At 56.4% G+C, this 115,343-nt stretch carries 83 protein-coding genes, 1 tRNA gene, 1 other RNA gene and 5 pseudogenes (2 of these 90 running past the window's edge); 36 read left to right on the top strand and 54 right to left on the bottom strand.

Features of this window, described 5'->3' with window-relative positions; translation table 11 throughout:
• The 6 genes from ACZ5CE_RS03575 to ACZ5CE_RS03550 all read right to left on the bottom strand — a co-directional run.
• On the bottom strand, positions 1-10,575 hold the 5' portion of the coding sequence (locus tag ACZ5CE_RS03575) for an amino acid adenylation domain-containing protein (RefSeq protein ID WP_464576363.1). It extends 1,416 nt beyond the left edge of the window; 10,575 of the gene's 11,991 nt are visible here — the first part of the coding sequence; its start codon is at positions 10,573-10,575; its stop codon lies beyond the left edge, outside the window.
• A gap of 1 nt (position 10,576) precedes the next feature.
• A complete protein-coding gene (locus tag ACZ5CE_RS03570) occupies positions 10,577-13,930 on the bottom strand; it encodes an amino acid adenylation domain-containing protein (RefSeq protein ID WP_464576362.1) in 3,354 nt (1,117 codons plus the stop codon).
• 54 nt (positions 13,931-13,984) lie between these two features.
• Positions 13,985-18,637 (bottom strand): type I polyketide synthase, encoded by a 4,653-nt coding sequence (locus ACZ5CE_RS03565; RefSeq protein ID WP_464576361.1) that lies wholly within the window; start codon positions 18,635-18,637, stop codon positions 13,985-13,987.
• Positions 18,637-23,946: an amino acid adenylation domain-containing protein gene (locus tag ACZ5CE_RS03560; protein ID WP_464576360.1), complete on the bottom strand. Its 5,310-nt coding sequence runs from the start codon at positions 23,944-23,946 to the stop codon at positions 18,637-18,639. Before ACZ5CE_RS03560 ends, ACZ5CE_RS03565 begins: the two co-directional genes overlap by 1 nt.
• Positions 23,947-24,226: 280 nt before the next feature.
• Positions 24,227-25,003 (bottom strand): thioesterase II family protein, encoded by a 777-nt coding sequence (locus ACZ5CE_RS03555; RefSeq protein ID WP_464576359.1) that lies wholly within the window; start codon positions 25,001-25,003, stop codon positions 24,227-24,229.
• The gene (locus tag ACZ5CE_RS03550; RefSeq protein WP_464576358.1) at positions 25,003-25,233 is read right to left on the bottom strand and encodes an MbtH family protein; all 231 of its coding nucleotides are present in this window, start codon (positions 25,231-25,233) and stop codon (positions 25,003-25,005) included. The genes ACZ5CE_RS03555 and ACZ5CE_RS03550 overlap by 1 nt, the downstream gene beginning before the upstream one ends.
• 220 nt (positions 25,234-25,453) lie before the next feature.
• Here ACZ5CE_RS03550 and ACZ5CE_RS03545 point away from each other — a divergent pair, with 220 nt between their 5' ends.
• Positions 25,454-26,176, top strand: a complete 723-nt coding sequence (locus tag ACZ5CE_RS03545; protein ID WP_464576357.1) for a DVUA0089 family protein — start codon at positions 25,454-25,456, stop codon at positions 26,174-26,176.
• Positions 26,177-26,232: 56 nt separating this feature from the next.
• On the opposite strand, the gene ACZ5CE_RS03540 is transcribed toward ACZ5CE_RS03545, so the two are convergent.
• Both ACZ5CE_RS03540 and ACZ5CE_RS03535 read right to left on the bottom strand, forming a co-directional pair.
• Positions 26,233-26,448 (bottom strand): FecR/PupR family sigma factor regulator, encoded by a 216-nt coding sequence (locus ACZ5CE_RS03540; RefSeq protein WP_464576356.1) that lies wholly within the window; start codon positions 26,446-26,448, stop codon positions 26,233-26,235.
• Positions 26,449-26,610: 162 nt separating this feature from the next.
• Positions 26,611-27,123 (bottom strand): RNA polymerase factor sigma-70, encoded by a 513-nt coding sequence (locus ACZ5CE_RS03535; protein ID WP_464576355.1) that lies wholly within the window; start codon positions 27,121-27,123, stop codon positions 26,611-26,613.
• A gap of 502 nt (positions 27,124-27,625) precedes the next feature.
• Between ACZ5CE_RS03535 and ACZ5CE_RS03530 the strand changes: the two genes are divergently transcribed.
• From ACZ5CE_RS03530 to ACZ5CE_RS03510, 5 genes are all read left to right on the top strand, one after another.
• Positions 27,626-29,002 carry an efflux transporter outer membrane subunit gene (locus ACZ5CE_RS03530; RefSeq protein ID WP_464576354.1) on the top strand — a complete coding sequence of 459 codons (1,377 nt, stop codon included), beginning with the start codon at positions 27,626-27,628 and terminating at the stop codon, positions 29,000-29,002.
• Positions 29,003-29,015: 13 nt separating this feature from the next.
• Entirely contained in the window at positions 29,016-30,248 is a 1,233-nt protein-coding gene (locus ACZ5CE_RS03525) for an efflux RND transporter periplasmic adaptor subunit (protein ID WP_464576353.1), read from the top strand.
• A gap of 76 nt (positions 30,249-30,324) precedes the next feature.
• On the top strand, positions 30,325-33,528 hold the full coding sequence (locus tag ACZ5CE_RS03520) for an efflux RND transporter permease subunit (RefSeq protein ID WP_464576352.1): 3,204 nt from the start codon (positions 30,325-30,327) through the stop codon (positions 33,526-33,528).
• 179 nt (positions 33,529-33,707) lie between these two features.
• Positions 33,708-35,819 (top strand): Agd3-related carbohydrate deacetylase, encoded by a 2,112-nt coding sequence (locus ACZ5CE_RS03515; RefSeq protein WP_464576351.1) that lies wholly within the window; start codon positions 33,708-33,710, stop codon positions 35,817-35,819.
• Positions 35,820-35,849: 30 nt separating this feature from the next.
• Positions 35,850-36,236, top strand: a complete 387-nt coding sequence (locus ACZ5CE_RS03510; protein ID WP_464576350.1) for a hypothetical protein — start codon at positions 35,850-35,852, stop codon at positions 36,234-36,236.
• Between the two features lie 321 nt (positions 36,237-36,557).
• Here ACZ5CE_RS03510 and ACZ5CE_RS03505 read toward each other — a convergent pair whose 3' ends face one another.
• On the bottom strand, positions 36,558-37,754 hold the full coding sequence (locus ACZ5CE_RS03505) for a cupin-like domain-containing protein (protein ID WP_464576349.1): 1,197 nt from the start codon (positions 37,752-37,754) through the stop codon (positions 36,558-36,560).
• Positions 37,755-38,243: 489 nt separating this feature from the next.
• The gene (locus ACZ5CE_RS03500) at positions 38,244-39,686 is read right to left on the bottom strand and encodes a PhoX family protein (RefSeq protein ID WP_464576348.1); all 1,443 of its coding nucleotides are present in this window, start codon (positions 39,684-39,686) and stop codon (positions 38,244-38,246) included.
• 124 nt (positions 39,687-39,810) lie between these two features.
• Here ACZ5CE_RS03500 and ACZ5CE_RS03495 point away from each other — a divergent pair, with 124 nt between their 5' ends.
• A complete protein-coding gene (locus tag ACZ5CE_RS03495; protein ID WP_464576347.1) occupies positions 39,811-40,461 on the top strand; it encodes a putative molybdenum carrier protein in 651 nt (216 codons plus the stop codon).
• A 60-nt stretch (positions 40,462-40,521) separates the two neighbouring features.
• Here the strand turns inward: ACZ5CE_RS03495 and ACZ5CE_RS03490 are convergent, their stop codons facing one another.
• Positions 40,522-41,418, bottom strand: coding sequence for a universal stress protein (locus ACZ5CE_RS03490; RefSeq protein WP_464576346.1), 897 nt, complete (start codon positions 41,416-41,418; stop codon positions 40,522-40,524).
• A 264-nt stretch (positions 41,419-41,682) separates the two neighbouring features.
• Here ACZ5CE_RS03490 and ACZ5CE_RS03485 point away from each other — a divergent pair, with 264 nt between their 5' ends.
• On the top strand, positions 41,683-42,669 hold the full coding sequence (locus tag ACZ5CE_RS03485; protein ID WP_464576345.1) for an isoaspartyl peptidase/L-asparaginase family protein: 987 nt from the start codon (positions 41,683-41,685) through the stop codon (positions 42,667-42,669).
• Positions 42,670-42,678: 9 nt separating this feature from the next.
• Here the strand turns inward: ACZ5CE_RS03485 and ACZ5CE_RS03480 are convergent, their stop codons facing one another.
• Both ACZ5CE_RS03480 and ACZ5CE_RS03475 read right to left on the bottom strand, forming a co-directional pair.
• Entirely contained in the window at positions 42,679-44,619 is a 1,941-nt protein-coding gene (locus ACZ5CE_RS03480) for a bifunctional diguanylate cyclase/phosphodiesterase (protein WP_464576344.1), read from the bottom strand.
• Between the two features lie 330 nt (positions 44,620-44,949).
• Positions 44,950-45,471 (bottom strand): DUF1269 domain-containing protein, encoded by a 522-nt coding sequence (locus ACZ5CE_RS03475; RefSeq protein WP_464576343.1) that lies wholly within the window; start codon positions 45,469-45,471, stop codon positions 44,950-44,952.
• 469 nt (positions 45,472-45,940) lie between these two features.
• Between ACZ5CE_RS03475 and ACZ5CE_RS03470 the strand changes: the two genes are divergently transcribed.
• Positions 45,941-47,308 carry a cytochrome C gene (locus ACZ5CE_RS03470; RefSeq protein ID WP_464576342.1) on the top strand — a complete coding sequence of 456 codons (1,368 nt, stop codon included), beginning with the start codon at positions 45,941-45,943 and terminating at the stop codon, positions 47,306-47,308.
• Between the two features lie 40 nt (positions 47,309-47,348).
• On the opposite strand, the gene ACZ5CE_RS03465 is transcribed toward ACZ5CE_RS03470, so the two are convergent.
• The 3 genes and pseudogenes from ACZ5CE_RS03465 to ACZ5CE_RS03455 all read right to left on the bottom strand — a co-directional run.
• Positions 47,349-47,654 (bottom strand): restriction endonuclease subunit R, encoded by a 306-nt coding sequence (locus tag ACZ5CE_RS03465; RefSeq protein WP_464576341.1) that lies wholly within the window; start codon positions 47,652-47,654, stop codon positions 47,349-47,351.
• 5 nt (positions 47,655-47,659) lie between these two features.
• A complete protein-coding gene (locus ACZ5CE_RS03460; protein ID WP_464576340.1) occupies positions 47,660-47,989 on the bottom strand; it encodes a hypothetical protein in 330 nt (109 codons plus the stop codon).
• A 517-nt stretch (positions 47,990-48,506) separates the two neighbouring features.
• Positions 48,507-48,665 (bottom strand): annotated as a pseudogene (locus tag ACZ5CE_RS03455) (IS3 family transposase); the annotation flags it as partial.
• Between the two features lie 91 nt (positions 48,666-48,756).
• On the opposite strand from ACZ5CE_RS03455, the gene istA reads away from it, so the two are divergent.
• Together istA and istB are read left to right on the top strand one after the other, a co-directional pair.
• Positions 48,757-49,836 carry an IS21 family transposase gene (gene istA / locus ACZ5CE_RS03450; RefSeq protein ID WP_464576339.1) on the top strand — a complete coding sequence of 360 codons (1,080 nt, stop codon included), beginning with the start codon at positions 48,757-48,759 and terminating at the stop codon, positions 49,834-49,836.
• Positions 49,833-50,621, top strand: a complete 789-nt coding sequence (gene istB / locus ACZ5CE_RS03445) for an IS21-like element helper ATPase IstB (protein ID WP_464576338.1) — start codon at positions 49,833-49,835, stop codon at positions 50,619-50,621. Before istA ends, istB begins: the two co-directional genes overlap by 4 nt.
• An 88-nt stretch (positions 50,622-50,709) precedes the next feature.
• On the opposite strand, the pseudogene ACZ5CE_RS03440 reads toward istB, so the two are convergent.
• The 5 genes and pseudogenes from ACZ5CE_RS03440 to ACZ5CE_RS03420 form a co-directional block, all read right to left on the bottom strand.
• A pseudogene (locus tag ACZ5CE_RS03440) lies at positions 50,710-51,285 on the bottom strand (IS3 family transposase); the annotation flags it as partial.
• 24 nt (positions 51,286-51,309) lie between these two features.
• Positions 51,310-52,356 (bottom strand): IS630 family transposase, encoded by a 1,047-nt coding sequence (locus ACZ5CE_RS03435; protein WP_464576337.1) that lies wholly within the window; start codon positions 52,354-52,356, stop codon positions 51,310-51,312.
• A 56-nt stretch (positions 52,357-52,412) separates the two neighbouring features.
• A pseudogene (locus ACZ5CE_RS03430) lies at positions 52,413-52,855 on the bottom strand (transposase); the annotation flags it as partial.
• A 285-nt stretch (positions 52,856-53,140) separates the two neighbouring features.
• Positions 53,141-53,502: a transfer-messenger RNA gene (gene ssrA / locus ACZ5CE_RS03425) on the bottom strand.
• Positions 53,503-53,644: 142 nt separating this feature from the next.
• A pseudogene (locus tag ACZ5CE_RS03420) lies at positions 53,645-54,411 on the bottom strand (IS1 family transposase).
• Between the two features lie 139 nt (positions 54,412-54,550).
• Here ACZ5CE_RS03420 and ACZ5CE_RS03415 point away from each other — a divergent pair.
• Positions 54,551-55,636: a P63C domain-containing protein gene (locus ACZ5CE_RS03415; RefSeq protein ID WP_464576336.1), complete on the top strand. Its 1,086-nt coding sequence runs from the start codon at positions 54,551-54,553 to the stop codon at positions 55,634-55,636.
• 176 nt (positions 55,637-55,812) lie between these two features.
• Positions 55,813-57,125 (top strand): annotated as a pseudogene (locus ACZ5CE_RS03410) (IS1380 family transposase).
• Between the two features lie 440 nt (positions 57,126-57,565).
• Here the strand turns inward: ACZ5CE_RS03410 and ACZ5CE_RS03405 are convergent.
• From ACZ5CE_RS03405 to ACZ5CE_RS03390, 4 genes are all read right to left on the bottom strand, one after another.
• On the bottom strand, positions 57,566-58,216 hold the full coding sequence (locus tag ACZ5CE_RS03405; RefSeq protein WP_464576335.1) for an HAD family hydrolase: 651 nt from the start codon (positions 58,214-58,216) through the stop codon (positions 57,566-57,568).
• A 162-nt stretch (positions 58,217-58,378) separates the two neighbouring features.
• Positions 58,379-59,083, bottom strand: a complete 705-nt coding sequence (ubiG, locus tag ACZ5CE_RS03400; RefSeq protein ID WP_464577411.1) for a bifunctional 2-polyprenyl-6-hydroxyphenol methylase/3-demethylubiquinol 3-O-methyltransferase UbiG — start codon at positions 59,081-59,083, stop codon at positions 58,379-58,381.
• A gap of 8 nt (positions 59,084-59,091) precedes the next feature.
• A complete protein-coding gene (locus ACZ5CE_RS03395; protein ID WP_464576334.1) occupies positions 59,092-60,450 on the bottom strand; it encodes a TRZ/ATZ family hydrolase in 1,359 nt (452 codons plus the stop codon).
• A gap of 86 nt (positions 60,451-60,536) precedes the next feature.
• A complete protein-coding gene (locus tag ACZ5CE_RS03390) occupies positions 60,537-61,211 on the bottom strand; it encodes an OmpA family protein (protein WP_464576333.1) in 675 nt (224 codons plus the stop codon).
• A 302-nt stretch (positions 61,212-61,513) separates the two neighbouring features.
• On the opposite strand from ACZ5CE_RS03390, the gene gyrA reads away from it, so the two are divergent.
• The 10 genes from gyrA (at position 61,514) to ACZ5CE_RS03340 (ending at position 72,946) form a co-directional block, all read left to right on the top strand.
• Entirely contained in the window at positions 61,514-64,060 is a 2,547-nt protein-coding gene (gene gyrA, locus ACZ5CE_RS03385; protein WP_464576332.1) for a DNA gyrase subunit A, read from the top strand.
• Between the two features lie 214 nt (positions 64,061-64,274).
• Positions 64,275-65,369, top strand: a complete 1,095-nt coding sequence (gene serC, locus ACZ5CE_RS03380; RefSeq protein ID WP_464576331.1) for a 3-phosphoserine/phosphohydroxythreonine transaminase — start codon at positions 64,275-64,277, stop codon at positions 65,367-65,369.
• Entirely contained in the window at positions 65,362-66,561 is a 1,200-nt protein-coding gene (locus tag ACZ5CE_RS03375; RefSeq protein WP_464576330.1) for a phosphoglycerate dehydrogenase, read from the top strand. Before serC ends, ACZ5CE_RS03375 begins: the two co-directional genes overlap by 8 nt.
• A gap of 22 nt (positions 66,562-66,583) precedes the next feature.
• Positions 66,584-67,648, top strand: a complete 1,065-nt coding sequence (pheA, locus tag ACZ5CE_RS03370; protein WP_464576329.1) for a prephenate dehydratase — start codon at positions 66,584-66,586, stop codon at positions 67,646-67,648.
• A gap of 187 nt (positions 67,649-67,835) precedes the next feature.
• Entirely contained in the window at positions 67,836-68,942 is a 1,107-nt protein-coding gene (gene hisC / locus ACZ5CE_RS03365; RefSeq protein ID WP_464576328.1) for a histidinol-phosphate transaminase, read from the top strand.
• Between the two features lie 15 nt (positions 68,943-68,957).
• Positions 68,958-69,974: a 3-deoxy-7-phosphoheptulonate synthase gene (aroF, locus tag ACZ5CE_RS03360; RefSeq protein ID WP_464576327.1), complete on the top strand. Its 1,017-nt coding sequence runs from the start codon at positions 68,958-68,960 to the stop codon at positions 69,972-69,974.
• 15 nt (positions 69,975-69,989) lie between these two features.
• The gene (locus ACZ5CE_RS03355; protein ID WP_464576326.1) at positions 69,990-70,925 is read left to right on the top strand and encodes a prephenate dehydrogenase; all 936 of its coding nucleotides are present in this window, start codon (positions 69,990-69,992) and stop codon (positions 70,923-70,925) included.
• Positions 70,926-71,144: 219 nt separating this feature from the next.
• On the top strand, positions 71,145-71,495 hold the full coding sequence (locus ACZ5CE_RS03350) for a nuclear transport factor 2 family protein (RefSeq protein WP_464576325.1): 351 nt from the start codon (positions 71,145-71,147) through the stop codon (positions 71,493-71,495).
• Positions 71,496-71,810: 315 nt separating this feature from the next.
• Complete coding sequence (locus tag ACZ5CE_RS03345; protein ID WP_464576324.1) at positions 71,811-72,185, top strand: hypothetical protein; 375 nt, start codon at positions 71,811-71,813, stop codon at positions 72,183-72,185.
• A gap of 65 nt (positions 72,186-72,250) precedes the next feature.
• Positions 72,251-72,946: a glycosyltransferase family 2 protein gene (locus ACZ5CE_RS03340; RefSeq protein ID WP_464576323.1), complete on the top strand. Its 696-nt coding sequence runs from the start codon at positions 72,251-72,253 to the stop codon at positions 72,944-72,946.
• 158 nt (positions 72,947-73,104) lie between these two features.
• On the opposite strand, the gene ACZ5CE_RS03335 is transcribed toward ACZ5CE_RS03340, so the two are convergent.
• The 12 genes from ACZ5CE_RS03335 to atpD all read right to left on the bottom strand — a co-directional run bounded on the left by ACZ5CE_RS03335 (position 73,105) and on the right by atpD (position 83,298).
• Positions 73,105-74,037 (bottom strand): hypothetical protein, encoded by a 933-nt coding sequence (locus tag ACZ5CE_RS03335; RefSeq protein ID WP_464576322.1) that lies wholly within the window; start codon positions 74,035-74,037, stop codon positions 73,105-73,107.
• A gap of 146 nt (positions 74,038-74,183) precedes the next feature.
• The gene (locus ACZ5CE_RS03330; protein ID WP_464576321.1) at positions 74,184-74,645 is read right to left on the bottom strand and encodes a YkvA family protein; all 462 of its coding nucleotides are present in this window, start codon (positions 74,643-74,645) and stop codon (positions 74,184-74,186) included.
• Between the two features lie 228 nt (positions 74,646-74,873).
• Positions 74,874-75,917, bottom strand: a complete 1,044-nt coding sequence (locus tag ACZ5CE_RS03325) for a bile acid:sodium symporter family protein (RefSeq protein ID WP_464576320.1) — start codon at positions 75,915-75,917, stop codon at positions 74,874-74,876.
• A gap of 164 nt (positions 75,918-76,081) precedes the next feature.
• On the bottom strand, positions 76,082-76,981 hold the full coding sequence (locus ACZ5CE_RS03320) for a F0F1 ATP synthase subunit gamma (protein WP_464576319.1): 900 nt from the start codon (positions 76,979-76,981) through the stop codon (positions 76,082-76,084).
• Positions 76,978-78,594 carry an alternate F1F0 ATPase, F1 subunit alpha gene (locus tag ACZ5CE_RS03315; RefSeq protein ID WP_464576318.1) on the bottom strand — a complete coding sequence of 539 codons (1,617 nt, stop codon included), beginning with the start codon at positions 78,592-78,594 and terminating at the stop codon, positions 76,978-76,980. The genes ACZ5CE_RS03320 and ACZ5CE_RS03315 overlap by 4 nt, the downstream gene beginning before the upstream one ends.
• Complete coding sequence (locus ACZ5CE_RS03310; RefSeq protein ID WP_464576317.1) at positions 78,591-79,490, bottom strand: F0F1 ATP synthase subunit delta; 900 nt, start codon at positions 79,488-79,490, stop codon at positions 78,591-78,593. Before ACZ5CE_RS03310 ends, ACZ5CE_RS03315 begins: the two co-directional genes overlap by 4 nt.
• Before the next feature lie 3 nt (positions 79,491-79,493).
• Complete coding sequence (locus ACZ5CE_RS03305; RefSeq protein ID WP_464576316.1) at positions 79,494-79,775, bottom strand: F0F1 ATP synthase subunit C; 282 nt, start codon at positions 79,773-79,775, stop codon at positions 79,494-79,496.
• Positions 79,776-79,851: 76 nt separating this feature from the next.
• Complete coding sequence (locus ACZ5CE_RS03300; RefSeq protein WP_464576315.1) at positions 79,852-80,556, bottom strand: F0F1 ATP synthase subunit A; 705 nt, start codon at positions 80,554-80,556, stop codon at positions 79,852-79,854.
• Complete coding sequence (locus ACZ5CE_RS03295; RefSeq protein WP_464576314.1) at positions 80,557-80,886, bottom strand: N-ATPase subunit AtpR; 330 nt, start codon at positions 80,884-80,886, stop codon at positions 80,557-80,559. It abuts the gene before it with no gap.
• A 76-nt stretch (positions 80,887-80,962) separates the two neighbouring features.
• A complete protein-coding gene (locus ACZ5CE_RS03290; protein ID WP_464576313.1) occupies positions 80,963-81,433 on the bottom strand; it encodes an AtpZ/AtpI family protein in 471 nt (156 codons plus the stop codon).
• Complete coding sequence (locus ACZ5CE_RS03285; protein ID WP_464576312.1) at positions 81,426-81,863, bottom strand: F0F1 ATP synthase subunit epsilon; 438 nt, start codon at positions 81,861-81,863, stop codon at positions 81,426-81,428. Before ACZ5CE_RS03285 ends, ACZ5CE_RS03290 begins: the two co-directional genes overlap by 8 nt.
• Complete coding sequence (gene atpD, locus ACZ5CE_RS03280) at positions 81,835-83,298, bottom strand: F0F1 ATP synthase subunit beta (protein WP_464576311.1); 1,464 nt, start codon at positions 83,296-83,298, stop codon at positions 81,835-81,837. The genes ACZ5CE_RS03285 and atpD overlap by 29 nt, the downstream gene beginning before the upstream one ends.
• A gap of 133 nt (positions 83,299-83,431) precedes the next feature.
• Between atpD and ACZ5CE_RS03275 the strand changes: the two genes are divergently transcribed.
• The 3 genes from ACZ5CE_RS03275 (at position 83,432) to ACZ5CE_RS03265 (ending at position 86,040) form a co-directional block, all read left to right on the top strand.
• Positions 83,432-84,340: a cation diffusion facilitator family transporter gene (locus ACZ5CE_RS03275; protein WP_464576310.1), complete on the top strand. Its 909-nt coding sequence runs from the start codon at positions 83,432-83,434 to the stop codon at positions 84,338-84,340.
• A 609-nt stretch (positions 84,341-84,949) separates the two neighbouring features.
• Complete coding sequence (locus ACZ5CE_RS03270) at positions 84,950-85,339, top strand: phage integrase central domain-containing protein (protein WP_464576309.1); 390 nt, start codon at positions 84,950-84,952, stop codon at positions 85,337-85,339.
• Positions 85,273-86,040: a hypothetical protein gene (locus ACZ5CE_RS03265; RefSeq protein ID WP_464576308.1), complete on the top strand. Its 768-nt coding sequence runs from the start codon at positions 85,273-85,275 to the stop codon at positions 86,038-86,040. Before ACZ5CE_RS03270 ends, ACZ5CE_RS03265 begins: the two co-directional genes overlap by 67 nt.
• Positions 86,041-86,303: 263 nt before the next feature.
• Here the strand turns inward: ACZ5CE_RS03265 and ACZ5CE_RS03260 are convergent.
• A tRNA-Ser gene (locus tag ACZ5CE_RS03260) sits at positions 86,304-86,393 on the bottom strand.
• 378 nt (positions 86,394-86,771) lie between these two features.
• Between ACZ5CE_RS03260 and ACZ5CE_RS03255 the strand changes: the two genes are divergently transcribed.
• On the top strand, positions 86,772-87,467 hold the full coding sequence (locus ACZ5CE_RS03255) for a Bax inhibitor-1/YccA family protein (protein WP_464576307.1): 696 nt from the start codon (positions 86,772-86,774) through the stop codon (positions 87,465-87,467).
• 94 nt (positions 87,468-87,561) lie between these two features.
• Here the strand turns inward: ACZ5CE_RS03255 and rlmD are convergent, their stop codons facing one another.
• The 6 genes from rlmD to ACZ5CE_RS03225 all read right to left on the bottom strand — a co-directional run bounded on the left by rlmD (position 87,562) and on the right by ACZ5CE_RS03225 (position 93,123).
• On the bottom strand, positions 87,562-88,875 hold the full coding sequence (gene rlmD, locus ACZ5CE_RS03250; protein WP_464577409.1) for a 23S rRNA (uracil(1939)-C(5))-methyltransferase RlmD: 1,314 nt from the start codon (positions 88,873-88,875) through the stop codon (positions 87,562-87,564).
• Positions 88,876-88,940: 65 nt separating this feature from the next.
• Positions 88,941-89,714 carry a 3'-5' exonuclease gene (locus ACZ5CE_RS03245; protein WP_464576306.1) on the bottom strand — a complete coding sequence of 258 codons (774 nt, stop codon included), beginning with the start codon at positions 89,712-89,714 and terminating at the stop codon, positions 88,941-88,943.
• A gap of 133 nt (positions 89,715-89,847) precedes the next feature.
• On the bottom strand, positions 89,848-90,735 hold the full coding sequence (gene cysM / locus ACZ5CE_RS03240; RefSeq protein ID WP_464577408.1) for a cysteine synthase CysM: 888 nt from the start codon (positions 90,733-90,735) through the stop codon (positions 89,848-89,850).
• A 147-nt stretch (positions 90,736-90,882) separates the two neighbouring features.
• Entirely contained in the window at positions 90,883-91,179 is a 297-nt protein-coding gene (locus tag ACZ5CE_RS03235; RefSeq protein WP_464576305.1) for a ComEA family DNA-binding protein, read from the bottom strand.
• A gap of 123 nt (positions 91,180-91,302) precedes the next feature.
• Positions 91,303-91,764 carry a single-stranded DNA-binding protein gene (locus ACZ5CE_RS03230; RefSeq protein WP_464576304.1) on the bottom strand — a complete coding sequence of 154 codons (462 nt, stop codon included), beginning with the start codon at positions 91,762-91,764 and terminating at the stop codon, positions 91,303-91,305.
• A complete protein-coding gene (locus ACZ5CE_RS03225; protein ID WP_464576303.1) occupies positions 91,765-93,123 on the bottom strand; it encodes an MFS transporter in 1,359 nt (452 codons plus the stop codon). It abuts the gene before it with no gap.
• A gap of 320 nt (positions 93,124-93,443) precedes the next feature.
• Between ACZ5CE_RS03225 and uvrA the strand changes: the two genes are divergently transcribed.
• From uvrA to ACZ5CE_RS03200, 5 genes are all read left to right on the top strand, one after another.
• Positions 93,444-96,281, top strand: coding sequence for an excinuclease ABC subunit UvrA (gene uvrA, locus ACZ5CE_RS03220; RefSeq protein WP_464576302.1), 2,838 nt, complete (start codon positions 93,444-93,446; stop codon positions 96,279-96,281).
• Positions 96,282-96,289: 8 nt separating this feature from the next.
• Positions 96,290-97,585: a glycerate kinase type-2 family protein gene (locus ACZ5CE_RS03215; RefSeq protein WP_464576301.1), complete on the top strand. Its 1,296-nt coding sequence runs from the start codon at positions 96,290-96,292 to the stop codon at positions 97,583-97,585.
• A 175-nt stretch (positions 97,586-97,760) separates the two neighbouring features.
• The gene (gene phoB / locus ACZ5CE_RS03210) at positions 97,761-98,462 is read left to right on the top strand and encodes a phosphate regulon transcriptional regulator PhoB (RefSeq protein ID WP_464576300.1); all 702 of its coding nucleotides are present in this window, start codon (positions 97,761-97,763) and stop codon (positions 98,460-98,462) included.
• A 44-nt stretch (positions 98,463-98,506) separates the two neighbouring features.
• Positions 98,507-99,802, top strand: a complete 1,296-nt coding sequence (gene phoR, locus ACZ5CE_RS03205) for a phosphate regulon sensor histidine kinase PhoR (RefSeq protein ID WP_464576299.1) — start codon at positions 98,507-98,509, stop codon at positions 99,800-99,802.
• Positions 99,803-99,937: 135 nt separating this feature from the next.
• Complete coding sequence (locus tag ACZ5CE_RS03200; RefSeq protein WP_464576298.1) at positions 99,938-100,522, top strand: NUDIX domain-containing protein; 585 nt, start codon at positions 99,938-99,940, stop codon at positions 100,520-100,522.
• Positions 100,523-100,633: 111 nt separating this feature from the next.
• Here ACZ5CE_RS03200 and dnaJ read toward each other — a convergent pair whose 3' ends face one another.
• From dnaJ to purB, 4 genes are all read right to left on the bottom strand, one after another.
• Positions 100,634-101,740 (bottom strand): molecular chaperone DnaJ, encoded by a 1,107-nt coding sequence (dnaJ, locus tag ACZ5CE_RS03195; RefSeq protein WP_464576297.1) that lies wholly within the window; start codon positions 101,738-101,740, stop codon positions 100,634-100,636.
• A gap of 189 nt (positions 101,741-101,929) precedes the next feature.
• Complete coding sequence (gene dnaK, locus ACZ5CE_RS03190; protein WP_464576296.1) at positions 101,930-103,870, bottom strand: molecular chaperone DnaK; 1,941 nt, start codon at positions 103,868-103,870, stop codon at positions 101,930-101,932.
• 71 nt (positions 103,871-103,941) lie between these two features.
• Complete coding sequence (gene grpE, locus ACZ5CE_RS03185) at positions 103,942-104,529, bottom strand: nucleotide exchange factor GrpE (protein WP_464576295.1); 588 nt, start codon at positions 104,527-104,529, stop codon at positions 103,942-103,944.
• A gap of 151 nt (positions 104,530-104,680) precedes the next feature.
• Positions 104,681-106,084 (bottom strand): adenylosuccinate lyase, encoded by a 1,404-nt coding sequence (purB, locus tag ACZ5CE_RS03180; protein WP_464576294.1) that lies wholly within the window; start codon positions 106,082-106,084, stop codon positions 104,681-104,683.
• A gap of 177 nt (positions 106,085-106,261) precedes the next feature.
• Here purB and ACZ5CE_RS03175 point away from each other — a divergent pair, with 177 nt between their 5' ends.
• Positions 106,262-106,873 (top strand): glutathione S-transferase, encoded by a 612-nt coding sequence (locus ACZ5CE_RS03175; protein WP_464576293.1) that lies wholly within the window; start codon positions 106,262-106,264, stop codon positions 106,871-106,873.
• Positions 106,874-106,883: 10 nt separating this feature from the next.
• Here ACZ5CE_RS03175 and mnmA read toward each other — a convergent pair whose 3' ends face one another.
• Both mnmA and ACZ5CE_RS03165 read right to left on the bottom strand, forming a co-directional pair.
• Positions 106,884-107,993 (bottom strand): tRNA 2-thiouridine(34) synthase MnmA, encoded by a 1,110-nt coding sequence (gene mnmA, locus ACZ5CE_RS03170; RefSeq protein ID WP_464576292.1) that lies wholly within the window; start codon positions 107,991-107,993, stop codon positions 106,884-106,886.
• A 48-nt stretch (positions 107,994-108,041) separates the two neighbouring features.
• Positions 108,042-108,488 carry an NUDIX hydrolase gene (locus tag ACZ5CE_RS03165; protein ID WP_464577406.1) on the bottom strand — a complete coding sequence of 149 codons (447 nt, stop codon included), beginning with the start codon at positions 108,486-108,488 and terminating at the stop codon, positions 108,042-108,044.
• A 266-nt stretch (positions 108,489-108,754) separates the two neighbouring features.
• Here ACZ5CE_RS03165 and icd point away from each other — a divergent pair, with 266 nt between their 5' ends.
• The gene (icd, locus tag ACZ5CE_RS03160) at positions 108,755-110,017 is read left to right on the top strand and encodes an NADP-dependent isocitrate dehydrogenase (RefSeq protein ID WP_464576291.1); all 1,263 of its coding nucleotides are present in this window, start codon (positions 108,755-108,757) and stop codon (positions 110,015-110,017) included.
• Between the two features lie 143 nt (positions 110,018-110,160).
• On the opposite strand, the gene ACZ5CE_RS03155 is transcribed toward icd, so the two are convergent.
• Positions 110,161-110,364, bottom strand: coding sequence for a cold-shock protein (locus tag ACZ5CE_RS03155; protein WP_004174375.1), 204 nt, complete (start codon positions 110,362-110,364; stop codon positions 110,161-110,163).
• 296 nt (positions 110,365-110,660) lie between these two features.
• On the opposite strand from ACZ5CE_RS03155, the gene clpS reads away from it, so the two are divergent.
• A complete protein-coding gene (gene clpS / locus ACZ5CE_RS03150; RefSeq protein WP_464576290.1) occupies positions 110,661-110,969 on the top strand; it encodes an ATP-dependent Clp protease adapter ClpS in 309 nt (102 codons plus the stop codon).
• A 1-nt stretch (position 110,970) separates the two neighbouring features.
• Positions 110,971-113,229, top strand: coding sequence for an ATP-dependent Clp protease ATP-binding subunit ClpA (gene clpA / locus ACZ5CE_RS03145; RefSeq protein ID WP_464576289.1), 2,259 nt, complete (start codon positions 110,971-110,973; stop codon positions 113,227-113,229).
• A gap of 112 nt (positions 113,230-113,341) precedes the next feature.
• Here clpA and ACZ5CE_RS03140 read toward each other — a convergent pair whose 3' ends face one another.
• The 3 genes from ACZ5CE_RS03140 to cphA all read right to left on the bottom strand — a co-directional run.
• Positions 113,342-113,944 carry a sugar O-acetyltransferase gene (locus ACZ5CE_RS03140; RefSeq protein ID WP_464576288.1) on the bottom strand — a complete coding sequence of 201 codons (603 nt, stop codon included), beginning with the start codon at positions 113,942-113,944 and terminating at the stop codon, positions 113,342-113,344.
• Between the two features lie 220 nt (positions 113,945-114,164).
• Complete coding sequence (locus tag ACZ5CE_RS03135) at positions 114,165-114,386, bottom strand: dodecin family protein (protein ID WP_464576287.1); 222 nt, start codon at positions 114,384-114,386, stop codon at positions 114,165-114,167.
• Between the two features lie 370 nt (positions 114,387-114,756).
• Positions 114,757-115,343: the 3' end of a cyanophycin synthetase gene (gene cphA / locus ACZ5CE_RS03130; RefSeq protein WP_464576286.1), read on the bottom strand. The gene runs 1,981 nt beyond the window's last position; only the last 587 of its 2,568 coding nucleotides appear in the window; its start codon lies beyond the right edge, outside the window; the stop codon is at positions 114,757-114,759.

The following is a 115,343-nucleotide window of genomic DNA, read 5'->3' as shown; positions in this document are numbered from 1 at the left end:
GCGAATCTTGACCTGATGATCGGCGCGGCCGATATACTCGATATTCCCGTCATTCAGCCACCGCACCAGATCCCCAGTGCGATAGAGACGCCCCCCTCTACTGCCGAAAGGATCGGCAACGAAACGTTCGGCTGTCAGGCCGGCTCGTCCGAGATACCCGCGCGCCAATCCATACCCGCCAATATATAGCTCGCCTACCGTCCCCATGGGCACCGGCTGCAAATCCCGATCCAGCACGTAGGCAGTGCGCTCGCCCACAGGCCGTCCGATAGGCGCGTATGCGCATTCGAAACTATTGTCGGCCCCGGTTTTCCAGATCAACGGCGTCACCACTGTTTCCGTCGGCCCGTAACCATTGATCAGGATACGTGGCCGCAGGGTCTGGCGAATCAGGTCGTAGGACGCCTTGGGCATGGCTTCGCCGCCGAATACGTAGAGTTCCACCGGTGGTGGATCATTGCGTGGCGCCGCCCATTCCGCCACCTGCCCCAGGTAGGCAGGCGGAAAGGCGGCGTTGGTGATGCCGTAATGACGAAGCGCATCGTAGGTTTGCTCCGCGGTCCACAATTCCTGGTCGCGCACCGCAAGACCGGCGCCGATGGTAAGCGCGGTCAGCCAACGTTCGTGGGCGCCGTCAAATGAAAAAGACATGAAAAGCAGTTCGCAGGAGTGCGGACCCATGCCGTAAATCTCCGCAGTAGCCCGGCAATGCATTGCCAGCGGACCGTGTGTCACCGCAACGCCTTTGGGAAGTCCCGTCGAACCCGAGGTGTAAATGACATAGGCAAGGTTATGCTCGCTCAGCCGGACGACAGGATCGGCATGCAATCCGGCATTGAGATCGATGGAATCCAGTATCAGCGTCCGCATGCTGGTGGGGATCACGAGCTTCGGCAGTACCTTGTTTTGCGTAATGAGAAGAGAGAGAGCGCTATCTTCCATCATGTATGAAAGGCGGTCAGCCGGATACTCGATATCCAGCGGGACATAAGCGCCGCCGGTCTTGAGTATGGCAAGCAGCGCAACGATGACCTCCAGCGAGCGCTCCATGGCTACGCCTACTCGCATCTCCGGGCGGATACCGATATCGATAAGCTGATGCGCCAGCCGGTTTGCCCGACTATTCAGTTCCGCGTAGGAAAGCTCCTGCTCGCCCATCAGCAGCGCGATGGCGTACGGTTGCACCCCGGCATGATGCTCGATCAGGCGATGAACCAGTTGATGCGAATTCAGCGGAATATCCGCGGGTATGGCGGGGCCATGCCTGTTGCATCCCAGGGAAATGATCTGATTGAGTTCCTCGTTTCCCATCCATGCCAGTTCGCCCACCGGCCGATCGGGATGCGCCATCATTTCGCGCATCAGGAATTCCATATGGCTTCGCAGTTCCAGCACGAAGGCATCTGTAAAATCACCTCGCCCGTATGAGTACTCTATTTCCAGGGTATCGCCGACGACGACTTGCAGATCCATTGCGTAACCGGTCAGACTCGTGCCGTCAATATCGCCGAAGCGCAGGCCGTACGACTCGTTGCTGCGCAATGTCTCGGCAATCGGGTAGTTCTCGAACACGACGATGCTGTCAAAAAGAGCCCGGCCCGGCGACCCTACCCAGCGCTGGATATCGGCTAGAGAGGTATGCTCATGCTCGCGCAATCTCGCATTGATGCTTTGCAGCACGGCCAGGTGCCCGCTCACCGTCAAGTTGCTGCGGCGCTCCACGGGAACCGGAATGGTATTGATGAACAATCCCAGGATCTCATCGGACTTCGGAAGATCGGGCGACCTGCCCGCTACCGTAACCCCGAATACCACGGCATCCCTTCCTGTATAACGCTGCAGCAGCAATCCCCATGCCGCTTGTACGACAGTATTGAGCGTCACGCGCTCCCGCTGCGCAAATGCGTGTAGATTGCGGGTTTCTTCGGCACTTAAGCGGGTATAGATCTGGGCGTAGCCTGTTCTGCCGTCTCGCCCGTCCGCCTGGTCCTTCCTGACAGGCCTGCCCGCCGCCGAAGCCAGCAAGGTCGCGTCCTCGACCTGCTGGAACTCGGCTTTCCAGAAAGCCGCACTCACTTCCGGGTCCTGTCTCGCCAGCCAGCTTATGTAGTGGCCGTATCCCGGCCCCGGCGCAGACAGTGTCTCGCCGGCATAACAGCGCAGCCAGTCGCTGATCAGCAGCGAATCACCCCAACCATCCAGCAGGATGTGATGCCTTGTCCATATCAACTGGTGGCAATGTTCGCCCGTTCGGATCAGGCTCAGCCGGGCCAGCGGAGGATTGAGGAAATCAAATTCACGCTTCAATTCCGTGTCTGTGTAGGCAGCAATTCGGGATTCCAAGTTATCCAGGCTGCGCCAATCCATTTGAACGACGGAAGCACTCGCATGCCTGAATACGATCTGCAACGGACGCGCGAGCCCGGATTGCCACAAAAAACCTGTGCGCAATACCGCATGCCGCTGCACCATGGTCCGCCACGCGTTCACCATGCGCCCGGAATCGAGGCCTTCCACCGGAACGCTGAGCTGGCTGACGTAGAGCCCGCTACCAGGTGCTTCGAGCGTGTGAAACAGCATCCCTTCCTGAATCGGCGCCAGCGGATAGATATCCTCGATTTCATCCTCTCCGAATGGCAATCCGGAAATTGCCTTGTCATCAAGATGATCGCGCAGATAGCCTCTCGCAGATTCAACTGCCACAGCCGCGGATTCCTGCGCTTCTCCCGGTTCACATATTTCGGCTACTTCCGCCACCTTGGCGAGCGCGGCAATGGTCTGGCGCTCGAATACTTGCCGGGGAGTGATCTTCCAGCCTGCCCGGCGAACCCTGGTCACGATCTGCAGGCTCAGGATGGAATCTCCTCCCACCTCGAAGAAGTTGTCGTTTCTTCCCACCTGCGGTATGCCCAGCACTTCCGCCCAGATGCCCGCCAGCATGGCTTCCACTTCCCCCTGCGGCGCTTCATAATTGCCGGCATCGGCATATTCGGGCTCGGGCAGCGCCTTGCGGTCCACCTTGCCGTTCGGGTTCAACGGCAGGCACTCCAGCACGACGATCGCCGCAGGGATCATATAGTCCGGCAGCGCCTTGCCCAGCGCTTCCCGCAGCAGACCCGTATCCACTTCCATGCCCGCATGCGGGCATACGTATGCCACCAGCCGCGCTCCGGAGGGCCCTTCTCCGGCTATCGCCACCGCTTCCCTGATTTCGGGGCACAACAGCAATTGCGCTTCTATTTCCCCAAGCTCTATCCGGAATCCCCGTATCTTGACCTGGTGGTCCAGCCGTCCCAGGTATTCGATCTGCCCATCGCCCCGCCATCTCGCCAGGTCGCCCGTGCGGTACAGCCGACCTCCCCTATCATCAAACGGATCGGCAATGAACCGCTCCGCCGTCAATCCCCCCCGGTTCAGGTAGCCGCGTGCCAGCCCCACTCCGCCCAGATACAGCTCTCCCGCCACGCCCTCCGGAACCAGATTGAGGTCGGGGTCAAGTATGTAAGTTTCCGTGGCGGGAAGCGGCCTTCCCAACAACGCCGCATGGGGACCGACTTTCCCCATGACGGACCAGACAGTGGTCTCGGTGGGTCCGTACATATTCCATAATTCAACACCTGCGGCCAGCAACTGATCGGCCAGATCCGCCTGCAGGGCTTCGCCGCCGCACAAACCCTTGAGGGGTTTCCCGCTGCCTCCTTGCAAACCATCCCATCCTCTGACCGCAAGCAACATGCGCCAACCGGCTGGAGTGGACTGAAAGACGCTTGCCCGGCTGGTTAAAAGCAATTGCGCAAGTGCAGCGCCATCACGGCTGGTCGCTCTCGGGGCAAGCACCACGCGAGCTCCCACAATCAAAGGCAGATAAAGCTCCAGCCCGGCGATATCGAAAGACAACGCAGTTACAGACACCAGCGTATCGCTGGCATCCATGCCAGGGGACTCGCGCAGGCTGGTCATCAGATGGCCGAACGCATCATGCCGAACCATGACCGCCTTGGGTTTTCCGGTGGAGCCGGAAGTATAGATGACATAGGCGAGGTTGTTGCCATGCAGGCTTACTTCCGGGTCCTCTGCCGATTCTCCCTCCACATCCAGCCTGTCCAGTTCCAGAACCTTGCATCCCACCGGGTGCGGCAGCCGTTCCCGGACATGGCTTTGCGTCAGCAGCAACTCGATCCCGCTGTCTTCCATCATGTACTTCAGCCGATCCTGCGGATACTCCGGGTCCAGCGGCACGTACGCTCCCCCGGCCTTGAGGATCGCCAGCAGCCCAACGATCATGTCGATGGAGCGCTCCACCGCAATTCCCACCTTCGTCTCCGGAACAACCCCCAGCCCCGTCAGCCGGTGCACCAGCCGGTTCGCCCTCCGGTTGAGCTCTCCATAGCTCAGCTCCTCCTCGCCAAAGATCAGGGCAACAGCCCGCGGATCCTTCTTCACTTGCCGCTCGATCAGCCAGTGAACCGGTTCCGTGTTCGCGTAGCGTTGGGCATTGACCCCCCATGACCTCAGCTGCGCATGCTCTCCCTCGCTCAAAAGATCGATGTCGCACAGCCGCAGTCCGGCGCTGCGCGTGATCTCACGAAGCAGCCTGCCAACCTGCGCTGCGATGCGCTCCACCGCTGCTCTGGAGAAAGACCTGCAGGCATAGTGGTAGTGGAGACGCAATGTCCGTGACTGTGTTATCGATAACATCATCGGATAATTGGAGGCTTCGCGATTCCTGATACCGGAAAAGACGAGCCCGCCGGAGCCCGGCTGCCGCAAAGCCTCATCGATCGGATAGTTCTCGAATACCAGAATACTGTCGAACAGCCCTTGGCCGCTCTGTCCCGCCCAGCGCTGGATTTCATACAGCGGCGTATGCTCGTGTTCGCGCGAAGCCAGATTTTGCACTTGCAAATCGCGCAACCAGGCGCCTGTCTCTTGTTCCGGCCTCACTGCTGCAATTACCGGCAGAGTATTGATGAAAAGTCCGAGCAGCCGCTCGGCTCCCGTCAGATCTGCCGGCCTCCCGGCAACGGTCGCTCCGAAGACGGTGGTTTGCTGGCCGGTATAACGGCTTAATAACAGCGTCCAGGCTGCCTGTACCAGGGTATTGACGGTAACTCGCTCGCGTTTCGCAAACTCGATCAAACCCTCGATAACGTTTCTTTCAAGTTCACTGACATGCTCGCCATGAGCGGCATTTTCCGCCATATCTTCCGTAAAGAGCGGCAGGACAGACGCCAGCCGGGACGGCTGCGTCATGCCGCTCAGGCGCTCTCTCCAGTATGCTTCCGACGCATTGGTATCGCGGGTGTGAAGCCATTCGATGAAATCCCGATAGCGGCTGGGAGATGGCGGCGGCGCATTGCCGCCATACTGCTGCAGTACTTCGCCCATCAGCCGGGAGGTGCTCCATCCGTCGAGCAATAGATGATGGATCGTCCAGATGACGTGATATCTATCGCCCGCGACCCGTACCAATGCCACACGCATCAGCGGCGGTTTCGCCAGATCGAAATTGAGCGCGCGTTCCGATCGGGCCAGCGCCTCGAGATTCCGCTCCAGCATGGCATGGGGATAATTAGCCGGATCCCGCCAATCGTATTCCATGAAGGGCAGATCGGCCGTTTTTGCCACCCATTGCAGGGGTATGCCGCCTTGCAGGAAGCCGGTGCGCAATACGTCATGACGATCCATGACTGCCTGCCATGCGGCCTTGAAGCGTTCCACCCTCAAGCCTTCGATATCCGCCCTCAACTGGTTGACGTACAGGCTTCCATCATGGTCGTACACGGTGTGGAACAGCATTCCCGACTGCATCGGCGAAAGCGGGTAAAGATCCTCGATCCGCTCCATAGGTATAGGCAAGTGGTCCAACTCATGCTGCGTAAGCCGCGCGAGAGGAAAATCGGATGGAGTGGCGCCGCTGGCTCCGCCGGTGCAATGAGCTATCAGCGCTTCGAGTTCGGCCTGATAGATTTTTACGAAAGCTTCGACTGTGGCCTTGGCGTAACGCGACGTACTGTAGCCCACATCCAGACTGAGCCTGCCGTCATAGACATGGCCGTTTATGGAGATGTCATGGCCTGGCGTGGCGGCGCCATCCATCAAATCCCCGATGGGCTCAGTCGCCAAGGTCCACAATGCGTCCTCGTCAAAACTGGCGTCAAACTGTCCCAGATAGTTGAATGCCACCTGCGCCTTGGGCAGGTCCGCCAATGCTTGCCGCTGTTCTGGCGTTCCATGGTATTTGAACAAGCCGTAGCCCAGTCCCTTGTTGGGTATTTGACGCAGGCTCTCCTTGATACGCTTGAGCCTCTGATCCAGGGTTCCGGACGGATCGAGCGCCACCGGATAAAGGGTGGTAAACCAGCCTACCGTGCACGAAAGGTCGATATCCGGGTGCAGATCTTCCCTTCCGTGACCCTCCAGATCGACGAGGATCTTCTCCTGTCCGCTCCATTGGCATAGCGCGCTTCCCAATGCGGTAAGCAAAAGATCGTTGACGTGGGTACGATAAGCCGCGGGAGCCTGCTTGAGCAGAGCTTGGGTCTGCACCCGGTCTAGCCTCAGGGTGACGCTGGCCTGGAAAGCATTGCCCGAACCATGCGGGTCGTCCCCCGCATTGTCCCGCGGCAGTGAAACCGACATATCCGACAGGGTTTGCCAGTAAGCAAGCTCGTCTGCATGTTCATGGGCGTAATCCTGCAGCCGGCATGCCCATGCATGATAACTCGCAGTTTTTTCCGTCAAGGCAATGGGCTTGCCGGCACGGCATTCATCATAGGCGCTTTGCAAGTCTTCGAGCAGGATACGCCATGAAACCCCGTCGATCACCAGATGATGCGCAACCAGCAGCAAGCGCTGGCTGCCATCCGCCATTCTGGCGGCCAGGCCCCGCAGCAACGGTCCTTCGGCGAGATTCAGGCTGCGCTGGACCTCGTTGCATAACGAGGCGAAGTCCTCGGTACTGGCGGCGTCACGTATCCACAGCAACTCTTGCCCCTCCTGGTGGAGGGTATCGAAGGGTTCGCCGCAGATCTGTTGCCAGCCACCGCTTGCTTGCCTTATATAGCGAAAGCGAAGCGCATCGTGATGGCGTATCACGGCCTCCAGCGCCTGCGCGAGACATGGAATATCGAGAAGCTCGCTGCTTTTTAGCAGCACGGCCTGGTTCCAGTGGTGACGGGAAGGAATGTCCTGTTCAAAGAATTCGAGCTGTATGGGAAGCAGAGGAATGTTGCTATTCATGCCCGCTTGAATCATTTCACGACCCGCCTGTTGTGGCCGTTGGATTCCATGAATCGCGTCCGCTGGTGCGACTGCTTCCGCCACCTTGGCGAGCGCGGCAATGGTCTGGCGCTCGAATACTTGCCGGGGAGTGATCTTCCAGCCTGCCCGGCGAACCCTGGTCACGATCTGCAGGCTCAGGATGGAATCTCCTCCCACCTCGAAGAAGTTGTCGTTTCTTCCCACCTGCGGTATGCCCAGCACTTCCGCCCAGATGCCCGCCAGCATGGCTTCCACTTCCCCCTGCGGCGCTTCATAATTGCCGGCATCGGCATATTCGGGCTCGGGCAGCGCCTTGCGGTCCACCTTGCCGTTCGGGTTCAACGGCAGGCACTCCAGCACGACGATCGCCGCAGGGATCATATAGTCCGGCAGCGCCTTGCCCAGCGCTTCCCGCAGCAGACCCGTATCCACTTCCATGCCCGCATGCGGGCATACGTATGCCACCAGCCGCGCTCCGGAGGGCCCTTCTCCGGCTATCGCCACCGCTTCCCTGATTTCGGGGCACAACAGCAATTGCGCTTCTATTTCCCCAAGCTCTATCCGGAATCCCCGTATCTTGACCTGGTGGTCCAGCCGTCCCAGGTATTCGATCTGCCCATCGCCCCGCCATCTCGCCAGGTCGCCCGTGCGGTACAGCCGACCTCCCCTATCATCAAACGGATCGGCAATGAACCGCTCCGCCGTCAATCCCCCCCGGTTCAGGTAGCCGCGTGCCAGCCCCACTCCGCCCAGATACAGCTCTCCCGCCACGCCCTCCGGAACCAGATTGAGGTCGCCGTCAAGAATGTAAGCACTGCGGTCGCCCACGGGACGGCCAATCGGCATATAGGCGGACTCGAATCGGGTATCCGCACAAGCTTTCGAGGTCAGCGGTGTGATGACGGTCTCGGTAGGGCCATAACCGTTGATGATGCGGGGCGGTTGAAGCACCTGCTGGACGAAATCGAAACTTGCGCGCGTCGTCGCTTCGCCGCCCACCGTGTAGGAGCGGATGGACAGGTCCCGCCCGGCATTGCCTGTGAGTTCAGCCAGTTGATGCAGATAGCTCGGCGTAAAACAGGCGATCGTAATGCGATGCCTGGCAATCTCCGCAATGGTTCGATCGGCACCCCAGATATCGTTGTCGCGCGGCATGAGCGCAGCGCCAAAAGCCAGAGGTACCAGCCAGCGTTCGTGGGCGCCATCGAAATTGATGGAAGCGAACTGAAGCTCGCGATCCTCCGGCGTCATGCCGTAAATTTCGCCGATAGCCTGTACATGCATCGACAACGGTCCGTGTGCGACAGCCACGCCCTTGGGTTTTCCTGTGGAGCCGGAGGTATAGATGACATAAGCCAGGTTGCCGCCATGCAGGCTTACTTCCAGGTCCTCTGCCGATTCTCCCTCCACATCCAGCCTGTCCAGTTCCAGCACTTCGCATCCCGCCGGGTGCGGCAGCCGCTCCCCGACATGGCTTTGCGCCAGCAGCAACCCGATCCCGCTGTCTTCCATCATGTAGCTCAGCCGATCCTCGGGATACTCCGGGTCCAGCGGCACGTACGCTCCCCCGGCCTTGAGGATCGCCAGCAGGCCGACGATCATGTCGATGGAGCGCTCCACCGCGATCCCCACTTTCATCTCAGGGCCAACCCCCAGCCCCCTCAGCCGGTGCGCCAGCCGGTTCGCCCGCCGGTTGATCTCTCCATAGCTCAGCTCCTCCTCGCCAAAGATCAGGGCAACAGCCTGCGGATCCTTCTTCACTTGCCGCTCGATCAAGCGGTGAACCGGCCCGGCATCACCATAACGCTCTTCGTTGATCCCCCAATCCTTCAGCTGCGCGTGCTCCCGCTCGCTCAAAAGATCGATGTCGCACAGGCAGCGTTCCGGATGCTCCGCCAGCTGCCGCAGAAGCCGAAGGTAATGCTCCCCCAGCCGCCTGATGGTGTCCGGCTCGAACAATTCCGCGGCATAGCTGAACAAGGCGCTCACCTCCCCATCCGGGTGCTCGGTCGTGTCCAGCGCCAGCTCGAATTGGGTTTCTTCCTCTCCCGCTTCATAGCTCCCCAGCGCGAGCCCCGGCAGTTGCTCCAGCGGACGATGGTCCTCCCGCAGGTGGTTGTACATGACCTGGAACAGCGGGTTCTGGTTCAGGTTGCGCTCCGGCTGCAATGCCTCGACCAGTTGCTCGAACGGCAGGTCCTGGTGGGCCTGGGCGCCCAGTGCCGCTTCGCGCGTCCGGTCGAGCAGGTCTTCGAGGGTAGCCCGGCTGTCGATGCGGTTGCGCAGCACCTGGGTGTTGACGAAGAAACCAACGATGTTTTCCACTTCGATCCGGTGGCGATTGGCAATGGGAACGCCAACGCGAATGTCGTCCTGTCCGGTATGACGCTGCAGCAAGGCCTGGAACCCAGCCAGCAAGGCCATGAAAAGGGTGGCGCCCTGGCGCTGCGCCTGGCGCTGCAACCCCGCAACCAGCGAGGCCTCCAATACGAATTCATGCCGCGCCGCGCGGTAGTTGGCACCCCGGGGCCGGGGATGATCGGTGGGAAGCTGCAATACCGGATGCTCTTCCCCCAGCTGGGTGCGCCAGTAGGCCAGTTGCCGGTCTTTCTCTCCCGCTTCCAGCCAGTTGCGCTGCCATGCGGCATAGTCGGCATACTGGATCGGGAGTGCCGCCAAGGAGGGTTCCTGCCCCTGTACCCGGGCCCGGTACTGGGCGGCAAACTCGCCGATGATGATGCGATTCGACCAGTCGTCCGTCACGATGTGGTGCATCGCCACCACCAGCAGGTGCTCTTCCGGGGCCAACCGGATGAGCGCCACGCGCAATAGCGGACCCTGCGCGAGATCGAACGGCGTGGCATTGATTCCCCTGATCTCTTCATGCGCGCGCTCCATGCGCTGCGGCACCGGCAGGTGGCACAGGTCGATCAAGGGAATGTCCAGCCGGCGTTCCGCTTCGATGACCTGCTCGGCCATGCCCTCGGCATTCGCCCGGAAAACCGTGCGCAGAGACTCATGCCGCACCACCACCGCCTCGAAGCTCGAACGCACTGCCCCGATATCCAGATTCCCCGTCAGGCGCAATACGCCGCTCAGGTGGTACGCCGTGCTCGATGGCTCCAGCTGCCATAAAAACCAGTGCCGCTGCTGCGCATAGGAAAGCATGCGGCGGCTTTGTACCGTTTGCCGTACGATAGGAAGAAGAGAGAAATCGAACCCCCGCTTTTTTAGCGCGGCCAGAAATTCCTTCTGCTTCTCATGCGGCAAGACGGAAAAACGTCTGGCGATATCCTGCTTGTTCAGTTCCAATTCAGCTCTCCAGTAAATCGAGCAATTCCGACATTCCCAGCAGCTCGTTCTGCGTGGCATCCTTCACGCATGCGGATGAGCATCTTTCCTGTATGACTGCTGCAATATCGGCAAGCAGGGGTTTTTCAAAGTACAGGCGCAACGGCAAAAAAATGGATAACGCCTGTTGCAGCTTCTGCTGCACCTGCAGGATCGCCAGCGAGTGTCCCCCCACCTCGAAGAAATTATCGTTTCTTCCCACCTGCGGTATGCCCAGCACTTCCGCCCAGATGCCCGCCAGCATGGCTTCCACTTCCCCCTGCGGCGCTTCATAATTGCCGGCATCGGCATATTCGGGCTCGGGCAGCGCCTTGCGGTCCACCTTGCCGTTCGGGTTCAACGGCAGGCACTCCAGCACGACGATCGCCGCAGGGATCATATAGTCCGGCAGCGCCTTGCCCAGCGCTTCCCGCAGCAGACCCGTATCCACTTCCATGCCCGCATGCGGGCATACGTATGCCACCAGCCGCGCTCCGGAGGGCCCTTCTCCGGCTATCGCCACCGCTTCCCTGATTTCGGGGCACAACAGCAATTGCGCTTCTATTTCCCCAAGCTCTATCCGGAATCCCCGTATCTTGACCTGGTGGTCCAGCCGTCCCAGGTATTCGATCTGCCCATCGCCCCGCCATCTCGCCAGGTCGCCCGTGCGGTACAGCCGACCTCCCCTATCATCAAACGGATCCGCAATGAACCGCTCCGCCGTCAATCCCCCCCGGTTCAGGTAGCCGCGCGCCAGCAATTCCCCTCCTATGCACAACTCTCCTGGCACACCGGGCGCAACCGGCGCGAGATCGCCATCGAGCAAATGGATGTGGCGCCCCGCAAGCGGCTTACCGATGCTCACGGATGCGCCCTTATCTCCCAGGTAATGGCGGCAATCGAGCGCGGTGGCGGTGACGGTTGCTTCAGTCGGGCCATAGGTATTGAGCAGGGTGATGCCGCCAAGCCCGGCGTCGCACCAGGCTTTGATTCCTTCGGGCGACATGGCTTCGCCGCCCGCGTGCACTTGCCGCAACAGACCGTAGTCCCGTGAACCGCGCCTGGCAAAATCCTGGGCCAGTAAAAACCAGTAGGCAGTGGTGAGATCCGCGACGGTGATGCGCTTGCCGATCAGTTCGCGGAAAAAGGTCTCGCTATCCCATAGGGCGGGGCCGCGCAGGACGATGGCCGCGCCGACGCACAGTGGCGGAAAGAGCTGTTCGATAAAACCGTCAAAATTGATGGTGGAAAACAGCAGCATCCGGTCGGCAGCGCTCAGGCCAAAAAATCCTGCGGCTACCTGGGCATGCTCGGCCAGGGCATGATGGGGCAGGCCCACGCCCTTGGGTTTTCCTGTGGAGCCGGAGGTATAGATGACATAAGCCAGGTTGCCGCCATGCAGGCTTACTTCCAGGTCCTCTGCCGATTCTCCCTCCACATCCAGCCTGTCCAGTTCCAGCACTTCGCATCCCGCCGGGTGCGGCAGCCGCTCCCCGACATGGCTTTGCGCCAGCAGCAACCCGATCCCGCTGTCTTCCATCATGTAGCTCAGCCGATCCTCGGGATACTCCGGGTCCAGCGGCACGTACGCTCCCCCGGCCTTGAGGATCGCCAGCAGGCCGACGATCATGTCGATGGAGCGCTCCACCGCGATCCCCACTTTCATCTCAGGGCCAACCCCCAGCCCCCTCAGCCGGTGCGCCAGCCGGTTCGCCCGCCGGTTGATCTCTCCATAGCTCAGCTCCTCCTCGCCAAAGATCAGGGCAACAGCCTGCGGATCCTTCTTCACTTGCCGCTCGATCAAGCGGTGAACCGGCCCGGCATCACCATAACGCTCTTCGTTGATCCCCCAATCCTTCAGCTGCGCGTGCTCCCGCTCGCTCAAAAGATCGATGTCGCACAGGCAGCGTTCCGGATGCTCCGCCAGCTGCCGCAGAAGCCGAAGGTAATGCTCCCCCAGCCGCCTGATGGTGTCCGGCTCGAACAATTCCGCGGCATAGCTGAACAAGGCGCTCACCTCCCCATCCGGGTGCTCGGTCGTGTCCAGCGCCAGCTCGAATTGGGTTTCTTCCTCTCCCGCTTCATAGCTCCCCAGCGCGAGCCCCGGCAGTTGCTCCAGCGGACGATGGTCCTCCCGCAGGTGGTTGTACATGACCTGGAACAGCGGGTTCTGGTTCAGGTTGCGCTCCGGCTGCAATGCCTCGACCAGTTGCTCGAACGGCAGGTCCTGGTGGGCCTGGGCGCCCAGTGCCGCTTCGCGCGTCCGGTCGAGCAGGTCTTCGAGGGTAGCCCGGCTGTCGATGCGGTTGCGCAGCACCTGGGTGTTGACGAAGAAACCAACGATGTTTTCCACTTCGATCCGGTGGCGATTGGCAATGGGAACGCCAACGCGAATGTCGTCCTGTCCGGTATGACGCTGCAGCAAGGCCTGGAACCCAGCCAGCAAGGCCATGAAAAGGGTGGCGCCCTGGCGCTGCGCCTGGCGCTGCAACCCCGCAACCAGCGAGGCCTCCAATACGAATTCATGCCGCGCCGCGCGGTAGTTGGCACCCCGGGGCCGGGGATGATCGGTGGGAAGCTGCAATACCGGATGCTCTTCCCCCAGCTGGGTGCGCCAGTAGGCCAGTTGCCGGTCTTTCTCTCCCGCTTCCAGCCAGTTGCGCTGCCATGCGGCATAGTCGGCATACTGGATCGGGAGTGCCGCCAAGGAGGGTTCCTGCCCCTGTACCCGGGCCCGGTACTGGGCGGCAAACTCGCCGATGATGATGCGATTCGACCAGTCGTCCGTCACGATGTGGTGCATCGCCACCACCAGCAGGTGCTCTTCCGGGGCCAACCGGATGAGCGCCACGCGCAATAGCGGACCCTGCGCGAGATCGAACGGCGTGGCATTGATTCCCCTGATCTCTTCATGCGCGCGCTCCATGCGCTGCGGCACCGGCAGGTGGCACAGGTCGATCAAGGGAATGTCCAGCCGGCGTTCCGCTTCGATGACCTGCTCGGCCATGCCCTCGGCATTCGCCCGGAAAACCGTGCGCAGAGACTCATGCCGCACCACCACCGCCTCGAAGCTCGAACGCACTGCCCCGATATCCAGATTCCCCGTCAGGCGCAATACGCCGCTCAGGTGGTACGCCGTGCTCGATGGCTCCAGCTGCCATAAAAACCAGTGCCGCTGCTGCGCATAGGAAAGCAATGCCGGTCCGCCGGGTTTCCGGCGCGGAATGGTTGGTTCCTGCCGTGGCGCACCGCCGGCGCCGGCCAGTCGCTGCGCAAGCCGGTTCCGCTGCTCGGGTGTCAAGCGGGCGCGGCGCTCCGCGAGGCTACCGCTACTCATGAATGGTTTCCTGCATCACGGCACGACTACGGCAGTGAGATGATACTGACATAATTACGAGTACTCGATCTCATCGATCAGCTTTGCCTCGACCAGCGCCGCCAAGCCTGCAACGGTCGGCGACCTGAAGAAATCCGCCGGATGCAAATCGACGGCAAAGCCCGTCCGAACCCTGGAGAGGACTTGTATCCCGAGCAAGGAATCGCCGCCCAATTCAAACAGGTTATCATTGACGCCGACCGCATCCATTCCCAGCAGGCCCTGCCAGATTTCCGCAATGCTTTTTTCCAGCTCGCTGTCCGGCAATTTAAAAATTGTCTGCAATGCGGGCCGCGGATATCTGTCCTGCTTCCTGGCCGTATCGAACGCCAATGGCTGGGCGACCAGATCATCCTGGGTCTGGTTGAGCCGGCTGTTCAGGTCGATCGTGGAAACAATAACTTGAGGCCTGACAGGGGGTCTTGTTACGCCGCTTCCGCTGCTGAGTCCCCCCACGATGCGCTCGAAAGCCTCGACCCCTTCCCGGGGCCCGATTCCCACCCCGGCAGGCAGCGCCATGCTGGCCGCCATGCCCACTTCCCGCCAGCCGTCCCAATTGACTGAAATCACGGGAAACGGAGATTCGCGGCAAGCGGCGCGGGCGGTGGCATCGAGATAAGCATTGGCCGCGCTATAATCGACTTTGCTGAGGCCGCCTGCGATGGCAGCGAGCGACGAGCACAGCATCATGAAGTCGAGCGCCTCATCCTTGAATACCGCCTGCAACGCGCGCATTCCCTGCACCTTCGGCGCAAGCACCTGGGCAACCATCGCCTCTGTTTTTGCCGAAATCAAGCCACTGCCGACTTCCCCCGCGGCGTGGATCACGCCGTGAATCGCTCCAAACCGCTGGTGCGCCTGCGCGGCAGCCGCTTCCAGTTCGGCCTGGATAGCAACATCCGCCTGCAATACCAGCACTTCCGCACCCAGCGCCTCCAGGTAGATGACCTTTTCTATCTTGCGGCGAACTGAATCGCCGCCAGCAGTATCGGACAGCAGCCTCGGCCAGTGTTCTCGCGAGGGGAACGGTGAGCGTCCCAGCAATACGAGTTTCGCTCGCCGTGTTTCAGCCAGATGCTCGGCCAGGGTAAGTCCGATTCCTCCCAATCCCCCCGTGATGAAATAAACCCCTTCACGCCGGAATTTCCCTGAACCGGGTTGCGAAAGGCCGGCATCGCGAACAGGATCGAAGCATTGAAGCCAGCGGTAGGCACCGCGATAAGCCACAACGGATGAGACAGGATCGGCTTGCGATTCCGCCAGAATCTGCTCCGCAAGGCTTGCGAGGGACCTCTTGCCTATGGAATGCGGTTCGATGTCCACGATACGGCAGGCAAGATGGGAATATTCCTGCGGAATGACTTTGCAGGGACCCAGCAGCATGGCTTTTTCCGGGCGCAGCGATTCATTGCCGGTCACATCCTCCAGCTGATCGGTCACCACCGTGATTTCCACTTTCTTACCCGGAGAGATAAGTCCCGGTGCGCTTTCCAGCGCTTGCGCCAGATAAAACAGGCTGAAAAAATTTCTCGTCTGGCTCTCGGCGAGCGATGGTTCTTCCTCGCCTCCCGTCATGCTCCAGAAATGGAAGATATGGCCGACTTCTTCACGGCCATCGCGGATAGCGCGTAGCAGCAGATCGTAATCGTGCCGTTCGCCGGGCCGCACTAGGTAATGGTCCCTCGCCGGACGCCGGAATGCGGCACCCATGGAAACCATGATGGGTTCGATTCCGGCATTCAGCAAACGAGCGCGAAACGCTGCGCCAAGAAGGGAATCGTCATAGAAAACGATCAGGCGCCCTATCAGCCTGGAAAGGAATTCATCCGGTGCGGGCACGACACTTTCGGAACGATGCCAGGACGGCACGTAAAACCAGTCATCCAGTGAAAGCTTGGCCGATTCCTCTCCCTTCTCCACTGGTATATTCCGGGAAGCAGCGATCGAATCGCTGCCAGTGGTGGCGCCGGGCTTGACCCAGTAGGACTGCCGCTCGAACGGATATGTTGGCAAGGGAATCCGCCGGCGGCGCTCCCTGCCATGGAAATTTTCCCAGTTGATAGGGACGCCGCCCAACCACAATTTGCCAAGCGCAAGATACAAATGCCTTTGCGCCTGATCGGCTCTTCCCGGATGAGGCAGGGACGAAATAACGAGATGCTGCGGACTTGCATCGGGATGCCGTTGCGCCAGCGTGACAAGCGTTTCTCCTGGCCCGACCTCCAGCAGGATGCGGTCCGGGTTGCTCAGCAGTTCCCGCAAACCGTCGCCGAAACGGACTGTTCCACGCACATGCCTTCCCCAGTAGCCAGGGTCGGCCGCCTCTTGGGGGGTAATCCAGTTGCCGCTGAGATTGGAAAAAAATGGAAGTTTTGGTGGACGCGGCCCCGCCTTTTCAACTGCCCGGATGAAAACAGGCAGCATCGGCTCCACCATGGCGGAGTGGAATGCACGGGAGACATGCAATCTTCGGGTTGCGATTCCCTTGCGTCCGAGCTCGCTTTCCGTCGTCCCGATAGACTCCACCGGGCCGGACAGAACGCATAGCTCCGGTCCATTGACCGCTGCAAGGTCGCAATGCACATTCAGGTAGGGCGCTATCTCCGCCTCCGGCAACATGACCGCGAGCATTGCGCCCGCTTCCATCTGCTGCAGCAGCCGGCCTCGCATTGCTACCAGATGCAGCGCATCCTCCAGGGAAAACACGCCAGCCAAGCAGGCCGCGACGTATTCGCCCACGCTGTGGCCTATCATGGCAGCCGGCGAGACCCCCCACGACATCCATAGGCGTGCCAGGGCGTATTCAATAGCGAAAAGCGCCGGCTGGGTAACATCTGTTTGCATAAGCCGTATGGAAGATTCGGCCTGATCCGCTTCATCCATGCCGGGATAAAGCAGTGTTTTCAGATCGAAGCCGAGATAAGGTTTCAACAAATCGAGGCAATGGTCGAATTCCTCGCGGAATACCGCTTCGTTCTGATAAAGATCACGCGCCATATTCACATGCTGGGCGCCCTGTCCCGGAAAAAGAAACACGACAGGAGGATTTTCGACCGACACCCGCCGGGTAAGGAAGCGTCCGGGATCCCGGCTTCTCAAAATGCCGATCGCATCCCCACGGTTGCTGCAAAGGGCGATGGCCCGCTCGGAGAAACGCTTCCTTCCGACATGCAGCGTATACGCCACATCTGACAGGGACACATCCGGTTGTGAATCCGCTTGTTGCTTGTCCAGATGATTGGCGAGGCGGGTAGTCATGGCTTCGAGTGCGTTGCCGCTGCGTGCCGAGAGCGTGAGTATCTGCCAGTTGCGGGAAGGTCCGGACGGTACGGATGGTGGCGCCTCTTCAATGATCGCATGCACATTCGTGCCGCCTATGCCGAAGGAACTGACGCCAGCGCGGCGGGGTGTCATCCCGGCGGGCCAGTGCTTCCCCACGGTATTAACGTAAAAGGGACTGCTGGCAAAATCGATCTGGGGGTTGGGTTTTTCGAAATTCAGGGTGGGCGGAAGTGTCTGGTATTCCAGCGCCAGCACCGTCTTGAGCAGGCCCGCCACGCCTGCCGCGGCATCGAGATGCCCCACGTTGGTTTTGACCGAACCGATGCCGCAAAACCCGTGCCGCTGCGTGCTCTCGCGGAATGCCTGGGTCAGCGCCGCGATTTCGATGGGATCACCCATGGTCGTGCCGGTGCCATGCGCTTCAATGTAACTGATCGTGTCGGGAGATATGCCTGATATCGCCTGTGCGGCGAGAACGACTTCCGCTTGTCCTTCCACGCTGGGCGCGGTATAACCTACCTTGGCGGAACCATCATTATTCATTGCCGAACCTTTTATCACGGCGTGTATGGTGTCGCCGTCGGCCAGCGCGTCGCTCAATCGCTTGAGTACGACGATGCCCACGCCGCTGCCGATCACGGTACCCGCCGCGTCTGCATCGAACGCGCGGCAATGGCCATCAGGCGACAAAATGGCGCCAGGCTGGTAGTGATATCCCTCCTGATGCACCAGATTGACCCAGACGCCCCCGGCTATCGCCATGTCCGCTTCATGATTGAGCAAGCCGCGGCAAGCGACGTGAACTGCCGCAAGAGACGTGGAGCAGGCAGTCTGCACCGTGACCGCAGGGCCGCGCAGATTCAGCTTATAGGAGACGGTGGTGGTCATCGAATCCTTGTTGTTGCCATTCATCAAACCCTGCAGGGAAGATATGTCCTGCATGTCGGAAAAATGCCCGCTGGAAAGCAGATTGAGCAGCAAATAGGTGTTTACGCCGCAACCTCCATACACCCCAATCGGATCTCGATAAGTCGAAGTATCGTAGCCGGCGTCCTCCAATGCCTGCCATGCTGTTTCCAGGAAGAGGCGATGTTGCGGATCCATTTCGGCCGCTTCGCGCGGGTTATAGCCGAAAAAGGAAGCATCGAAAAGATCGACGCCGTCAAGGCGGGCGACGGCTTTCACATACAATGGATCATCGAGCTGGCTGGATGAAACACCGCGGGCCATTAAGTCGTCATCGCTGAATGCAGTGATTGATTCCACTCCATCCCGCAAGTTGCTCCAGAAGGCATCGATATCGCTGGCGCCAGGAAAGCGTCCTGCCATGCCGATGACAGCGATCTCGATGCCAGAGCTCTCCGAAAACTCGTCTTCATGTTGCATCAGTGAATTCTCCCTGCTTTCCGGTTGGATTGAATAAAAGATCCGCGTTGACGCTGTGCCCGCTCCCACTGGCGTTGCGAGGACGCATGTTCTGGCCGTTCCTGTCCGAGGAATTTCGCCAGGCTGGAGACAGTGGTGTATTTGAAGAGATCGACAATGGCGATACGGACACTCATCCGTTCCTCCAGCCTGCATTGCACCTTGATCAATAGCAATGAATGGCCGCCCAGATCGAAGAAATTGTTGTACAGGCCGACGCGAGGAATCCCCAGGATTTCAGCCCAGACCTCGGAAACCAGCGTCTCGATACTGCTGGCTGGAGGCTCGTAGTCCTGGTCGTTCAACTGATCGGGGAGAGGCAGCCGCTGGCGGTCGACCTTGCCATTGGGACTGAGCGGCAGGGTATCCATAAAAACGAACAGGCTGGGCAGCATGTAGTCTGGAAGAACCGTGCCGAGCGCCGTCTTGAGTAGCACGGAATTGGGCAGTACGTCGGTATGCGGCGCCACGTACGCAACCAGACGCGGGCCGTTACGGCTTTCCTGCGCTACTACGGCTGCTTCGCAGACGCCGGGCTGAGCCAGCAGTTGCGCTTCGATCTCCCCCAGTTCAACGCGGAAGCCGCGTATCTTGACTTGGTGATCGAGGCGGCCCAGGTACTCCAGTTGCCCATCCATTCGCCATCGCACCAGATCCCCCGTCCGATAGAGGCGGCCGCCACTCTGGCTGAATGGATCGGCAACGAACCGGTCCCCCGTCAGCGCCGGCCGGCCAAGATAACCCCGCGCCAAACCCAGCCCGCCGATATAGAGCTCCCCCGCGACGCCGGGAGGAACCAGATTGAGTTCAGCGTCGAGCACGTATGCATTCCTTTCGCCTACGGGCTGGCCAATGGGCACATAATCTCCGTCCACGCCTGCGGCGGAAATGCCCACCCAGGTTGTCGGCGTAATGATCGTTTCGGTGGGACCGTAGGCATTCACCAGCCGGACGCGTGGAAATGCAGCCGCGGTAGCCGCAAGATCTCCGGCGAACCAGGCTTCCCCACCCGCGATGCATACGCGGAGCGAACTGGCGCGGTCAGAGCTGGACGGCAGAATCAGCCGCAAATATGCGGGAGGCAAATGCAGCGTCGTTATCGCATGCTGGGTAACCAGGTTCGTAAAATTGTCCGCCGCCAGATCCTCTGCGGATGACAGCACTATCGTTCCTCCACCGCATAATGGAGCCATCCACTGCTCTGCGGCTGCATCGAAGTTTATCGAAAAAAATGAGAGTTCCCGATCCCCCGGCTGCACATCGTAAATTTCCCCGATGGCTGACATATGCATCGCCAGTGGACCGTGGGCAACCATGACGCCCTTGGGCCTGCCAGTCGATCCGGAGGTATAGATCACATAAGCAAGATTGTCGCCATGCAAGACGATGGCGGGATCGGTATCGGGCCTATTGTCCAGGTCCAGCGTGTCGAGTTCGAGAATCTCCAGTTCAAAAGAACCGGATGTACGCGGAATGCGCGCCTTCACATGGCTTTGCGACAACAGCAAGCTGATGCGGCTATCTTCGGCCATATAGCTCAGGCGCTCCTGCGGATATGCGGGATCGAGCGGGACGTAGGCCCCGCCTGTCTTCAGGATGGCAAGAAGGCCTACTATCATTTCGATGGAACGTTCCACGGCAATGCCCACCCTGGTTTCGGGCTTTACTCCCAGCCCGATGAGCTGGTGCGCCAGCCGGTTCGATCTTCGATTCAGGTCCGCGTAGCTCAATTCGAGGCCATCGAAAATCACGGCCGTGGCTTGGGGATTTTTTTTCGCCTGCCGTTCCATTCTATGATGCACCAGCTCTGACATGGCAAAACCGGACGCATGGACGCCCCAGTCCCGGAGCCGCTTTTTGTCGTCTTCGCCAAGCAGATCGATATCGGCAATCGGTTGCCCGGGGCATCCTGACAGCATTTGCAATAGTTCAACATAATGCTGCTCGAACCGTCCCATCGTGGATGGGTTGAATAGATCGGCAGCGTAAATCAGGCTGGCGCGCACATTTCCGTTCGACGACTCCACCGTTTCCAGCGTCAGTTCGAACTGCGCCGCCTGCTCATCGAGTTCGTAGTCGGATACCGTAAGGCCGGGAAGCTGCTGAAGCGACCGGGTATCCCCCAGCAGATGATTGATCGTCACCTGGAACAGGGGGCTGTGGCTCAGGCTCCGCTCGGGTTGCAGCGCTTCGACCAGTTGTTCGAACGGCAGGTCCTGGTGGGCCTGGGCTTCTATGGCCGCCTCCCTCACCTGATCCAGAACGTCGGCCAGCGTCATGCAGCCTCGTATCTCGCCGCGCAATACTTGCGTATTCACGAAAAAACCGATCAAACCCGCAATTTCCAGCCGGTTGCGATTGGCGATGGGAACGCCCACGCGGATCTCCTGCTGCCCTGTGTAGCGGTACAGCAAAACTCGGAAAGCCGCCAGCAACGCCATGAAAAGCGTCGCCCCGCGCTTCTGCACCACCTGGCGCAATGAATTCACCAGGTCCGGGGTCAGGTCGAAGGAATGCCGCGATGCCTGATAGTTCGCGACAGGCTTCCGGGGACGGTCGGAGGGCAGCAACAGCACCGGATGCGAAAACCCGAGGCATGTGCGCCAATAGGCAAGTTGCCTGTCATTCTCGCCGGCATTGAGCCACCGGCGCTGCCAGTCGATAAAATCGGAATATTGGACGGGTAACGCGTTGAAGCTCGGGATCCTTTCCTGCACATGGGCAAGGTAACGCGCGGAAAGCTCGTCCAGCAAAATCTGCATGGATGCGCCATCTGAAATAATATGGTGCATGACCATCACGAGGATATTCTCGTTTTCTGCGACTTGGAGCAAGGCCACCCTCAGCAGTTGGTCCTGCATGAGATTGAAAGGGGCCGAACAAATTCGCCGTGCTTCTTCGGCGGCCCGCGCTTCGCGCTCCGCCACGGCTATCTCGCGCAAATCCACGGTGGTTATGTCGAACTGCATTGGCTGAATCAGTTGTTCCGGAGATCCGTCTGCTCCCGCCCGAAAAACGGTGTGCAATGGCTCGTGGCGGTCAACGAGGCCCTTGAAGCTTGCGCGCAGGGCCTCGACATCCAGCATTCCCCGCAGGCGCAGCGCGTGCTGGATATGATATGCAGTGCTCGATGGGTCGAGCTGCCAGAGGAACCATAGGCGCTGCTGGCCAAAAGACAACGGGGAGGAAAGTCTTTCACGCATTCCGCATGCTGCCGGCAAGATGCGGACGACCGCCTGGCGCCGGAAATTGCCCTTCGCCAGAATGCGCTTGATCTCCATCGCGCACTCCCGCAACCGCAGATTCTCGAACAGGCTTCGGACTGAAAAATCGATTTCCCAATGATCACCGATGCGTACGGCGGCCTGTACCGCGGCGAGGGAATTACCGCCAAGCGCAAGGAAGTGATCATCCGATCGCGCTATTGGACGGTCGAGTACAGCTTCCCAGATAGCCGCCAATGCAATTTCGGTTTCATCGGTCAGCTCTGCATCCGAAGCCGCGGACAATGCTGCTTCCGTCCGCGCTCCGGCACCTGACAGGTAAAGGGCATATTCGTAAATCGCGTAAGCGTCCAGCGTGCGCTCGCGCCAGCCTTGCCGGCACGCCACGCGCTGCAGCTTTCCGCTGGAAGTCCTGGGCAAGGCGCCGGGATTCAGCAACACCACCACGGACAGCGATTCTTGGCAGCTCGCGCTCACCACTTCGTTCAGTGACCTGATCAGGGTCTCCACCGCTACCCGCTTCTGCATTCCCCGGGACACTTCCACGGCGATGCCGATACCTTCGCCTTTGGGAGTTTCCACCGGAAATGCCGCGACCCGGCCCTTTCTGGCGGCTTCCACCTCAGCCTCCACCACCTGCTCGATATCCTGCGGATAAATGTTTTGTCCGCGGACGATGATGAGATCCTTGCGCCGCCCCGCGATATACAACTGCCCGGCATGGATGAAGCCAAGATCTCCCGTGCGCAGCCAGCGGCTCTCCTCGCGGTCGATAAATGTCTCGGCTGTTTCCCGAGGTCTTTGCCAATAGCCGGAGGCAAGGCTAGGCCCGCTCGTCCAGATTTCACCGACCTTGCCATCAGCCATGAAATCCAGCGTTGTGGGATCGACGATTTTTACCCGGTGGTGCGATACCGCGGTGCCGCAAGCTACCAGCGGCGTCCCCTGCTCCGCTACCTCGGCATTGCCCTGGGCCAGTGTTTCCGTGGAGAAATGGTGTGCTTCCATGCCATCCCCCCGCGTTCCGCCCGTTACAAAAAGCGTCGCTTCTGCGAGGCCGTAACAGGGATAAACCACACTGGGCGCAAACCCCGCTGCCGCAAATCTTTCGATAAATGCCTTCATCGTATCGTGGCGCACCGGCTCCGCACCCGAAAAAGCGATACGCCAGCTCGACAGATCGATTCCCCGCAACTGGCTATCCCGGACACGCTCCACACACAGGCGGTAAGCGAAATCCGGTGCGCCGCTGACGGTAGCGCGATGGCGCGTGACGGCTTCCAGCCAGCGAACCGGCCGTTCTATAAAAAATCCGGGGGTCATCAGCACGGCCGGTATGCCGCGATGAACCGGCTGCAGCAAGCCTCCTATCAGCCCCATGTCGTGGTACAGAGGCAGCCAGCTCAGGTATATATCCTCGGCGCTCATCGACATGCCTTCTTCCAGTGCTCTCGCGTTCGCCATCAGGTTGCCGTGGCTCACCATCACTCCTTTGGGCACGGAGGTCGATCCCGACGTATATTGCAGAAACGCGATATCCCCGCTTCGCGGCGCATGGAAACGCCATGTCGGGGCTTCCTCCGTTTTCACTGCATCCACGGCAAGTATCGACGCAGAAGCAAACTGCCCGGTGATCAAAGGGCGAACCTCGCTGGTGGTAAGAATGCAGCAGGCCTTGGCATCCGCTGCGATAGCGAGCAGTCTCGCCAAATGGCGTTCCCGCACGCCTTCAGGCGGGAAGGCGGGTACCGCGATCAGGCCCGCGTACAGACAGGCAAAGAAACTGATGGCGTAATGCTCGTCATTATCGAGCAGCAATAGCGCTCGCTCTCCTACGCGGAAGCGTTCCTGAAGGATTCCAGCCAGCGCGCGGATATGCCGGTCCAGCGTGGAATAGTCGAATTTCGTGTCGATGGCATCGTTCCCTGAGCCATCGGAGGCCACCACGATCAGGGCGGTATCGCTCGGGCGCTCTGATGCCAATGCGCGCAGGTGCGCAACCATATTTGCCGGATAATCGCGTCGCGGAATCAATCTTGGCTTCATCGTAATCTGCTGTTCCTGTCTTACCCGTAGGTTATTCTCGGCAAAAAAGTTGAAATTCATAGCGAAGCAAACTGCAAGCAACGGGCATGAGTTCACTCCTGCCCTGGATGTCACGCTAAAGAAGGTTTTCGCACATCGTTCCTTGAAGCATGAACTTTCGCAGTTACTACGGCCACATGACCATCGCGTGATACGCGTTGTAGGTCATCGGGATAAATTGAAGCAATCAGGCGTTGGCGGAACCAGTGCTGATTGCAGGGCTTCGATACAGCGAAACGACTCAGGCAGACGCAGGCGCGGCATGCGATGCTTGCCACGATGGATAAGGCGACTCGCCGGCGCTGTCCGCAAGACGCTTTGCCAGAACGGAAAGAAAAGCGTCCTCATTCTGCCGTATAAAAAAATGGCCGCCATCGAACCAGTCCAGGGAAAAAGTGCCGGCTCCCTCCCTTTGCCATGCTTCGAGCCCGGCAGCTTGAATTTCGTCCACTCGTCCGCCAAAAACATGAATGGGCAGCGTTAGCGGCAGTGAGTCCTGATGGCGAAAGCTTGCACAAACCCGGTAATCCGCCCCGAGCAAACCCAGCGTCATGGACAGGAGTTCAGCATTCCCGAAGACTTCCTCCGGAGTGCCGTTCTGTCTGCGCAGCTCAGCAATGAGTGACGCGTCGGTCTTCTTGTCGGCATAGCGCCGCCAATCCTGGCGCGTGGGCGCTGCGCAAGCCGATACCAGCAAGGCTGCAGGCAATTGCCGGCCTGCCGCACGCAGGCCATGGGCAACCCGATAGGCGAGCAACCCGCCCATGCTGTGCCCGAAGAGGGCGTATGGTTCCGGACGCGCCAAAGGCTTTGCGAGGCGCTTTTCCAGCTCCTTGCATAGATCCGCGGTCAAGGCGTCGAAATTCTCCCTGGGCGTTTCATGCAGGCGGCTGGCCCGGCCCGGCAATTCGACCGGTTCCACCTGCACCCAGGACGGCAATCTGCACCTCCAGCGCAGATACATGGCAGCGCTCGCCCCCGCGCAGGGCAAGCTGAATAGCATCAGCGGCGCGGCCATTACCCGGCTGTATCCGCTACCTGTTCATCCATGAAACGCCGCAGGCTCAGGGGACGCATGTCGGTCCAGACTTTCTCGACATATTCCAGGCAAGCCTTCTTGTCTCCTTTCATGCCGGTATCGCGCCAGCCACCCGGGATGGCCTTCCATTCCGGCCAGATTGAATACTGCTCTTCGTGATTGACCAGGACACGAAAAACCTCACCTTCACGATCAAAACAGCTTGTCATAACTGATCCCCAAACGGATGAACTGACCGCCTTCCGATTTTCAGACCGGAAAGTTTCTCATTCCAACTAGACGAACCAGAACAAGGAAAGTACAGCTAAAAAAATTGCTTACCCATTAAATTAACAGGAATGCCAATCGTTATCATTATGAGTTAGATAATCGTTTAACTCATAGATACTCATATTGACAACTTAACGATTTGATCAGGAGGGTGATTAAATGGATTCAAAGCTCAATTACAGCTATTTCAGGAAAATGGCCGTAGCCACGTCCTTATTGACCGCGGCTCTTCTCGCGAATCCGGCGCATGCTGTCAACTGGACGGAGGTCGGCGATGCGGGCGATCTGCTGAGCACCGCACAGGAACCGCTGGGTAATGGCCCGCTGAGGAATATCTACGGGACGATCTCGACCAATGCGGACGTGGACCTGTACCGGATCTTCATTTCCGATCCCACTTCTTTCTCCGCATCCGTCACATCGACCAGCGGCAACTTTGATTCGGTGCTTGCGCTATTCAATGGCGGGGGGTATGGAGTCTACGCGAATGATGACGCCCGCCTCGGCGACCGCAATGCAGGATTGCCTGCCGGAAGCTTCCTTGGGCCGCAAGCCCCGGGCTGGTATTACCTGGCGGTATTTGGCCTCGACACCACTCCGACCAGTGGCAATGGGTTCACTCCCGACCACTATATCGGTCCCGAGGTCAGCGCTCCCTTTACCCAGATCATAGGCGCGTCCGGGCCTGGAGGAGCCTCGCCCTTGACAGGATGGGCGCCAGTGGATCCCGCCGATGTGGTTTCGATCAATGAGGAGTATCGCCTTCGACTTTCAGGAACCACGGTATCCGCGGTTCCCGAACCGGAAACCTATGCCATGCTGCTGGCAGGCCTGGGCTTGATTGGCGCAATGGTTCGGCGGAGAAGCGGTTTTATGGGATAGCCAGTCCGCAGATCTTCAAACAGGGGCTTCGGCCCCCTTGTTTGTGTACGGCGAAATCAATCCCCGGATTCAGGTTCATCTGTGCGCGGAACCAGGCCGGTCAACAACCAAAGATGTGAAGCTTCCTCGTAAGCTGCCCGATTGGCGGGGTCTTCTTCCAGCCAGGCAAGCAACTCATTCTCGGAAGCAGCATCCAATGGCGATGCTTGCTTGCGTATGATCCACTCTACCGCAGTTTGCCAGGCTTTATCGCCGCCTTGCGAATCCGACATAAAACTTACCTCGCAGCCGGTTCGATCCGCCAGAGGAATCCTGCACAGATGTCCGGCATCTTTTTTGTTTTTAATCCAGAAAACTAAGGAACTCGAGGCTCCTTGGCACGATACAGGAGGGATTGTAGCCGATGTAGATATCCCAACGGCGGAAAAATGCGATCACATGGAGCGAAGGGCGGCCCGGCAATGATCCAGCGCATCATGGATCAGGATATTCACCAGGGAAGTGGAAATACTCAGCTGGGAAGCGATAGCACAATGAGTGTGGCCATCGAGCCGATGGAGTTCGAAAACACGTCTCGTTCGTTCCGGGAGTTCGGATAATGCGCGTGCCACCAGCGCCAGATGCTGCCGGCTGATCGCGGTTGCCTCCGGCGTTCCGGCATGACCCGGAACCTGCAGCCCTTCTTCCTCAGGCTCGAAAAGCCCGCCTTCGAATGCGGCGCGGCGATGGCGATCGATGGCAAGATTACGTACGACCTGGTACAGATAGGCGAGCGGCTGCTTGACGTTCAATACGCCTTCTGTTTCGGTTATCTTCAGATAGGCGTCCTGCACGACATCCTCCGCGCGCGCGGAGTCGCCCAGGATTTTCAGCGCGGCCCGACGCAACTGCGCCCGGTGGGTAACAAATATCGCACTTAGGTCAACAGACTGCTCTTCCGGAAGCATTTTGCCCTCCCTTCCAAATTGGTCGTTTATAAATAATAACGAGAATTGTTCTTATTATCATATAATAAATAATGTCGTACAATAGCAATTGCGGTTATGAGATCTTGATTAAAGCGATATATTGTAATAACTAATTGTTTTTTTACAATTAAAAAATTAAATGAAGAATGTTCTATAGCCGTATTTACATTTTTGCGCTCGTTCGGATAAGAATTCATTCCCTCTCATCCATGCCGCCCAACGGCGCTCAACCCATAAAATGAGGGTCATGCGATCTGCTGCAAGCCATTGCCCGAATCGTCTACATATGGTTGATCTCCCTGGAATGGAGAGATGAAATGGGGAAATTCCAATGCGCGTGTTTCAGCTCGTCGGGCCGAAGGAGGAAAATACACGGCATCCTCCACTTCCAGGATCATAGGAGGAAGCATGGATGACTTGAAGCTCATTTCGACCAGTTTTCTTATCCAGTTGGAACAGGTTTCCTGATCCAGGAAAAAGCATGCGGGGAATATCTGAAGTAATTGTCCTTTCATTGTTGCTGATGGGAATGAGCGGCTGCAAAACGCCGCCACAGCGGGATATGAAAGATGCCGGAGCGAAAATACCCTCCTACTGGAGCGGTGCTGGTGAATCCAGCCAGCCGGTGCCGGGACACTGGGTGCAGGCATTCGGCGATCCTGACCTGAGCGCACTGGTGCAAAGCGCGCTCGCCGAAAACTATGACCTGAAGGCGGCAGCGGCGCGGCTGGACGCTGCCATAGCCCAGGCCAGGATTGATGGCTCTGGCCTATGGCCACAGATATCCTTCAATGCGGACCACCAGCAGGTGCAAATCCGGGACGCGGGATTCGGCGCGGCAAGGTTCGGCGTATTCGAAGCGCTCTTCAACCTCAGTTGGGAGCTGGACGTGTGGGGAAGAATCAGGGACGCCCGGCAGGCCGCCCTGCTGGAGGCAGGGGCGGTAGCGTCCGATCTCAACGGCGCGCGGCTATCGCTGGCAGCCCGGATAGCGCAAAGCTACTTTGATCTTGCCGAGGCAAGGCTGCAATCAGAGGTGGCCGAGCAATCGGTCAAAGACCGGCGCACCATCGTCCAGCTGGTGCGGGGACGTTTCGCCCGCGGGATAACGAATGCTCTCGACCTGCGTCTCGCGCTCACCGATCTCTCCACCGCGGAGGCGCAACTGACTCAGACCCGGAACCAGATCCAACAGGTGAGCCGCCGGCTCGAAGTGCTGCTTGGGCGTTATCCCGCCGGCCGCCTGACGGAAGCATCGGCGTTGCCGGAACCGCCGCCGGGCCTCCCTGCCGGAATACCTTCCAAACTGCTCGAGCGGCGGCCCGACCTCATTGCCGCTTTTGATCGGCTGCTGGCGACGGATTCCCGGGTGGAAAGCGCGAGAAAGCTATTGCTGCCGCGAATCGTCCTGACTGCCGCGGGAGGGATGCGCAGCACCGCTTTGACGGACCTCGTCGATCCCCGAGCACTGGCGTGGAATGTGGTAATAGGCCTGGCACAGCCCCTGTTCACGGGTGGTCGCATCCGCGGCGAAATCAATTTGAATCAGGCTCGTGCCGAGGAAGCTCTCAACCTTTATAAAAATACCGCATTGAATGCGTTTCGCGAAGTGGAACAGGTGCTGGCCGCGGACGAGTGGTTGAGGGAACAGGAAAAGGCATTGAGGCACGCCGTCGAACAGACCGAGGCCAGCAGGAAACTGGCAGTTTACTCCTATCAGCTTGGCATTATCGAAATTCTCACGCTGCTCGACAGCTATCGCAGCACGCTGAATGCGCAAAGCGCTCATATTTCCGTCAAGCGCCAACTGCTCACCAACCGGATCAATCTTTATCTCGCATTGGGGGGCGGCGTTTGAATTTGCCAGAAGCATGCTGAAAAATTTGAAAAGCAACGCCGCGTTGAAAATCATCGCACCCATTGTCGTGGTACTCGCCGGCATCAGTATTTCCTGGGCAATTGTCGCGCACAAACCGCAACCCCGGTCACAGGAACTAAACGATGAGGTGCCGCTGGCGCAGGTGATTCGGGTTGAACCGCAGACGGTCAAGGTGAACATCCACTCCCAGGGGGTAGCTGTGCCTCGTACCGAGATCGACCTGGTACCTGAAGTGGCGGGCCAGATAGTACGGCTGCATCCGAGCCTGGTCGCGGGAGGATTTTTCAAGCAGGGCGAAGTACTGGCCATGATCGATACGCGCGGTTACGACTATGCGATTGCCGAGGCGGGAGCCCGCATTGCCGAGGCCGAACGTCAAGTAATGATGGAAGAAGCGCAGGCGGAGCAGGCGCGCAACGAGTGGCGCTCTCTGGGGGAAGGTGAGCCCTCGGCCCTGACCCTGCGCGAACCGCAACTGGCGGAAGCACGCGCCAAATTGAAAGCGGCCCAGGCCGATCTGGCGCATGCCCGCCTGCAGCGCAACCGGTGTGAATGGCGCGCGCCTTTCGCCGGCAGAGTCAGGGACAAGCATATCGGCCTTGGGCAATATGTCCAGCCGGGCGAAAAACTTGCGCGCATCTACGCGATCGACGTCATCCAGGTGCGTTTGCCGCTGGCCACCGACCAATTTACCTATCTTGACCTGCTGCTGGACCATCGGAACAGCAACCCTGAAACCGGCCCCAAGGTCATTTTAAGTGTCGAATTTGCAGGGGCGCTGCGACGCTGGGAAGGCCGTATCGTCCGTGCCGAAGGCGCCTTGGACGAGGAAACCGGCCTGCTGCACGCTGTGGCCGAGGTAGAAGATCCCTATGTGGTTGAAGCCGGCCAGCCGCCACTGATGCCCGGACTGTTCGTCAAGGCGGAAATCGTGGGCAGGGATCAGCCCGACGTGATCGTGCTGCCCCCCGGCGCGGTGAATGCCTCCCATGAAGCGCTGTGGATCGACGAGGAGGACCGCCTGCATATCCGCCGCCTCAACATCCTTCGCAACGAACCCGACCGGATTCTGGTGAAGGGCAACCTGAAAGCGGGAGACCGGGTAGTCGTTTCCGGAATCCAGGTCCCCGTCGAGGGCATGAAAGTCAGGACCGAAATCGTATCCCTCGAACCTTCGGCCGAAAAGATCATGCCGGATAAATCGACGCCCGGGCAGGCGCCATGATGCGCGTTCTCTTTCATCCGCTCCCCTGTCTTCGGGGTTTCACGGCTTCCTCAGCGAAAACGGAGAAAACACTGACGTGAGGCCGATACTCCCTGCCGCGCCGCCTTCCGACTTGATCGCCTGGTTCGCCTCCAATCCCATCGCCGCCAATCTGCTGATGATGCTGATCCTCATCGGCGGATGCGGAAGTCTGGTCGTCATGGACAAGGACGTGTTTCCCCGATTCCTGCCGCACCAGATCGATGTCAAAGCCGCCTATCCTGGAGCCGGTCCGCTGGAAATCGAGGAGTCTGTCTGCATCCGCATCGAAGAGGCTATTTACAATCTGGCAGGCGTAAAGCGGCTCAAAACAGAAATCATCGAAGGCGAATGCAATGTCAGGGTCGCCGTCCTGCCCAATCACGATAAAAACCAGCTAATGAATACCATCCAGGGACGTGTTCAAGCCCTCCCCCGCTTGCCGAAGGGCCTGGAAAAGATCGAGGTTCTTCCAGCCAACCGTATCGGCGACGACGGCGTCATCTGGGTCGCATTGCACGGACCTGCCGATCCGGTTACGGTCAAGCGCCTCGGTGACCGTATCCAGGGCGATCTGTCGCAGATATCGGGAGTCACGCGCGCGCACAACTATTACGACCTGCCCTATGAAATCGCCATCGAAGTTTCTTCTGAACGGCTGCGCCAGTTTCGCGTATCGCTCAACGAGGTCACGGAAACCATAAGACGCACCTCGATGGACTTGCCGGCCGGAGTCATAAAGAACCCGATGGGCGAGTTGCTGCTTCGTGTCCGGGGCAAGGCGCAGGACCCTGTTTCGGTCGGGAATCTAGTGGTGAGAAGCAATCCCGATGGCAGCCGCGTGCTGCTCCGCGATGTGGCGACGGTCAAGGACGGCCTGGAAGAACGCCTGTCCGAATGGCACCACAACGGAGAAACCGCGCAGGGCTGGGAGATCCATGCCGAGAAAGATAGTGTCGAGGTAGCACGCCGCGTCAAAGCCTACGTGGCGGAAATGAATACCCAGCTGCCGCAGGGGATGGGACTCATCACCTGGTGGGACGACTCCCAAGCCTATGAGGAACGCATCGGGACGCTGATCGAGGACGGTTTGACCGGTTTTGTGCTCGTTTGCCTGATACTGACTTTATTTCTCCATCTCAGGGTTGCCGTCTGGGCGGGAATCGGGATCCTGACCTCGATTTTCGGCGCATTCTGGCTGATGCCGGCGCTGGGCATATCACTCAACATGCTGTCCCTGTTTGGCTTTCTTCTGGCCATGGGCGTGCTGGTGGATGACGCGATCATTATTGGCGAATCCATTTACGCGAGGCAGCAGGCGATAAACTCTCCTGGCTCATCGTATCCCGCCATGGAACAGCCGTTTACGGCGAAAAGCAGGAGAAACCTGGCGTATCTGCAGGCCGCGATTTCCGGGGCGCGTGAAGTTTCCTTGCCAGTCATCGTCGCTGTCATGATCGTTCTGGTTGCCTTCCTGCCCGGCCTGTTCCTGCCCGGCTGGGCGGGACAGATGATGAAACCGATATGCCTGGTGATGATTCTTACCCTGGCGTTTTCACTCGTTGAAGCGCTGCTGATTTTACCTTCTCATCTTGCAACTCCTCCCAAGCCTAACGTATCGTTCATTACCCTGGTGCAGGCAAGGGTGGCCCTCAACCACGGCTTGCAGAAATTCATCCATGGGGTCTACCGGCCATGGCTCGAAAAAGCCCTTGCCTGGCGATATCTCACCGTTGCGATATTCGTGGTACTCCTGATGCTGGCCGCTTCATTGGTGGTTGGAGGCTACGTGCGTCTTTCCTTGCAGGCGGACGTAACAAAGGACAGCTTTTGGGTGGCGCTGAAATTGCCCAAAGACCTGCCTTATAGCGAAACCCGCCGAATTGCGGAGAAAGTGGAACGCGCACTGCTCGAAATTCGCGCGGAGCTGGACAGGGAGGCCAGGATTCGCGATCCCCATGTCCGGCAAAGCGTCATCGTCGGAGTGGAGACGATCATAGCGGAACACGAGGCCGGTTTCTGGACAGAATTGTCGCCACTGGGACGAAAGCATATCGTCGTGGAAGATTTCGTGCGTGAATGGCGCAAGCGAATCGGAGACATAGGTCTTGCCAGGATCGAGTTTCTCTATAAGGAAGGCGACCTTCCCTTCGATATGGAGTTCGACATGGGACACCCCGATCCAGCCGTCCTGGCCTCGGCGGTTGCCCGGTTCAAGCAGAAGCTGGCAGGCTATCCCGGCGTTTATGACGTAATGGACTCTGCCGAGCCGGGCAAGCCGGAAGTTCGCCTCCGCGTGAAACCCGAGGCCGAACATCTAGGGATCCGTCTGGAGGACCTTGCGGAACAAATGCGGCACGCATACTACGGGGATGAGGTGCATCGCCTTCAGAGGGGTCGCAACGAGGTGAAAGTCATGGTGCGGCTGCCCCGCAATGAGCGGGAATCCCTGCACGGCCTTTCCAGCCTTCCCATAAGGCTGCCCAGCGGAGCCTGGGCTCCGCTGGGCAGCCTTGCCGAAATTGACCTGGTGCCCGGCCAGTCCATGCTGATCCGGCAGGACCGCCAGCGCATCCTCAAAGTCCAGGCACAGATCGATTCCAGGACGACCGACGCCAACGCGATTTATGCCAGTCTGGCAGCCGAGGAAATTCCCGAGTTGAAACGGCAGTTTCCCGGGCTGGACATCAATATAGGAGAAGAACGCCAGGAACAGGAAGATACCGCCCGTACCCTCGTATTTTTGACCGCAATTGCCTTGACGCTGATTTATGCGCTGATCGCAGTTCCATTTCAGTCCTATGTGAAACCGCTGATCTTTTTGATGGGCGCTCCGGTCGCCTGGAGCGGCGCGGTGTGGGCGCATTGGCTATTGAACATGCCGCTGTCGATGGAATCGCTGGTCGGCATGATCGCCGCAAGCGGCGTGGTGATCAATGATAGCCTGGTTCTGCTGGACTACGCGCAAAAGCGCGAGGATGCGGACCAACCCGTGTCGAACCTCATTCTCGAGGCATGCACCGCCCGCTTCCGCCCCATTCTACTGGCCTTTCTCACCAACTTCGTGGGATTCCTCCCCATCCTGCTTGAAACCAGCGAACAAGCCCAGTTCCTGGTTCCGATGACGCTTTCCCTGACTGTCGGCCTGTTGGCCGGCATGACAGCCAGCCTCATCCTGACCCCGGTTTGCTATGCAATCGTGGGAGAATCCTCGCTAAAGTCGCGCAAATCCGCACCCGACACTGTACGCCAGCCGTCGTAAAACCATTCGATCACCCTGACGGAAAGTGGAAAGGGATTAACATTCAATAATATTAAGGCGGCAGTCAACGCTACCCCTGTTTCAAACGTTTTTTGCCATCTTGAGTTGAATAAGCCCTTTTTAGCCTTCGCCTGCCATTTGCCCATATGGAGACGTCCTTCATAAAACGAAACGGAAGCATGAAGCGTTGCCTGCTGACCTGCGCAGCCATATCGCTGGCCTCGATCGCCATGCCGCCAGCTCCCGCGCTCGCCGATAATGCAGTCAAGCTGAAAATATTGGTCATCACCACGGGGGACCTGGCTGAAGACCTTGAATTCGCCTATATCAAGCCCGTTCTCGACCAGATCGGCGTGCCGTACGATGTATTGAATGCCGCAACCCAGGATTTGAAGGCCGCGACGCTTGCCTCTTCCTCGGCTGGAAGCGCTTGCAAGGCGGAAGATCCGGGCTGTACAGGCAACTATAATGGCATCATCCTGACGGATGCCGATCTTGTCCCGGGCTTCACGCCTTCCGAGTGGGATATTCTGCACGCTTACCAGAAAAACTTCGGCGTCCGCCTGGCGGTACTGTCGGGATGGCCCGCCACGTATTCCGACTCCCATGGGCGCTACCTCGACTACGGCCTTGCCTACTCCTCCAGTGGAAGCGACTACGAAGCCCGGTGGACCGTGCCGGATACATACGGCAAGCAGGTTTTCGAGTATGTGAACCGGGCTAATCCCGTTCCCATCACGGACTTCGCCTTCGCGGCCATACCCCGAAATGATGCGAGCACCCTGCGCGATGGCTCTGTGCCCCGCGTCGAGCCCCTGCTGAGAACGCAGGATGGGGAAGCGCTGGTATCGATCGTGCGCTACATGGCGCCTTCCCAGGCCACGCCGGTACGCGAGGTCATGATCTCCACGATCACGAACGCCTCGTCGCTCATCCATTCCAACGTCCTGGCCTACGAGTTCATCAACTGGGTGACACAAGGCGTATTTGTCGGGGCACGTTTTGTCCATATGGCCGCTCACCTGGACGATCTGTTTCGCCACAGTCCGCTATGGGATCCTGCTCTCAAGAAAGAGAATTTTACGGCTGCCTATCGCTTGAGCGGTGTCGACGTCAGCAATGCCGTGAGCAAACAGCTCGCCTTTCGCACGGCACATCCGGTAGCTGCCGATTTCAAGCTGGATTTTGCATTCAACGGCTCCGGGGCGGTGGTCGATCCGGACAGCATGCCGCTGGCGGCAAACCTGAAGGAAGACCTGGTATCGGCTGTAGTGGCGAACAAAACCAGTTTTCGCTTCATCAACCATACCTTTGCCCATTCGGACATGGACAGAGCGCCCGGATCGGATTCCCTGTGCGATTACGCCACTTTTAGCAGCATCGCGGCCATCCAGGCGGAAATCACGAAGAACCGGACGGTCTGGGAGCTTCTGGACCTCCCTGAGAGAAACCAGAACGACAGGGTGCTCATTACCGGGGCCCACTCCGGCTTGAAAGACCGCAAATGCACCACTGATCCGACCCTGCATCCCGACATGCTCAACGTGCAGGCCGACGATATAGGATTCAGTGCGGGCGGGGCCAATCCGCTATTCCTTCAAGCCGCCGCTGCCGCCGGGGTGAACTACCTTGCCGCCGATTCATCCCAGCAGGATCAGAACATCGAGCAATATATCGCTCAATACGAGGATGGCAGCCCGATGAACCGGCTGATGCTGCCGCGCTGGCCAACCAATATTTTTTATAATGTGACGCATCCGTCCCAGTTGGAGGATGAATACAATTATCTCTACCATGGAAGGTTTGTGAGCGCGGGACTCAATCCCTGCGAGATAGCAGGCGCTATCTGTGCGCCCCGCGATTACCGAGAAATTCTCATGATGGAAGCCGATCTCGGGTTGCGGCACATGCTGACCTTCAGCAAATGGCCTCATTTTTTTCATCAAGCCAACCTTGCGAGATACGATGAGAACGGCAATACGCTCCAGTTCGACTGGCTCAATGCAGTTTTCGCCCAGTACGAGGAGCTGTTCACCCTGCCTGTCAAGAATTTGCCCTACTATCTGATAGGCGACCATACCGCGGAAAACCTTGAGGCAAAATCAGCGGCTATTCAGGCCACTTGGGATCGCACCAGCGATCAGGTCATTTTGTCCGCAAACAAGGTCATACCTCATCTCCTGGTTACCGGCCTGGCGGGCGGAGAACTATACGGCGGCCAGTACATCCGGGATATTGCCGTGGATACGCGCCCTATGGCGTACCCGGTCGACAGGGCCCTGGCCCAATAGCGCTCGCGTTTGAAGATATCTTGAAGCCGAATGGAAATCGAATCAAAGGGACTTGAAATCGTGTACCGCACTCACTCGATCAGGCCGCTTCCCATCCTGCTTATTATCGCGTTTTCTATTTTCTGGACAACCGGATTTCCGGCGCAAACACAGGCGCAGCCAACCTTCGGAAAAGCGAGCGAGGCAATACGGCAGGACGATGGCAGGAGTGAAAAAAAAATACGGAAGATAACCGATCTCGCGCTGAAGGCGCGGGAAGCATCATTTCGCCAACAGGCGAGATCTCTCGCGAGAGGCTATAGGGAAACAGCGGAAATGGTTGCCAGCCAGGGCGGCGATCCCAAGCCGATCCTGGATGCCGCAGCCTATTTCGAGAGGCAGGCTGAGGTGACTTCGAGAGTCAGCATGGGCAACTGAAAGCAGAATAAGCAAAGCGGTAGCGCCCATCATGCTACAGGCGGCAAGGAAATGATCCTGGGACAAAGCCGCATTGTCATGAAACCGACATCTCGGCATGCAACCATTATGGCTGAGCGGCTTCCCTTTCCACAGCTGCTCGTAGTGCCTATCCTTTGGGAAGCCCCAAACCCATAGCCCGGTCGGGTTATTCACTCGCCCGGGCCTTTTCCATTTACCTGAGCTCTCAGGGAAGCGCTAACAACAGCAAGCTTTTCCCTTCAGTACCTTTTCCCTTTTGGAGCACATGCCTGGCGGGTTTCCAAACTGCCGGATTCAGGTTCAATATAGCGTGGTTTCCTGCTCGTTATAGCCTGTGTGGCTCGCCAGGTCGCCAACATTGCCCCGTATGCCGCAACTGATGACGTCGATGCAGCTTTTCCAGAATCCCATCGAGAGCAGTTGCAAGCCGCGGAAATATCTGTTCGACATCTTTGCTGGCGCAGTGTACCGGCAGGTGATTCCCAGGCCTTCTTCGTGCAGGTTGATGGTCTTGTGCCACATCCAGGCAGGGAAAAACAGCACATCGCCGGGATGCAGGTCGAATTCATAGCGCGGCGCGTATTCCGCCAGGGGATAGGTGTCGCGGTCACTCGGTTCTCCCTGCTCATCGGCCTGGAATTCGGCGAATCGCCGCATGCCGTCGCCTCGCGGCGCGGGATACAGCAGCCAGGAATATTCGGATTCGATCAAGGTCCAGCGTTTCGATCCCGATACCGCCAGGTACCAGTTGGGGCCTTCTTCGCAATGGTAATTGGCATTCAATCCCGCTCCCAGGCCGAGGATGAGAAAACTCAGGACAGGCTTCGTTGGCCGCCCCATCACGGGAAAATACGTGTTGGACCGCGGGATGCCGAAATATTCGTTGAAAGTGGGATTCTGGTCGAGCAGCAGCTGTTGCGGGATGAAATTGCGGCGGCGGTCCTCGGCGATGGTCCCCAATGTCGTATTGATCATCTGCTTGGTGCGCTTGTCGAGAGCTTGCACCACCGTATGCGGAAATCGTTCCGCCAGTTTCGCCAGTGTCCAGTCCGTGGGCGCGTTTTCCACGAAACTGCGCAGCACGCATGGAACACCCCGCTTGACATGCTCGCTATAAAACCGGTTGGGCTCGAGTTCGCCGGGATGATATTCCTGAATTACCAGGACTTGCCTGCGGGGCACGCCATGATTCTGCAACCGCCGTAGCATCCGCTGCTCCGTGCGCCTGCGCGCATCGCGCAAGGCATCGGGTTTGGGAGATAAATGCTGGCACAGCATGATGCTTTTCAGCGCCAGGACGTTCCAGTAACCCAGCGGCAATTTTTCCACGCCGCTTTTACCCATCCGTTCCACGAAAAAAGTGCGTAGGAAAAGCTGCTGCTCCGTCACCAGTTGCCACAGGACATACAGCACCGTTGCGACCCCGGCCAAAGGTATGGCCGCTGCATTTCTCATGCGCGCCAATACCGTTTTTTGCATCCTGCCTGTGCCCGCCATTGGATATCTCCGTTGGTTTTCCAATATTTAATTTAGCCTTGAGAATCGATTTATGCAAACCTTGCGATCTGTTCAGCCAGGCTCGGTTGCCTGTCACGTCGCAGAAACGATTGATAGCGCAGATAAACCGCGTGGACCTTCATCGTTAGCCCGTTTTGTTTCCTTGCAGGGGTAGTTTTCTTTTGTGGGCGCGTTTCGACAATCAGGCGCTGAACTAACCGGGCTTTTTCGGAGTATTAGACAAAGTTGACGGGTGTGTCAACTGCGAAAAAAACGCCCGAAGAGGAAAAACACCGGGAGAGCGGGCGCCAGAAATCTGAAATGAACCTGAATCCGGTAGTTCACCGCTCTTTTTAGCTTGAAACCATGATCCACAAGACTTCCCCAGGCGGCCGGTCCGTTATACGCCATGAAAACGAAGACGGGCCGAAGCCCGTCCATTGATGCCGCCTCAATATCTACCGCCTCAATACTGCAAACTAGAGCCTGTTAACGGAGAGCCTTCATCATCAGAAGCTGACCGCCCTCTACGAGTTCGGCATCAAGCGGAATCCCGTTGACGCTGGGATAATGAGCCTGCACGTCCAGCAAAAAATAACGGAAGTTGTCCGTTTCGTAGCCCTCGACGCCATTGAACAAGTGGGTGACTTCAATAATGCCGGAGGATTCTTCGTCGGACTGCTTCAAGTCAGTGCCATCAATGTCATGGGAGGCGCCGGCGATAAAACGGGAAGGATCATGCTCAGCAACCGCGGTCAGCTTGCCGGTAATGGCTTCGTACTTCCATATCTTGCCAAGACGGACATTATTGCCCACATCTTCCTGCATCCAGACATTGCCTGCAGCATCGACGGTAATATTGTCCAGCATCTTCTGTCCGGTAACAGCGCCATTGACCACCACCTCGACAGTGCCGCCAGCCTCCGAATGAGTGATATCGGAGAATGTCAGGCGCCACAGGCGAGAGTTTCCGTCAAAATTATCTGTCGTAACGAAATAGAAGCGGTTAGGGTTCTGGGTATCCCAGGCGCCATCTTCAACACGATTCAAACCAGTGCCGGTGCCATCGGATACCAGTGAAAAGGAAGCATTCAGGTTGTCGGGAATCGGCACCGATCCATTTACACTGCCTTCCGTGGCATAGCCCGCGATCTTGACCTGATAAGTGACACCATTGGTGAGGCCGGCCAGCTCCACAGGATTGCCTTTCTCCTGTTTTTCTCCCACATAGATGTAAACCTTGCTGGCGTTGAGGTTGCCATCATCCAGGCCGGCGACAATCGTGCTGTCCTGTTCGTATGGGCTGGCAACCAGGTTTTCCCACGAGGCGGTGCCCAGGGCGGGCAGCTGGTAGCTGGTTCCATGCTGGCGAGCGATAGCCAGATGAGCGAAGGCGCGGCCGGTGGGCCCGGATTCCTCGCCATTCAGGAAAATCAGGCCCTCGCTGAGGCCCTTGCCGGTATGGCTGTTGTAGTAGGCGGTCGGGGCGGCCAGGTCGGCTGAGCACAAACGACTGAGCGTGGTCGTGCCGCTGGTGATCACCACCTTATTGATCAGATCTTCCCCATTGAGCACCTTGAGATCCTTCTTGCGGATCTGCCATTTGGAAACAAAGGCTCCCTTTGCGCCATGGGCGCGGATGGTACCCACGGTATCGCGCAGCTCGTGGTTCATCAGTACGGTAATCGTACCATCATCGTTGTCGTAGGCGCCCAGTCCATCGGGAATACCCACCATGCGGTATTTCTCGTTACCCTTGTGCTTCTTCTTGACTTCATCTCCCACAGTCAGAATGGAAGTGAATTCAATGCCCGCCGCCTGCGGGACGAGATAGGGCGATTGTGAGCTGCTGGGGCCGGTAGCGGCGCCAGCCGAAGCACCGATGCCGGTGAGCGCGGCAGCAACCAGTGCCACCATGAGTTTGCGTTGCATACAGATCTCCAAAGAGGTCGCGGCCGGACAGCACCGCTTGTGTTTTATATTTGACTGGAATTTGCCGACGGCCCACACGAAGCGTCTGACCCGATCGCCAGGGGAGGAAATTAGCAGAACCGTATTGCATGAATGTGTCCTGCTCCATGATACGAATGACATGGAAGGCGTGGACCTGGGAGCTCGAAACGAATCACGACGTATGGCCAGCATGGCGAAATACCGCAATCAAGGCAAAATTCATCCTTCGCCTCGCGAGACAGATAGCCAGTATGATGTCCCTTCAGATCGACCTCGAGCAAACATGATCCGGAAAATCGTATCGGGTGGACAGACAGGGGTAGATCGCGTTGCGCTGGACTGGGCAATCGAGCATGGTATCCCGCACGGGGGCTGGTGTCCCGCCGGGCGGCGTGCTGAAGATGGCGTCATTCCGGCGAGATATCGGTTAGAGGAAACACCAGGGCGCAATTATGCGCAGCGCACGCGGTGGAATGTTCGGGACAGCGATGCTACCCTGATCATCAGCCTCTCACCGGAACTGAGCAGGGGGTCGCTGGCCACCCAGCAATGGGCAGAAAAAACGGAACATCCCTGCCTGCATGTTTATCCAGGCGATGAATGGCGGGAACGAATGGCCGATTTTTTCGAAGCGACTCAGGTCCGGATATTGAATATCGCGGGTCCCCGCAGTTCAGGAACTCCCGGCATCGAGCAATTTGTTCATGAAGTTTTGAGTACCCTCAACATTTTGGAAAAAAACCATGCGGAGTGATGGAACCTCAGGCAAATCAAGCGGTATTCCGCTCCCCACTGCGCTCCGCCATGGTTCACCCTACCGGTGCCGGGGCACGATCAGGACATCGCAAGAAATCCGGTCGAGCACATGCTGAGTAATACTTCCAAGCAACAGCTCATCGAAACGGGATCGCCCATGTTTCCCCAGCACGATCAAATCCGGTTTCATTTTTTTTGCGTGATCGTATATGACATGCCCGGGATAGCCGAAAATTACCGTGCGAAAGAATGAGCGGTCCTCGACCTGAAGATCCCCAATGAACTGATTCAGTTCCCGCAGTGCATCCGCTCCTGTCCTGGCATGATATTCACGGATGATATCCGGAGCGACATTCATATACTGCATATGCTCTTCGAATACCACGTCAAAAGCATGTAAAAACGCTATCTTCGCATCGGGTGCGATTTTCAGAGCCATGGATGCCGCACGCCGCGAGTTTTCCGAAAAATCGACCGGAACCAGAATCTTGCGATAAGGCATGGTAGGAAATTTCTTTACTACCAGCAAAGGCGTTTTAGTCATGCGAGCCAGTTTGTCGGCAGTATTGCCGAGAAAAAAGCGGGTAAAGAAATTGCCTCCGCGTGCTCCGATCACGGTAAGGCCGGCAGGCAACTGTTCTGCCCGGGAAATGATTTCCGTCTCGGGTTTCCCGAATTTAACGGCAGGTGCGCAAAAAATACCGTGATTGTCCTGCAGTTGCTGCACGATCAGTTGCATCTCGCCCATGGTGCGCTCTACAAGAACGGCTTCCGCTGCTGCCGATGTGGTATTCATGGCAAGCCCCAGCGCATCGGGCAACCCCGCCTCCTTCACCAGAAGCAATTCGATCATATCGCATTTGAGCTTGGCGCATAACATGGCCGCCCGTGATGCAGCGTTCAGAGAATTCGTGGAAAGATCACTTGCCGCAAGAATTTTTTTGATATTCGGCACGCCGCTTCCTCCATTCTGATCAAACAATCACATCCGCCTGCATTCTACCGGGTTAAAGGAATAAAACTCCTTCCATCGGTGGATATCGATATGATGGATATCGGAGGCAAGCAGAGCTTCCCTTTTAAAAACCGGCATGGATGTTAATGCCGGCAGTCATCCCGGATGCTATTATCTATTAGACCCTCGTCTGCTCGAACGAGACACCCGAAAGCCTCTTCCCATTAACCCGATAGCAACTCTTTGCCTTCCGGTTTTACAGACATGACAACAGAATCAAATATGGCTGAAGCGGATGCCTCGCCCATCCGGCTGGTGATTCACGGCGGCGCCGGCACGATCACCCGCGCCAGCCTGAAAAAGGAGCGCGAGCAGGCATACGCGCAAGTGCTTGAGCAATCGCTTGCTGCCGGCTATTCGGTGCTTGCGGCAGGCGGCGGCAGCATCGATGCCGTGACAGCCGCAATCGTGGTGATGGAAGATTCGCCGCTATTCAACGCCGGCAAGGGCGCCGTATTCAGCAATGCCGGCCGGATCGAACTGGATGCATCCATCATGGATGGCTCCACGCGTCAGGCCGGTTCCGTCGCTGGCGTAACGACGATACGCAACCCCATCCGCGCCGCCCATGCGGTAATGGCACAAAGCGAGCATGTAATGCTGATTGGTTCGGGCGCCGAAACCTTTGCCGTGGAGAAGGGCCTGGAAATCGTCGATCCCTCCTATTTCCACACTCCTTTCCGCTGGAATCAATTGCAAAAAGCCATTTCCCAGCACCGCCTGCTGCGCGACCATGATGCACTTCCCGGCAAGCCTGATACGGCCGAAAACATGGATGAAAAGCATGGAACGGTGGGTGCCGTGGCTCTGGATCGCCATGGGAATCTCGCGGCGGGCACCTCCACCGGTGGGCTAACGAACAAGCACTTTGGGCGCGTGGGAGACTCGCCGATTATCGGGGCCGGAACCTATGCGGACAACCGTTCAGTTGCGGTATCGGCGACCGGCAGCGGAGAAATGTTCATTCGTACCTGTGCCGCATTCAATACGGCGGCACAGGTGCGGTTGCTGCATCGGCCAATTACCGAAGCAGCCGATAATGCGCTGCGGGAAGTCGCTGCCATCGGGGGCGATGGCGGCTTGATCGTGCTGGATGCAAAAGGCAATCATGCCATGCGCTTCAACACCAGCGGGATGTTCCGCGGCACAATTGGCGGAGATGGAATCGCGCAAGTGAAAATCTTTGGATGAACCGTGCTTTTAAGTCTGCGCCCGAGACCACTGGGCTTCCCAATCATCGAACGCATCCGTCGGCATCGGCTTCCCGACAAGAAAGCCTTGCGCCACGTCACATCCCCAGGCGGCTAACTGATCCCACTGCGCCTGGCTTTCAACACCTTCCGCGACCACGCGCAAACCCAGATTATGGCCCATCTCGATAGTTGATCGTACAATTGACGCAGAATCACGGCTCTCCGTCATCGGCATGACAAAGGATTGATCGATCTTTATCCAGTCCACTGGAAGTTTCTGCAAATAGCTGAGACTGGAATACCCAGTGCCAAAATCATCGATATAAAGTTCGACATCAAGCTCCTTCAGTCGAGCCAGCGTATCCAGCGCAGTTTTGGGGTCCTCCATCAACGCGCTTTCAGTGATCTCAAAATGAATGAGTTCTGGAGGAAGGCCCCAGGTCGAGAACAACCCTTGTATTCGCTCTATCAGCCTTATATCATGTAAATCATGCGCAGACAGGTTTACCGATAATGGCCTGCGCACGCCTGCGTCGTGCCAAACATAGCCCTGGCGGAATGCTGCGTCCAACACCCAATTTGTAAGAGGTGTAATTAGTGCGGCTTGTTCCGCGAGCTTGATAAATTCGCCGGGGTTGATAGGACCATCCAAGGGGTGTTCCCAGCGCACCAGCGCCTCCGCGCCAGAGATTTGGCGCGAGGCTATGGCGACCTTAGGCTGGCAGTAGAGACGCAGCTCATTCCTTTCGATCGCCCGCTGCAGCTCACTTACCAGCTTAAGCCGACGCGCGTTTTCCTGTTCCTGTCCTTGGTAGAAGGCATAGCTTCCCCTCGCAGGCTTCGCCTTGTCCACTGCGGCGTTCGCTCTTCGCAGCAGAGCTTCGGCGTCAGTTCCATGGCCCGGAAACAGTGCAATTCCAGCGGACACTGGCGCATCTATCGTCAGCCCCGATATTTCAACTGGTTCATGCAAAACTTCAAGAAACCGCCCCGCTTCCCTGGCTGCGCCATCTGCCCCGGTGAACGGAAGCAACAAGACAAAGGCGGCTTCGCCTACGCGTGCCAAAAACTTGTCGGGCTTGGCAGCTTCGACCAGACGCTGTGCCAGTTGCTGGATTAGTTGGTCTCCCGAGAGGTGGCCGAGGATTTCATTGATTTTATGGAATTGCCCGACTTCAAAATAAAGCAGCGCCAAGGGGCAGTGTTGATGCTTGGCAAGTTGTATTGCTTCTTCCAAACGCTTGTGCAAATAGGTGCGGTTGGGCAGGTCAGTAAGGGAGTCATGGTAAGCAAGGTGAGCAATGGCCTCTTGAGCTTTGCGGTGCTTGACCTGCATTCGCAAACCGCCGATCCCATAGGCAAGATCGTCAGCCAGTTCGTTAAGCAACTTGAGCTCTTCGTCATCGAATCCATCAGGGTCGGCGGCTGCTATTACGATCGCGCCCAGTATTTCTCCCTCCAACTGTAGCGGAAACGCTGCCACCGAGGCGTATCCGCTTGCTTTTGCAAATTCCATCAGCCGGGCGTAGGCTGGAGTGGTATAGGCGGAATCAGCAAGGACGTGCCTTACGATGCTGGGTTTGCCCGTGCTGACCGCGGTACTGAACGCGGTCTGGCCACTATCCGAAGCAGCCCATGAGGGAACCAACTCTTGAAGATGTTCCTTATTTATTCCGGCGCATTCCATCCATTGGATGGATTTATTTTCATCATTTTGCGCATATCCGACACAAGCGAGGTGATAGCCGCCTTGCTCCGTGATGACCCGGCACATTTCGCGAAGAAGCTCTTGTTCGTCTGACGTGCGCAGGAGGGTATGATTGCCGGCGCTCAAAGTTCGCAACGCGCGGCTCACGCACTCTAACTTGCTCGGCTTTTTGTTCGGCGGCATAAAATCCTGTTTATCCTGGTCGCTGCCCCTTGGCGGGATGACCGTATCCGTTTCCACCCTTTTTTAGGGAAGCGGCACGTTCAGTACCTTTTTTACCGTTGACCTTGGAGTACCTTCAGCCCAGTTGCCGAACCATTTCTTCACATTGATGCCGGGCAATTTCCAGATTGCCACAAACCTCTGTCGGCTCTCCGTCCGGAAAAGGTTGCCACAGTCTTTTCCCATTGCCTTCTGGCGAAAGCGTTCCACGTAAAAATGAACATCGTTCCCTTGTCAGGCACAATATATGATTGCCTTTCAAGTGATCAAGGAACCATTCGAAATACATTTTCGAATCCTTTCCAGATATTGCTACAGAGGAGCTTGCCCAAGCTTATTATCTGAAAGCTATGCCGTGGCGGTTGTCGAATCCGCCAGGGCTTCCCGAAGCTTTTTCTCCTGCTCGGGAGACAGGGATGTTCGCAAAACCTTGCCTTTAATACTGGAGAACTCCGCCAGGATCTTTTCCGGTTCTGCCTTGCACACGAGGATGAAAAGCGCCGAGGAGTTGACGGGAATGGTCTCGGCCAGCGACCTGATGAAATCATCCTCGATGCCATAGTCGGCGAGAGAACCGGATAGCGCGCGTGCCCCAGCGCCGATGGCGCCGCCCAGGACAAATCCGGCGATCGGATTGAGGAACAGCAGTCCGACCAGGGCTCCCCATAAGCTGCCAGAAATAAAGGCAAAGCCCTCGGCAGCGGTAAAATTGATACTCTGCTTGAGGTGAACCTTGCCAGTCTCGTCGCGGATGACGACAACGGCATCCTCGAGATCCATCAGGTGTGCCTTCTTCAGTTTGACAAGCCCAAACAAAACACGATCCGCTTCTTCGGCATCTTTAAAGCCCACGACAACCAGTTCGGACATATTTTCCCCCTGTCATAAAGTTTCTTGCTGGCCTGAACGCTGAATCCATCCCCTTTCTTACACTTTTTTCCATCGACTTGCAATGGTTTACAAGATGCAGATTGCTTTCTTGTAAACAGGAATTCAGGTTTGCGTAATTCTTGCGGAGAACTACACTGAATATAAATCCCCTTGTATTTCCCTTCCGTTTGGTGCTCTACACATAAAATGCGACAAAACGAAACAATAATCGGTGGAGGTCCTTTACAGATATTGCGCGCTTGAACGGGCGTCTATGCGGCCCGACGGCGGCCCGGCGCTAGCGTGGCTAGTCATAAATTCATTGCATAAAAAATCCCCGTCATGCCGGGCGCCGCGCCAGCGGCAAGCCGGAATCCAGAGCTTTTTCAAGCTACTGGATTTCCGCCTTCACGGGAATGATCCCAGGTATTTATTCAATGTATTTCCGGTTCAGGATACGAGGGATTGAATGCAAAAGCTGATCGTTCCTTGTAGTGTTACTTCTGCAGCTATTTTCCTTGTTGCGGCCATGATGGTGCTGGCAAGTGCAGAAACCTGGGCTCTACCGAGCTTCGCCCGGCAGACCGGCATGCCATGCAGCGCTTGTCACATACAAGCCTTCGGGCCGAACCTCACGCCAACAGGACGAAATTTCAAGTTATATGGCTACACCGATACGGCCGATGACAGAACCAAAATGGTTCCTCTCAGCGTTATGCTGCGAGGCTCGTTCACTCACACAAACAGCGGGCAACCTGGGGGCGCGGCCGATCGCTTTGGCGCGAACAACAACGCGACCATAGACGAAGCGTCCATCTTCTATGGAGGACGCATCACGTCCCAGATTGGCGCTTTTGTGCAGGGTACGTATGACGGCGTGGATAATTCTGCCGCGCTGGATAATACCGATATTCGCTTCGCCAACTACATTGATTTGAGTGATCAGCGTTTTGTTTACGGCGTATCGGTCAACAATAATCCCACAGTTCAGGATCTTTGGAATACCACCCCCACATGGGGATTTCCATGGGCATCATCCCCTCTGGCGCCCACACCCTCAGCCGGGTTATTCATTGAATCCCTGGGCGCACAGGTCGTCGGCGCGACCGTTTACACCATGTGGAACGATTTACTCTATGTGGAAGGCGGTGGCTATACGAGCCTTCCCCGCAATATTCAGAATGGAATCAACACGTTTGATCCCGGTCAAAACCAGATCGAAGGCGGAGCTCCTTATTGGCGGGTGGCCCTTCAAAAAAACTGGAATGGGCATTATGGCGCAATCGGAGCGTTTGGGTTGAGGGCGAATGTAAGTCCTCAACGTATCCAAGGTTCTGGCGCCGATCAATACACCGATTTTGGCTTCGATCTCACATATCAATATCTGGTGAACCCGACCCACATCTGGGAGCTCAATGCAACTTACGTTCGTGAACATCGGGATTTGAATGCGAGTGTCGCGTTAGGATTTGCGGAACAGAAACGGAGCAGTATCGACGTGGCCCGGTTCAGGGCGGGATATACCTATCAGCAAACATATTCTCTCAATCTGGGATATGCGCAAACAACCGGGACAAGAGATGCCATTATCTACGCTCCTGATCCGATCGACGGGAGCTTATCGGGCAAGCCAAACAGCCAGGCCTTTACAGCAGAAGCCAGCTATATACCTTTCGGGAAAAATGATTCCATCCTGTCCACACTCGCAAATCTGAAATTGACCGTTCAGTATGTTCATTACTTCCAGTTCAATGGCGGTTTTCGCAATTACGATGGTTCTTTTCGCAATGCCCCGGGCAATGACACCGTCTACCTGAATGGCTGGCTAGCGTTTTGATAAAAATTCTGAGTTAAGCTTACGGTTCTTTACCCAGTCCTTACGGTTCTTTACCCAGTCTTGACGGTAACTGGTCGTAAACCCTGCGCCCGATTTCATCTTTTTTCTCGGCCATCAGAAAAAGGCCCCCTGCCATTGCTTTTTTCTCCCACAACTCACCTATCAGCCGCTTTTCCTTGCTGTCATCATTGCTTACATAGGCTGCACCCTTGTATTCAACCACAAGCAAACGATCATCTTGCAGCAGGGCGACAAAATCCGGGTAAAACCGGTCGGTTGAGGTCGGCAACCAGAATACGGCGCGAGGTTGACCAGACAGGTTTACGCTTCTGCCATTAACGGACATTTCTCCTAATACAGATTTTCTGAAAACAATTCTTGTCCATCACCACCGACACGGTATTTGATCTGACCGGCTGCTTCTGCGACCTGCCAAGCTTCTTCGCGGGTCATAAAGACTCCCCACTGGTCGATGAAGCCTTGTTCTGGAATTTCACCCAGTGAAACCATATGCCGGATCATAGTTTGGTCGAAATGTCGAGGACCAATGTGAATTGATCCTTTAACTAGAATTGCGGCACAAACGACCATACGCGGCTTAGGTTTGGGTTTGTCTTCCGTGATTTTTGTCGAATTAAACTCTCTGATTGCTTCTTGCCAACCTTTCAATCCATCAATCATATTGTCTCCTTTTCTTTTTACCTGCTCCGCGAATCAGATACAGATAACCCTGCGGTTCTTCGTGAATAAATTTAACCGCATATCCATGTTTATCCCACGGCCCATCAATTGGGAAATAGTCGCCATTTGACCGGAAAAACTTGCTGTATAGCTGATACAAATGGCCCATATTTCCCACCCCCGTTTATACAATTCTGCCCATTAATTTTTGGCAGTTTCAAACTGGTTTCAATCCAGTTTTACAAGAGGCATTTGCAACAGTAAATAACTTTTTTAAAACAATGACTTATAGAACAAGTGAAACTCTGCTTTTAGCCGAGGGATAAAGTATAAGCTTTGAAGATATTAGGGAGAGAGAAATATCTCGGGGGATCAGCATTAGGCGAAGTATAAGTTTTTAGGCAAGAATTCTATAAATGGTCTAACGATGGGCTTCAAGGAAAGTGTTTTCTATGACGCATCCTGCACGCTGGCTGTTTGAGGTTCCCTCGATTTTTCGTCTTCCAACAGGTGGGATTCATGCTACCCGTTGTTTCTTCTGCTGAGCAGTGAGCCAGTCATCAAGGAACTGCATCGGTGACTTGTAGCCCAAGGTCGAGTGTCGCCGTCTCCGATTGTAGAATACCTCAATGTACTCGAAGCTTGCCGCTGTCATCTCTGCTCGTGTTTCATAGCGTAGTTGTCACCAGCGGATGTAAATTGACACAGTGCAGCGATTGAAAACTGATACACCGAATTGAGAAGATGGCCGCATTTTGGAAGCGGCCATGATCACAGACGAGGTGTATGTGGAGATTGAATTACTGAAGAAGCATGGCCTGAGCTTGCGCCAGATTGCCGCGGAGGTGGGATGCGCGGTGAACACCGTGCGAAGCCACTTGGAAGCAGATACGCGGCCCCGGTACCAGCGCAACAAATTGCGCGTGACCAAGCTATCGCCATTTGAGGATTACTTGCGGGAACGTCAGGCGGCAGCCCATCCGGCGTGGATTCCGGCGACGGTGTTGCAACGCGAGATGGCCGCGCAAGGTTATGCTGGTGGATTGAGCCAGCTGCGCGCCTTTCTGCGCAGCCTCAAGCCTGCTTTACCGCTGGATCCGGTAGTGCGGTTCGAGACCGTGCCGGGTGAGCAGATGCAGGTGGACTGGGTCGAATTCCGCAAGGGCAAAAATGCCCTCTACGCTTTTTGTGCGACGCTGGGCTTCAGCCGCATGAGCTTTGTCGAATTCGTCACGGATATGAAAGTCCGGACGCTGATCGCGTGCCATGATCACGCGTTCGAATACTTCGGTGGCGTGACGCGCAGCGTGTTGTACGACAACATGAAGACCGTAGTACTGGAATGCGATGCATCCGGTCAGGGCGCGCATCGCTTCCACAGCGGGTTTCTCGATTACGCGCGCCACTGTGGTTTCGTCATCAAGCTGTGTCGCCCGTATCGTGCCAAGGCCAAGGGCAAGGTCGAGCGCTTCAACGGCTATCTGCGGCGTTCGTTTTACGTGCCGCTGGTAGCGGCACTCAAGCAGGCCGGGCTGACGCTGGATGCGGTGACCGCCAATGTCCAAGTGCGCCGCTGGCTCAAAGACATTGCCAATGAACGCATCCATGGCACGACACAAGCGCGGCCCGCCGAACGGCTGAAAGCAGAGTGTCTGCAAAGCCTGCCCGGTCCATGGCGTGGCGATATCCCTGCGGCGCGTCCCCAGCGTGAGATAGCCGCCCCACCCGCGCAACGGCCAGTGGTGATCATTGAACGCATTGCGCAGCATACGCCTGCGCAGCACCCCTTGGCGGTATATGAGCGCCTGCTCGATCAGATCCGCGATGAGCAGGAGTTGGCGGCATGAACCTTCAACATGAAAGAATGCTGACGCTGTGCGAATTGCTCAACCTGTCGTTCGTAGCCCAGGCCTACCCGAGGGCGGCACAGGATGCCGCGCAGCGGGAAATGCCCTACAGCGACTTCCTGGAGGGGCTGCTCAAGGCCGAGGCGGCGGGGCGCAATGTCAGAAAGCAGAGCATGCTCACACGTTTGGCAGGATTCCCGGCGATCAAGACGCTGGAGGATTTCGACTATGAATTTGCCCAGGGGGTGAAGCGCAGCCAGATCGAGGAACTGGCGGGACTGGGCTTTGTCGAGCGCAATGACAATGTGGTGCTGATCGGACCCAGTGGAGTGGGCAAGACCCATTTGGCGATTGCCTTGGGTTACCGCGCGGCACAGGCCGGCCTCAAGACACGCTTTACCACCGCGGCCGATCTGTTGCTGACATTGACCGCCGCGCACACGCAGAATCAACTCAAGAGCGTCATGCACCGGGCCATCAACAGCTATCGCCTGCTCATCATCGACGAAATCGGCTATCTGCCGATGAACCGCGAGCAGGCCAACCTGTTCTTCCAGGTGATCGCGGCGCGCTATGAGAAGGGCAGTTTGATCGTTACCAGTAATTTGTCGTTCGGCCAATGGGATGCCACTTTCGCTCAAGATGCCACGCTGACCGCCGCGCTGCTGGATCGCCTGCTGCACCACGCGCGCATCGTGCCGATCGCTGGCGAGAGCTACCGCCTCAAAAATCAGCGTGCGGCGGGGATGGTAAAGAATAAGCGGGAGACCGTTCCCAACGCATAGGCAATATGCGAACGTAATGGGGGTGTATCAGTTTTAAATCGCTGCTTGATGGAAAACTGTATCAATTTTAAATCGCTGTTGACAGTAGTCCATGCACACGCTCGTTCTTGAGGCTATTGAACCAGCTCTCAGTCGGGGCATTATCCCAACAATTCCCCTTGCGGCTCATCGAGCAGATCATGCCGTACTCTTTCAGCCTGTCCTGGAAGGCAAGACTGGCATACTGGCTGCCCCGATCCGAGTGGTGGATCAGCCCCGCCGCCGGTTTCCTGCGGAACCACGCCATGGTCAGCGCATCGGTCACGATGTCTGCCGTCATGCGCGGTTTCAATGACCAGCCGACCACTTCACGGTTGAACAGGTCGAGCACGATGGCCAGATACAACCAGCCTTCGTCTGTCCACAAACAGGTGATGTCGGATGTCCAGATTTGATTCGGGGCGTCCGGTGTGAAGTTGCGATCCAGCAGGTTGGGCGCCACCGGCAGAGTGTGCCTGGAATCCGTTGTAACCTTGAAACGCCGTTTGTGGCGCGCCCGGATACCATTCTCCCGCATCAACCGCTCAACCCGTTCCTTACTGGCCGGGAAACCCCGTTCCCGCAATTCCTTGACCATCCTCGGGCTGCCATAAGCACCCTTGAGTTCGGCATGGATGGACTGGATTATTGATTCGGCGGACAAATAGTATTAAGCGGCATATTTGACACGCGGGTCCTGGAAATAGGATTTCACGCGCTCAGGATTATTTTCCAGCATGACCATGTGGTCGCTGGCAGCAGCTCTCAGTTTAGGCTTGGTTCTGGCTGGGACCTTTGAACCGATGGCGTGCTTCAAATCCGCGTTCAGACGCTCCTCCGGGTTTAGCTCGGGGCTATAGCTTGGCAAGTAGAACAGTTCAATTTTATCTGTGCGTTCACCTGCCCAGGTCTTGACCGGTTTGCTGTGATGCACTTTCAGATTATCCAGAATCAGAAACACTTTCTTGCCCGCGTCCTTGATCAACGCCTCCAGAAACTCAATGAGCTTGTCCGAATTGAACGCCTCTTCAATGATCATCCAGCGCGCCTTACCCTGATTGGTTACCGTGGCAATCATCGACAGTTTCTGGCGCGTGCCGCCCACGATGCAGGCCACCGGCGTTTTGCCAGCCGGAGCGTAACTGCGGCCACGCACGTCACTATTGACCAGCGCCGTCTCATCACCCCAGTGAACCTCCGCGCCTTCCGCCTTGGCGCGGTGCGCAATGGCAGGGTATTCCTCGTCCAGCCACTTCTGCACCGCTTCAGGCCGCTGCTCGTAGGCGCGCTTGATCGGCTTTTGCGGGGTGAAGCCCCAGCGCTTGAGATAATCACCCACAGACCGTATTGAAAGCTTGGTGCCATATTCACGTTCGATCAGTTGCATCACCGCCCCACGGCTCCACAGGGCAAATTCCATCTTCAACTGCTCCGGCCGCCTCTCGCAAATCAGGCGCTGGATCGTGTCTTCCTGATCAGGGGCAAGCAAGCGATCCTCTCCATCTCGCCGTCCGCGCTTGCGCGGTGACAGAACACCCATCGATTTGTCTTCGCTTTCACGAAAGCGTTTGACAATCTGGCATACCGCAGGGTAACTCAACCCTACTTCCTCGCTGATCTGCACTCGATTCCGCCCTCTGCGGTAAGCCCTTATCACCTGCTTGCGCAATTCATACTGCGCCGCCGGTTCCAGTTTCCTTGCGTCTTGTTTGTTCATGTAACATCAGACATAAACTAAACATGAAAGTTTATATTATTTGAATGCCGAGTCTATAGCATCAGCATCTGGCTATCCGTCAGCCATTTGCGTTCCGGCTTGCCACCACGCTTCCATGCCCGGTAACCACTTTCACTGACATCCAGGACCCGGCACATCTCGTCCAGTCCATATTCCGTCCGCTGCGTATTAATCCAGGCGTACTTCACGCTACATCCCTCGCGAAGTACGCTGTCGCTTTTTTTAGGATTTCATTCTCCCGCTTGAGCCGGCCGTTCTCGGTGCGTAACCGGGATAGCTCCATCTGCTCCGGCGTGACCACCTTGCCTCCGGCACCGTTGAGCTTGCCTGCCGCTGCAGCCTTAACCCAGTTCCGCAGAGTCTGGTCGCTGACTCCCAACTCCTTGCTTATCCTGCCCGGTGTCAGCCCTTCCTTGATACGCTTGACTGCCAATTCCTTGAACTCGCCTGTGTATTCCTGCCTCGGCATCTTTATCATCTTCCTCTCCAATGTGACTTCGATTTTACATCACCCTTGGAAGACGATTTTTCGGGGGAAGCTCAGTTTGAAGACTACGGTGTATTTCTTTGGTGGAAAACTGGGATTGAAGGTCAGAAGGATAGTAATTCGGAAATGCAAGATACCGGAACGGCTTCTGTGCAAGTGGGAGGGCAATTTGATTGCCATTTTTCGATCTGTTGGAGTGCTTGGTTGGAGTTCCAAGCCAGATCAACGGCAAGAAAAAACGCTAAGCTCTGAGTTATCAGAAGCTTAGCGTTTCGTTGGTGGAGGCGGCGGGAATTGAACCCGCGTCCGCAAGTCCTCTACAGACAGTTCTACATACTTAGCCATGTTATTTAATTTAACCCGGCATCCGCCAACCGGCGGGCTGATGACAGGCGAGTCACCTATTGTTTAACACTCTGTAAAGTAACCCTACCGAGCGCGATCCTCGTTAATGGCTCCGCTGCCTGTTGCCAGACCCGGCGTTGAGGCCCACCGGTGCGGAGTCCAGCCGGATTTAAGCGGCTAGAGCGTAGTTTTCGTCGTTTGCGACTATGGTTTTCCAGATGGTTTTACGAGGTGACTGGTCCTCGGTATGCCCTGCGCTGCTTTGCAACCCACGTCGAAGCCAGGTCGCCCCCGGCATTCTGTATTTCTGTATACGGCTATTTAGAGGGTATTGAACCGATAAGAGTTCAATCACCGTCTATCCTGGATTTGTTGCAGATTCACTATAACAGAAACGGACACCATACTCCATGAATCCCGAACTTCGGTAGTGTCTCAGTTTGAATTCTTCTTTTTATAAGGGCCGCGTTTCTTCGGCGCTTCAACTTGAACCAGACCTGCGATTTCTTCAAGCGTCCAAGGATGGTCAGCAATACCCGCTTCCATCGCAGGAGTAACACGCAGCGCCTTGTGAATACGTGCGAAATTGTAGTGCATGAAATGAAGCGCTACGGCGTGAGCAAGGTTTTCAATCTTCTTGCTGAATCCATTGGTCAGCCGGGTAAAGCGGCGCATTCCCATACGCATCGTTAGATTCTGGCGCTCAACGTAGCTAGTTGAAACATCGTTCATGTTTGGCGTTCCGTTGATCCGGCGCTTGTCAGCGCTGAGAAAGCGTGAAGGGCTGTAGCGGCGTTGATCCATTGCGCCCATGCCTTCATATACCTTGACAAGCATTGCGTAATCCACGGCTCCAACGAACGCTTTTCTTTTTCGATGGCGTTCACATAGATACCCAATCCGTCTGTGGTAAGTTGAATGCGATCATCCAGACGCGATGCTAGATCGGTAGTAATGGCTTCAGCGGATTTCTTTTCCTTCGAGTAGCAGAACGACCAGATTTCATCACACTGTACACGCCTGCTTTTGATGTTGCGAATCGTGGCGTCCTGATACTCAAGACAGGCCGCACCAACATCTTCCAGCAGTTTCGTTACCGTGTTGATCGAAACGTCTGCAATGCGAGAAGTGGCGCGCATCGAATTACCCTCGACCAGCAGATGTAGTATTTGTGCGCGTTTCTCGATTGGCAGAACGTTCATTGCGACCCTCAAGCATTAAGTTCATGTTGAATATTATGCTTGAGCGTCGAGCGTAATGCAAGCATATACTAGAATTAATGCTTGCATTTTCGTACAAACGAGGCGATAATGCAAGCATGTTATACAAGGAGTGCTTGCAATGGATGGAGAAAATAATGCGGTTGGCAGGGCAAAGGGCGGTATTGCCAGAGCGGGAAAACTAACTGCAACAGAACGATCCGCTATAGCCTCGATTGCTGCAAAAAAAAGATGGGAAAAATCCGAAATAGGCCAATGCGGACCAATGCAATACATGGTTCTTCAGGGGTACAAAAACGAGTTGAATCTAGCAGGGATGAAGCTCCCGTGCGCAGTGATTCAGGGGCCAGATGGGATTAAAAGAGTTTTGACTGAAAATGGAATCACTAACGCGATCCTTGGTTCAAGAAGCGGCGCGTCAAAGCGTCTCAAGAAAGCAGCCGAGGAAAGTGGGGCCCATCTGCCTTTATTTATCGCCCCAAGTCAACTAATTCCATTTATATCCAACGAGTTAATTAGCGGGCCCCTTGCGCCGATTTCTTACAACGACGACGGAAAATTAGTTACTGCCTATGACGCATCGGCCCTGACGGCTGTATGTAACATCTGGCTTAAGGCGAGAGAGGCTGGGGCGCTTCAAAAGCAACAACTAGCAAAGGCTCAAGCAGCCGAAATCCTGATGCGATCTCTGGCGGAAACAGGGATTGTTGCGCTCATTGATGAAGCTACGGGCTATGAGAAGGTAAAACCACAAAATGCCCTTCAGGCATTCATAGAAAAAGTAATCAGAAAGGAGCTTGCGGCGTGGGCGAAAAAATTTCCCGACGAGTTCTACGAGAACATCTATAGGTTAAAAGGGTGGACTTGGCCGGGAATGACAAAAAATAGGTTCAGCGTAGTTGCCCACTACACGCGAGACCTAGTGTATGAACGACTATCGGCTGACTTACTCAAAGAGCTAGAAGAAAGAAGCCCAAAAGACGAAAAGGGTATCCGCAAAAACAAACTCCATCAGTGGCTAACTGATGATGTTGGAAATCCAATGCTTGCGCAACACATTCACTCATTGCTTATGTTTCAGCGTCTAGCTATTGCAAATGGATATGGATGGACAAAGTTCGTAAAAATGGTCGATCAAGTAATGCCGAAGAAAGGTAGTACCCTTGAGCTAGCGCTTAACGACCCTTCCGCCCCCATCTCTTATTAGCCGCCTTTTTGGCAATCTCTGATCGCTCTTGGGCGGTCAGTTTTTTTGCGCGCTCCGCGCCGCCCTTCAAACCACCAAGCCGTCCTAACCCGGATATTTCACCAAAAAGAAATCGGCTCAGTGTAATTCCCGCTTAAAATCAAGTTTCCACACAAGAAATAGCGAGCACTGAGCCGATGCCAAAGTGTACCAGTAATGAAATACGTTTGGGGCGCCTCGGGCGGCGCGAAATCATCGCCAATTTCGATGGTGGAGATATCAGCACTGAGGGTGGGGTTCTTCTGCTGCGGCAGGTCGACCGCAAGATCGGGTTGACCATGGCGGTGGCCAGGATCTTGTCGGACGGCCGCTACCCGGCGCGCATCAAGCACGACCTGCGCGCTCTGGTGGCGCAACGGGTGTACGCGCAGTGCCAAGGCTGGGAAGACTTGAGCGACCACGCCATGCTACGCCACGACCTGGCCATGCAAACGGCGATCGGCACGACCGCACCGCTAGCGTCGGCACCGACCCTGTGCCGTTTGGAGAACCGCGCCACGCGAGCGCAGGCCTGGGCGCTGCACGGGGTGCTGGTCGACCAGTTCGTGGCCAGTCATAAAACAGCCCCGCAGGAGCTGGTGCTCGACATCGATGCTTCCGACATTCCCCTGCACGGCGATCAGGAGCGCAGCCAGTTCCACGGTTACTACGACCACTACTGCTACCTTCCCCTGTATGTGTTCTGCGGCCAGTCGATGCTGGCCTGCTATCTGCGCAACAGCAGGATCGATGGCGCCAGGCACGCGGCAGCCGTGATCAAACTGCTGGTGACGCGGCTGCGCCAGAGCTGGCCCGAGGTACGCATCGTCGTGCGTGCCGACTCCGGCTTTTGCCGCCAGCGCCTGCTGCGCTGGTGCGAACGCCACAACGTCGGTTACACGATCGGCGTGGCGCGCAACAGGCGCCTCGAAAAACTGATGGCCGGCCAGGAGGCAGCGCTGCATCGCGCCTGGGAACAGACCCAGGTCAAGCAGCGCTCGGTCGGCGAGCTGCGCTACGCGGCCGACAGTTGGAACCGCGAGCGGCGCATCATCACGCGCCTTGAATACGGCGCCCAAGGCAATAATCCGCGCTTTGTCGTCACCAACCTCGGCTGGGATGCGGCACGGCTCTATGACGAATTCTACTGCGTGCGCGGCGAAGCCGAAAACCGCATCAAGGAAGCCCAGCTCGACTTGTTCGGCACGCGTGCCTCCTGCCACCGGTTTGCCGCCAACCAGTTGCGGCTGTTGTTCGCGGCCCTGGCCTATACGTTGATGGAGCGCTTGCGCGCGCTGTCCCTGGCCGGCACCGAACTGGAGCGCGCCTGCGCGGCGACGATCCGCGTGAAGCTGCTCAAGATCGGGGCCGTCATCGTACGCAACACGCGCCGCGTGCGCCTGCTACTCACCTCCACCACCCGCTACGCCACGTCTTTCTTATCGCCGCCCAAGCGCTGGCGCCGCCATAACCCGTTCCGAGTGCTGCCCCGGCATGTTGAAAAACCATGGGGGAAAGGGGGAGCTATCGCCGCAGGCCAGACAAATCGCCTTGAGCGCGGCGCGTGGACATCGCTATGACCAAAATGCACATCCCAACGGGCGCTTCACGGCCTCATTTGGCTCTTGGTGAAATATGCGGGCTAACTCCTGAGCAGCTTTGTTTTTCTCTGGCTTCGGTTCGGTAGAGGGCGCATCGCCGGTTGCTTCATCGACGATCCACTTGGCTAGTTGATTGAGGTCTAGCCGACCTGTGCTTGAGCCTTTAGGCATGAGATGGATGGTGCACTTGTGCACCTCTAGTGTCAATTCAACCGATTTTCAAACTGAGACACTACCCGAACTTCCAGGCTGAAAGCCGACCCTTCTCTCACCCCTTTTACCAATTCGCCCACAGACCGAATAACAGGCATCATAAAAGGAGGCGCAGCAATTCCCGCGGCTCATCGATGAGATGTCGCGCACCCCATGTCTCCGGCGGACTTGCGCTCCCCAGATAACCATACCGGGCGACCACTGGTTCCATGCCCGCTGCCAGGCTGGCCTGCACGTCCCGTATATCATCACCCAGATAGATGCAATCCGCCGGCCGGACGGTCATGGCCTCGCTGGCGGCGAGCAGCGGTTGCGGGTGGGGCTTGGAGTGGGCGGTATCGCCGCCGCTGATAATGCACACCGCGCGGCTGCTCAATCCCAGCTCGCCCATCAGTGGCAGGGTGAAACGCGCTGGTTTATTGGTGACGATACCCCATGGAAGCCGCTGTCCATCGAGTTCATCGAGCAATTCCATGATGCCCGGAAACAGCGTTGTTTTATGACACAGGCGTTCGGCGTATAAATCCAGGAATTCCGTGCGCATGGCATCATAGCCGGGATCTCCCGGCTTGATGTTGAACCCCAGACCCAGCAATCCACGCGCCCCAGCCGAAGCCTCGGTGCGGATGAGCTCGATCGGCAAGGCGGCCAAACCGCGCGCAATACGCTGCCGGTTGAGCGCCTGTCCAAGGTCAGGCGCGGTGTCGGCAAGCGTGCCATCCAGATCGAAAAGAATGGCTTTAACCATGGCGGGAATCGTCGGCCAGCACGCTCGCTGGCTGGAGCAGGACAAACGAGCCAGAAAAATCAAACAAAAAGGAGGGCATATCCCGGCAAGCAGGCGTGATAACGATGGCGATACGCGTAAACCCTGCAATATTCCTGGGTTTTACGCTCCTGCTGCGTGTTTTCAACCGCGGTAAGCCATGATGTAGTTCACATCGGAATCCGGCCCCAGTGCGTAGACCCTGTTGATGGGGTTGTATGTCATCCCTGTGAGATCCGCCACATCCAGCCCTGCCCTGCGGGCCATGCGCGCCAGCTCGGAAGGCTTGATGAATTTGGCATAGTCGTGCGTGCCGCGCGGCAGCAGGTTCAAGATATATTCCGCTCCTATTATGGCAAACAGATAGGATTTCGGATTGCGGTTGATGGTCGAAAAGAAGACCCAGCCACCCGGCTTCACAAGCTGGGCGCATGCATTCACGGTACTCGCGGGATTGGGAACGTGCTCCAGCATTTCCATGCACGTGACCACGTCGTAATGGTGAGGCTCGTCCCTGGCGATATCTTCCACGGCGCTCTTCCGGTAGCTGACCTTCCTGCCGCTTTCCAGCAGGTGCAGCTTGGCCACTTTGAGAGCCTTGTCCCCCAGGTCGATGCCTGTGACGATCGCCCCTCTTCCCGCCATGCTTTCTGAGAGGATGCCTCCTCCGCACCCCACATCCAGCACGGTTTTTCCGGCCAGTTGAGCCAGCTTGTCGATATAGTCCAGCCTCAGAGGGTTGATTTCGTGCAGCGGCTTGAATTCGCTGTTCGGATCCCACCAGCGGTGGGCAAGCTGGCTGAATTTCTCCAGTTCCAGCAGATCGACATTCATGCCTTCCTTTTCCATTTCTTTCATCATTGATTCTTTATCTCGCAATGCATCTGCCTTTGCCAGAACTGCACCCTGGGCAACAGCTCCTGTTCATCCAGAGTAGTCAATTTTCCCTCGTCCAGCAGCATTTTACCATTTACCCAGACATGGCTCACATGTTCGCGCCCCGCGGCATAAACCAGGTGCGAGACGGGATCGTAGCAGGGCTCCAGCTCCAGGCTGGAAAAATCGACGGCGGCGATATCCGCAGCCTTCCCCTCCACCAGCGAACCCGTGATCCTGCCCAGTCCCAGAGCTCTTGCACCATTGAGAGTGGCCATTTGCAAAGCCTGCCAGGCCGGCAGCATGTCCGCCCTGCCGCTTTGGCCCTTCGCGAGCAATGCCGAAAACCGCATTTCCTCGAACATATCCAGCCGATTGTTGCTTGCCGCACCATCCGTTCCCAGGCCAACATTCACCTCCTCCCGCAGCAGCGCAGCAATGGGCGCGAATCCGCTCGCAAGCTTCAGATTGGAAGAGGGGCAATGCGCCACGGTACAGCCCTGTTTCGCCAGCAGCACGATTTCCGCCTCCGTCAAATGGACCATGTGCACGCCGATGAGGCTGGGGCCCAGCAGGCCCAGCCTGCGCAGACGTTCGACCGGACGCATGCCGCAGTTGCTCAGACTGGTCCTGATCTCATTGTCGGTTTCATGCAGATGAACATGGATGGGGACATCGAGCTGCTCGGCATAGGTGAGAATCTTGCTGAACACCCGGTCGCTCACGGTATAAGGCGCGTGCGGAGCGAAACAGAAGGTAAGCAGCGGATGCCCGGCATATTCATCTCGCAGGGCGAGGCCTTTCGCCAGATAATCATCGGCATCGCTGGCGTAAACAGTAGGAAAATCGATGACGATCATGCCGACACTTGCACGCATGCCAGAGGCGGCAGCAGCCTGGGCCGAGGCTTCAGGAAAAAAATACATGTCATTGAAGCAGGTGATGCCGCCCCTGAGCATCTCCGCGCAGGCAAGCCGGGTTCCATCGTACACAAACCCGGCATCCACCAGCCTGGCTTCGGTGGGCCATATATGCCTGTTAAGCCATTCCTCAAGAGGCAGATCATCCGCAAGCCCGCGCATCAGCGACATTGCCGCGTGCGTGTGCAAGTTGACGAGTCCCGGAATCAGCAAATGATTTTCCAACGCAATCCGTTCCCTCGGCATAAACCGGGATTCCGCCTCGGCAGCCGGCAGGATCGCGAGGATGATTCCTCCATCGATTGCAACAGCATGATCGCGCAGCACCGCTCCCGCCGGCTCTACCGGCACGATCCAGCGCGCGGCCAACAGCATGTCGATATTCCGGAGATTAGCGGGATTGCCGGAATTGGAGGTCATTTGCAATGCATGTTACCAAAAAAAAACCCTGCGGGAACCGCAGGGTTTTTAGATGACAGAGTTTATATTTATTCTGCTGGACTGAATTACTGCACCGTTGCGCGCGTTCCGGCGACTTCCACTTCGACGCGGCGATCAGGTTGCAGGCATTCGACCAATGCCTTGGTTTTCCTGTTGCCTTTGCAGGTATCGCCGGTCACCGGATTGGCTTCGCCCTTGCCATCGACAAAGACCTTGTCGGCCGGTATGCCTTTTTCCCTGACCAGGTAGGCTTTTACGGCTTCCGCGCGACGCAGGGAGAGTTTCTTGTTGTATGAATCCGAACCCAGCCGGTCAGCATAGCCAATGGCGACGATAGTGTCATAGTTGACGCCGTCGAGCTTGCTCACCAGGTCGTCAAGAGATTGTTTTCCCCCAGGTTTCAGGACAGCTTTGTCAAAGTCGAACAACTCGTCAGCCGACAGGGCAATTTTTTCCGGTTCGATCGAAGGAGCGGGGACGACAGCAGGGGCAGGAGTAGGTTGCGGGGCGGCGGCTTTCTTTTCGGGCTTCGGCATCAGGTCGGGATCACACTCGTATATGGCCATTGCGGGTGTCCAGTAACCGGTGCGCCAGCAGTCGCCGGAAGAATCGCGGGCAACCCCGCCGCGGCGATCGCTCGCATAGGCTTCGGGCTGGTCGTCAGCCGCGACGGTCCCGGAAAACAGTACCGGGAGAACGAACGCTCCAAGCAAAAGTTTTTTTGATACGATATTTTTCATCCTATTGCCCCTTTTCAGAAAGACTTCGATTCAAGAACACATCATCCCTTAGTCATGCAAACGCAACAAAAGCCATTTTGTTGATCAATGACGCATTATTGCATAGCCTCGTTTCGATTATCTATTTATATATCAGCGCTTGTCAAATCATGTTGTTGCGAACGACATGAATATCCGAACATTGCCGTGACTTCGAGTCTCTCCGCGTGCTAAAATTGGGGGTTTTTACGCATCACCCTCTGCATCGTCCTCCGGACCATAACTTATAACGTAACCTCTTGTCCGGCATAAAGAATATAGCAATGGATCAATTCGCGAAAGAAACCCTCCCCATCAGCCTGGAAGAGGAGATGCGCCGCTCCTATCTCGATTATGCCATGAGCGTGATCGTGGGGCGGGCGCTGCCTGATGTGCGGGACGGCTTGAAGCCGGTGCATCGCCGGTCGCTCTTCGCGATGCACGAGCTCTCCAACGACTGGAACCGGCCCTACAAGAAGTCGGCGCGCATCGTTGGCGATGTGATCGGCAAATACCACCCCCACGGCGACACCGCGGTTTATGACACCATCGTGCGCATGGCGCAGGATTTTTCGCTGCGCTACATGCTGGTGGATGGCCAGGGCAACTTCGGTTCCGTGGATGGCGACAATCCGGCTGCAATGCGATATACCGAAATCCGGATGTCGCGCATTGCCCACGAGCTGCTGGCTGATCTGGACAAGGAAACGGTGGATTTCGGTCCCAATTACGATGGGTCCGAACACGAGCCGCTCATCCTGCCGGCAAAAATTCCCAATCTTCTCATCAACGGCTCTTCAGGAATAGCCGTGGGCATGGCCACCAACATTCCCCCGCATAACCTGAATGAGGTGGTGAACGCCTGCCTGGCATTGCTGAAGAATCCCGACATCGGGATCGACGAACTGATCGAGCTCATTCCGGCGCCTGATTTCCCGACTGCAGGCATCATCTATGGCGTCGCGGGGGTAAGGGAAGGTTATCTCACCGGCCGCGGCCGCGTGGTGATGCGCGCGCGCACCCATTTCGAAGACCTGGAAAAAGGCAGCCGCCAGAGCATCATCATCGACGAGCTGCCTTACCAGGTCAACAAGGCAAACCTGCTGATCCGCATTGGCGAACTCGTGCGCGACAAGAAAATCGAGGGCATCTCCGATTTGCGCGACGAATCCGATAAATCTGGCATGCGCGTGGTAATCGAGTTGCGGCGCGGCGAAGTTCCGGAAGTGGTGCTCAACAATCTGTATAAAGAAACCCAGATGCAGGACACGTTCGGCATGAACATGGTGGCCCTGCTGGATGGGCAGCCACGCCTGCTGAACCTGAAGCAGATGCTGGACGCTTTCCTGCGCCACCGCCGCGAAGTAGTGACGAGGCGCACTATTTTCGACCTGAAAAAAGCGCGCGAGCGCGGCCACCTGCTGGAAGGGCTGGCGGTGGCGCTGTCGAACGTCGATGAGGTGATCGCCCTCATCAAGGCTGCCCCCACTCCCGCCGCGGCAAAGGAAGGGCTGATGTCGAAGGCGTGGCATTCCCTGCTGGTCGAGGAAATGCTCGCTCGCGCCTCCATCGATGCAAAGGCGTTCCGCCCGGAAGGACTGGCGCCCGATTTCGGCCTGTCGAAAAATGGCTACCGCCTGTCAGACGCGCAAGCCCAGGCGATACTGGAACTGCGCTTGCAGCGGCTCACCGGGCTCGAGCAGGACAAGATCGTCACCGAGTATAAAGAGGTGATGGAAAGAATCGCCGATTTCCTGGATATCCTCTCCAGGCCGGAGCGCATCACCCTCATCATAAAGGATGAGCTTGCCGCGATGAGGCAGCAATTCGGCGACAAACGCCGCAGCGAGATTGTGGTCAATACCCAGGATCTGAGCATGGAGGATCTGATCGCGCCCGAGGATGTGGTAGTAACCTTATCCCATAGCGGCTACATCAAATCCCAGCCGCTCGATGACTACCGCGCCCAGAAGCGCGGGGGTCGCGGCAAGCAGGCGACGGGCACCAAGGAAGATGATTTCATCGACAATCTCTTCATCGCCAATACCCATGATTACATTCTTTGCTTTTCCAGCCGCGGGCGGGTGTACTGGATCAAGGTCTACTCGGTACCCCAGGGCGGCCGCGCTTCGCGGGGCAAGCCGATCGTCAACCTGGTGCAACTGGAGCCAGGCGAGAAAATCAATGCTATTCTTCCAGTAAAGGCTTTCGACGAGAACCGCTACATCTTCATGGCGACTTCCTTCGGGACCGTGAAAAAAACACCGCTCTCGGAATTTTCCCGGCCGCGCGCCAGCGGGATCATTGCGGTGGGCCTGGATGAGCTTGATTACCTGATTGGCGTGGCGTTGACCGAAGGCAAGCATGATGTCATGCTGTTTTCGGATGGAGGGAAAGCGGTCCGTTTTGACGAAAACGACGTACGGCCCATGGGAAGGGGAGCGCGCGGCGTGCGTGGAATGAAACTGGGCAAGGGACAGAAAGTCATCTCCCTGCTGGTGGCGGAAAGCGAGGAGCAGGCTGTTCTGACCGCCACGGAAAACGGCTACGGAAAACGTACGCCCATAAGCGAATATACGCGCCACGGCCGCGGCAGCCAGGGAATGATCGCGATCAAGACCAACTCGCGCAATGGCAAGGTGGTCGCGGCACGGCTGGTGAGGGAGGATGATCAAATCATGCTCATTACCACCGGGGGAGTGCTGATTCGAACCCGCGTCAAGGAAGTGCGCGAAATGGGGCGCTCGACCCAGGGAGTCACGCTCATCAATCTGGACGAGGGGGAAAAGCTCGCTGGATTGGAGAAAGTAGTCGAAACCGACGAGGCATGACCCTCCCCTCTGGGTAAACCCGGAGAGTTGCAGGATTACCGGCCAGCCTGGAAAGCAGTACAATCATCCTGAATCCAGCAGTGTGCAAAACGGTCATTTCCCGAATCCGGCCAAGTCCCGAACAACGAAATTTCGCATCAGCCATTCAACGCTTCCTTGAGCAGGAGAGACTCGGGATCGGCACTACCCTCGGGAAGCATGGGAGATGAGTTTCATGGAACGCATATTCAATTTCAGCGCCGGTCCGGCAGTGTTGCCGGTGGAAGTTCTGCAACGGGCGCGCGACGAATTGCTGGACTGGCACGGCAGCGGCATGTCGGTAATGGAAATGAGTCATCGCGGCAAGGAATTCATGTCCATCGCGGCTAAAACCGAAGCGGATCTGAGGGAACTGGCAGGCATTCCGGACAACTACAAGGTACTTTTTCTGTCGGGCGGCGCTTCCGCCCAGTTTGCCATGGTGCCGATGAACCTGTTGCGAGGCAAAACCAGCGCTAATTACGTGAGCACGGGGGAGTGGTCCCGGAAAGCGATCAAGGAGGCGAGGAAATACTGCGCAGTCAATATCGCCGCCACATCCGAAGATGCGAACTTCACCTACGCGCCGGCGCAGGATACCTGGAAAATCGATGCGAACGCCGCCTACGTGCATTACACGCCTAACGAGACCATTGGCGGAGTCGAATTCGGCTGGACACCGGATCCTGCTCGCCTCGGAGTCGATATGCCCCTGGTGGCGGATATGTCCTCCAGCTTCCTGTCGCGTCCCCTGGATGTCGCGCGTTTCGGCCTCATCTATGCCGGCGCGCAGAAGAACGTCGGTCCTGCGGGATTATGCATCGTAATCGTTCGCGAAGACTTGATCGGGATGCCGCTGGCAGGCACGCCGACCATGTTCGATTATAAAATACATGCCGACAACGATTCGATGTACAACACACCGCCCACCTATCCCATGTACATCAGCGGACTGGTGCTGGAATGGCTGAAGGAAAAAGGCGGCCTGGAGGCAATGGAAAAAATCAACATCGCCAAGGCAGCCTTGCTTTATGACCTGCTCGATACGACGGACTTTTATCGTTGCCCGGTTGCAAGGCAGGATCGCTCGCGCATGAACGTGCCTTTCACATTGAAGAATCCTTCCCTGGATGAGGAATTCCTGAAACAGGCCAAGGCACGCGGCCTGGTCCAGTTGAAAGGACATCGTTCGGTAGGCGGAATGCGGGCATCCATATACAATGCCATGCCGCTGGACGGAGTGCAGGCGCTGGCGGAATTCATGAAGGAATTTGCGGACAAATATGCCTGAACGCGCGCGCAGAGTTTTCCGGATACTCACGCTCAACCAGATTTCTCCGCTGGGCCTGAAACTGTTTGCCGCGAATCGCTATGTGGTCGGCAGCGATATCCAGGACCCCGATGCGATCCTGGTGCGTTCGCACAACATGCTGCAGATGGACATTCCTTCCACCGTCACGGCAATAGCCAGGGCCGGCGCGGGCACGAACAACGTGCCGGTAAAAGACATGAACCTGCGCGGCGTGCCAGTGTTCAACGCCCCTGGCGCCAATGCCAACGCGGTAAAGGAATTGGTGCTTGCCGGTTTGCTGATAGCCTCGCGCAACCTGATCCCCGCGATCCGCTTCACCGATAGCCTGGAGGGCGACGACGCCACGCTGCACAAGCTGGCGGAGAACGGCAAGAAGCAATTCTCCGGAATCGAGTTGCCGGGACATACTCTGGGCATTATCGGCCTGGGTGCAGTGGGCCGGTTGGTGGCCGACGCGGCCATCCGCCTCGGCATGAAAGTCGTTGGCTACGACCCCAATATTACCGTGGATGCCGCCTGGAGCCTGTCCTCGGAGGTAAAGCGGGCCGAAAGCATACCGGACCTGCTGCGCGTCAGCGATTTCATCACCCTGCATGTGCCCTTGCTGGATACGACACGGCGGCTGATCGATAATGAGGTAGTGCGAAACATAAAGGCAGGAACCATCCTGCTCAACTTCTCCCGGAATGGCATAGTCGACGAAGACGCGGTGCTCGCGGGAATCGGGTCCGGCAACATAAAATATTATGTGTGCGATTTTCCCAGCCAGAAATTCCAGCATCATGAGGCCGTCATCACGCTGCCGCATCTGGGCGCATCCACGCTTGAAGCGGAAGAAAATTGCGCCGTGATGGTGGTCAAACAGTTGATCGACTACCTGGAAAACGGCGGCGTCACCAATACCGTCAATTTCCCGAACCTCACCATGGAACGCGAGTCGCCATACCGGCTGGCAGTAGCGAATTCGAACGTGCCAAACATGGTAGGCCAGATTTCGACCAGCATGGCAAAAGCCGGCCTCAATATCCATAACATGGGCAACAAGTCTCGCGGCGAAATGGCCTATACGCTGGTGGATGTCGACAGTCTCGTACCCCAGAAAACCATAGACGAGATTTCCGCAATCAAAGGCGTGCTGATGGTGCGCTACCTGCCGGTGCTGGCCGGATAACCAGGACAAAATTCCCCTTCTGATGACCGACCTCAAGCCACTGCGCGACAAGATAGACGCGATCGACAGCGAACTGCTCAGGCTGGTAAGCGAGCGCGCAGCCCTTGCGGAGCAGATAGGAAAAATCAAGAATGGCAGGGCATACCGGCCGGAACGCGAGGCGCAGGTCCTGGCGCGAGTGCGCGAATTGAATTCCGGACCATTGCCGGACGACCATATCGTCCGCCTGTTCACCGAAATCATGTCGCTGTGCCGCTCCATGGAAGAGCCATTGTCCGTGGCCTACCTTGGTCCTCCCGGCACTTTTTCGGAAGAGGCGGCCTTGAAGCGTTTCGGCAGCGTCGTGACCACGCTCGCATGCAGTTCAATTGACGAGGTATTTCGCAAAGTGGAAGCCGGTACCGCGCGCTATGGCGTGGTGCCGGTGGAAAATTCCACGGAGGGCGCGGTTGGCCGCACCCTGGATCTGTTGCTGCTGACTTCGCTGAAGGTATGCGGCGAAATAAAACTGCCTATCCATCAACTTCTGCTCGCCCGCCATGCGGATCTTGCCCGCATCAGCAAAATCTACTCGCACCCCCAGTCATTCTCCCAGTGCCATGAATGGCTCAATGCCAACCTGCCTCATCTCTCGGGAGCGGCAAGGATCAACGCGGCAAGCAATGCGGATGCCGCACGGCTGGCGGCGGAGGATGAAAATGCGGCCGCGGTGGCTGGCCAGAAAGCCGGGCAAGTATATGGGCTGACCGTCTGCGCCTGGAATATCGAGGATGATCCCAACAATACCACCCGCTTCCTGGTTATCGGCGCGCAGGAGGTTACGCCTTCGGGCAAAGACAAAACGTCGCTGGTCCTGTCGGTTCGAAACCGGCCCGGTGCGATACACGAACTGCTGGCGCCGTTGGCCGAGCATGGTGTCAGCATGAGCCGCCTCGAATCCCGGCCGTCCCGCGCCGGCATGTGGGAATATGTGTTTTTTGTCGATATCGAGGGTCATCAGGAAGATGAAAAAATCGGGAAAGCCTTACGGAAACTGCGGGAAACGTCGACTTTCCTGAAAATCCTCGGCTCATACCCGGCAGTCTAGGGTCTGTTCTCTTTGGCGCCTCGGCAAATCCGGGTGGAAGGTCTGGCGGACTCCGCGGAGATCTGCTCAGCTCCTCCTTGACAACTTTACAATCTTAGCGATCCTTACAATCTTGAACTTCCTGTAACCATTGCAGCCCCTACCCCTTTCTCGCCTCTCTTATCCTCGTAATTATCCATTCGACTCTATGAATCTTTGTGATCTCGCTCCCGAGTATATTCGGGCTATCAGCCCTTATCAGCCCGGAAAACCTATCTCCGAGCTGGCCAGGGAAATGAATATGCAGGAAAGCGCCATCATCAAGCTCGCATCCAACGAAAACCCGCTGGGAACAAGCCCGCTCGCTCTGGAAGCCATGACGCAGGCGCTGAACCAGGTGGCGCTTTATCCGGATGGCAGCGGCTTTGATCTGAAGGAAGCGCTGTCGAAGCGCTATGGCGTATGCGGCGCGCAAATCGTCCTGGGCAATGGCTCGAACGATGTTCTGGAACTTGCGGCCCGCGTATTCCTGAAACCTGGAGCGGCAGCGGTTTATTCGCAACATGCGTTCGCCGTGTATCCGCTGGTGACGCAGGCGGTTGGCGCAAGCGGGATCCCGGTACGCGCCCATGATTATGGGCACGACCTCGATGCGATGCTGGATGCGGTCACGCCCGAGACGCGCATCGTGTTCATCGCCAATCCCAACAACCCCACCGGCACGTTGCTGCCCGCCGCCGAAGTATTGCGTTTTCTGCAACGCGTCTCCTCCGACGTGCTCGTGGTATTGGATGAAGCCTATAACGAATATTTGCCTGCCAGTGTCAAGGCGGACAGCGTCTCATGGTTGCAGCAGTTTCCCAACCTGCTCATTACCCGCACATTTTCAAAAGCTTATGGCATGGCTGGCATACGCGTGGGATTCGGGCTCGCGCATGAAGAGGTAAGCGGCCTGATGAATCGGGTGCGCCAGCCCTTCAATGTGAACAGCATCGGTCTGGCTGGCGCCGTTGCCGCGCTCGACGATGTGGAGTTCGTGAAGCGCTCTTATGCGCTCAATCAAGCCGGAATGCTGCAACTCACCACCGGGCTGCGCCAGCTCGGCATTGAATATATCCCCTCATACGGTAATTTCCTGAGCTTCAGGCTGCCGGAAAAATACAGCGCCAGGGTGGTAAACGAGAGTCTTCTCAAACAGGGCGTGATCGTGCGGCCCATCGGTATTTACGAAATGCCGCAACATCTCCGGGTCACGGTCGGGCTCGAATCCGAGAACCAGAAATTCCTGAATTCCCTTGAAACCGCATTGACATAACATGGGAGAATCGGCTTGATCATCGTAATGAACAGCGACGCCACCGACGAGCATATCGAGACGGTGGTGGCCAGGATACGGGGCTTTGGCCTCGACGCCAATGTTTCGCGCGGTACCGAGCGTACTGTCATCGGCGCGATCGGGGATGAGCGCAAACTCGACCCCGAAATGTTCGATCTCCTGCCGGGGGTCGAATATTCCATGCATGTCGTGAAACAATACAAGATCGTCTCGCGGGAATCGCACAAGCATGATTCCGTCATCGATGTGCGCGGCGTGCCGATCGGCGGCAATCAGGTGCAGATCATAGGCGGCCCATGTTCCGTGGAAACCCAGGAGCAAATGGATTTGTCGGCGCGGCATGTATCCGAAGCGGGTTGCCAATTGATGCGGGGTGGGGCCTTCAAGCCGCGCACCAGTCCTTATACCTTCCAGGGAAACGGCGAGGAAGGATTGAAAATGTTTCGCAAGGCGGCAGACAAGCATGATCTGCGCATCGTTACCGAGTTGATGGACGCACGCATGCTTGACACTTTTCTCCGGTATGATGTGGATGTGATCCAGATCGGGACTCGCAGCATGCAGAATTTTGAATTGCTGAAAGAGGTCGGGCGTATCAACAAGCCGGTCATACTCAAGCGCGGCATGTCCGCGACCATTTCGGAATGGCTGATGGCGGCGGAGTATATTGCCGCAGGAGGCAATCACGACATCATTTTCTGCGAGCGCGGCATACGCACCTTCGAAACAGCCTATCGCAATGTACTGGATGTAACTTGCATCCCGGTGCTGAAAAAAGAAACCCATCTGCCCGTGATCGTGGATCCTTCCCATGCGGGAGGCAAGGCATGGATGGTGCCCGCGCTGGCTCGCGCCGCAATCGCTGCCGGTGCGGATGGCCTGCTGGTGGAAACTCACCCGCATCCGTGCGACGCGTGGTGTGACGCGGACCAGGCGCTTGACCCCGGAGAATTCCAGTCTCTCATGAGTTCGTTGAGAGGCATAGCACAGGTTATTGGCCGGTCCCTGTAATCAACGCTCTCGACCATGATGCCAGCCGTAATCGATAAACTGGTGATTATCGGCGTGGGATTGATCGGCGGCTCATTCGCGCTGGCGCTGCGCGAGGCGAGTCTGGTCAGGCATATCGTGGGCATTGGCCGCAGCCGCGGCAATATGCAGCGCGCGCTGGCCATGGGAGCGATAGATGAAATCGGCGTCTCGCTTCCGGCGGCGCTGAAAGGTGCGAAGCTGGTGTTCCTTGCCATGCCGGTGGGACAAACCGAGGCAGTCATGGCCCAGATCTCGCCTTATCTCGAACCCGATACCATTGTGACCGACGCCGGAAGCACCAAGCAGAACATCGTTGCTGCGGCGCGCCGCCAACTGCCCCCGCACCTTCAGAATTTCGTTCCGGGCCACCCCATCGCGGGAGCGGAGCTGAGTGGGGCGGGCTCGGCCGATGCCGGGCTGTTCCATGGCAGGAATGTCGTTTTGACGCCTCTCACGGAAACCAGCACGGCAGCAGCAAACCTGGTTGCGGAATTGTGGGAAGCTTGCGGTTCCCGGATTTTCCGGATGAGCGCTGCCGAGCACGATGATATCCTTGCCACCATAAGCCATCTTCCCCATGTGCTGGCGTTTGCACTGATGAATCACGCCGCGCTGGATCGCACCCATGGCACGGATGGTTCGTTATCACCGCCGCCGCCATCCGCTCAGGCGCATGTTCGACCTCGCGGCCCCCTTCAGTTCGCCGGTACCGGGTTTCGCGATATGGTCCGCATAGCGGGCAGTTCTCCCGAAATGTGGCGCGACATATGTCTCGCCAACCGCGAGGCCGTGATAAGGCAAATCGATGCCTACCAGGAAGAACTGGCCGGCCTGCGCCAATTGCTTGCCAGCAGCAACGGGAAGGAGCTGGAAAGCGCTTTCTCCCGGGCGCGGGATGCCAGAAAACGCTGGCTGGAAAATCAGCCGTGACGGCTGCAGTCCGCAATTCCTGCTGACGCTTGCTTTTGGGTGGAGGTGGTATGTAGCATGCAGGATGGGTAAAGCATGGCGTAACCCCAAATCCCCATCATGGGTACTGGCGAATTCCAGATCGACGAGGTGAAATAAGCCGGTGATGGAGATATGTCAGCAGTCAACCATCCTGTCGAAAGCCAATAGAAAACATATTTATTCCAAATGGAGGCGACAATGACTTTGAAAGAAATGCTGGATGACCTGAATAATATGATCCTGAAGGGTGAAATCCTGGAATCCATGGACAAATACTATGACCCGAAGTGCGTGGTCATGGAAAAAAACGATGTAGTGGCAACGGGCCTCCAGCAGGCCAAGGAGCGGGAATCCGAGATCTTTGCGGGAGTCGAGGCGTGGCTGAAATCGGAAATCCTCTCCACTGCCGTGGGGGATAATGTCACCATGACTGAGTGGCATTATGAGTACAAGCACAAGGATCTCGGGCACAAGAGTTTCGACCAGGTCGCCGTTCAGCATTGGAAAGACGGGAAAATAATCCACGACAGGTTCTACGCATTGTACTAAGGAAGCGCTGAACAAATCTCCGCTGGCGCGGCGTCCGGAATGACGGCGATTTTTTATGCAATGAATTTACGATTCACTACACTAGCAGCCTGCCGGGCTTGAAGAATCGAAGCGAAAATGTGACTGGACGAGGGTAGATTTTGACGATTTTGAAGACCAATAGTCGTTCTATTGGTCGAAAAAGCGGCGAAATATAGACCAGCCAGATGCTTTTGCAGCCGATTTCCTTTAGTCCGACAGGCTGCTAGAGCCTGTTAACACGAGTTTTACTGCATTCATTCGATATTTTTCTGGACCACAGGAGACGTCATGAGAATGAAGTGGCTTTCACTGATATTTTTCGCTGCATTCTCCAGTTCCAGTCCCGGTTTTGGGGCTGAAAAGGATACTAAGAAGGATACCAAGCCCGTTGCCAAAGCCGAAAAGGACTACAAGATATGCACCGTCGGAGGATATTATTCCGGTACGGACGACAAATTTCTGTCCGGTCTGGCAACCCACATGGCCCAGAAAAGAAATATCCTCCATGATCCCATCTGTGGCGCATTATGGCGCAATGCATACAAAATAGGTGCAACCGTCACAAAGACCGGGGCGATACACGATCAGGCTGAAGAAATCGCAGTCAAGGAAGCTACTGAATTCAGCCGCAAGGTATATGAGGCCGTGGGCAAGGATATCGTCTTCTAGATGCTGGATGCAGTAGCTTCGCAACTCCATAAAGGAGGCGCAAGCGAATTGGCGGCATTTCCGTGATGATTGAAAAGACAGCGAAAAAAATCAGCATCCTCATGCTTACGCACAACGCACCGGAGTATGTTGAACTGAGCATTCGTTCAGTCCGGAAGCGCACGGAGGGGATCAGTTACGAACTGATTGTGCTGGACAACGCATCTGAAAACGAAACTGTTTCATTAGTCGCGAACCTTCATGAAGAAGGATTGATTGATAAGCTCAAACTGCTGGACTATAACTCGCTTTTCGCCGAGGGCAACAATATTGCGGCAAAGCTCGCCTCGACTGATAGCAGCCATTTCCTGCTGCTCAATAGTGACATCGAGGTCAAAAACCCCAACTGGCTCTCGCATCTTCTCGCGGTACATAAGCGAGGCATGACCTCCTATGGCCTGGTAGGAAATCCCCGGAGGGGATGTGGCAACGACTCAGGTCAGCTCCCGTTACGGGTCGATGGCTTCTGTCTCCTGATAGACCGTGATCTGTATGAAAAAGCCCCGCTCGATGAAGCGCATCAATGGTGGTACGCGGTAACGAAACAGCAGGCCGGATTGCTGCAGGATGGCTGGAACGTTCAAGGATACGAATCGTATGGACAGTGGCTACACCATTTCGGCGGAAAAAGCGGGACCGCCTTTAAAACCGCGCGAGGAATGAACGTATCCCCCGAAAAAATGCTGTCCTGGTTTGGAGACAAAGAGGCTCATGCACTGTGAAGCCGCTAGATCCTGTCAAGCGCCAGATTTGCTCGACGCTATTGCCACCCAGGCGATGAACCCCGCCCTCAAGGGTTTCGCAATCTTTCCTGATCGATTCTCCCGCGTGCTCTCAAATGGCATCTTTTAATCTTTTTGTAGCTGGGCAGGCCGTTCAGCTAACAGGAATCGTGGCTCAGTGGATACTTCAGGCTTTGCAATAGGATGGAATAGGATGGAACCCAGCTATGCTCGATCAAATGATTGGGTAGTTCGTTAAAGTCGAAGGCAATGCCGTCTTTAATCATCTGATTAACGTCAAACAGATATTTTATTTCCGGGATATCGTCAAAGAAGAGCATGTAGAACGGCTTGACCAATGCTCGGGAAATCATAATGCCGGCAGGCCCCATGAAATTCCTTCTCTGCCCCACGTGAGCAACTTCGTCAATGGTGATTTCATCCAGTAACTCCCTTAGACGTTGGCGCACCTCCGGTTCTTCCGCCAGGAGTTCGTCGATTAAGCGAGCCAAATGACAGTAGAAAGTCACCCCCATTAATTCAGTTACAAAAGCTGGGGGAGACATCAAGAATTCGGGAAACCTGGGAAACTGTTCATAGATTATTTCCTTGATCGGCCCCAGGGGAACCCACTGCACTTTATCCAGTCCGCAGGTACGGAACATTTCATCAAATAAGCGCACGTGGCAGAATTCCTCGGCCAGATGTACGCGGCTGATCTTATCTTCCACGGTATATGAATTTGCCATGCTCGGAACCGAATCCCAGGCGCCTTTTATCCCTGCCCATTCATGTCTGGCGAACTTATATATGCCCGTCAACATCAGCGTCATCCGATCCAGCGATTCGGGATCATCCTGCATCTCGACATAGTTGCGATAAAAAGCTTCCGGATTAACCAATTGACGTTTCATTTGCACCGGATTTTCCTGAAAATACCTGAGGCGGCTGCGTTTCTTGAATAAATCCTTTTCCTCTTCAAACAATTCCCCACCGTGTTGCTGGGTAAACTGCCAATAGTTTTCAAAATTTTCCTGTCTCTGCTGCCTTGAAGCGGGAGAAAAAATGGAAAGATATTTTGCCTGGCTCATGCGTGTTTCCTCGGGCTGTTTTTATTGCGAATGCTGATCAATGTCGCCGATGTATTTTTCAATACCATGACAGGGAAAATAAAAATTGAAGTTCCGAAAAATCGATCCGGATTTTGTTGAAGTGGCTGAATTCGAGTCGTGTGTCTTCAATTCTGGTTTCCTGAAAGATCCCGGTCGATGGTTTGTGTAGCAATCGTTTCATCCGCAATGACCCTCGCGCGGCAGTCATCTACGATTTCCTGTGGAATAAGCTTCAGCGCAAGAATGAGTAATGCCGGAGCAATGATCAAATCGTCCAACTGGCCCAGAATCGGAATGAAATCAGGAATTAAATCAAGGGGAGAAAGCGCATATGCCAGAGCAAGCCCCAGCAGGCATTTAGACAGCTGCGGCGTTCGCTCGTCCTTGAGCACAAGCCGGAAAATCCGGATCTCTATCTGAAGGCGATCACCGATCGATCTTAACATTTCAAGCATACTCAATTTTCCCTTATCAAACGCCATATGCATTTGTATATGCCGTTGATAATAAGACAATATCTGACTAGAAAAAGCTGTAAAAAAATGATGAGAAAACTGGAGGAAATTATATTCAGGGAGTTCTGACACGATCCTGTCAGCTACATTACAAATATGTAATATTTCGTACCCCGGCTATATGCATGCGTATTTCTGATAATTGAAGAAAAGACGGCCACCTTCCTCAGCAAAGGGTTACCCGGGTCAGGGTATATCGCCGATGTGGCCCGCCATGACTTCATGCATAACAATGTCATCGTGCATGGTGGCTCATCCCTTTCCTGGCGCGAAGGGTTCGCAGTATTGCGATTCTCTATATCAATCGTCGAGGTTTGTCCTGGTCATTATCTGGTACACGGCTCCCGCTACGATGTGCTGCAGCAGGTTGTAGAAAATGATGGGCACCATTATGTTTGGGTAGGAGGATAAGGTTAAAGATGCGAGTACCAGCCCGGTCCCGTTATTGTTCATTCCCAATCCGAACATGAGTGAGACGCGCTCGGGCTGTTTCAACTTGAACAAGCGGCTCAGCCCATACCCCGCTGCAAATAGCAATAGGCACAGGCCCGCAGTAATTGCCAATGTAATTGCGAGGAAGTCATAATCGCCCTCAGCCATCGCTTGAGGCAGCGATACTGAAGCATTCGAGTAATTGAGCAGCAATAAAACAATGGTATTGATGAGCTTGAGATACGGCATTACTCTGGCTTGCGCAATTTCGCTGACCAGCATGCGCGCCGCAATGCCCAGCAGCGCTGGCAATACCACCCAAAGACCCAGGAAGCCTGCTGATCCGTACGCTGCCAGACCCTGTAAAACCTTCTCGTACTCCTCCGAAGCCATCTCGCCAAAGATCTGAAATACGACAGGAGTGACGATAGGACTCAGAACCGTTGAAAAAAATACCAGGGCCAGACTAAGAGCTAAATTCCCGTTGGCGTTTTGTGTCCATGCTGTAGACGACCCGGCAATAGGCATGGCAGCGATCAACGCCAAACCAACGAGGATGTGCTGGACTTCCAGCGGCTCATACCAGAGGCGCATTGCAATCGTTACGCCAAACACATAGGCAATGGGAATTGCCAGGTTCGCACCCAGTCCTGCTGCCAATACATGTTTCATATGCAGGATTTTCTTCAAGTGGGAAACCTGCAAACCCAGGCCCGCGTTGAACATGAGCATGGCGAGCATGATCATCAGCAGCGATATGGAGGTTCTCTGCTGGAAAATGCCCACTTCGCCAAAAGACACGCCCCTGATCCATAAGCCTGGAGCGGGCAAGATCACGGCGATAACGTACGCGGCGATCAGGAACCAGAGCAGGTGGCGGTGAAGAAAATGAGATATTGAGAGTAAAGACAATGTTTTTTATCCATCCTTCGTGGATAGATAGTCGGTAGATGGGCTGCAGCGGCAGTCGGGCTTAACCAACCATTCGTACTAGGCAGTCAGTAGGTCGGATCAGCGCAGCGTAATCCGACGCTGGGCTGGAACCCATGTGCACTTTCAAGTGCTGATGGCCGCCTCTATTTTGCTTTTTCCCTCACCGCTTCTACCCCGGCGATGACATCAAAGAGTTCGGCATCGATTCGGCTCTGGCGCAGCCGGTTAAAAGTCTGCTGAAGGCTGCCGCTTAGCTCATCGATATTTTTTTCGGCGCGCTCCATGGCTGCAAGCCGACTGGCACTCTCGCTGGCGAGTGATTCGGCACAGGCGCGGAACAGGGATACGAAGAGGTATTCCCGTATGAGCGCGGGCAGCGTGGCGATATTGCCGCCCACCACCTCCGGCAGGTTTCTTGCAGGCCAGGGAAGTCTCGACAACTCCCTTCTCCAGGCTTCGTCCAGCGGCAACAGCCGGTGATGGAAAGGCGCATGGGTTGATCCAGAGCGGGGCCTGTTATAGAACAAATAAAGTTCCGCCATCTCATTCTCGCGCAAGCCCGGCCCCAGGACGGCCAGCATGATCTCCCATGTCAATGGCGTGACCATCTGGATCGATAGTGGAACGGTAAAGCTCCCCTCGATGGCAAGGCCAAGGTCCGCCAAGCGATCATGCACGCGCTCGCCCACCACCCAGATTTTTTTCCTGCCCGGAAGGGCGGCGAGAGTTCTGGCTGCATGCTCCGCTATCGAGTCATTGAATTGACCCACCAGTCCCTGGTCAGAACCGAATACGACCGCGCCAGTCACACTGCAGTCCACCCCCATATTTTTTTTCTCCATGGGAAAGCCGTGCAAGCCGTTGGCGCGGAAGCATACGCTCAGCCCAAGCTGCACAGTGCGATGATAATCCTCCAGTGCGTGTACAGACTTTTCATATTGCCCTATGCTGGCCGCAGCCAGCGCCTTCATGGTGCTCACCACCGACCTCAGGTCTTTTGCATTGTCGATCTTGCGGCGCAAACTGGCGGTGGTATCGCTCATGATTTCCTCCCCTGACCCGGCCTGTGTGCGGACACCGGCGCCGGTATCCGCGCTTCCTCTGGCCACTGCTTCAAATCCAGCCCGCTCAGCGCCCTGCGCGCGTGGCTCATCAACACTTGCCGCTCTTCGTCGCCAAGGATTTCGGCGGTTTCCATGCGCGCCAGCAATTCCGGGGGAATATTTGCTATCACGTCCCTCACCGCCTGTTCCGCTTCCCTCATGCGATCCAGCGGCACCTCATCGAATAATTTCGCTGTCAGCGCCAGCAGCAAAATGATCTGCCCCGGCACGGAAACCGGGGCGGACTCGGGCTGCTGAAGGCAAGCGCGAATGCGCCTTCCATGTTCGATAATCCCACGTGTATGCTCGTCCACGCGGGCTCCAAAGCGAGCAAATGCTTCGAGTTCCCCGAACTGGGCATAATCCAGCTTCAGATCGCCGATAACGGCGCGATAAACAGCGCGTTGCGCCTTGCCCCCAACACGCGAAACCGATTTGCCGACATCGACCGCAGGCAGCACGCCTAGCTCGAACAGCGTCGGCGACAGGTAAATCTGGCCGTCCGTAATGGAAATCAGGTTCGTCGGGATGTAGGCAGCAATATCCTCTGCCTCCGTTTCGACGATCGGCAGGGCGGTCAGGGAGCCGCCGCCGAGTTCTGGACGCAGATGCGTGGCGCGCTCCAGCAGCCGCGAATGGATGTAAAAAATATCTCCGGGATAGGCTTCGCGCCCCGGGGGACGCCGCATCAGCAGTGACAGTTCGCGATAGGCGCGCGCGTGATGCGCCAGATCATCGTAAACGATCAACACGTCGCGGCCTTGCTCCATAAAGTATTCCCCTATGCTGGTCGCTGCATAGGGCGCGATGTATATCATGCCGGGCGGGTCGTTTCCCTCGGTCACCACCACGATGGTGTAGCGCAGTGCGTCATTTTCCCGCAGCGTTGCGACCACCTTGGCAACGCTCGATGCGTGCTGACCGATGGCGCAGTAGATGCACAAGATATTCGCATTTTTCTGATTGAGTATGGTATCGAGTGCAATGGCGGTCTTGCCTGTCTGGCGGTCTCCCAGGATCAGCTCGCGCTGGCCCCGCCCGACAGGGATGAGCGCATCGATGACCTTGATGCCAGTCTGCAACGGCACGGTGACGGGCGCGCGATCCATGATGGACGGCGCCGCGCGCTCGATTGGCATACGCCGCGAAGATATCGCTGGCGCCTGGTCATCCAGCGGACGTCCGAGTGGACTGATGACTCTGCCGACCAATCCGTCGCTCACCGGCACATCCATCACGTGCCCTCTGCGCTCCACCTCATCCCCGGCATGCAGATGCGAATAATCATCCAGCAGGATGACGCCGATTTCATCTTCTTCGATATTGAACGCGATGCCATAGGAGCCGCCGGAAAACCGGAGCACTTCCTCGAAACCTGTGCCGGGCAGGCCGGACACCTTTGCGATTCCCGCGCCGATGCTCGTAACCACGCCGGTCTCGCGCAGCATGAGCCGGGGCACCGCAGCTTCGCGTGTTCGGGCGATCCGCAGGAAAGCGGCGTCGAAGGCATCTTGCACGCTATCCGGATTTGCGCTTGCCGGCTCTTGGATCAATTCATCGCTCCTTGCTGGCGTTCCGCGTCCGCCGGAGACGATGCGGCCCTGGACTCGACCGCGCCTGCGGCATCAAGAAGCTTGCCCACTTCTTCTTCGAGCGAGGCAACGTACCCGGCGATGCTCCATGCCACCTTATACCCGCTAGCAACGAGTTCGATACCGCTGATGAGATTTGGCTCGGGTTTAAAATGCAGCGATATTTCTCCATGCACGATTTCCATGATCGCCGCAGCAATGGCTTCCTGCTGCGCTGCCGGCAATTCAAATGCGCTGCGGATCGTGATTTCCCCGCTCCCGGTCCCATCTGCCCGGGAAGGACTCAATGCACCTGCCATCGCTGTCTTGTGCCGTAACTCTCCCCTCGCCGTGAAAATTCCCACTGCTGCGGCCAGACTCGCCTTTTCCTCCGGATCCAGGCTGCGCATGCGGCGGATGAACACTTCCGCCATATGGGCTTCCAGGGTCGTATCGGCAAGATCGGCCAGCGCCTTGCGCGCGATAGCAAACACTTCCGCGCATGTACGCTGCTCGATGGCATGGCGCAGGGCTTGATATTCACGGCGCTGCGCTTTTTGCCTTCTGCAGCGCAGCTCCTCCGCATCCGTGTATGCGGCGGCTAGCAAGCGCTTGCGCTCCGCGCGCGCCTCATCTGCGGCGGCGGCCAGGAGTTCGCTGAGCCGGCGGTCGAATTCTTCATTCTTCTGCTGAAACCTGTTGCGCTCGGCCTCCGCCACGTGTTCCTTCTCCGCAGCGGCGGCCAGATCTGAAGCAATGCGCTTTTCGCGCGCATCCAGCGCATCGAGGATGGGCCGGTAAAGGAAGCGCTTCAGCAGCCACGCCAGGATAAGGAAGTTGATGATCTGCGCGGCAACCGTGAACCAGTCGATCAGCACGAATCATTTCCCGGCGGCATGGGCAACGACATGATTCCAGAAGGGGTTGGCGAAAATCAGGATCATGGAGACCACGAAACAGTATATGGCGAGCGACTCGATTATCGCCAGCCCGACAAACAGCGTCCGCGCGATCGTAGCAGATGCATCTGGCTGCTGCGCCAGCGAAGTAAGTGCCGTCGCCACCGCTTTTCCCTCCCCCAGCGCCGGTCCGATTACGCCAATGGCAATGGTCAGGCCAGCCGCCAGGATGGATACGGTCGCAATCAATGTGATGCTGTCCATGCTTGCTCCTCAGGATGATTTCACGTTTATCGGTTCGCCTGCCAAATCCTCCCTGGCGCGCCCAGTCCCACAGCCTTCATGGTTCTCGTCGCGCCGCGTGCGGCTCTCTGCTGTCCTCATCGTCGGAAGTTGCCGCCGCGATATAAACCGTGGCCAGGATAGCGAAAATATAAGCCTGCACCATGCCCGTCAGCAGCGCCAGCGCACTCATGGCAACCGGGAAAATGAACGGCGTGATGACCAGCAGGATCGCGAGAATCATTGTACCGCTCATCATGTTGCCGAACAGCCGCACGGCCAGCGCCAGGGTACGCGTAAACTCCGCCAGGATATTGAACGGCAGCAATAGCGGCATAGGCTTGAGATAGGACTGCAGATAACGGCGCCAGCCCTGTTTCCTGATGCCATAAAATGGCACCGCGACAAACACGCAGATCGCCAGTGCGACAGTCGTGGAAAGCGACCCCGTGGGCGGCTCGTAGCCGGGAATGACGACAAAAAAGTTTGCCACGGCGACAAGGATGAACAACGTGCCGAGAAAGGGAAGATATATTCGGGGCTGGCGCAGGCCCACGTCGTTGATCTGTTTTTGTATCGTAATGACAATGGTCTCCAGCAGGCTCTGCCAGCGTGAACGCGCCAGCCTGGATGACAAGCGCGAGGTGATGGCTTTCGCGCCGCCTGTCAGCAGCAGCATCAGCGCCCAGGTGTAGGCGATGGTGGCGTTGAGCTTGACGAAACCATGCTCCCAGAAAATGATGTGATCCGGGCTGAGATGCATCTAGGGTTCCCCCTTCCCGTCAAGCCCGCTGCCCAGGGGGCAGGAAAAAGGCGCCGGAAGAAACCGTGTCGCCGCTCCCCTTGCCAGGAGGAATCCGAGCAAGGCGGCAAGCAGGATTTTCCAGCTGTCGGCTGGCAATGCCAGCAGGGAATAAAACCCTGTGGCAACAATACCCGTGCGCAGCAGCATGCTGCCTATGAACCACAGACCGTGATAAGGAGATACCAGACCTCGGCGCACCGTCCACCACAGGCCGCCAAAAAAAACTGCTCCCAACAGCACCCCCGCCACCGCGGCCAGCGCAAGCAACGGACTCAAGATATCGCTCATCGTCATTCTTCCTCGTTATCTTCCTTGATATCCCTATTTTCCGATGGTGCCCGTTATCCTGTTTTCTCTGTATCTGTCATTTCTTGTTTTCCCCCTTGCTTCTTCGAGTGCTCCCGCTTTCAGGCTTGCTTATCCCTTCCTGCTGCTCCCCAGCTTCCTGCCCATCCCTCCTGCGAGTGATGCGCTCCTCGCGGGCTACCCAGCACCAGGCATTCAAGCATCCGATGAGCAAACCGGCAAAAAGCAGCGTGAGCGTCCATGAATGCTTCCCCGGGAATTGCTGATCCAGCCAGATTCCCAATGCCGCGCCAAGAAGCGTGGGAACGCTCACCCCCCAGCCTACCAGTCCCATCATGCCGAGCCCGGACCAGGCAGTTTGCGCCTCCCGGTCCTGTGCCCGTCTCGCTCGCAGCTTGCGCGCGGCTTTCATTCCTATCCGGCGGCTGAATTCCGCTTCCCTCTCTTCCCCTTCTGTCCTTTCATGCTGGCGCCCTCGCCGCCTCTGCGCGTCCAGCTTTGCTCTCCGTTCGGCCGGCTCATCACTCATGTTGAATTTCCATGAAACGCCGGATGAAACCGCTTTCCAATCTCGCCATGACCTGGCGAACGCTGCGCGCCTGCTCGCCCAGTTCCTGGAATTCCCGGGACACCGTCTCATGCAGCACCTCCAGGTTGGCACCCGCCACCGCGTTGCGCGCCGATACCGTCACCTGGGAGCCTGCCTTTACCAGGATGCCCTCATCCACCGCCACATATATCTCATCGTCCGCACTGGTCTCGAAGACCAGGATGCCCCGAACCAGGGCAGCCACGCAATCCAGCCGGCGAGGCAGCAACCCCTGCGATCCGGCGGAGGTCTCGACCACGATGCGATTCACGCGTGTTTTTTCCATGAAAACACGAAAGGGCAGCAGTATCGTCAAATCCATGCTGGCTGGCTCATGCCGCTCATGCAGGTTGTCCGGCGGAACTCCCATCGCGGCTCGTATTTATTCTGGACCCTGGCTGGGCATTATTAGCGCTACCGGCCTGCTTCGCCTCGCTCACTGGGCCAATCATGTATAGCGCACGTTCGGGAACGTCGCTGAATTCGTTGCGCAGGATGCGTTCGCATCCGTCCAGCGCCTCCTCGAGACTGACGAATCTTCCCGTGATTCCGGTAAATTGCTCAGTGGTAAAGAACGGCTGGGTGAAGAAGCGCTCGAGCCGCCGCGCACGCGCGACGATGGCACGGTCTTCTGGTGACAATTGTTCCAGTCCGAGCATGGCGATGATGTCTTTGAGCTCGTCGTATTGCGCCAGGGTGTGGCGAATTTCCTGGGTTATCCGGTAGTGTCTCTGCCCGATCACGCCTGGCGTCGCCATTTTCGATCCGGATTGCAATGGATCGATCGCCGGGTAAAGGCCTTCGCTGGCGCGCTTGCGTGAAAGCACAATGGATGCGGAAAAATGCGAAAAGGCGTGTACCGCCGCCGGGTCGGAAAAATCGTCCGCCGGCACGTACACGGCCTGTATCGATGTAATGGCCCCGGTATCGGTATTGGCGATCCGTTCTTCGAGCTGCGCCAGCTCCGTGCTCATGGTCGGCTGGTAGCCCAGCCGCGAAGGCATCTGGCCCATCAATCCGGAAACCTCCATGCCTGCCTGGATGAAGCGATAGATATTGTCCACCAGCAACAGCACGTCGCGATGCTCGACGTCGCGAAAATACTCGGCCATGGTCAGGGCCGCGTGCGCGACGCGGAATCGCGCCCCCGGCGGTTCGTTCATCTGGCCGAACACCATCACCATGTTCTCCAGCACGCCTGCGGCCGCCATGTCGCGATAGAGCTCTTCTCCTTCGCGGCAGCGCTCGCCTATGCCGCAGAAAATGCTGACGCCTTCATGCTGCCGCGCGACGTTGTGGATCATCTCCGTGAGCAGTATTGTCTTTCCCACGCCCGCTCCACCCAGTAGCCCCGCCTTGCCGCCGCGTTCCAGCGGCATCAGCACATCGATGATCTTGATGCCGGTTTCGAATATCTCGGATCGGGTGGAACGCCGCGCCAGCGGCGGAGAAGAATGGTGCACCGTGCGCCATTGCACCTCCTGCGGCGGTGCCTTGCGGTCGATGGCAGTGCCGAACACATCGAACATGCGCGAAAGTGTCGCCTTCCCCACGGGTGCGCGCAGTGGCCTTTGCGTATCCGTTACCGGCATTCCGCGTGCAAGGCCCTGGGTTGGCGTAAGCGCAATGCCACGCAAGTTATGCGCATCGAGCTGGGAAAGGACCTCGATCAAAACCTCGCCATTTTTTCCAGTGAGCAACAGCGACTGTATAGATGGAAGCCGGCTTGTAAACCGGATATCCACGATTCCGCCGCGCACCGCAGTGACTGATCCCGTTTCAGGGTCAGCGGCTATAGCATTCATGTTCTCCCCATCGTCCAAATTGGCTCCTTCGGATGGATGGGATCATGCAGAGCTTCTGCATGTCCTACTATCAGAGCTTCTGCATGTCCTACTATCATAGTAGCGTATCCCGCAAAACTTTTATATTGAGCCGATGTTGCCCGACTCCCTTCGACGTTACGCCTGGTTGTCAGTTTCCACCGCCCTCGCGACGATTCTTCTCAAGAGCGTCGCCTGGTGGCTGACCGGCTCGGTCGGCCTTCTTTCCGATGCCCTCGAGTCTCTGGTCAATCTCGCCGGCGCCCTGATGGCTCTGGCCATGCTCACGCTATCTGCAATACCACCCGATGAAAATCACCCTTATGGCCATGGCAAGGCAGAGTATTTTTCCAGCGGCTTCGAAGGTTTCCTGGTTGTGCTGGCTGCGATCGGCATCTGTTACGCTGCCGTGATTCGCCTGTTCAATCCGCGAATGCTGGAAGATGTCGGAGCCGGCCTGATCGTGTCGGTCATCGCATCCATGCTCAACCTCGCCACCGCCCGGATCTTGTTACGAGTGGGACGCACCCACCACTCGATAAGCCTCGAAGCGGATGCCCATCATTTACTGTCGGATGTATGGACATCGGCAGGGGTCATCCTGGGTGTTGGATCGGTTTTGCTGACGGGCTGGCTGTGGCTTGACCCGGCTATTGCCATCCTGGTTGCCGTTAACATTTTGCGAATAGGCTGGCAGTTGATGCGCCGCTCGGTCGACGGCCTGATGGATGCCGCCCTGCCATCTGAAACCCTACATGTTATCGAAGGGGTGTTGGATTCGTACCATAAGGAGGGGGTGGATTTTCATGCGCTGCGCACGCGCCAGGCTGGAAAACATGCGTTTGCGACAGTGAATGTACTGGTGCCAGGCGATTGGACAGTGCAGAAGGGGCATGACTATCTGTCGCGTATCGAATCTGACTTGCAGGCTGCAGTACCTTATTTGCACGTCACAACACATATGGAACCCCGGAATGAAGCGCGTGACGGCAAGATCAACAGATGTCAGGAAGAAGTTTTCTGAACCCACGAAGAAAGGCAATCCGTTCCATCTGAACTAACAAACAAAACGGACTCTCTTTAGCCGCCGAGCGGATTCGGGTCCAAAGTCCCGCAAGCGGAAGTCTGGAATAACTGGTGTAAGCGGTGTCCGCTTACATCCAAGGAGGCGCTGAACAAATCCTCGCTGAGCGCGTTGCTGGTAAAATCGGGATGATCATAAGGCGCGCGACGCAGGTCGTAGCTTGGACTACGACGCCAGGGAGCGCAACGCCATGGCTCCCCAGAGCGTGGCCCGAGGCCCCCCCGCGAAGCGGGGATCAGGCAGCGGCGGGGATGCCAGACCGCGCCAAGGTACTGTTAGGGTGCCAACAACCCGCTACGGGGTCGCATCTTCCTCTGGGAGACACTGCTCCGCCCTGCACGGCCGCACCATTCGCGTCGTCGCCTTTCGCGCATCCCATCCCGCAAAGCCACCGCCGCGCCAGCAAAGATTTATTCAGCGCTTCCCTAACTTTCATACCATATCACAGCATGTCAAATAGTGGCTGAAAGCCTATTCTGTCTATCTTTCCCATAAATTAATCCATCCCTTTTCATGTCATCCCGCGTCATGTAATCTCACATTAATTCATTGCTGCTATGGAATCGGAATTGGTCGAATAACAAGCATGCTTCCCAATGGTGCAATACGCTCAGCAGTTATGTCTTTCCCGTGATTGGCAAGATCTATGTGCGTGATATCGATCAATCCCATGCGATGCAGGTGCTGGAACCGATTTGGCTGACAAAAACAGAGACAATAAAGCTGTTGCGAGGACGGATCGAAAACGTACTGGACTGGACACGGGAGCGCGGCTATCGCAGCTGCGAGTTAGAATCCCAGCATCTCGCTCAAGTAGAAAAAGATAAGCTGAACCTTGGATATCAATTCTTTAAAAAATGGAAGGGTATGCCGTGTTTGAAAATACTATCAAAGGGCGATTTTTTGCAAAGGCGTACTCACCCGATTCAAGCATTCTAAAACTCTCAAACGAGGATTATCTAAAAAGGATATCCGAAGGAAAAGATATATATTTGGCACGGGCCCGTGTCTGGGCCGGTTACGATAAATGGACTACGCGTGAGGCCGCAAGCTTACTTTCTGGGCTCGTGCCTGCAGGAGATGATTCTGCAAAGTTTTTTCACAAATTTTGTTGGTCAGAAACAGAGAAGGATGAAAGTACAAATCCCTGTCGCTATATAATTTTCAAAATATTTTCCCGGAATCGAGAGTGTGAAGAACATATCTTCGAAATATTGAAACGTTCGGATATGGGTGGTCAAGCAAGTCCCAGGAAATGGGCGGAATATGCAAAAACGAAAGGATGGCTACCTCATGCTGAATCCTTTGCTGATATCGATAATAGTCCGTTGCTCATTCTCCTGGAATCAACGGGCGGGAGTGCTCTCCTCCAATCATCGGAGAATGGACCACCAATTACTCAACCGAAGCCTGATTCTTCTTATTCCACTGCATGGCTCAGTATCCAGAATCGCGCTATCGCGCAATTTTTTAGTCCGCGACGGAATTTTGATGCCAAGAGCGAAGAAGTTGTGGAATGGATAATGGCGGAGACTGCCAAGGTCGGGCTGAAGGAATCTCGAAAGGTTGCCGAGGCGATTTTCACGATGATCAAACCGGATGATCACGATCCTAAAAAGAAAAGGGGTAACCCTCTATAACAAGCCTCCATGCGGTTGTAACCTAGAGTGAGGTTAGTCGTAAATTTCGGATACCGACGGTAACAGGTTAACTGCACTGCCATGGCGGAGGATGCCACCAGCAATGCTGATATGACAAGAACGACTGGATCGCGTCGGGTGACCCTCAAAACCCAAGATGGCGAGCCAATGGGGAAAATGTCCAACGATCCAAGCTGCGAGTGGACTCACAAATGGACCTTTATTTAAAAACTACATATAACCAATAGCTTATAATGATAAAGTGGCGGAAGCGGTGAGATTCGAACTCACGGTAGAGTCACCCCTACGGCAGTTTTCAAGACTGCTGCCTTAAACCGCTCGGCCACGCTTCCATTTCCGCTGGGCCAGACAATCCTAAATCCGGCAGTCGACCGCTTATTTCCAGTTTAGAACCATGATCCACAAGGATTTTTTCGATACTCGACGTCCACCTGCGTGGTGAGTTTCGCTACAGGGCGGATTGTGCGATTTTTGCGCCACATGGCTGCGTTCCAACTCCTTGGAATGGAATAGCCATTCCGCGTCGAGGCACCTTGCCCTGCACCCCAAAAACCGCACACTCCACTCTGTCCAATTAGCGGATTTAGAATAATACCTTTTCAACGGTCATTTTTCCAGCAAGACCCTTTTTCCAGTGTTGTTGTTATTGCAACTTTTCCCAAACCTGCGTAGTCTTATACTCTGTAAAGCAAATCAACCAAGGAGACCTCATGCAACCTGAACTACGGTATTCAAATTCGACGGCGCAAACCGGCCTTGCTGTCGTTCGCAATAAGGTCTTGCGCAATACTTACATGCTGCTCGGCTTGACCATGATTCCCACTATGATCGGAGCGATGATCGGGATGAGCACCAATTTTGCGTTCCTGGCCCAGGCGCCGATCATGGGACCGCTGGTAATGCTGGCTGTCATGATGGGCCTGCTATTCGGGGTGAGCGCCACGCGTAACAGCGTAATAGGGATTGGACTTCTGTTCCTGTTCACGTTCGTCGCGGGCTGGTGGCTTGGGCCGATGCTGCAATATGCGCTGCACCTCAGAAATGGCGCGCAACTGGTGGGAGTCGCTGCCGCTGGAACTGCCGCTATCTTCTTCACTCTGGCAACCATTGCGACGGTAACTAAAAAGGACTTCGGTTTCATGCAGAACTTCCTCTTCGTAGGACTGGTGCTGCTGATAATCGCATCCATCGCCAACCTGTTCTTTGCCGTGCCGGCAGCTTCGCTCGCCATCTCGGCGGTTGCGGTACTGCTGTTTTCCGGCTTTATCCTCTTCGATGTAAGCCGGATCGTCAACGGCGGGGAAACGAACTATGTAATGGCCACGATGGGTATCTACCTGAGCCTCTACAACCTGTTCACCAGCCTGCTGCATCTGCTGCTGGCCTTTTCCGGTGAAAAGGACTAACCGACTCTCATAGATAGCAGCAAATAGCAAATCGATACATCGGGGCGGCCGGCAACAGCCGCCCTTTTTATTTCCGCTTTTCCTCCAGCCTTTCTTATCCCGCCCTGGCTTGCTCAAACAGCGCAATGGATTCCACATGCGCGGTGTGCGGAAACATGTTGATCACTCCCGCCGCCTTCAGGATGTATTCCTTCCTGTGGACCAGCACTCCCGCATCCCGCGCCAGCGTGGCCGGATTACAGGACACATACACGATGCGCCTCGGACTGGTATCTCTTTCTTCATCAATGGAGGTCGCCGCCGCGATTGCCCCCTCCCGGGGCGGGTCTATCAGCAATTTGTCGAAATGGCCCTGCTCCCGCATCCAGCCTTCTTTCACTTCGAAGAGATTGGCTTCGGCAAACTGTGCATTGGATGCAAGCCCGTTGCAGTCCGCATTTCCCCGCGCGCGCTGCAGCAGGGCCGTGCTGCCTTCATAACCAACCACCTGGGCGCCGCGTCGCGCTATCGGCAAGGTGAAATTGCCCAGGCCGCAAAACAGGTCTGCGATACGCTCGCCCGGTTGCGGGTCGAGCAGGCTCAGCACCCGCCTGACCAGCATGCGATTCATGGCCGGGTTGACCTGCGTGAATTCCGTGGGATGAAACGGCATGACAATATCGAATTCCGGCAGGATATAGCTTAATTCAGGCGCATTCTCGGGATAGAAAGGAAAGGCGCTCTGCGGCCCGTCAGGCTGGAGAAAGAACTGAATGCGATGCCGGTCGGCAAAATTTCTGAGGAGCGCTTCGTCTTCTGGAAGCAGCGGCTCCAGGATGCGCAATACCAATACGTCCACGTTCTCGCCAAGCGATACTTCGATTTGCGGCAGGCGTTCGCGTATGGATAAGCTGGCCACGAGCTCGCGCAACGGCATGATGAGATCAGACACACGGGGCGGGATGACTTCGCAACTCTGCATGTCAGCAACGAAACTGCTTTGCTTCTCATGGAATCCTACCAGCACCGCGTCCTTTTTCCTGACATAGCGGACGGACAACCGCGCCCGGTAGCGGTAGCCCCAGGCTTCGCCATGGACGGCGGGCAATATCAGTTCCGGCTCGACGCGTCCGATATGCCTGAGATTGTCTTCCAGGACACGCTGTTTTGACGCCACCTGTGCACGAACATCCAGGTGCTGCATGCTGCAGCCGCCGCATAAGCCGAAGTACGAACACTGGGGGGAAACCCGCGCAAAGCTGGGCTTAAGTACTTGACCCACCTGCGCCAGCTCGAAACTGGCTTTTTTGCGGTAGGCGTTGTAAGTGACTATTTCACCAGGAAGCGCCCCTTCGATGAAAATTACTTTTCCATCGGCGTGGGCCACGCCGCGGCCTTCCTGATCGAGTGATTCCACTGTGACCGGGATGGCCCTCTCACGCGGAGGAAGGCATGTGTCCGCGGTTTTCGATAATTTCCGGCTGAGTTTGCCTGCTATAGCCATCGCCCCAGAAACTGCTGCCAATGCGGTTCAGTGGACCTGCCCAGGGTGGAACGCACCAGCTCGCACTCGCGCTGGTATTGCTCGCTGTCAAAAATACCGCGCATCAGCTGGAAGCGCAGAAAAACAAGATAAGTGTTTACGACATCCGTTTCGCAATAGTTGCGAATCGCTGTGACTTCACCATCCAGGAAAGCGCGCCACACGGCGGAGCCATCCATACCGCATTTTCCCGGCAGTCCCATCAGCTTCGCCAGCTCGTCCAACGGCACGTTGGCGCGAGACTGATACAGTGCCAGCAAATCCATCAGGTCGAGATGGCGGGTATGGTAGCGGCTCAGGTAGTTGTTCCATTTGAAATCACGGTCGTCGTCCCCCATGTCCCAGTAGCGCCGCGCCTGCAAACCATGAATCAGGCTGCGGTAGTGCAAAACCGGCAGATCAAAGCCGCCGCCATTCCACGACACGAGTTGCGGACTATAGCGGTCGATGCCTTCGAAGAACCGACGGATGAGATCGGCTTCCGGATCGGCCGCCGTTCCCAGCGACCATACGCGAAAGTCAGTCTTATCGCGCAACGCGCACGAGATCGCCACGATTTTCTGCACATGCAGCGGCAGGAAATCGTGGCCGACAGCCTGGCGGCGCGCCTGGAACGCCATTTCAGCGATATCGGCCGCGGCAAGTTGCGGATTCAGGTCATGAAGCTTGCGCAACCCCTCCACATCGGGAACGGTTTCGATATCAAAAACCAGGACAGGCGTCACTTTACCGGGATGAGAAAATGAATGGTTTGGGCCGCACCCTGCCTATGTTGCCTATGAACTGCCGCACCGTACACGTCATAACGTGATAAATAACCGTCCCCGCAGGTCCCGCAAGCTCCGCCCGGGCCTCCGGTCAGGAAGGAAAAACACCGGTGGACAGGTAACGGTCTCCCCGGTCGCAAACGACCGAAACAATCACCGCATTATGCACTTCTGCTGAAATCTTGAGCGCCGCTGCCAGGGCGCCCCCAGATGAAATTCCCGCGAAAATTCCTTCCTCCCGCGCTAGGCGCCGCGTCATGTCCTCCGCCTCCAGCTGGGAAACCCGTATCAGGCAATCCACCTGCTTCGCATCGTAAATCCTGGGAAGATAAGCTTCCGGCCACTTCCGGATGCCGGGAATCTGAGCGCCCTCCTCCGGCTGCACGCCGATGATCTGAATTTCGGGGTTTTTCTCCTTGAAATACCGCGAACAACCCATGATCGTGCCAGTGGTTCCCATGCTGCTGACAAAGTGTGTAATGCTTCCCCCGGTATCCCGCCAGATTTCCGGCCCGGTGCCTTCGTAATGGGCTCGCGGATTATCCGGGTTGGCAAACTGGTCGAGAATGATTCCGCGCCCCTCGTCGCGCATGCGCTCGGCCACGTCCCGCGCCTCTTCCATGCTGCCCTCTTTTGAAGTCAGAATGATCTCGGCGCCGTAGGCTTTCATCGCCTGGCGCCGCTCGATGCTGAGATGCTCCGGCATCACCAGGACGAGAGGATACCCCATGATCGCCGCGGCCATCGCCAGGGCGATGCCGGTATTGCCGCTGGTGGCTTCTATTAGCGTATCTCCCGGCTTGATATCGCCGCGCTCCTGCGCGCGCTTGATCATGGATAGCGCAGGCCGGTCTTTTACCGAGCCCGCGGGGTTGTCGCCCTCGAGCTTTGCAAGAATGGTATTGCTGGTGTTTCCCGGCAGATGCTTGAGTTTTACCAGCGGCGTGTTGCCGACAAAATCTTCTATGGTCTTGAACATGGGCACCCTGGGAATTTGCTGATGCCCGATTATCGCACAGTCGGCCGGCATTGAAACACCCGGCACAAGGCAGGCGCGAGGTGGCGCCGTTGCTTACCTGCACCCAGGATTAGCGGCCATTTCAGCACTCACGCACCGCGGAGCGCATCATCTAGCCGGAAGGTTATTCTCCTTCCTCGCAGCCTTGGGGAGTTCGCCGACCGTTATCTGCGGGCGCAGGCGTTTCATCATGGCAGGGCCGATGCCTTTGACTTTCTCCAGGTCGCCCGGCGTCTTGAATGGCCCTTTTTTCCTGCGATGATCGATAATGGCCTTGGCTTTGGCTGGACCGATTCCCTCAAGCGTTTCCAACTCGTCCTGGGTGGCAGTGTTGATGTTGACAGCGGCATATGCCCCGCCCATGACTGCAAACAGCATGACCAGGAGCAAAATCAGTTTTTTCATAATCTCGTGAGATAAGAATACAGCCTGGAAAATCTCAGGCACTGTACGTTATATGTACCAGCAGCTAATGGAAGAAACACGATAACGGAAACGTTGCCCGCTTCAACCCCGGATAGCCAGCCTTTAAAATGGAATATCATCATCCATGTCATCGAAGCCCGTATTGGTCCTGGCAGGCGCTTTGCTGCCGGATGTGCTGCCGGACGCGTAGCTGCCCTCCTCCCGCTCTCCCGAGTCGAAACTGGCGCTGCCGGGCTTGCTGCCCAGCATTTTCATGTCGCTGGCAATGATCTCCGTGGTGTAACGCTCGGCGCCAGATTTATCAGTCCATTTGCGCGTTTCCAGACGCCCCTCGACATATACCGGCCGGCCCTTTTTCAGGTATTCCCCAGCGATTTCGGCGAGCTTGCGATAAAATGTGACGCGGTGCCACTCGGTTTTTTCCTGTTTCTCGCCATTCTTGTCTTTCCAGGTTTCCGTGGTAGCGAGGGTAATATTGGTCACCGCGTCACCATTCTGCATATAACGGGTTTCGGGATCCTTGCCGAGATTGCCGATGAGTATGACCTTGTTGACTGACGCCATTTACGCTTCTCCCCCGAGTAATTGAACAACCCCTTTTTCATCGAAACCCGTCATGTCCACCTTCAGATAGGCAACCCCTTCGCTCGCCAGCACCAGCGCCTCGTGCACGCCGGGCAGCGCCGCAAGCTGGCTGGACAGCCCGCTGGCTTTTCCGATATCCATCTCCTTGACATGATACATCCGGGTGCGCACCGCCGCGGGGGCTTTCATGGTAAAGGCGAACATCAGCCATAGCGCCAACAGCGTGCCGCAAAATGTGAACAGCGCAAAGCCGCCATGATGCTCGAACAAATACCCGCCCGCAGTCGCGCCGATGAAAGTGCCCAGGAACTGAACGCTGCTATATACCCCGATAGCCGTTCCCTTGGCGCCGACCGGGGCAATCTTGGAGATGAGCGACGGCAATGTGGCTTCCAGCAGGTTGAAAGCAGCAAAGAATACCAGCAGCGCGCCCGCTGTGCCCCAAAGGGAATCGGACGTGATGGCGAGAAATATCTGGCTCGCCAGCAGCACGGCAATAGAGATCACAAAGACGGGTTTGAGCTTGGCTTTCTTTTCGGCATAGATGATCGCGGGGACGATCAATGCCAGGGAAAGGAGCAGCACGGGGAAATAGACCTTCCAGTGCGAATCGGCCGCAAGCCCGGCGTTGCGCAATGACAGCGGCACGACCAGCCACAGCGCCATGAGCACGGCGTGGAGCGCGAATACGCCAAAATCCAGGCGCAGCAGTTGCGGATTATGCAATACGCTCTGGAAACGGCCAGCCGATGCTTCGGTATCGGAATGAAAACGGCTGATGACAGGGTTGGGAATGACGCGGGAAACCACCACCATGGCAAGCAGCGCCAGTATGCCCGTCATCATGAAGATTCCTGGCACGCCAAGCAAGCGATCCAGCGCCGGCGCGGCAATCAATGAAAGCGCAAACGTGACGCCGATGGTCATGCCGATCGCAGCCATGGCCTTGGTGCGATGCTCCTCGCGGGTAAGGTCCGCAGCCAGCGCCATGACCGCCGCCGAGATTGCCCCCGCGCCTTGAACGATGCGGCCAAGTATTATCAGGTAGATATCCGACGCAGATGCGGCAATGAAGCTTCCCAGCGCAAACAGGACCAGGCCGATGTAAATGACGGGCTTGCGTCCAATGCGGTCCGAAAGCCAGCCGAATGGTATCTGCAGCACCGCCTGGGTAAGCCCATACGCGCCCAGCGCAATCCCGATCAGGGTGTAATTGCCGCCGCCGGGTAAATGCTCCGCGTAAAACGCAAAGACCGGCAGAATGATGAACATGCCAAACATGCGCAGCCCATAGATGCCAGCCAGGCCGACGGTAGCGCGCTTTTCAATGGCCGACATTTTTTCGGGGGCTGCGGACACGGACATGAATCAGATTGGGAAAATGCCGGAAAGTTGAGTATATTAACAGGTTTGGCCAATACTCCGGTAGCCCGGGCTTGCACTTGGAACGCTTCCGGCAGCCTGTAAATATCAAGACCTGTTAATACTTGTTTTGCGCCCACGACCCACGATGATTGCGGATTTCAGCCGGAACGAGGCGCGCAGTAGAGCAGGCTCTGCAAGCAGCAAGCAACGCTGGGCGGGTGAAATTCCGTCCCATCCCTCCGGGTTGCGTACGCAGCAACGCGGGCACCAAATAAGTTAACAGGCCCTGGTCAATGGAACTCATAAAAATTCGCGGTGCGCGCACGCACAACCTCAAGAACATTAACATCGACCTGCCCCGCAACAAACTCATCGTGATTACCGGGTTATCGGGGTCGGGCAAGTCATCGCTGGCGTTCGATACCCTTTATGCCGAAGGCCAGCGGCGTTATGTGGAATCGCTTTCCGCATATGCCCGGCAGTTCCTGCAATTGATGGAAAAACCGGATGTCGATCTGATCGAAGGCTTGTCTCCCGCCATTGCCATCGAGCAGAAGGCGACTTCCCACAATCCCCGTTCCACGGTTGGCACGGTGACTGAAATACATGATTACCTGCGGCTCCTGTTCGCCCGCGTCGGCGATCCGCAGTGCCCGGACCATGGCATTACATTGGTCGCGCAAAGTGTGTCGCAAATGGTCGACCATGTGCTGCGGCTTCCGCAGGACACTCGCCTGATGATTCTCTCGCCTCTGGTGGTAGGCCGCAAAGGCGAGCAACTGGAGCTGATCGATGAATTGCGGGCGCAGGGTTTTGTGAGGGTGCGGATAGATGGCACGGCTTATGAAATCGATGCGCTGCCGAAACTGAAGAAAAATGTAAAACATACAATCGAAGTGGTGGTGGACAGACTCAAGGTGTCTCGCGATGCAAAGCAGCGCCTGGCGGAGTCATTCGAAACCGCGCTGCGCCATGCGGATGGGCGCGCGCTGGCGGTCGAAATGGATTCGGAGCATGAGCATCTGTTTTCCGCCAAGTTCAGCTGTCCCATATGCAGCTACTCCCTGCCTGAACTCGAACCGCGGCTGTTCTCCTTCAATAATCCGATGGGCGCGTGTCCCAAATGCGACGGGCTGGGAAAGATCACGTTCTTCGATCCCAGGCGCATCGTCGCTTTTCCTCATCTGTCGCTTGCTTCGGGCGCGATAAAGGGTTGGGATCGCCGCAACCAGTTCTACCATCAGCTACTGGCAAGCCTGGCCGAGCATTATGAGTTCGATCTGGAAGTCCCGTTTGAGCAGTTGCCCGGGAATATCCAGGATATTCTTCTCAATGGATCAGGCAAGGAGAAGATACTTTTTTCCTATCTCAACGAAAACGGCAGCCGTACTCATCGGAATCACACGTTCGAGGGCATCATTCCCAACCTGGAGCGGCGTTACAAGGAAACGGAGTCAGTCACCGTGCGGGAAGAGTTGGCGAAATACCTCAATTCGCAAACCTGCCCCGACTGCAACGGTACGCGGTTGCGGCGGGAAGCCCGTCATGTCCGGGTCGGAGCAAAAGCCATCTATGAAATCAACGCGCTGCCGCTGAAGGAGGCAAGCCAGTTTTTCGGCCAAGTGAAATTGACCGGCCATAAATATGCCATTGCCGAAAAAATCATGAAGGAAATTTCCAGCCGCATCTCGTTTCTTAATAATGTCGGGCTCGATTATCTGTCTCTGGATCGCTCCGCGGATACGCTCTCGGGAGGAGAGTCGCAGCGCATTCGTCTTGCCAGCCAGATAGGCTCGGGGCTGACTGGCGTGATGTACGTGCTGGACGAGCCTTCCATCGGGCTGCACCAGCGCGACAACGGACGCCTGCTCGAAACTCTCAAGAATTTGCGCGATCTGGGCAACAGCGTCATCGTGGTGGAACACGACCAGGACGCCATACTGACCGCTGATTACGTGGTGGACATGGGGCCCGGCGCGGGAGAGCATGGCGGCTCCGTCATTGCGCAAGGCTCTCCGGCAGACATACAGGAAAATGGCGATTCGCTCACTGGAAAATATCTTTCCGGAAAACTGTCCATCGCACTCCCGGAAAAACGAACTCGGCCAAAACCCGATCGCTGGCTCAGAATCGAAGGCGCCTCCGGCAACAATCTGCAGGAAGTCGATCTCAACCTGCCTGTGGGCCTGTTCATTTGCGTCACCGGCGTATCGGGCTCCGGAAAATCCACGCTGATCAACGAAACGCTCTACCAGGCGACCGCCCGCCATCTGTACGGGAGCGCCGCGGAGCCGGCGCCCTATCGGGAAATCGAAGGGCTGGCATTTTTCGATAAAGTTATCAACATGGATCAAAGTCCGATCGGGCGCACGCCGCGGTCCAATCCCGCCACCTACACGGGCCTGTTCACGCCGATCCGGGAGCTGTTCGCCGGCGTGCCCCAGGCGCGCGAACGCGGCTATGGCCCTGGCCGCTTCTCCTTCAATGTCAAGGGAGGACGCTGCGAAGCCTGCCAGGGCGATGGAATGATCAAGGTCGAGATGCACTTCCTTCCTGATATATACGTGTCATGCGATGTCTGCCATGGCAAGCGCTACAACCGCGAAACCCTGGAAATCCAGTACAAGGGAAAAAACATCAACGACATATTGCAGATGACGGTGGAACAGGCGCATGAATTTTTCAGCCCGGTACCGGTGGTCGCAAGGAAACTGCAAACGTTGCTGGACGTCGGGCTGGGATATATCACCCTAGGGCAGTCGGCAACGACCCTTTCCGGGGGTGAAGCCCAGCGGGTAAAGCTCTCGCTCGAACTTTCCAAGCGGGACACGGGGCGAACCCTGTATATCCTCGACGAACCGACTACCGGATTGCATTTTCAGGATATCGCGCTGCTGCTGAATGTGCTGCACCGCCTGCGCGACCATGGCAACACGGTAGTCGTCATCGAGCACAACCTGGATGTGATCAAGACCTCGGACTGGATCATCGATCTGGGCCCTGAAGGTGGCGGCGGTGGCGGACGGATCATCGCCGAAGGCCCTCCCGAAGAAGTCGCCGCAAACGAAAGCAGTTTCACGGGCCATTTTCTCAAAGCGGTGCTCGACCCGGCATACGCCCCGGGACGGTAAGCCCTGCCATGAATCCGCAAGAACTCCTGCTTGCCAGCTTTCATGCGGCTGTGGCGGCAGCGGATCCAGTATGCCTGGTGCCTCGGCATCTTCCGCTCACCCCCCCTGAAGGCCGAACCCTGGTGGTAGGGGCAGGCAAGGCCGCGGCTGCCATGGCGCTGGCGGTGGAAAATCATTGGAACCGGAGCGCAGGGCTTGGCGGCATGGTCATCACACGCTACGGGCACGGATTGCCGCTTGAAAGGATATCCGTTGTGGAGGCGGGACACCCTTTGCCGGATGAACAAGGGGGACAGGCGGCCGAGGCAATCCTGGCCGAGGTCGGGAAACTCGGTCCCGAAGACCTGCTGCTCTGCTTGTTGAGCGGTGGCGGTTCGAGCCTGCTATCGCTGCCGGTTGCCGGCATCTCGATTGCGGATCTCAGGAATACCACCCGCGAGTTGCTCCTTTGCGGCGCGGCGATCCAGGAAATCAATACCGTGCGCAAGCACCTCTCGCGTATTCTCGGCGGAAGGCTGGCAGCCTCATGTACCGCTCCGGTGCTGGCGCTTGCTATCTCCGACGTGGTCGGGGACGACCCGACCCATATTGCCTCCGGCCCGTGCGCTCCGGACCCCACCACTTATGCCGATGCGCTCGAAATACTCCAGCGCTACCGGCTGGAGGTTCCCGCAGCGGTACAGGAGATATTGCTGGCGGGCGCAAGGGGCGATCGCGACGAGACGCCCAAACCGGGAAATGCCGTGTTTACTCGCGTGGAAAATCGCATCATCGCGACCGGACGGGACGCGCTGAAAGCAGCGGCCGCCCTCTTCCGCAGCCAGGGGATTACTCCCATAGTACTCGGAGACTCCTTTGCCGGAGAGGCGAAAGATGCCGCCAAATTTTTCGCCGCGCTGGTACGCACGATACGCCGCCATCAAGAACCGTGGAAGCCTCCCGTAGCACTGCTCTCCGGGGGAGAAACCTTGGTTACGCTTCATGCAAGCGCAACCGGAAAGCCTGAAACCGGGCGGGGAGGCCGTAATTGCGAATTCCTGCTGTCACTCGCCATCGAACTCGAAAACCTGCGGGGAGTCTATGCAATTGGTTGCGACACCGATGGGATAGATGGCTCCGAAGATAATGCTGGGGCCATAGTCGAACCCGATTCGCTATCCGTCGCGCGGCAAAAAGGGCTCGACGCGTCCAGCCTGCTGCACAGGCACGATTCCTACACATTCTTCGAGAAAATCGGCAAACTCGTCATGACGGGCCCGACCCTCACGAATGTCAATGACTACCGCGCCATCCTGGTTTTATAAATCCGCTTTTGCGGAGATCACATGAAATGCCAGGGCCTGTTAACACTTGTTTCACACCCGCGTTGCTGCACGAAAAAGCGTGAGGGCGATCTGTCACGAAATCGCAATATTTTCTCCATAACATTGCAAACTGGAAGACGGCTGCAAAAATTGTTATTGAATAAAAGGACCTACGATGTCGGCAACAATACTGGTGGTCGAAGATGAGCCAGCAATCCAGGAACTGATTTCATACAGCTTGCGACAGGCGAGGCACGAGGTTTTCTGCGCGAAAAGCGCCGAACAGGCCCTGGATATAGTCAATAACGCATTGCCTGATCTGGTGCTGCTGGACTGGATGCTTCCGGGAACAAGCGGGGTGGAATTCGCCCGCGTGCTGCGGCGGTCAGCGCGGACCAAGTCGATTCCCATCATCATGCTTACCGCCCGCGCGGAAGAAAGCGACAAGGTAGCCGGGCTTGAAATCGGCGCCGATGACTACATCACCAAGCCTTTTTCACCTCGTGAACTTCTGGCGCGAATCAAGGCGGTGCTGCGCCGGCGATCGCCGGAGGCAGCCGACGATATCGTCGAAATCGGCGGATTGCGGCTTGATGCCGCCACTCATCGGGTAACCGCCAATGAAAATGAAGTCGCGCTGGGACCTACGGAATTCCGGTTGCTGCATTTTCTTATGACACATTCCGAAAGAGTGCACACCCGCTCGCAATTGCTCGACCAGGTGTGGGGAGACCACGTTTTTGTCGAAGATCGCACCGTCGACGTGCATATTCGGCGGCTGCGCAAGGCTTTGGAATTTTCCGGCAAGGATGCGCTTGTCCAGACTGTCAGAGGGTCCGGCTATCGTTTGTCTTCAGCACCAACCGCAGCGATGTGAAAAGGGGTCATAATTGACCCCTTTTCACTCCTTCAAATAACCACGTGTCCGGTTTCTGGGATCGCTTCTTTATCTTCCTTCTGATTTCCGTGATTGCCGGACTGCTCTGGATAACGCTTGGCGCTGTCGTCACCCTGGCATGCGTGAGCATTGCCCTGCTTCTGCTGCTCTTTCATCACCAGCGGCAACTCGCGATACTGGATAAATGGCTTCAGGCCGAAAAATCCATATCGCTGCCCGACAGCTCGGGCAAGTGGGGGGACGTATTCGCGCGCCTGATTCGCCTGCTGCGAGAACAAAGACAAGCCCAGCAACAAATCAGTTCCGCCCTGGAGCGGCTGCAGCGTGCCACCTCGGCCATGCCCGAAGGCGTGGTGATAATGGACGACATGGACCGTATCGAGTGGTGCAACCCGGTTGCCGAAAAACATCTGGGCATCAATGCGCGCCTCGATCGGGGTCAGCATATTACCCATCTGGTCCGCCATACGCAGTTTGCCATCTATCTGGAAACTGGCGATTATTCCGAACCGCTGGTAATAAAGCAATCCAGGCAGCAGGGCATGATCCTGTCGCTGCAGATCGTGTCCTTTGGCGACAAGCAGAAGCTGCTTGTCAGCCGCGATATCACTCGTCTTGAAAAAATCCAGTCCATGCGGCGCGATTTTATCGCCAATGTTTCGCATGAGCTTCGCACGCCCTTGACAGTCATAGGCGGCTTTCTGGAAACATTGTCGGAAGAGGATCATGTAGACGCAAAGGCAAGCAAGCTGGCGCTCAAGCTGATGACAGACCAAGCCCAGCGCATGCAACGGCTGGTCGAAGACCTGCTGACTTTATCACAGCTCGAAAATACGGAAAATCTGGCGCGGGACGACGTTGTCGACATCCCGAAAATGCTGCGTGAACTTTACCATGAGGCGCAATCCTTGAGCAGTGGGCGTCATGCAATTACCCTTGATCTTCGCACCGAGGCAAAATTGAGAGGACGCATGGATGAGCTGCGCAGCGCTTTCAGCAACCTTATCAGCAATGCCATACGGTATACGCCCAAGAAAGGAGCGATCGCCTTGAACTGGGAGATCCGCGATGATCGAGGTATATTTTCCGTTCAGGATAGCGGAATTGGAATTGAAGCCGAGCATGTTCCCCGCCTGACGGAACGCTTTTACAGAGTGGATCGCGGGCGTTCGCGCGAAACGGGTGGCACGGGGCTGGGTCTTGCCATCGTCAAGCACGTGCTAACCTGTCACCAGGCAACGCTGGATGTCGTCAGCGAACCTGGAAAGGGAAGTTGTTTTAGCACATCGTTCCCCATGACTCGTTTGATAAACGACTGATTGAAACTTCTGCTTGCGCTGCCTGTATAATTGAAACCAGCTCCGCTTCGGCGTTGCTGTCCTGTCTGCTCATTTCTGCCGTAGCGATTCATGCCGTGCGGCGATCCTCGACGAATCCGCGCGCAAACAGGTGATATGAAAACCACTCCGCCATCCGCATCCATGCCCGGAAAACCCCAGGATCTCACGGAAACGCCCGTGAGCAGCCGCAACGTTTTCGATGGCGAGCTCCTGCATGTCTATCAGGATCATGCCCGCATGCCCGATGGCAAGGTGAAGGTGCGCGAGTATATAACCCATCCCGGAGCGGTAGTCATCATACCGCTGCTCAACAACGGAGAGCTGGTGCTGGAACGCCAGCATCGTTACCCCCTGCATCGGGATTTCTACGAACTTCCGGCGGGAAAAATCGACCGCAACGAGGAGCCGCTGGCGTGCGCCAGGCGCGAGCTTCTCGAAGAAACCGGCTATACGGCGCGCAACTGGCGCCACCTCGCCACGCTGCATCCCTGCATCGGTTACTCGGACGAGAAACTGATTTACTACCTCGCAACGGACCTCACCTTCCAGGAGGCGAATCTCGACGATGGCGAACACCTGGAGGTATTTACCCTGCCGCTCGCAACGGCGCTGGAATGGGTCAAGGCAGGAAAGATCACGGATAACAAAAGCGTATCCGGCCTATTCTGGGCAGAGAAAGTGCTGAATGGCAACTGGTGACATGAGCGCCGACCGGAATACGCATCAACCAGAATTCAATCGCATTTCGGTAGTTTATTCAATGCTTAAGGTGTATTCCGGCTTTCTTTCCCGAACCCGCGCCGACGTGCGTTACTCGGCAAAAAACTCGCGCACCTTGTCCATCCATGATTTTGCGCGGGGACTATGGCGGGACCCATCTTCCTGGTTGAGCATTTCCAGTTCCTGCAAAAGCTCTTTTTGACGGGATGTAAGCTTGACCGGGGTTTCGACTACCACATGGCACAGCATGTCGCCCGGCGTATTGGTGCGCACGCCTTTTATGCCTTTGCCGCGCAGGCGAAAAATTTTTCCGCTCTGGGTTTCGGGAGGCACCCTGATCTTGGCGTGCCCGTCGAGCGTCGGAATCTCTATTTCGCCGCCCAGCGCGGCAATGGTGAAGCTGATGGGCATTTCACAATGGAGATCATTGTGATCGCGCTGAAAAACTGGATGTGCAGTCAAATGGATGACGACATATAAATCGCCCGGCGGGCCGCTGTTGACTCCCGCTTCTCCTTCTCCAGACAAACGGATGCGGTCGCCCTCGTCCACCCCGGCGGGAATTTTTACCGACAGGGTCTTGTGTTGCTTGACCCGTCCGGAACCGCTGCAAGTAGCGCAGGGGCTGGAAATAAACTTTCCGCTGCCATGGCACTTGGGGCATGTCTGCTGGATCGAGAAGAATCCCTGCTGCATCCTGACCTGTCCATGGCCATTGCAGGTGGGACAGGTGATCGGCGCAGTACCCGGCTTGGCGCCGCTGCCATGGCATACTTCGCAGACCTCCATCGTGGGAATGCGGATTTTGGTCTCTGTTCCCCGTGCGGCCTGCTCCAGCGTGATTTCCAGGTTGTAGCGCAGATCGGCTCCCCGATATACGTTGGCATGCCCTCCACGCGCACCGAATATATCGCCGAATATATCGCCGAACGCATCGGCGAATCCTTGAGCCCCGCCTGCTCCCATTTGGGGATCCACCCCGGCATGCCCATGCTGATCATATGCCGCGCGCTTCCGGGGATCTGAAAGAATTTCGTAAGCTTCCTTGGCCTCCTTGAAATACTCTTCCGATTTCGGGTTACCTGGATTCCGGTCCGGATGGTACTTCATCGCCAACTTGCGGTAGGCTTTTTTTACATCGTCATCGCTACTGTCGCGGTTGATGCCCAGCACTTCATAATAATCACGTTTGCTCATATTGATAATGGTAAAAAAGGGACGGAGCAGGAAATAACCGGCGCCGGCCACCCTGTCCCTTCCCGGGAGTCGCAGTTGCAAGCCGCGCGAAAATGAAGGAATTCAGTTTCCGCGCGGCTCGATTTGGACAATATACTATGGAACCGGGGGAACAAGTCCTCGCTGGACTCGCCCAAGATTCCCTATCTATTATTTTTTGTTTTTTACTTCCTCGAACTCAGCATCGACCACTTCGCCTTCCACCGGCTTCTCGCCGCTCCCCTGGCTTCCCGGTTCCCCGCCGGGTTGAGCCTGATGAGCGTGCTGGCCCGGTTCCTGCGAGTACATCTTCTCCGCCAGTTTATGTGAAACTTCCGTCAACGCCTGGGTCTTCGCCTGGATAGTGTCCTTATCATCGGATTTAAGGGCTTCCTCGGCATCCTTGAGTGCCGCCTCTATCTTCGATTTTTCTTCCTCGCCCAGCTTGCCTTCCTGTTCCTTCAGGGTCTTTCTGACGGAATGAATTATCGCATCGCACTGGTTACGGGCGGTAACCAACTCCATAGCTTTGTGATCCTCTTCCGCGTGCGCTTCGGCATCCTTGACCATGCGCTGCACTTCTTCGTCCGACAAGCCCGAGCTAGCCTGGATCTTGATCTTGTTCTCCTTTCCGGTAGCCTTGTCTTTGGCCGAAACGTGCAGGATACCGTTGGAGTCGATGTCGAAAGTCACCTCGATTTGCGGCAGGCCGCGCGGCGCAGGAGGAATATCGCTCAGATTGAATTGTCCCAGGCTCTTGTTTCCGGAGGCCATTTCCCGCTCACCCTGCAACACGTGGATCGTGACAGCAGTCTGGCTATCCTCGGCGGTGGAGAACACCTGGTGTGCCTTCGTCGGGATCGTGGTGTTTTTCTGGATCAGCTTGGTCATGACGCCGCCGAGAGTCTCGATACCCAGCGACAGTGGCGTGACATCGAGCAGCAGCACATCCTTTACTTCGCCCTGCAGCACGCCACCCTGGATGGCCGCGCCGACTGCGACCGCTTCATCCGGATTTACATCCTTGCGTGGTTCCTTCCCAAAAATCTCCCGGACTTTCTCCTGTACCTTGGGCATGCGGGTCTGGCCACCCACCAGAATCACATCTTCGATGTCGGAAATCTTCACACCCGCATCCTTGATCGCGATGCGGCAAGGCTCGACGGTGCGTTCGATGAGTTCCTCCACCAGGCTCTCCAGCTTGGCCCGGGTAATTTTCACCGCCAGGTGCTTGGGTCCGGAAGCATCGGCAGTAATATAGGGTAGATTGACCTCGGTCTGCTGGCTGGACGAGAGCTCTATCTTTGCTTTTTCCGCCGAATCCTTGAGGCGCTGCAAGGCAAGCATGTCTTTTTTCAGATCGATGCCGCTTTCCTTCCTGAACTCATCCACCAGGTATTCGATGACGCGCGAATCGAAATCTTCCCCACCAAGGAAAGTATCCCCGTTTGTCGCCAGCACCTCGAATTGATGCTCCTTCTCCACCTCCGCTATTTCGATGATGGAAATATCGAAAGTGCCCCCACCCAGGTCATACACCGCCACTTTACGGTCGCCCTCTTTTTTGTCCATGCCGAAGGCCAGCGCGGCTGCCGTGGGTTCGTTGATGATGCGCTTGACTTCCAACCCGGCGATGCGGCCTGCATCCTTGGTTGCCTGGCGCTGGGAATCGTTGAAATAGGCTGGAACAGTGATGACTGCCTCGGTGACTGGCTCACCCAGGTAGTCCTCGGCGGTTTTTTTCATTTTCTTCAATACCTGCGCGGAAACTTCCGGCGGCGCGATTTTCTTCCCGCGCACCTCCACCCAGGCGTCGTTGTTGTCGGCCTTGACGATCTTGTAAGGCACCATCTTGATGTCGCGTTGCACCATTTCTTCATCAAAACGGCGGCCAATGAGGCGCTTTATTGCAAATAACGTATTCTTCGGATTGGTCACTGCCTGGCGCTTGGCAGATGCGCCAACTAGGATTTCGCCATCTTCCGTGTAGGCCACGATGGATGGCGTGGTGCGCGCACCTTCGGAATTCTCTATTACCTTCGGTTTGCCGTTTTCCATGACGGCCACGCATGAGTTGGTGGTTCCGAGGTCAATACCGATAATTTTTGACATGATTGTTGGATCCTTGTAGTAGTGGGTGCCAGATAGACGTTTGTGCAGAAATGGGGGTCAGGACTCTGATTTCAAGACTCTCCCGCATCGTTGCCCTTCGAAACCATCACCAGCGCAGGCCGAATGACCCTGTCATTCAAAACATAGCCCTTCTGCATTACATGCACCACTGTGTTGGGCGGAAGATCGGAATTTGCCATGCCGATCGCCTGATGCTGATGCGGGTCGAACTTCTCGCCCTGCGGGTTGATGACCTTGAGATTGAATTTATTGAAGGCAGTGGTTAATTGCTTGAGCGTCAATTCCATCCCGCTCTTGAAATTCTCGACTGTTGCATTTTCCACCGCAAGCGCGGCATCAAGACTGTCCATCACCGCGAGCAATTCATTGGCAAAATTCTCGATCGCGTACTTATGCGCGCTGGCAATGTCGATCTGGGCACGCTTGCGGGCATTCTCGGCTTCGGCCTTGGCCCGCAGCCAGGCGTCATGGTGCTCCTGCGCATCGAGTTCGGCTTTTTTCAATAGCTGCTCGAGACTCGGCATTGTCTCCACGGGGGCATCCATATGAGCGTTTTCCGTGGGCTCCAGCGGCGGTACCTCGTTCCTGGTTTCGGTGAGTCCTGGCTGGTCTGTCGAGGGGTTTTGGGTATCTGTCATGAGTCTCTCCTGATTGCGATCAAGAACATATCGGGCTGGTTTTTACAATTTCAAGCTGTGGAAGGAAAATGATCCCTTGCATTCGCAGCAAGCATGGAATCAGTCGCATGGGGTGGCGGATGTGGCAGATCGCTATTCACGAAATCCGCACTCAGGCATCTGCCAGGTATTGGGCTGTCCCGGAAGGCAATTGATGGCTCAGCTTCGCGGCGGCGCCGATATAATTCTGTGGCGTCATCTCCCTCAGGCATTTTTTCTCCGCCTCGGGAAGAGCAAGGCTATCGATGAATTCATGCAATAGTTCTTTCGTTATCCGTCCCTTGCCCCGGGTCAACGCTTTCAACCGCTCGTACGAATCAGGCATACCCCGGCTGCGCATGACTGTCTGGATAGGCTCTGCAAGCACTTCCCAGGCATCAGCCAGGTCTTCGGTCAAACGTTCCCCGTTGACTTCAAGTTTGCGCAATCCTCTGTCGCACGATTCGTAGCCAAGCAGGGTATGTCCCAACGCCACTCCCATGGTGCGCAATACCGTGGAGTCGCTAAGATCCCGCTGCCACCGCGATACCGGCAGCTTTTCGCTCAAATGCCGCAATAGCGCATTCGCGATTCCAAGGTTGCCCTCCGAATTTTCGAAATCTATCGGATTCACCTTGTGAGGCATCGTCGATGAGCCAATTTCATCCGTCTTCACTTTTTGCCGGAAATACGCGAGCGAGATGTATCCCCATATATCGCGATCCAGGTCCAGCAGCACGGTGTTGATACCGGCATACGCGTCGAACAGTTCCGCCATTGCATCGTGCGGTTCGATCTGGGTAGTGTAAGGATTGAACTCCAGGCCCCGGTTTTCCACGAACGTCCGGCAAAACCTTTCCCAGTCAAAATCCGGATAGGCAGCAAGGTGCGCATTGTAGTTGCCCACCGCACCGTTCATTTTTCCCAGGACCGGCACCTCGGCAAGCCGCTTATATGCCCGTTGAAGGCGATACGCGAAATTGGCAAGTTCTTTTCCCAGGGTGGTGGGTGTGGCTGGTTGACCATGGGTACGGGCAAGCATCGGCAAATCGGCGAGTTCATGCGCCATCTGGACGAGTCGCGCAATGATCCTGTCCAGCGCAGGCAGCATGACACGCCCGCGGCTGTGCATCAGCATCAGTCCATGGGAAAGGTTATTGATATCTTCAGAAGTGCAGGCAAAGTGAATGAATTGTACTGCGCGGCTGACCTCCGGATTTTCCGCCACGCGTTCCCTCATCCAGTATTCCACTGCCTTGACGTCATGATTGGTTCGTCCTTCGATAAGCTTGACCGCCTCACCGTCTGTCTCGGAAAAATTTTCTGCCAGGCTATCCAGCTGCGCAATGGTCTGGTCGGAAAACGGTGCCACCCTGGCTATGCCCGGAGCCCTGCTGAGGGCCTTGAGCCACTCGATCTCCAGCATGACCCGGTATCGAATCAAAGCAAATTCACTGAAATAGGGTCTCAGGCTGTCCACTTTGCCGTGATAACGGCCATCGAGGGGCGAAAGTGCGCTAAGAAAGGACAAATTCATATCGTTTGGGTGGATGAATGGCAGGCTTGCAGAACTGCCGGGCGGGAACAAATAATTTTACCACAGTGGACATGTACCTGATTCCGGAGTTGCGGGTTGCGCGCGGCGCAAGGGAATAACGGAGATTCCGCAACAGCACGGCTGTGCCATATTGGCATAAGCCGTTATAATGCCTAAATGAAGCTCATCGGATCACTGACCAGTCCTTATGTGCGCAAGACGCGCATCGTCCTTGCAGAAAAGCATGTAGGGTACGATTTTGAGCTGGAATCCCCCTGGAGTGCGGATACCCACGTGCCGGACTGCAACCCCTTGGGAAAAGTGCCGGTGCTTATCATGGATGACGGGACTTCCTTGTTCGACTCGCGCGTGATCGTGGACTACCTCGACAGCATGAGTCCGGTATCGCGTCTGATCCCCGAGGCTGGCCGGCGCCGAATCATGGTGAAACGCTGGGAAGCATTGGCGGATGGGATATGCGATGCTGCCGCCGCCATTTTCCTGGAACGCAAGCGCGATGCGAGCCAGCAAAACGCCGGGTGGATCGACCGGCAGCAAAAAAAAGTCAGACGTGGTCTCGAAACCGCCGCCCACGAACTGGGCAATAAAAAATGGTGCGATGGAAATACCTACACACTGGCGGATATTGCGCTGGGTTGTGCGCTGGGGTACCTCGCCTTTCGCTTTTCCGAAATAGAATGGCGAGACGCGTTTCCGAACCTCGTGGAGCTATCCAACCGGCTCGAAAAACGGGTTCCTTTTATGGAAACAGCGCCCAGAGACGCTTAGATGTCATTTCTCACCAAGCAGAATTTCGGCCTTCCAGCCATCCTGCCGTAATAGTTCCGCCTCCCAGGCATACCTTGCTCTCGTACACGACGACCGATTGCCCGGGCGTCACCGCCCATTGCGGTTGAGCGAACTCGATGGTGCATCCGCCGTCATCCACGCGGGAAATGGCACAGGGCGCGTCCGGTTGCCGATAGCGGGTTTTGGCAGCGTAGACCCAGTGGCAGCGCGGCATCTTTCCGCTTATCCACGTGAGATCGGCAGCAGTCACTGAAGATCTGTACAAATCCGGATGATCGTGACCCTGTACGACAGTGAGAATATTGTGGGATACATCCTTGCCTGAAACGAACCATGGAGTACCGTCTCCCTCTCTTGTTCCCCCGATTCCCAAGCCCTGGCGTTGACCGATGGTGTAGTACATGAGGCCGTGATGCCGGCCGACAACCACGCCATCCGGCGTCTTTATTTCGCCCGGCTCGTCCGGTAGATAACGGTTGAGAAACTGCCTGAAGGGCCGTTCCCCGATGAAACAGATTCCCGTACTGTCCTTCTTGGCAAAATTCGGTAGTTGGTGTTCCATTGCAATTTTACGAACATCGCGCTTGTATAGGCTGCCGAGGGGGAACATCGTTTTGCACAACTGGGACTGCGTCAACCGGTAGAGGAAATAACTCTGATCCTTGGTCCCGTCCTCTGCTTTCAGCAATTGGAATGTTCCGCCGATCTGCCGTACCTGTGCATAATGCCCGGTCGCAATAAAATCGGCGCCGAGGCCAACGGCATGATCCAGGAATGCCTTGAACTTGATTTCGGCATTGCATAGCACATCCGGGTTGGGCGTCCGGCCCGCCTTATACTCGGCAAGAAAGTGCGTGAATACGCGCTCTTTATACTCCCTGGAGAAATTGACCGCTTCCAGGGGAATTCCAATGATGTCCGCAACAGATGCTGCATCGATCAAATCCTGCCGCGACGAGCAATATTCGCCGGTATCGTCGTCCTCCCAGTTCTTCATGAAGAGGCCGACAACGTCGTATCCCTGTTGCTTTAACAAAAGTGCCGCAACAGAGGAATCGACTCCTCCGGACATTCCCACTACCACGCGCTTTCTGTTCATCGGCCAGGGCCTATAGCAGACTTCGAGCAAAGGCGCAGGCAGTGCAACTTAGTCATAATGGGTGAGAAGTTCGAGAGGATAGGCCTTGCCGGCCAGGTAGTCATCGATGCATCTCATCACCAGCGGGCTTCTGTGACAATAGCTCATTTCACGGATGGCATCGACGCCAAACCAGCCGGCGCTCAATATTCCCGCGTCCAGCACACGCTTCGGATCATACTCGATAACCGAGCCGGAAAACGCAAAACGAAGATAGGTGACGTTTGCGGAACGCGAGTGCCAATGATAGATACCCAGGACCGACTCAGGTACAAAGGTAAAGCCGGTTTCTTCAAGCGTTTCCCTGATCACCCCCTGGATGATGGACTCGTCCGGCTCCAGATGTCCCGCTGGTTGATTGAACAGGATGCCCTCGCTCGTTTGCTCCTCAACCAGCAAAAATTCGCCGTCTCTTTCGACAATAGCTGCTACCGTCACGTTGGGCTTCCAGGTCATGATGACTTTGTCATTGGATATGACGCTCACGAAAAATGAGTGCAATCAGAAAAATGTTGGAGACTGCATTCTAGCGTTCCTCAGGAGCGAAGGAAATAATGACGTGGCATCAGGGAAGACGACTGACGCGCCCGGTTTGAAAACCGGAAAAGGCGGCGGTTGGCGCTTTTTCCGGAAAGGCGGGTAAAATGAAGTGTGAGCGGGTTATGGTTATGAACAACGTACTCCTTCCAATTCAACCATTTGCAAACAACATTGGAGACAGCATGTATCAGCACATAAAAGTGCCAACTGACGGCGATAAGATTGGTGTCAATACGGATTCATCCTTGAGCGTGCCGGATTACCCGATCATTCCTTTCATCATGGGGGATGGAATCGGCGTGGACATTACGCCCGTTATGAAGACCGTGGTCGACGCCGCCGTGAATGCAGCTTATGGCAAAACGCGCCGCATTTCATGGATGGAAATCTATGCCGGCGAGAAATCCACTCATATCTATGGTGAAAATGTGTGGCTGCCGGACGAGACGCTGGCGGCAGCGAGGGAATACGCGGTTTCGATCAAGGGGCCGCTCACCACGCCCGTTGGAGGCGGCATTCGCTCCATTAACGTGGCTTTACGCCAGAAACTGGATTTATACCTGTGCCTCCGGCCGGTGCGTTACTTCCATGGGGTCCCCAGTCCGCTGAAAAACCCGGAGAAGACGGATATGGTGATTTTCCGGGAAAATTCGGAAGACATCTATGCCGGTATCGAATGGGAAGCCGAATCCGAGAGCGCAAGAAAAATCATTCATTTTTTGACAACGGACATGGGAGTCACCCAGATACGCTTTCCCCAAACGTCGGCGATCGGCATCAAACCGGTGTCGCGGGAGGGTACGGAACGCCTGGTGCGCAGGGCAATACGCTACGCCATTGCCAACAAGCGCCGATCGGTCACCCTCGTGCATAAAGGGAACATCATGAAATTCACCGAGGGGGCCTTCAAGAATTGGGGTTACAAGCTGGCAGCACAGGAATTCGGAGGCGTCCTGCTGGAAGGAGGTCCGTGGATGAAACTTCCCGATGATCAGAGTGGAATCGTTATCAAGGATGTGATTGCCGACGCTTTCCTGCAACAGATATTGTTGCGCCCTGAGGAATATGACGTGATTGCCACACTGAATCTGAATGGCGACTACATATCGGATGCACTGGCCGCTCAGGTTGGCGGCATCGGTATCGCGCCGGGAGCCAATCTGGGCGACTCGGTTGCGATGTTCGAGGCAACCCACGGTACCGCGCCAAAATATGCAGGCAAGGATCAGGTGAATCCCGGATCAATCATCCTGTCCGCCGAAATGATGCTGCGTCACATGGGCTGGGTGGAAGCCGCGGATTTGATCATTGCCGCGATGGAAACCACGATTCGAGACAAGGTCGTAACTTACGATTTCGCGCGGCAAATGGTGAATGCGCAACAGGTCTCCTGTTCCGCATTCGGACGCGCGCTTGTCGAACGCATGAACCTGGCTACCGCCTGAACCGCCCGCCATACTTACATGGTGCGCATGCCGATGCTCGGTAATTACCAATTGTAAAAAACCCCCTTGTCGGCACCCGACAAGGGGGTTATAAATTCGGTAATTGCAAGCTGGTCACGGCTTCGCCGTGTCAGCATGAAACCTTATGCAGACTGAATATTGGATGCCTGCTTGCCCTTCGGACCCTGGGTGACTTCAAAGCTCACTTTCTGCCCTTCCTTGAGGGTTTTGAATCCCGACATATTGATTGCTGAAAAGTGCGCGAATAAATCTTCACTGCCATCATCCGGGGTAATGAACCCAAAACCCTTGGAATCGTTAAACCATTTAACTGTACCTGTTGCCATTTTTACTTCCTATAAAAAACCGGGCCGGAAACCCGAACACTGTTTGAGTTTCAAGACCGCAAAACGGCTATAACCGGTACTGCAGAGAACTTGAAGCCAAACGCCAAGAGCTGTTTTACGCAAGTCCAGGCTTTAAGTCAAGAGGTCAGATCGTATTTTGATAATCGGGAAAGAATAATTTTGTCAAGGTACTTGAATATTTCACCGTTATCATCAAATATACTAAACAAAAAGGGCAAAAAGCGAACTCGCTAATTGGTGATGATCAGACCGATGGATTGAGGGAACGCGAAAATATGGCGACAGGAAATCATGGAGAAGCGCTACTTGAGGCCAGGAAAAGCAAGCTCAAGCCGCCCCCGATGTTCAAGGTCATCTTGCTGAACGATGATTTCACACCGATGGAATTTGTTGTTGATGTGCTGCAGACTTTTTTTTCCATGAACCGCGAACAGGCAACGCAAATCATGCTCAAAGTTCATATTGATGGAGCAGGAGTGTGCGGGGTATATCCGAGTGATGTGGCGACCACCAAGGTTGAGCAGGTAGTAACATTTGCCCGGCAGCATCAACATCCGCTGCAATGCGTGATGGAGGAGACTTGAAATGATTGCGCAAGAGCTGGAAGTCAGTTTACACATGGCATTTGTCGAATCACGGCAAAAGCGTCATGAATTCATCACGGTTGAGCATCTGCTGCTGGCCATGCTCGACAATCCCACTGCTGCAGAGGTCTTGCGGGCCTGCTCGGTCGACATAGATGATCTGCGCAGACTGCTGACGGAACATGTAGCCGAAAATACACCGACCGTGGGCGGTACGGGAGAAGTGGATACGCAACCTACGCTCGGTTTTCAACGCGTGATCCAGCGCGCGATCCTGCACGTCCAGTCTTCGGGAAAAAAAGAAGTTACCGGGGCAAACGTACTCGTGGCCATATTTGGAGAAAAGGATTCTCATGCGGTTTATTTTCTTCATCAGAAAGGGGTGACCCGGCTCGACGTCGTGAATTACATCTCCCATGGGATAAGCAAGGTACCCCAGGGCGGGAGCGCCAAAACGGAAACGGAAGGAGAGTCCGAGCAGGATTTGGCCTCGGGTGGTGCACTGGAAAATTATGCTGTCAACCTGAATACGCTCGCGCTTTCCGGCAAGATCGATCCGCTGATCGGGCGCGAGAGGGAACTGGAACGGCTGATTCAGACATTGTGCCGGCGGCGGAAAAACAATCCTCTGCTGGTAGGTGAAGCGGGCGTAGGCAAAACCGCCATCGCCGAGGGGTTGGCGCGGCGCATCATCGAAAATGACGTACCCGATATTCTAGCCCATCATCAGGTATACGCGCTGGATATGGGAGCGCTTCTGGCGGGCACCAAATATCGTGGAGATTTTGAACAGCGCCTGAAGGCGGTGTTGAAGCAGTTGCTCGACAGCTCCAACGCGATTCTGTTCATCGATGAAATTCATACGCTGATCGGAGCCGGGGCCGCTTCCGGAGGGACGCTGGACGCCTCGAATCTCCTCAAGCCCATACTTAACACCGGACAGCTCAAATGCATAGGCGCAACCACCTATAGCGAGTATCGCGGAATTTTCGAAAAGGATCACGCCTTATCCCGGCGTTTCCAGAAAATCGACGTGCTTGAGCCCAGCGTGGAAGAAACCGTCGCTATTTTACGCGGCCTGAAGCAGCGCTATGAAACGCATCACGGCGTCAAGTACACGGCTGTTGCATTGTCAACGGCGGCGGAATTGTCTGCGCGCTTCATCAATGATCGGCACCTGCCGGACAAGGCGATAGATGTAATCGACGAGGCGGGCGCGGCGCAGCGGATTCTCCCCAAATCGAAGCAGCGCAAAGTCATCAGCAAGCACGAGATAGAGGAAATCATTGCAAAAATCGCACGCATTCCGGCACAGAATGTTTCATCCGATGACCGCAACACATTGAAAACACTTGATCGCGACTTGAAAGCGGTGGTATTCGGCCAGGACAAGGCCATTAACGCGCTGACCTCAGCGATCAAGATGGCGAGAAGCGGATTGGGCAATCCGCAGAAACCGGTAGGCTCATTCCTTTTTTCGGGCCCCACCGGCGTGGGCAAAACCGAAGTGGCACGGCAACTCGCCTATGCCCTGGGGATCCACTTGCATCGGTTCGACATGTCGGAATACATGGAACGTCACGCCGTATCGCGCCTGATCGGCGCCCCACCCGGGTATGTGGGTTTCGATCAGGGCGGCCTGCTGACCGAGGCTATCATCAAGCAGCCGTATTCCGTTCTCCTGCTGGACGAAATCGAGAAAGCCCACCCGGATATTTTCAATATCCTGCTTCAGGTAATGGATCATGGAACGCTGACCGACAATAATGGCAGAAAGGCGGATTTCCGCAATGTCGTGATCGTCATGACCACCAATGCCGGCGCCGAATCGCTGACGAAGACCACTATCGGCTTTACCAAGGCGGCAGCCGCCGGCGATGAGATGGCGGATATCAAGCGTTTGTTTACGCCGGAATTCCGCAATCGGCTGGATGCGATCATCTCCTTTGCGCCGCTCGAGAGGGAAGTCATCCTGCGAGTGGTCGACAAATTCCTGATGCAACTGGAAGCGCAGTTGCAGGAGAAAAAGGTGGATGCGATATTCACTGAAGCGCTGAGGGATTATCTCGCCAGGAACGGTGTTGATCCTCTTATGGGCGCACGTCCGATGGCCAGGCTCATCCAGGATACCATTCGTAGCGCCTTGGCGGATGAGTTGCTGTTCGGCCGGCTGGCAAATGGCGGAAAAGTAACGGTGGATATAGGCAGCGACAGCAAGGTAAAACTCGAGTTCGAGGAAGAAGCCACGGCGATTTCCTGAGCCCCCTAAGCACGGGACGGCAGGCCACAAAAAAGGGCGCGGATACCGCGCCCTTTTTATTGCTCCATTTATCCGCTACCCGCGGTTCGATTCCCGCCAAGCCCGGCCTTCCTTAACCGTTGAGCAAGCGGATCACGCGGCAAGGATTGCCAGCTGCAAAAACACCTCCTGGAATATCCCGTGTCACCACGCTGCCCGCGCCAATCACGGTGCTTGAACCAATGGTCACTCCTGGACAGATAATCGCTCCGCCTCCAACCCAGACATCGGAACCGATAACGACGGGCCTACCTGCTTCCAGTCCCTGCCGTCGTTCGGATGCGCTCATGGGATGTGTGGCGGCATACACCTGCACTGCGGGTCCAAGTAAAACGAAGTCTCCGATCTGCACCGGCGCGACATCCAATATTACGCAATTGAAGTTCATGAAGACCTTTTTCCCCAGCGCGATATTGGTCCCATAATCGCAGAAGAATGGAGGCTGGATGGCGGCATCCGTTTCCTTACCTATCAGTTCCGCAAGGATTCTGGCTCGCTCTTCCTGCTCGTCTTCACGAGAGTCATTCAAGCTCTTGAGCAGATCTCTCGCCCGCTGCCGCTCCACAATGAGTTGCGCATCGTAGGGATCATAAAGCTCGCCTGCGATCATCTTCTGTTTTTCGGTTTTCATGACAAAATAGACAAGCAGGGGAGAAACCAGCCCAGTCCGCTGCATCGGGACCCAGACCGATTCCGGAGGCCATGGTATTTTCGAGATTGCCTCTTGGTCATCCGCCGGGCGGAACCGCCGACGGAATGACACCAATGGAATAGAAAAGACACCAGCCAATTCGGATGCCCAAACGATAATGATAGCGGCAGCCGGCCAGATCGGGCATCTCCTCCCAATGCCCGAACCCGCTGGCTGAGAGTTTATTCAGGAATTTCACCGCTCGCTACATGCCTTTTTCTTCATACTTGAATGAAAGATTGACCCTTGCCCGATAAGCTGTCACCTTGCCATCCTCGATCACCATATCGAGTTTCACTATTTCCGCGACCCTCAGGTCCCTCAGGGTTTTCGCCGCAGCCTTGACTGCGTTTTTGGCGGCGTCCTCCCAGGAATCCTTGCTTGTACCCACAATTTCCGTTATGCGATATACGCTGTCGGTTGCCATAAATCCTCCTTTTTGCAAACCCGGTCAATTTCCAGAACATGTTAACACTTGTTTTGCGCGCCCGCGTTTTTTCGTGCGCAACCCGGAGGAGGGGCCGGAATTTTACCGGCCCATCGTCACTCGCCGCTTGCAGAGCCTGCTCTGCTGCCCGGCTCGTGCCCCATTCCGGCTGAAATCCGCTATCATCCTGGGTGGTGGGTGCGAAACAAGTGTTAGCAGACCCTGGTTTAACCATAGAGGAAGAGTCCGCGAATTTCAACGCGAAAGGAATTCCACCGTCAAACAACCCCATCCAGCCGTATCCGATCCAGCTTGCAAACCTGGGCGCCGGATATCAGTGCAGGAGAACCTGATGCAACGGGACAGTGAATCAAGTGGCAACGCGTTGCCGGATATAGCCAAGCGCCTCCTCAACCTGATCGATAAGAATCAGGCATAGTTCGCCGGCTTTCAAACCGGAGAAGGCGGCATCGATGGCCACGAGCTCACCGTGGATTTCCTTGATTTCACGGGTGCGCTTCGCGTTTTCCAGACCTTGCCGCAACAGGTGAAGCACTTCCCCATCCGCGCGGCCCCGCTGGCACCGGTCCTGGTACAGTACCACCTCGTCGAAAGCATCGCCGAGAATTTCGGTCTGCTGGCGGATATCCTCGTCGCGGCGGTCACCCGCGCCGCTTATCACCACTGACCGCCGATTGGCGGGCATATTGTCGATAGCGCGAACCAATGCCCGAATGGCATCGGGATTATGGCCGTAATCGGCTATCAGCGTAGCCCCGCGATGGGTAAACAGGTTGAAGCGGCCTGGCGCGGTCTGGGTATCGTTGATAAAACTGCCCAATCCAGCGCAGATGATTTCCCAGTCGAGGCCAAGAGCCCAGCCCGCGCCCACCGCTGCCATGGCGTTTTCGATCTGGAAGGCGATATTGCCATTTTGCGTCAATGGTATTTCGGCCA

Source organism: Nitrosospira sp. TNL200, assembly GCF_055386305.1.
Note: the sequence above shows the minus strand (reverse complement) of the source record. Positions and strands in the feature narration are given on the sequence as shown.

Bases quoted from the DNA above. Each gene is read 5' to 3' on its own strand.
- ACZ5CE_RS03570 (WP_464576362.1), bottom strand. From the start codon at position 13,930: ATGAGTAGCGGTAGCCTCGCGGAGCGCCGCGCCCGCTTGACACCCGAG.
- ACZ5CE_RS03565 (WP_464576361.1), bottom strand. From the start codon at position 18,637: ATGCAACATGAAGACGAGTTTTCGGAGAGCTCTGGCATCGAGATCGCT.
- ACZ5CE_RS03560 (WP_464576360.1), bottom strand. From the start codon at position 23,946: ATGAAGCCAAGATTGATTCCGCGACGCGATTATCCGGCAAATATGGTT.
- ACZ5CE_RS03555 (WP_464576359.1), bottom strand. From the start codon at position 25,003: ATGGCCGCGCCGCTGATGCTATTCAGCTTGCCCTGCGCGGGGGCGAGC.
- ACZ5CE_RS03550 (WP_464576358.1), bottom strand. From the start codon at position 25,233: ATGACAAGCTGTTTTGATCGTGAAGGTGAGGTTTTTCGTGTCCTGGTC.
- ACZ5CE_RS03545 (WP_464576357.1), top strand. From the start codon at position 25,454: ATGGATTCAAAGCTCAATTACAGCTATTTCAGGAAAATGGCCGTAGCC.
- ACZ5CE_RS03540 (WP_464576356.1), bottom strand. From the start codon at position 26,448: ATGTCGGATTCGCAAGGCGGCGATAAAGCCTGGCAAACTGCGGTAGAG.
- ACZ5CE_RS03535 (WP_464576355.1), bottom strand. From the start codon at position 27,123: ATGCTTCCGGAAGAGCAGTCTGTTGACCTAAGTGCGATATTTGTTACC.
- ACZ5CE_RS03530 (WP_464576354.1), top strand. From the start codon at position 27,626: ATGCGGGGAATATCTGAAGTAATTGTCCTTTCATTGTTGCTGATGGGA.
- ACZ5CE_RS03525 (WP_464576353.1), top strand. From the start codon at position 29,016: ATGCTGAAAAATTTGAAAAGCAACGCCGCGTTGAAAATCATCGCACCC.
- ACZ5CE_RS03515 (WP_464576351.1), top strand. From the start codon at position 33,708: ATGAAGCGTTGCCTGCTGACCTGCGCAGCCATATCGCTGGCCTCGATC.
- ACZ5CE_RS03510 (WP_464576350.1), top strand. From the start codon at position 35,850: ATGGAAATCGAATCAAAGGGACTTGAAATCGTGTACCGCACTCACTCG.
- ACZ5CE_RS03505 (WP_464576349.1), bottom strand. From the start codon at position 37,754: ATGGCGGGCACAGGCAGGATGCAAAAAACGGTATTGGCGCGCATGAGA.
- ACZ5CE_RS03500 (WP_464576348.1), bottom strand. From the start codon at position 39,686: ATGCAACGCAAACTCATGGTGGCACTGGTTGCTGCCGCGCTCACCGGC.
- ACZ5CE_RS03485 (WP_464576345.1), top strand. From the start codon at position 41,683: ATGACAACAGAATCAAATATGGCTGAAGCGGATGCCTCGCCCATCCGG.
- ACZ5CE_RS03475 (WP_464576343.1), bottom strand. From the start codon at position 45,471: ATGTCCGAACTGGTTGTCGTGGGCTTTAAAGATGCCGAAGAAGCGGAT.
- ACZ5CE_RS03470 (WP_464576342.1), top strand. From the start codon at position 45,941: ATGCAAAAGCTGATCGTTCCTTGTAGTGTTACTTCTGCAGCTATTTTC.
- ACZ5CE_RS03465 (WP_464576341.1), bottom strand. From the start codon at position 47,654: ATGTCCGTTAATGGCAGAAGCGTAAACCTGTCTGGTCAACCTCGCGCC.
- ACZ5CE_RS03460 (WP_464576340.1), bottom strand. From the start codon at position 47,989: ATGATTGATGGATTGAAAGGTTGGCAAGAAGCAATCAGAGAGTTTAAT.
- istA (WP_464576339.1), top strand. From the start codon at position 48,757: ATGATCACAGACGAGGTGTATGTGGAGATTGAATTACTGAAGAAGCAT.
- istB (WP_464576338.1), top strand. From the start codon at position 49,833: ATGAACCTTCAACATGAAAGAATGCTGACGCTGTGCGAATTGCTCAAC.
- ACZ5CE_RS03435 (WP_464576337.1), bottom strand. From the start codon at position 52,356: ATGAACAAACAAGACGCAAGGAAACTGGAACCGGCGGCGCAGTATGAA.
- ACZ5CE_RS03415 (WP_464576336.1), top strand. From the start codon at position 54,551: ATGGATGGAGAAAATAATGCGGTTGGCAGGGCAAAGGGCGGTATTGCC.
- ACZ5CE_RS03405 (WP_464576335.1), bottom strand. From the start codon at position 58,216: ATGGTTAAAGCCATTCTTTTCGATCTGGATGGCACGCTTGCCGACACC.
- ubiG (WP_464577411.1), bottom strand. From the start codon at position 59,083: ATGGAAAAGGAAGGCATGAATGTCGATCTGCTGGAACTGGAGAAATTC.
- ACZ5CE_RS03395 (WP_464576334.1), bottom strand. From the start codon at position 60,450: ATGACCTCCAATTCCGGCAATCCCGCTAATCTCCGGAATATCGACATG.
- ACZ5CE_RS03390 (WP_464576333.1), bottom strand. From the start codon at position 61,211: ATGAAAAATATCGTATCAAAAAAACTTTTGCTTGGAGCGTTCGTTCTC.
- gyrA (WP_464576332.1), top strand. From the start codon at position 61,514: ATGGATCAATTCGCGAAAGAAACCCTCCCCATCAGCCTGGAAGAGGAG.
- serC (WP_464576331.1), top strand. From the start codon at position 64,275: ATGGAACGCATATTCAATTTCAGCGCCGGTCCGGCAGTGTTGCCGGTG.
- ACZ5CE_RS03375 (WP_464576330.1), top strand. From the start codon at position 65,362: ATGCCTGAACGCGCGCGCAGAGTTTTCCGGATACTCACGCTCAACCAG.
- pheA (WP_464576329.1), top strand. From the start codon at position 66,584: ATGACCGACCTCAAGCCACTGCGCGACAAGATAGACGCGATCGACAGC.
- hisC (WP_464576328.1), top strand. From the start codon at position 67,836: ATGAATCTTTGTGATCTCGCTCCCGAGTATATTCGGGCTATCAGCCCT.
- ACZ5CE_RS03355 (WP_464576326.1), top strand. From the start codon at position 69,990: ATGATGCCAGCCGTAATCGATAAACTGGTGATTATCGGCGTGGGATTG.
- ACZ5CE_RS03350 (WP_464576325.1), top strand. From the start codon at position 71,145: ATGACTTTGAAAGAAATGCTGGATGACCTGAATAATATGATCCTGAAG.
- ACZ5CE_RS03345 (WP_464576324.1), top strand. From the start codon at position 71,811: ATGAAGTGGCTTTCACTGATATTTTTCGCTGCATTCTCCAGTTCCAGT.
- ACZ5CE_RS03340 (WP_464576323.1), top strand. From the start codon at position 72,251: ATGATTGAAAAGACAGCGAAAAAAATCAGCATCCTCATGCTTACGCAC.
- ACZ5CE_RS03335 (WP_464576322.1), bottom strand. From the start codon at position 74,037: ATGAGCCAGGCAAAATATCTTTCCATTTTTTCTCCCGCTTCAAGGCAG.
- ACZ5CE_RS03320 (WP_464576319.1), bottom strand. From the start codon at position 76,981: ATGAGCGATACCACCGCCAGTTTGCGCCGCAAGATCGACAATGCAAAA.
- ACZ5CE_RS03305 (WP_464576316.1), bottom strand. From the start codon at position 79,775: ATGGACAGCATCACATTGATTGCGACCGTATCCATCCTGGCGGCTGGC.
- ACZ5CE_RS03300 (WP_464576315.1), bottom strand. From the start codon at position 80,556: ATGCATCTCAGCCCGGATCACATCATTTTCTGGGAGCATGGTTTCGTC.
- ACZ5CE_RS03295 (WP_464576314.1), bottom strand. From the start codon at position 80,886: ATGAGCGATATCTTGAGTCCGTTGCTTGCGCTGGCCGCGGTGGCGGGG.
- ACZ5CE_RS03290 (WP_464576313.1), bottom strand. From the start codon at position 81,433: ATGAGTGATGAGCCGGCCGAACGGAGAGCAAAGCTGGACGCGCAGAGG.
- ACZ5CE_RS03285 (WP_464576312.1), bottom strand. From the start codon at position 81,863: ATGGGAGTTCCGCCGGACAACCTGCATGAGCGGCATGAGCCAGCCAGC.
- atpD (WP_464576311.1), bottom strand. From the start codon at position 83,298: ATGAATGCTATAGCCGCTGACCCTGAAACGGGATCAGTCACTGCGGTG.
- ACZ5CE_RS03275 (WP_464576310.1), top strand. From the start codon at position 83,432: ATGTTGCCCGACTCCCTTCGACGTTACGCCTGGTTGTCAGTTTCCACC.
- ACZ5CE_RS03255 (WP_464576307.1), top strand. From the start codon at position 86,772: ATGCAACCTGAACTACGGTATTCAAATTCGACGGCGCAAACCGGCCTT.
- cysM (WP_464577408.1), bottom strand. From the start codon at position 90,735: ATGTTCAAGACCATAGAAGATTTTGTCGGCAACACGCCGCTGGTAAAA.
- ACZ5CE_RS03235 (WP_464576305.1), bottom strand. From the start codon at position 91,179: ATGAAAAAACTGATTTTGCTCCTGGTCATGCTGTTTGCAGTCATGGGC.
- ACZ5CE_RS03230 (WP_464576304.1), bottom strand. From the start codon at position 91,764: ATGGCGTCAGTCAACAAGGTCATACTCATCGGCAATCTCGGCAAGGAT.
- ACZ5CE_RS03225 (WP_464576303.1), bottom strand. From the start codon at position 93,123: ATGTCGGCCATTGAAAAGCGCGCTACCGTCGGCCTGGCTGGCATCTAT.
- uvrA (WP_464576302.1), top strand. From the start codon at position 93,444: ATGGAACTCATAAAAATTCGCGGTGCGCGCACGCACAACCTCAAGAAC.
- ACZ5CE_RS03215 (WP_464576301.1), top strand. From the start codon at position 96,290: ATGAATCCGCAAGAACTCCTGCTTGCCAGCTTTCATGCGGCTGTGGCG.
- phoB (WP_464576300.1), top strand. From the start codon at position 97,761: ATGTCGGCAACAATACTGGTGGTCGAAGATGAGCCAGCAATCCAGGAA.
- ACZ5CE_RS03200 (WP_464576298.1), top strand. From the start codon at position 99,938: ATGAAAACCACTCCGCCATCCGCATCCATGCCCGGAAAACCCCAGGAT.
- dnaJ (WP_464576297.1), bottom strand. From the start codon at position 101,740: ATGAGCAAACGTGATTATTATGAAGTGCTGGGCATCAACCGCGACAGT.
- dnaK (WP_464576296.1), bottom strand. From the start codon at position 103,870: ATGTCAAAAATTATCGGTATTGACCTCGGAACCACCAACTCATGCGTG.
- grpE (WP_464576295.1), bottom strand. From the start codon at position 104,529: ATGACAGATACCCAAAACCCCTCGACAGACCAGCCAGGACTCACCGAA.
- purB (WP_464576294.1), bottom strand. From the start codon at position 106,084: ATGAATTTGTCCTTTCTTAGCGCACTTTCGCCCCTCGATGGCCGTTAT.
- ACZ5CE_RS03175 (WP_464576293.1), top strand. From the start codon at position 106,262: ATGAAGCTCATCGGATCACTGACCAGTCCTTATGTGCGCAAGACGCGC.
- mnmA (WP_464576292.1), bottom strand. From the start codon at position 107,993: ATGAACAGAAAGCGCGTGGTAGTGGGAATGTCCGGAGGAGTCGATTCC.
- ACZ5CE_RS03165 (WP_464577406.1), bottom strand. From the start codon at position 108,488: ATGACCTGGAAGCCCAACGTGACGGTAGCAGCTATTGTCGAAAGAGAC.
- icd (WP_464576291.1), top strand. From the start codon at position 108,755: ATGTATCAGCACATAAAAGTGCCAACTGACGGCGATAAGATTGGTGTC.
- ACZ5CE_RS03155 (WP_004174375.1), bottom strand. From the start codon at position 110,364: ATGGCAACAGGTACAGTTAAATGGTTTAACGATTCCAAGGGTTTTGGG.
- clpS (WP_464576290.1), top strand. From the start codon at position 110,661: ATGGCGACAGGAAATCATGGAGAAGCGCTACTTGAGGCCAGGAAAAGC.
- clpA (WP_464576289.1), top strand. From the start codon at position 110,971: ATGATTGCGCAAGAGCTGGAAGTCAGTTTACACATGGCATTTGTCGAA.
- ACZ5CE_RS03140 (WP_464576288.1), bottom strand. From the start codon at position 113,944: ATGCAGCGGACTGGGCTGGTTTCTCCCCTGCTTGTCTATTTTGTCATG.
- ACZ5CE_RS03135 (WP_464576287.1), bottom strand. From the start codon at position 114,386: ATGGCAACCGACAGCGTATATCGCATAACGGAAATTGTGGGTACAAGC.